107 protein-coding genes and 1 tRNA gene (2 of these 108 only partly in view) are annotated in these 112,730 nt (G+C 64.5%); 37 read left to right on the top strand and 71 right to left on the bottom strand.

The annotated features are described in order from the left end of the window. Positions 1-185 carry the final stretch of an ester cyclase gene (locus tag CIT37_RS23520; RefSeq protein WP_028145087.1) on the top strand. Its footprint begins 202 nt before the window's first position, so 185 of the gene's 387 nt are visible here — the last part of the coding sequence; its start codon lies beyond the left edge, outside the window; its stop codon occupies positions 183-185. A gap of 21 nt (positions 186-206) precedes the next feature. On the opposite strand, the gene CIT37_RS23525 is transcribed toward CIT37_RS23520, so the two are convergent. Next, complete coding sequence (locus CIT37_RS23525) at positions 207-1,427, bottom strand: MFS transporter (RefSeq protein ID WP_095425931.1); 1,221 nt, start codon at positions 1,425-1,427, stop codon at positions 207-209. 241 nt (positions 1,428-1,668) lie between these two features. Between CIT37_RS23525 and CIT37_RS23530 the strand changes: the two genes are divergently transcribed. Continuing rightward, positions 1,669-2,127: a cupin domain-containing protein gene (locus tag CIT37_RS23530; RefSeq protein WP_038972519.1), complete on the top strand. Its 459-nt coding sequence runs from the start codon at positions 1,669-1,671 to the stop codon at positions 2,125-2,127. Between the two features lie 4 nt (positions 2,128-2,131). On the opposite strand, the gene CIT37_RS23535 is transcribed toward CIT37_RS23530, so the two are convergent. After that, entirely contained in the window at positions 2,132-2,710 is a 579-nt protein-coding gene (locus CIT37_RS23535) for a hypothetical protein (protein ID WP_038972520.1), read from the bottom strand. 87 nt (positions 2,711-2,797) lie between these two features. Further along, positions 2,798-3,382 (bottom strand): TetR/AcrR family transcriptional regulator, encoded by a 585-nt coding sequence (locus CIT37_RS23540; RefSeq protein WP_095425930.1) that lies wholly within the window; start codon positions 3,380-3,382, stop codon positions 2,798-2,800. Between the two features lie 64 nt (positions 3,383-3,446). Here CIT37_RS23540 and CIT37_RS23545 point away from each other — a divergent pair, with 64 nt between their 5' ends. After that, positions 3,447-3,947: a peptide deformylase gene (locus CIT37_RS23545; protein WP_038972522.1), complete on the top strand. Its 501-nt coding sequence runs from the start codon at positions 3,447-3,449 to the stop codon at positions 3,945-3,947. A gap of 57 nt (positions 3,948-4,004) precedes the next feature. Here CIT37_RS23545 and CIT37_RS23550 read toward each other — a convergent pair whose 3' ends face one another. The 3 genes from CIT37_RS23550 to CIT37_RS23560 form a co-directional block, all read right to left on the bottom strand. Next, entirely contained in the window at positions 4,005-4,883 is an 879-nt protein-coding gene (locus CIT37_RS23550) for an AraC family transcriptional regulator (RefSeq protein ID WP_095425929.1), read from the bottom strand. A 180-nt stretch (positions 4,884-5,063) separates the two neighbouring features. Continuing rightward, entirely contained in the window at positions 5,064-6,320 is a 1,257-nt protein-coding gene (locus CIT37_RS23555) for a serine hydrolase domain-containing protein (protein WP_095425928.1), read from the bottom strand. Positions 6,321-6,438: 118 nt separating this feature from the next. Beyond that, on the bottom strand, positions 6,439-8,442 hold the full coding sequence (locus CIT37_RS23560; protein WP_161966466.1) for a TonB-dependent siderophore receptor: 2,004 nt from the start codon (positions 8,440-8,442) through the stop codon (positions 6,439-6,441). A gap of 522 nt (positions 8,443-8,964) precedes the next feature. On the opposite strand from CIT37_RS23560, the gene CIT37_RS23565 reads away from it, so the two are divergent. Next, positions 8,965-9,315, top strand: a complete 351-nt coding sequence (locus tag CIT37_RS23565; protein WP_095425926.1) for a EutQ-related cupin domain-containing protein — start codon at positions 8,965-8,967, stop codon at positions 9,313-9,315. Positions 9,316-9,339: 24 nt separating this feature from the next. Here the strand turns inward: CIT37_RS23565 and CIT37_RS23570 are convergent, their stop codons facing one another. Both CIT37_RS23570 and CIT37_RS23575 read right to left on the bottom strand, forming a co-directional pair. Beyond that, positions 9,340-9,702 (bottom strand): ArsR/SmtB family transcription factor, encoded by a 363-nt coding sequence (locus CIT37_RS23570; RefSeq protein WP_028145096.1) that lies wholly within the window; start codon positions 9,700-9,702, stop codon positions 9,340-9,342. Then, on the bottom strand, positions 9,702-10,364 hold the full coding sequence (locus tag CIT37_RS23575) for an SRPBCC family protein (RefSeq protein WP_018317656.1): 663 nt from the start codon (positions 10,362-10,364) through the stop codon (positions 9,702-9,704). Before CIT37_RS23575 ends, CIT37_RS23570 begins: the two co-directional genes overlap by 1 nt. Positions 10,365-10,661: 297 nt before the next feature. Between CIT37_RS23575 and CIT37_RS23580 the strand changes: the two genes are divergently transcribed. After that, complete coding sequence (locus CIT37_RS23580) at positions 10,662-11,009, top strand: hypothetical protein (protein WP_038972526.1); 348 nt, start codon at positions 10,662-10,664, stop codon at positions 11,007-11,009. 35 nt (positions 11,010-11,044) lie between these two features. On the opposite strand, the gene CIT37_RS23585 is transcribed toward CIT37_RS23580, so the two are convergent. Both CIT37_RS23585 and guaA read right to left on the bottom strand, forming a co-directional pair. Continuing rightward, on the bottom strand, positions 11,045-11,944 hold the full coding sequence (locus tag CIT37_RS23585; RefSeq protein ID WP_080670309.1) for an HNH endonuclease: 900 nt from the start codon (positions 11,942-11,944) through the stop codon (positions 11,045-11,047). Positions 11,945-11,995: 51 nt separating this feature from the next. Beyond that, positions 11,996-13,594 (bottom strand): glutamine-hydrolyzing GMP synthase, encoded by a 1,599-nt coding sequence (gene guaA, locus CIT37_RS23590; protein ID WP_028145099.1) that lies wholly within the window; start codon positions 13,592-13,594, stop codon positions 11,996-11,998. 149 nt (positions 13,595-13,743) lie between these two features. On the opposite strand from guaA, the gene CIT37_RS23595 reads away from it, so the two are divergent. From CIT37_RS23595 to CIT37_RS23605, 3 genes are all read left to right on the top strand, one after another. Next, positions 13,744-14,115 carry a nuclear transport factor 2 family protein gene (locus CIT37_RS23595; RefSeq protein WP_038946453.1) on the top strand — a complete coding sequence of 124 codons (372 nt, stop codon included), beginning with the start codon at positions 13,744-13,746 and terminating at the stop codon, positions 14,113-14,115. Positions 14,116-14,268: 153 nt separating this feature from the next. Then, positions 14,269-14,601: a DHCW motif cupin fold protein gene (locus CIT37_RS23600; protein WP_028145101.1), complete on the top strand. Its 333-nt coding sequence runs from the start codon at positions 14,269-14,271 to the stop codon at positions 14,599-14,601. Positions 14,602-14,867: 266 nt separating this feature from the next. Then, entirely contained in the window at positions 14,868-15,077 is a 210-nt protein-coding gene (locus CIT37_RS23605) for a cold-shock protein (RefSeq protein WP_008141931.1), read from the top strand. 213 nt (positions 15,078-15,290) lie between these two features. On the opposite strand, the gene CIT37_RS23610 is transcribed toward CIT37_RS23605, so the two are convergent. Beyond that, on the bottom strand, positions 15,291-16,592 hold the full coding sequence (locus CIT37_RS23610) for an RsmB/NOP family class I SAM-dependent RNA methyltransferase (RefSeq protein ID WP_038946452.1): 1,302 nt from the start codon (positions 16,590-16,592) through the stop codon (positions 15,291-15,293). 34 nt (positions 16,593-16,626) lie between these two features. Further along, the gene (locus CIT37_RS23615; RefSeq protein ID WP_038946451.1) at positions 16,627-17,049 is read right to left on the bottom strand and encodes an MAPEG family protein; all 423 of its coding nucleotides are present in this window, start codon (positions 17,047-17,049) and stop codon (positions 16,627-16,629) included. A gap of 171 nt (positions 17,050-17,220) precedes the next feature. Between CIT37_RS23615 and CIT37_RS23620 the strand changes: the two genes are divergently transcribed. Beyond that, the gene (locus tag CIT37_RS23620; RefSeq protein ID WP_038946450.1) at positions 17,221-17,835 is read left to right on the top strand and encodes a hypothetical protein; all 615 of its coding nucleotides are present in this window, start codon (positions 17,221-17,223) and stop codon (positions 17,833-17,835) included. Between the two features lie 69 nt (positions 17,836-17,904). Beyond that, positions 17,905-18,747 (top strand): metallophosphoesterase family protein, encoded by an 843-nt coding sequence (locus tag CIT37_RS23625; RefSeq protein ID WP_038946449.1) that lies wholly within the window; start codon positions 17,905-17,907, stop codon positions 18,745-18,747. A 15-nt stretch (positions 18,748-18,762) separates the two neighbouring features. On the opposite strand, the gene CIT37_RS23630 is transcribed toward CIT37_RS23625, so the two are convergent. The 3 genes from CIT37_RS23630 to guaB all read right to left on the bottom strand — a co-directional run bounded on the left by CIT37_RS23630 (position 18,763) and on the right by guaB (position 21,989). Beyond that, positions 18,763-19,062 carry a hypothetical protein gene (locus CIT37_RS23630; RefSeq protein ID WP_028145106.1) on the bottom strand — a complete coding sequence of 100 codons (300 nt, stop codon included), beginning with the start codon at positions 19,060-19,062 and terminating at the stop codon, positions 18,763-18,765. A 170-nt stretch (positions 19,063-19,232) separates the two neighbouring features. Beyond that, the gene (gene curA / locus CIT37_RS23635; RefSeq protein ID WP_095425925.1) at positions 19,233-20,255 is read right to left on the bottom strand and encodes an NADPH-dependent curcumin/dihydrocurcumin reductase; all 1,023 of its coding nucleotides are present in this window, start codon (positions 20,253-20,255) and stop codon (positions 19,233-19,235) included. A gap of 243 nt (positions 20,256-20,498) precedes the next feature. After that, entirely contained in the window at positions 20,499-21,989 is a 1,491-nt protein-coding gene (guaB, locus tag CIT37_RS23640) for an IMP dehydrogenase (RefSeq protein ID WP_028145108.1), read from the bottom strand. A gap of 473 nt (positions 21,990-22,462) precedes the next feature. Here guaB and CIT37_RS23645 point away from each other — a divergent pair, with 473 nt between their 5' ends. Next, positions 22,463-23,953, top strand: a complete 1,491-nt coding sequence (locus tag CIT37_RS23645) for a DHA2 family efflux MFS transporter permease subunit (RefSeq protein ID WP_028145109.1) — start codon at positions 22,463-22,465, stop codon at positions 23,951-23,953. A gap of 208 nt (positions 23,954-24,161) precedes the next feature. Here the strand turns inward: CIT37_RS23645 and CIT37_RS23650 are convergent, their stop codons facing one another. Both CIT37_RS23650 and CIT37_RS23655 read right to left on the bottom strand, forming a co-directional pair. Continuing rightward, positions 24,162-24,857 (bottom strand): RlmE family RNA methyltransferase, encoded by a 696-nt coding sequence (locus CIT37_RS23650; protein ID WP_095425924.1) that lies wholly within the window; start codon positions 24,855-24,857, stop codon positions 24,162-24,164. A 1-nt stretch (position 24,858) separates the two neighbouring features. Further along, positions 24,859-25,932, bottom strand: a complete 1,074-nt coding sequence (locus tag CIT37_RS23655) for a Ppx/GppA phosphatase family protein (protein WP_095425957.1) — start codon at positions 25,930-25,932, stop codon at positions 24,859-24,861. A 209-nt stretch (positions 25,933-26,141) separates the two neighbouring features. On the opposite strand from CIT37_RS23655, the gene CIT37_RS23660 reads away from it, so the two are divergent. Continuing rightward, on the top strand, positions 26,142-28,514 hold the full coding sequence (locus CIT37_RS23660; protein WP_095425923.1) for a xanthine dehydrogenase family protein molybdopterin-binding subunit: 2,373 nt from the start codon (positions 26,142-26,144) through the stop codon (positions 28,512-28,514). Between the two features lie 130 nt (positions 28,515-28,644). On the opposite strand, the gene CIT37_RS23665 is transcribed toward CIT37_RS23660, so the two are convergent. Continuing rightward, positions 28,645-29,442, bottom strand: coding sequence for a hotdog family protein (locus CIT37_RS23665; protein ID WP_161966467.1), 798 nt, complete (start codon positions 29,440-29,442; stop codon positions 28,645-28,647). A 104-nt stretch (positions 29,443-29,546) separates the two neighbouring features. Between CIT37_RS23665 and CIT37_RS23670 the strand changes: the two genes are divergently transcribed. The 3 genes from CIT37_RS23670 (at position 29,547) to CIT37_RS23680 (ending at position 33,007) form a co-directional block, all read left to right on the top strand. Next, positions 29,547-30,050, top strand: a complete 504-nt coding sequence (locus CIT37_RS23670) for a YaiI/YqxD family protein (RefSeq protein WP_038972538.1) — start codon at positions 29,547-29,549, stop codon at positions 30,048-30,050. A 1-nt stretch (position 30,051) separates the two neighbouring features. Next, positions 30,052-31,863 (top strand): ABC-F family ATP-binding cassette domain-containing protein, encoded by a 1,812-nt coding sequence (locus CIT37_RS23675; protein ID WP_095425922.1) that lies wholly within the window; start codon positions 30,052-30,054, stop codon positions 31,861-31,863. A 64-nt stretch (positions 31,864-31,927) separates the two neighbouring features. After that, positions 31,928-33,007 carry a D-TA family PLP-dependent enzyme gene (locus CIT37_RS23680; RefSeq protein WP_028145116.1) on the top strand — a complete coding sequence of 360 codons (1,080 nt, stop codon included), beginning with the start codon at positions 31,928-31,930 and terminating at the stop codon, positions 33,005-33,007. Positions 33,008-33,102: 95 nt separating this feature from the next. On the opposite strand, the gene CIT37_RS23685 is transcribed toward CIT37_RS23680, so the two are convergent. The 8 genes from CIT37_RS23685 to CIT37_RS23720 all read right to left on the bottom strand — a co-directional run bounded on the left by CIT37_RS23685 (position 33,103) and on the right by CIT37_RS23720 (position 42,574). After that, entirely contained in the window at positions 33,103-34,281 is a 1,179-nt protein-coding gene (locus CIT37_RS23685) for a BaiN/RdsA family NAD(P)/FAD-dependent oxidoreductase (RefSeq protein WP_244611266.1), read from the bottom strand. A gap of 38 nt (positions 34,282-34,319) precedes the next feature. Beyond that, entirely contained in the window at positions 34,320-35,237 is a 918-nt protein-coding gene (locus CIT37_RS23690) for an SDR family NAD(P)-dependent oxidoreductase (protein ID WP_095425921.1), read from the bottom strand. A gap of 106 nt (positions 35,238-35,343) precedes the next feature. Then, the gene (locus tag CIT37_RS23695) at positions 35,344-35,823 is read right to left on the bottom strand and encodes a MaoC family dehydratase (RefSeq protein ID WP_028145119.1); all 480 of its coding nucleotides are present in this window, start codon (positions 35,821-35,823) and stop codon (positions 35,344-35,346) included. A gap of 129 nt (positions 35,824-35,952) precedes the next feature. Beyond that, positions 35,953-37,668 (bottom strand): AMP-binding protein, encoded by a 1,716-nt coding sequence (locus tag CIT37_RS23700; protein WP_038972542.1) that lies wholly within the window; start codon positions 37,666-37,668, stop codon positions 35,953-35,955. Between the two features lie 128 nt (positions 37,669-37,796). Beyond that, positions 37,797-38,684 (bottom strand): 3-hydroxyisobutyrate dehydrogenase, encoded by an 888-nt coding sequence (gene mmsB, locus CIT37_RS23705; RefSeq protein WP_018319883.1) that lies wholly within the window; start codon positions 38,682-38,684, stop codon positions 37,797-37,799. 27 nt (positions 38,685-38,711) lie between these two features. Continuing rightward, positions 38,712-39,779, bottom strand: coding sequence for an enoyl-CoA hydratase/isomerase family protein (locus CIT37_RS23710; protein WP_095425920.1), 1,068 nt, complete (start codon positions 39,777-39,779; stop codon positions 38,712-38,714). After that, positions 39,776-40,921: an isobutyryl-CoA dehydrogenase gene (locus tag CIT37_RS23715; protein ID WP_095425919.1), complete on the bottom strand. Its 1,146-nt coding sequence runs from the start codon at positions 40,919-40,921 to the stop codon at positions 39,776-39,778. Before CIT37_RS23715 ends, CIT37_RS23710 begins: the two co-directional genes overlap by 4 nt. 156 nt (positions 40,922-41,077) lie before the next feature. Beyond that, the gene (locus CIT37_RS23720; protein ID WP_038946438.1) at positions 41,078-42,574 is read right to left on the bottom strand and encodes a CoA-acylating methylmalonate-semialdehyde dehydrogenase; all 1,497 of its coding nucleotides are present in this window, start codon (positions 42,572-42,574) and stop codon (positions 41,078-41,080) included. A 102-nt stretch (positions 42,575-42,676) separates the two neighbouring features. Between CIT37_RS23720 and CIT37_RS23725 the strand changes: the two genes are divergently transcribed. Next, positions 42,677-43,591 (top strand): LysR family transcriptional regulator, encoded by a 915-nt coding sequence (locus tag CIT37_RS23725; RefSeq protein ID WP_028145124.1) that lies wholly within the window; start codon positions 42,677-42,679, stop codon positions 43,589-43,591. 103 nt (positions 43,592-43,694) lie between these two features. On the opposite strand, the gene CIT37_RS23730 is transcribed toward CIT37_RS23725, so the two are convergent. Both CIT37_RS23730 and CIT37_RS23735 read right to left on the bottom strand, forming a co-directional pair. Beyond that, positions 43,695-44,312: a TetR/AcrR family transcriptional regulator gene (locus CIT37_RS23730; RefSeq protein WP_095425918.1), complete on the bottom strand. Its 618-nt coding sequence runs from the start codon at positions 44,310-44,312 to the stop codon at positions 43,695-43,697. Between the two features lie 64 nt (positions 44,313-44,376). Beyond that, positions 44,377-44,910, bottom strand: a complete 534-nt coding sequence (locus tag CIT37_RS23735) for a PaaI family thioesterase (protein WP_038946436.1) — start codon at positions 44,908-44,910, stop codon at positions 44,377-44,379. A 152-nt stretch (positions 44,911-45,062) separates the two neighbouring features. Between CIT37_RS23735 and CIT37_RS23740 the strand changes: the two genes are divergently transcribed. The 3 genes from CIT37_RS23740 (at position 45,063) to CIT37_RS23750 (ending at position 48,714) form a co-directional block, all read left to right on the top strand. Beyond that, positions 45,063-45,833, top strand: a complete 771-nt coding sequence (locus tag CIT37_RS23740) for an enoyl-CoA hydratase (protein WP_038946434.1) — start codon at positions 45,063-45,065, stop codon at positions 45,831-45,833. A gap of 277 nt (positions 45,834-46,110) precedes the next feature. Continuing rightward, positions 46,111-47,307, top strand: a complete 1,197-nt coding sequence (locus CIT37_RS23745) for an acetyl-CoA C-acyltransferase (RefSeq protein WP_095425917.1) — start codon at positions 46,111-46,113, stop codon at positions 47,305-47,307. A gap of 111 nt (positions 47,308-47,418) precedes the next feature. Beyond that, the gene (locus CIT37_RS23750) at positions 47,419-48,714 is read left to right on the top strand and encodes an MFS transporter (protein WP_095425916.1); all 1,296 of its coding nucleotides are present in this window, start codon (positions 47,419-47,421) and stop codon (positions 48,712-48,714) included. On the opposite strand, the gene CIT37_RS23755 is transcribed toward CIT37_RS23750, so the two are convergent. From CIT37_RS23755 to CIT37_RS23765, 3 genes are all read right to left on the bottom strand, one after another. Continuing rightward, the gene (locus CIT37_RS23755; protein ID WP_404517177.1) at positions 48,711-50,081 is read right to left on the bottom strand and encodes a carbohydrate porin; all 1,371 of its coding nucleotides are present in this window, start codon (positions 50,079-50,081) and stop codon (positions 48,711-48,713) included. The two genes, CIT37_RS23750 and CIT37_RS23755, sit on opposite strands and share 4 nt — an antisense overlap. Before the next feature lie 30 nt (positions 50,082-50,111). Further along, complete coding sequence (locus tag CIT37_RS23760) at positions 50,112-51,128, bottom strand: transporter (RefSeq protein ID WP_028145131.1); 1,017 nt, start codon at positions 51,126-51,128, stop codon at positions 50,112-50,114. Positions 51,129-51,239: 111 nt separating this feature from the next. Next, positions 51,240-52,019 carry an acetoacetate decarboxylase gene (locus CIT37_RS23765; protein ID WP_028145132.1) on the bottom strand — a complete coding sequence of 260 codons (780 nt, stop codon included), beginning with the start codon at positions 52,017-52,019 and terminating at the stop codon, positions 51,240-51,242. 198 nt (positions 52,020-52,217) lie between these two features. Here CIT37_RS23765 and CIT37_RS23770 point away from each other — a divergent pair, with 198 nt between their 5' ends. After that, positions 52,218-53,393, top strand: coding sequence for a patatin-like phospholipase family protein (locus tag CIT37_RS23770; protein WP_095425914.1), 1,176 nt, complete (start codon positions 52,218-52,220; stop codon positions 53,391-53,393). A gap of 555 nt (positions 53,394-53,948) precedes the next feature. Here the strand turns inward: CIT37_RS23770 and CIT37_RS23775 are convergent. Both CIT37_RS23775 and CIT37_RS23780 read right to left on the bottom strand, forming a co-directional pair. Continuing rightward, positions 53,949-54,398, bottom strand: coding sequence for a hypothetical protein (locus CIT37_RS23775; RefSeq protein WP_152036348.1), 450 nt, complete (start codon positions 54,396-54,398; stop codon positions 53,949-53,951). Positions 54,399-54,820: 422 nt separating this feature from the next. Then, on the bottom strand, positions 54,821-55,363 hold the full coding sequence (locus tag CIT37_RS23780) for a hypothetical protein (RefSeq protein WP_050995584.1): 543 nt from the start codon (positions 55,361-55,363) through the stop codon (positions 54,821-54,823). Positions 55,364-55,798: 435 nt separating this feature from the next. Here CIT37_RS23780 and CIT37_RS23785 point away from each other — a divergent pair, with 435 nt between their 5' ends. Continuing rightward, positions 55,799-56,224, top strand: coding sequence for a YybH family protein (locus CIT37_RS23785; protein WP_028145136.1), 426 nt, complete (start codon positions 55,799-55,801; stop codon positions 56,222-56,224). Positions 56,225-56,380: 156 nt separating this feature from the next. Further along, positions 56,381-56,656 carry a DUF3303 domain-containing protein gene (locus tag CIT37_RS23790; protein ID WP_018319867.1) on the top strand — a complete coding sequence of 92 codons (276 nt, stop codon included), beginning with the start codon at positions 56,381-56,383 and terminating at the stop codon, positions 56,654-56,656. Between the two features lie 193 nt (positions 56,657-56,849). Here CIT37_RS23790 and CIT37_RS23795 read toward each other — a convergent pair whose 3' ends face one another. The 5 genes from CIT37_RS23795 to acuR all read right to left on the bottom strand — a co-directional run bounded on the left by CIT37_RS23795 (position 56,850) and on the right by acuR (position 60,680). Then, positions 56,850-57,344 (bottom strand): hypothetical protein, encoded by a 495-nt coding sequence (locus tag CIT37_RS23795; protein WP_028145137.1) that lies wholly within the window; start codon positions 57,342-57,344, stop codon positions 56,850-56,852. Between the two features lie 402 nt (positions 57,345-57,746). Further along, positions 57,747-58,493 carry a CoA-transferase gene (locus tag CIT37_RS23800; protein WP_095425913.1) on the bottom strand — a complete coding sequence of 249 codons (747 nt, stop codon included), beginning with the start codon at positions 58,491-58,493 and terminating at the stop codon, positions 57,747-57,749. Further along, positions 58,490-59,296, bottom strand: coding sequence for a CoA transferase subunit A (locus tag CIT37_RS23805; protein ID WP_038946428.1), 807 nt, complete (start codon positions 59,294-59,296; stop codon positions 58,490-58,492). The genes CIT37_RS23800 and CIT37_RS23805 overlap by 4 nt, the downstream gene beginning before the upstream one ends. A 111-nt stretch (positions 59,297-59,407) precedes the next feature. Further along, complete coding sequence (locus CIT37_RS23810) at positions 59,408-59,983, bottom strand: peroxidase-related enzyme (protein ID WP_038946427.1); 576 nt, start codon at positions 59,981-59,983, stop codon at positions 59,408-59,410. A gap of 7 nt (positions 59,984-59,990) precedes the next feature. Continuing rightward, a complete protein-coding gene (gene acuR / locus CIT37_RS23815) occupies positions 59,991-60,680 on the bottom strand; it encodes an acrylate utilization transcriptional regulator AcuR (protein ID WP_085971601.1) in 690 nt (229 codons plus the stop codon). Between the two features lie 190 nt (positions 60,681-60,870). On the opposite strand from acuR, the gene CIT37_RS23820 reads away from it, so the two are divergent. Further along, positions 60,871-62,346 carry an FAD-binding oxidoreductase gene (locus CIT37_RS23820; RefSeq protein WP_095425912.1) on the top strand — a complete coding sequence of 492 codons (1,476 nt, stop codon included), beginning with the start codon at positions 60,871-60,873 and terminating at the stop codon, positions 62,344-62,346. Between the two features lie 99 nt (positions 62,347-62,445). On the opposite strand, the gene CIT37_RS23825 is transcribed toward CIT37_RS23820, so the two are convergent. From CIT37_RS23825 to CIT37_RS23840, 4 genes are all read right to left on the bottom strand, one after another. Further along, positions 62,446-63,039 (bottom strand): hypothetical protein, encoded by a 594-nt coding sequence (locus CIT37_RS23825; RefSeq protein ID WP_167456573.1) that lies wholly within the window; start codon positions 63,037-63,039, stop codon positions 62,446-62,448. Between the two features lie 287 nt (positions 63,040-63,326). Beyond that, positions 63,327-65,024, bottom strand: a complete 1,698-nt coding sequence (locus tag CIT37_RS23830) for a GMC family oxidoreductase (protein ID WP_038970912.1) — start codon at positions 65,022-65,024, stop codon at positions 63,327-63,329. 107 nt (positions 65,025-65,131) lie between these two features. Beyond that, positions 65,132-66,691, bottom strand: coding sequence for an acyl-CoA carboxylase subunit beta (locus tag CIT37_RS23835; RefSeq protein WP_028145143.1), 1,560 nt, complete (start codon positions 66,689-66,691; stop codon positions 65,132-65,134). Next, the gene (locus CIT37_RS23840) at positions 66,621-67,586 is read right to left on the bottom strand and encodes an IclR family transcriptional regulator (RefSeq protein ID WP_095425911.1); all 966 of its coding nucleotides are present in this window, start codon (positions 67,584-67,586) and stop codon (positions 66,621-66,623) included. The genes CIT37_RS23835 and CIT37_RS23840 overlap by 71 nt, the downstream gene beginning before the upstream one ends. 94 nt (positions 67,587-67,680) lie before the next feature. Here CIT37_RS23840 and CIT37_RS23845 point away from each other — a divergent pair, with 94 nt between their 5' ends. The 4 genes from CIT37_RS23845 (at position 67,681) to glsA (ending at position 73,481) form a co-directional block, all read left to right on the top strand. After that, the gene (locus CIT37_RS23845; RefSeq protein WP_028145145.1) at positions 67,681-67,902 is read left to right on the top strand and encodes an acyl-CoA carboxylase biotin carboxyl carrier protein subunit; all 222 of its coding nucleotides are present in this window, start codon (positions 67,681-67,683) and stop codon (positions 67,900-67,902) included. A gap of 317 nt (positions 67,903-68,219) precedes the next feature. Further along, entirely contained in the window at positions 68,220-69,386 is a 1,167-nt protein-coding gene (locus tag CIT37_RS23850) for a TAXI family TRAP transporter solute-binding subunit (RefSeq protein WP_038946423.1), read from the top strand. Positions 69,387-69,536: 150 nt separating this feature from the next. Next, entirely contained in the window at positions 69,537-71,612 is a 2,076-nt protein-coding gene (locus CIT37_RS23855) for a TRAP transporter permease (protein WP_095425910.1), read from the top strand. 21 nt (positions 71,613-71,633) lie between these two features. After that, complete coding sequence (glsA, locus tag CIT37_RS23860) at positions 71,634-73,481, top strand: glutaminase A (protein ID WP_095425909.1); 1,848 nt, start codon at positions 71,634-71,636, stop codon at positions 73,479-73,481. 135 nt (positions 73,482-73,616) lie between these two features. Here the strand turns inward: glsA and CIT37_RS23865 are convergent, their stop codons facing one another. The 14 genes from CIT37_RS23865 to CIT37_RS23930 all read right to left on the bottom strand — a co-directional run bounded on the left by CIT37_RS23865 (position 73,617) and on the right by CIT37_RS23930 (position 86,579). Then, positions 73,617-73,919: a nucleoside triphosphate pyrophosphohydrolase family protein gene (locus tag CIT37_RS23865; protein WP_028145149.1), complete on the bottom strand. Its 303-nt coding sequence runs from the start codon at positions 73,917-73,919 to the stop codon at positions 73,617-73,619. 26 nt (positions 73,920-73,945) lie between these two features. After that, entirely contained in the window at positions 73,946-74,473 is a 528-nt protein-coding gene (locus CIT37_RS23870) for a carboxymuconolactone decarboxylase family protein (protein ID WP_028145150.1), read from the bottom strand. A gap of 481 nt (positions 74,474-74,954) precedes the next feature. Beyond that, positions 74,955-75,314 (bottom strand): Zn-ribbon domain-containing OB-fold protein, encoded by a 360-nt coding sequence (locus tag CIT37_RS23875; protein WP_095425908.1) that lies wholly within the window; start codon positions 75,312-75,314, stop codon positions 74,955-74,957. Then, positions 75,311-76,447: a thiolase family protein gene (locus CIT37_RS23880; protein ID WP_038946419.1), complete on the bottom strand. Its 1,137-nt coding sequence runs from the start codon at positions 76,445-76,447 to the stop codon at positions 75,311-75,313. Before CIT37_RS23880 ends, CIT37_RS23875 begins: the two co-directional genes overlap by 4 nt. Before the next feature lie 145 nt (positions 76,448-76,592). Further along, positions 76,593-77,792, bottom strand: coding sequence for a CaiB/BaiF CoA transferase family protein (locus tag CIT37_RS23885; RefSeq protein ID WP_038946418.1), 1,200 nt, complete (start codon positions 77,790-77,792; stop codon positions 76,593-76,595). Positions 77,793-77,921: 129 nt separating this feature from the next. Next, on the bottom strand, positions 77,922-78,128 hold the full coding sequence (locus CIT37_RS23890; protein WP_028145154.1) for a hypothetical protein: 207 nt from the start codon (positions 78,126-78,128) through the stop codon (positions 77,922-77,924). Between the two features lie 122 nt (positions 78,129-78,250). Further along, positions 78,251-79,420 carry an acetyl-CoA acetyltransferase gene (locus tag CIT37_RS23895; protein ID WP_028145155.1) on the bottom strand — a complete coding sequence of 390 codons (1,170 nt, stop codon included), beginning with the start codon at positions 79,418-79,420 and terminating at the stop codon, positions 78,251-78,253. 61 nt (positions 79,421-79,481) lie between these two features. Then, entirely contained in the window at positions 79,482-80,132 is a 651-nt protein-coding gene (eda, locus tag CIT37_RS23900) for a bifunctional 4-hydroxy-2-oxoglutarate aldolase/2-dehydro-3-deoxy-phosphogluconate aldolase (protein WP_161966468.1), read from the bottom strand. A gap of 13 nt (positions 80,133-80,145) precedes the next feature. Further along, the gene (locus CIT37_RS23905; protein WP_038970919.1) at positions 80,146-81,120 is read right to left on the bottom strand and encodes a sugar kinase; all 975 of its coding nucleotides are present in this window, start codon (positions 81,118-81,120) and stop codon (positions 80,146-80,148) included. A 24-nt stretch (positions 81,121-81,144) separates the two neighbouring features. Further along, positions 81,145-82,131, bottom strand: coding sequence for a D-erythronate dehydrogenase (denD, locus tag CIT37_RS23910; protein ID WP_028145158.1), 987 nt, complete (start codon positions 82,129-82,131; stop codon positions 81,145-81,147). Positions 82,132-82,198: 67 nt separating this feature from the next. Next, on the bottom strand, positions 82,199-83,134 hold the full coding sequence (locus CIT37_RS23915; protein WP_028145159.1) for a carbohydrate ABC transporter permease: 936 nt from the start codon (positions 83,132-83,134) through the stop codon (positions 82,199-82,201). Continuing rightward, entirely contained in the window at positions 83,127-84,044 is a 918-nt protein-coding gene (locus CIT37_RS23920; RefSeq protein WP_080670311.1) for a carbohydrate ABC transporter permease, read from the bottom strand. Before CIT37_RS23920 ends, CIT37_RS23915 begins: the two co-directional genes overlap by 8 nt. A 100-nt stretch (positions 84,045-84,144) precedes the next feature. After that, a complete protein-coding gene (locus tag CIT37_RS23925; protein ID WP_095425906.1) occupies positions 84,145-85,464 on the bottom strand; it encodes an ABC transporter substrate-binding protein in 1,320 nt (439 codons plus the stop codon). A gap of 47 nt (positions 85,465-85,511) precedes the next feature. Beyond that, a complete protein-coding gene (locus CIT37_RS23930) occupies positions 85,512-86,579 on the bottom strand; it encodes an ABC transporter ATP-binding protein (protein WP_028145162.1) in 1,068 nt (355 codons plus the stop codon). Between the two features lie 202 nt (positions 86,580-86,781). Here CIT37_RS23930 and gntR point away from each other — a divergent pair, with 202 nt between their 5' ends. The 7 genes from gntR (at position 86,782) to CIT37_RS23965 (ending at position 93,213) form a co-directional block, all read left to right on the top strand. Then, the gene (gntR, locus tag CIT37_RS23935; protein ID WP_028145163.1) at positions 86,782-87,882 is read left to right on the top strand and encodes an HTH-type transcriptional regulator GntR; all 1,101 of its coding nucleotides are present in this window, start codon (positions 86,782-86,784) and stop codon (positions 87,880-87,882) included. A gap of 136 nt (positions 87,883-88,018) precedes the next feature. Beyond that, complete coding sequence (locus CIT37_RS23940; protein WP_095425905.1) at positions 88,019-89,848, top strand: IlvD/Edd family dehydratase; 1,830 nt, start codon at positions 88,019-88,021, stop codon at positions 89,846-89,848. A 153-nt stretch (positions 89,849-90,001) separates the two neighbouring features. Then, a complete protein-coding gene (locus CIT37_RS23945) occupies positions 90,002-90,733 on the top strand; it encodes an SDR family oxidoreductase (RefSeq protein WP_095425904.1) in 732 nt (243 codons plus the stop codon). A gap of 18 nt (positions 90,734-90,751) precedes the next feature. Then, positions 90,752-91,498 (top strand): SDR family NAD(P)-dependent oxidoreductase, encoded by a 747-nt coding sequence (locus tag CIT37_RS23950; protein ID WP_038946407.1) that lies wholly within the window; start codon positions 90,752-90,754, stop codon positions 91,496-91,498. Positions 91,499-91,505: 7 nt separating this feature from the next. Continuing rightward, complete coding sequence (locus CIT37_RS23955; protein WP_028145167.1) at positions 91,506-91,898, top strand: GFA family protein; 393 nt, start codon at positions 91,506-91,508, stop codon at positions 91,896-91,898. 149 nt (positions 91,899-92,047) lie between these two features. Further along, positions 92,048-92,728: a site-2 protease family protein gene (locus CIT37_RS23960; protein ID WP_038946406.1), complete on the top strand. Its 681-nt coding sequence runs from the start codon at positions 92,048-92,050 to the stop codon at positions 92,726-92,728. A 62-nt stretch (positions 92,729-92,790) separates the two neighbouring features. Then, on the top strand, positions 92,791-93,213 hold the full coding sequence (locus CIT37_RS23965) for a hypothetical protein (protein WP_028145169.1): 423 nt from the start codon (positions 92,791-92,793) through the stop codon (positions 93,211-93,213). Here the strand turns inward: CIT37_RS23965 and CIT37_RS23970 are convergent. The 6 genes from CIT37_RS23970 to CIT37_RS23995 all read right to left on the bottom strand — a co-directional run bounded on the left by CIT37_RS23970 (position 93,201) and on the right by CIT37_RS23995 (position 99,011). Continuing rightward, positions 93,201-94,013: an energy transducer TonB family protein gene (locus CIT37_RS23970; protein WP_028145170.1), complete on the bottom strand. Its 813-nt coding sequence runs from the start codon at positions 94,011-94,013 to the stop codon at positions 93,201-93,203. The genes CIT37_RS23965 and CIT37_RS23970 overlap by 13 nt on opposite strands. Positions 94,014-94,022: 9 nt before the next feature. After that, entirely contained in the window at positions 94,023-94,478 is a 456-nt protein-coding gene (gene exbD, locus CIT37_RS23975) for a TonB system transport protein ExbD (protein ID WP_028145171.1), read from the bottom strand. 3 nt (positions 94,479-94,481) lie between these two features. Further along, entirely contained in the window at positions 94,482-95,459 is a 978-nt protein-coding gene (gene exbB, locus CIT37_RS23980; RefSeq protein WP_038946403.1) for a tonB-system energizer ExbB, read from the bottom strand. Then, positions 95,456-96,145: a Fe2+-dependent dioxygenase gene (locus tag CIT37_RS23985; protein WP_095425903.1), complete on the bottom strand. Its 690-nt coding sequence runs from the start codon at positions 96,143-96,145 to the stop codon at positions 95,456-95,458. The genes exbB and CIT37_RS23985 overlap by 4 nt, the downstream gene beginning before the upstream one ends. Positions 96,146-96,147: 2 nt before the next feature. Then, positions 96,148-98,547 carry a TonB-dependent receptor gene (locus CIT37_RS23990; RefSeq protein WP_095425902.1) on the bottom strand — a complete coding sequence of 800 codons (2,400 nt, stop codon included), beginning with the start codon at positions 98,545-98,547 and terminating at the stop codon, positions 96,148-96,150. Between the two features lie 224 nt (positions 98,548-98,771). Continuing rightward, positions 98,772-99,011: a hypothetical protein gene (locus tag CIT37_RS23995; RefSeq protein WP_095425901.1), complete on the bottom strand. Its 240-nt coding sequence runs from the start codon at positions 99,009-99,011 to the stop codon at positions 98,772-98,774. A gap of 377 nt (positions 99,012-99,388) precedes the next feature. On the opposite strand from CIT37_RS23995, the gene CIT37_RS24000 reads away from it, so the two are divergent. The 3 genes from CIT37_RS24000 to CIT37_RS24010 all read left to right on the top strand — a co-directional run bounded on the left by CIT37_RS24000 (position 99,389) and on the right by CIT37_RS24010 (position 104,334). Next, complete coding sequence (locus tag CIT37_RS24000) at positions 99,389-100,561, top strand: efflux RND transporter periplasmic adaptor subunit (protein WP_152103103.1); 1,173 nt, start codon at positions 99,389-99,391, stop codon at positions 100,559-100,561. Next, a complete protein-coding gene (locus tag CIT37_RS24005) occupies positions 100,558-103,704 on the top strand; it encodes a multidrug efflux RND transporter permease subunit (RefSeq protein WP_028145176.1) in 3,147 nt (1,048 codons plus the stop codon). Before CIT37_RS24000 ends, CIT37_RS24005 begins: the two co-directional genes overlap by 4 nt. 66 nt (positions 103,705-103,770) lie before the next feature. Continuing rightward, positions 103,771-104,334 (top strand): invasion associated locus B family protein, encoded by a 564-nt coding sequence (locus CIT37_RS24010; RefSeq protein ID WP_161966469.1) that lies wholly within the window; start codon positions 103,771-103,773, stop codon positions 104,332-104,334. A 196-nt stretch (positions 104,335-104,530) separates the two neighbouring features. Here CIT37_RS24010 and CIT37_RS24015 read toward each other — a convergent pair whose 3' ends face one another. The 9 genes from CIT37_RS24015 to CIT37_RS24055 all read right to left on the bottom strand — a co-directional run. Further along, positions 104,531-104,893 carry a DUF1428 domain-containing protein gene (locus CIT37_RS24015; RefSeq protein ID WP_038946399.1) on the bottom strand — a complete coding sequence of 121 codons (363 nt, stop codon included), beginning with the start codon at positions 104,891-104,893 and terminating at the stop codon, positions 104,531-104,533. 168 nt (positions 104,894-105,061) lie between these two features. Next, positions 105,062-105,135 (bottom strand) — tRNA-Gln (locus tag CIT37_RS24020). Positions 105,136-105,312: 177 nt separating this feature from the next. Beyond that, positions 105,313-106,356, bottom strand: coding sequence for an acyltransferase family protein (locus tag CIT37_RS24025; protein ID WP_095425899.1), 1,044 nt, complete (start codon positions 106,354-106,356; stop codon positions 105,313-105,315). A 108-nt stretch (positions 106,357-106,464) separates the two neighbouring features. After that, positions 106,465-107,436 carry a Bug family tripartite tricarboxylate transporter substrate binding protein gene (locus tag CIT37_RS24030; RefSeq protein ID WP_038970931.1) on the bottom strand — a complete coding sequence of 324 codons (972 nt, stop codon included), beginning with the start codon at positions 107,434-107,436 and terminating at the stop codon, positions 106,465-106,467. Positions 107,437-107,496: 60 nt separating this feature from the next. Further along, positions 107,497-108,684 (bottom strand): iron-containing alcohol dehydrogenase, encoded by a 1,188-nt coding sequence (locus CIT37_RS24035; RefSeq protein WP_095425898.1) that lies wholly within the window; start codon positions 108,682-108,684, stop codon positions 107,497-107,499. Continuing rightward, entirely contained in the window at positions 108,641-109,678 is a 1,038-nt protein-coding gene (gene pdxA / locus CIT37_RS24040; protein ID WP_038946376.1) for a 4-hydroxythreonine-4-phosphate dehydrogenase PdxA, read from the bottom strand. Before pdxA ends, CIT37_RS24035 begins: the two co-directional genes overlap by 44 nt. Further along, entirely contained in the window at positions 109,675-110,781 is a 1,107-nt protein-coding gene (locus CIT37_RS24045) for a four-carbon acid sugar kinase family protein (RefSeq protein WP_095425954.1), read from the bottom strand. Before CIT37_RS24045 ends, pdxA begins: the two co-directional genes overlap by 4 nt. Before the next feature lie 2 nt (positions 110,782-110,783). Next, positions 110,784-112,223 (bottom strand): FAD-binding oxidoreductase, encoded by a 1,440-nt coding sequence (locus tag CIT37_RS24050; protein ID WP_095425897.1) that lies wholly within the window; start codon positions 112,221-112,223, stop codon positions 110,784-110,786. Positions 112,224-112,247: 24 nt separating this feature from the next. Further along, positions 112,248-112,730, bottom strand: partial view of a dihydrodipicolinate synthase family protein gene (locus CIT37_RS24055; protein WP_161966470.1) — the 3' portion only. The gene runs 438 nt beyond the window's last position; only the last 483 of its 921 coding nucleotides appear in the window; the start codon falls outside the window, past its right edge — the gene reads right to left on this strand; it ends in the stop codon at positions 112,248-112,250.

Raw genomic sequence — 112,730 nt, forward strand, 5'->3', positions numbered from 1 at the left:
TCGATCCACCGCGCGTCGCGGCACGACTGAAGTTCGATTGCACGCCGGTCGGGACGTTCCTTGGGCTTGCCGTCAACGGAAGGCGCGTGTCGTTTTGCGAGAACGTGTTCTACGAATTCGGCAACGACAAGATCCGGCAGGTCTGGTCGGTGATCGACAAGACCGCGATCGAGGCGCAGCTCTGACCTTGCGCCTCGATGTCGAACCTACGCCGCCGCCGGCGCCACCTCGCCTTGCGGCTTCGCAAACGGCCTGAAATTCATCGCCATCAGGAAGGCACCCAAGCCCATCGCCCAGGAAGCGATGTAGAGCCAGGCGTAGCTGGAGAAGGCGTCGTAGATCAGGCCGCCGGCGAGCGGGCCCGTCGCCATGCCGAGGCTGCCGGCCATCGCCGTGCCGCCGATCACCGTGCCCATCATCCGCAGCGGAAAGTTCTCGCGTATCAGCACGGCGTAGAGCGGCATGGTGCCGGCATAGATGAAGCCGAACACCGCGCCGACGGCGTAGAAGGTCGCGAGCTGATGGGCGAAGACGTAGGCGAGCGCGCCGAACGCCTGGAGCAGCAGCCCTGAGACCAGCACGCGCTTGGCCCCGAAACGGTCGCCCATCAGGCCGAAGGCGATGCGCCCGCCGAGACCGGCAAAACCCTCGATGCTGTAGATCGTCACCGCCGCGACCAGCGGGATGCCGCAGCTCACGGCATAGCTGACGGTGTGGATGATTGGACCGGAATGGGTGGCGCAGCAGAAGAAATTGGTCGCGAGCAGGATGAGGAATTGCGGCGAGCGCAGCGCCTCGCCCATCGACATCTCGCTCTGCGCGGCCCCCTCGCCCGTTGGTGCGACCGCCGCATTGGCGAGCGCTGGCGGGCGGCGCACCAGGAACGAGACTGGGATCATGATGGCGCCGACGACGAGCGCGATGATCTGCATCGAGGTGCGCCAGTCATGGTTCGAGACGAGCCAGGCCGCGAGCGGCGCCATCGTCATCGGCGCCACGCCCATGCCGGCCGACACCAGCGACACGGCAAGGCTGCGATGGGTATCGAACCAGCCGGTCACGGTCGCCATCATCGGCGCGAAGATCGCCGCACAGGAGGCGCCGACCAGAAGGCCGAACACGAACTGGAACACGATCAGGGAGGTCGCATGGCTCGCCGCGAACAGGCTGAGCGCCAGTACCGTCGATCCCGTCAGCACCACCGGCAGCGGCCCGAACCGGTCGGACAGCGTGCCCCAGACCATGCTGGTGCAGGCCATCGCCAGAAAGCCGATCGTCATCGCGCTGGAGATGCCGGTCACCGACCAGCCGGTGTCCTTGGCGATCGGCTGCAGGAACACCGGCAGCGAAAACATGCCGCCGATCGCGACGCAGCCGAGCAGGCCGCCGGCGGCGACGATCACCCAGCGATAGTTGGAAGAAGTCATTTCGGTCTCCCGTCAGGTCTGTCTCACGTGGAAGACGAATGGGAACCGGGCGGACCGACATGGCTCACGTCATTTTTGCCGCCCCGGTTCGTGACCTGCCAACAAAAAAGTCGAAAAACAACCCCATGCAAAGTAGCCGGGCGCTGTCGGATCAATGACTTACGAGGCAGATGATTTGCGACAACCGTGACGCGATTTGACTCATCGGGCAAAACACCAGCACCATACCAGGGACAAATCCATGCCAAAGATCGACATCGCTGCCGTGCCATCGCGCAAAGGCTCCGGTTATCCGGCGCCCTTCAATGCGCCTTGCGCTGATCGCATCCGCCAGCGGCTCGGCGATGCCGGAGGCCTGAGGGATTTCGGGGTGAACCTGATGCGCCTGCCGCCGGACGGCTGGTCGAGCCAGCGGCACTGGCATTCGCACGAGGACGAGTTCGTCTATGTGCTCGAAGGCGAAGTGACGCTGATCGAGGACGGCGGCGAAACCGTGCTGCGCGCTGGCGACTGCGCCGCCTTCCCGAAGGCAAGCGGCAACGGCCATCACATGGTCAACCGGTCGGATGCAACGGCCGTCTATCTCGAGATCGGCTCGCGCTCACCCGACGACCTCATCACCTGCTCCGACATCGACATGATGAGCCCGGCATCCGACGGCCGCTTCCTGCACAAGGACGGCACGCCCTATCCGGCGTGACGTCTCACAGCGCCGCGCCGCGGCGCCACGTGCTGACGGTGAGCCAGACCGCCGAGACCAGGAAGTACAGCGCGCCGACCGCAGCGTAGCCCGCGACGTTCGCGATCGACGGGATTGCAGGCATCGCGGCCTGAACGATGAAGAAGCCGCCTGCCAGCGCCGACTGGCCTCCGCTGAGCACCATGGCCCATTGCGCGCCGTAGCTCCTCCAGCGCCGGACCGCCGTGCCGAGCTGAAGCAATCCGGCAAGGATCGCCCACGCGCCGAAGATCCCGAGCACCCAGTTCATGCTCACCCGCAAGGCCAGGATGACCGCGATGGTGGTCGCCAGGCTGACCAGCACGTTCAGGGCCTGGGTGCGGTTTTGGTTCAATCCGCCGCTGCAGAACGCGTCGAGATAATTGGCCGCGGCGTCCCATGCCGGATAGGCGACGAGCAACGTTCCTGCGATCGCCGCAGACGACGGCGCGACGGCAAAGGCGGCAATGACCCAGGCAACGGAAAACGCGGCGCGAAGGAAATAGTATTGCTTCAGCCATTGCGCACGGTCGGATGTATCCGAAGCCAACTCAAGATCTTTCATTTTCTCTTCCTTACCTACTAGTTGGTAGTTTTCTTGCGAAACCAGATCGCCTCGCCATTCAGATCGATTGCAACAGTGCGGATTGCGTCAGTGCCTGGGGGAAAGCCGATCCAGCAACGGCCGGGCGATGACCCCAAACATCTTTGGATCGCCATAGGCCCGCGCCGACAACATCGCGCCGTGAACGGTCGCCATGAACCCTTCAGCCTCGACCCGGGCCGTGCCGGAGAGCTGAAGCCGCCCCTGCCGCTTGCCGCGCTCCATCACCGATGTCAGCCACGACGCCAGCGAGCGGAAGTGAGCCCGGACCTCGAGCGCGACCTCCTCAGGCAGGATCGGAAGCCCGCTGGCGAGCAGCGCGCAAACGCAGAACGGAGCCTTCGCGTCCTTGATGCACGCTTCCCAATACGCGACATAGCTCTTGAGCTGCTCGCCGGGGTCCGGCACGTTGCGCTCCATGGCCGCCAGCCCAGCCTGGGCCTCCTCGCGATATCGCGACACGAGGGTGCGGACCAGATCGACCTTGCTGGCGAAATGGTGGTGGATGCTCGGTTTGCGGATGCCGACGATCTCGGCCACATCGGCGTAACTGAAGCCGTTGTAGCCGCCTGCAATGATCAGCGTGCGGGCGCAGTCCAGAATGTCGTCGGCGGTCGAGGAAATCTTGGTCATGGCAGGTTAACTAGGCCGTCAAGAACGGCGTGCTTCAACCCTCCGTGAGTGGTAGGAGCCCTGCATGACCATCCGCCTCATCGTCCGTTACCCCGATCGCCGGCTCACGATGCCGGCACGTCCGGTCACCACATTCGACGACGGCTTGCGCGAGCTTGCAGCGGATCTGCTCGACACCATGCGGGCCGCCCCCGGCATCGGCATCACCGCGCCGCATATCGGCGTGCCGCTGCGCGTCGTCGTGCTTGAGCTCGATGCCAAGGACGGCCCCCTCACCTACGTCAATCCGGTCATTGAATGGACGTCACCCGAGATGATCCTGCACCGCGAAGGCAGCGTCTCGATGCCCGGCGTCAATGACGAGGTGCAGCGCCACGCCCGGGTGCGGATCAGCTATTGGGACCTCGACGGCAAATTGCAGAGCGAGGAGTCCGAAGCCTTGCGCGCCGTCTGCCATCAGCACGAGATCGACCAGCTCGACGGCATGTTCTGGATCCAGCGGCTGTCGCGGCTGAAGCGCGAGCGGCTGGTGAAGAAGTTCGAGAAGATGTCGCGGAATATGTAGGACGGGTTGGCCGCGACTGCGCTTCGCGCAGCCGCGGGCATAATCCACCTTAGGCAATCATTTCAGCGGCAGAAAAAGCTCCGCCACCGTCTCGTGCTCGGGCACTTCCGGGAAGAAGCTCAGTCGTTGGCAATAGATCGGGAAGTCGCGTGCCTCCTCGCCGCTGGCCGGAAGCCAGTCGCGATAGAGGTAGAGCGCGGCGGGCTCCAGATTGTCGGTGTAGCCGACGATTCGCAGCACGGCGCAGCGTCCGCCGGGGATCTCGCCGGCCTTGATCTCTTCGCCATTCGCCTCGATCGGCTGCTCGGCGCCGACACAAAGGTCCACGCTGTAATCGGCAGGCGATGAAGGACGCCGCTCGGAACGCCAGACATTGAAAGTCGGACTTGTCCGGGGATGCAGGCCGGCTGTCTTGCGCCAGGCGATGAAGCGCTGGATGGTGGCGCCAAGCGTCGCCGGGTCGCCCCGATGCTCCATGATCGCCACTTTCGTGGTGGGCACATCGCGGATCGTCACGTCGTCACTGCTAAACGTCTTCATGAGCTTGTTCCTCGCGTTATCGAGAGGCCCGAAGGCCGCAAGCCACGGCTCCCAGTCGGGAGACTTCCGGAACGACGACGGCGATTGCCCGAACCGTTGCCGAAAGGCGCGGGCGAAGGCGTCAGGCGTAGCGTAACCGGCATCCATCGCGACGTCGGTGACGCCAAGGGCGTTACCGTAGGCCAGCTGATGTGAAGCGCGCTTCATGCGGGCCAACTGGACATAGCGATGCACTGACAACCCGAAGGTCGCGGTGAATTGCCGGTGGAAATGAAACTTCGAGAACGCGGCAACAGCGCTTAACCCGTCGAGGGCCAGATCATCGTCGAGATGCCGATCGATATGATCCAGCACCCGTCGCATCCGGTCCTGATAGTTTTGCAGCGCCGCCTTCATCGTCCCTCCTCCGTGGCGGCTCCATCTAGCCGCAGAAGGCCGTGACACGCTCGACCGATCTTGCGGTTTGAGAGGATATCGCGGCATTCGCCGGCCCGTAGGGCGGATTAGCGAAGCGTAATCCGCCATCTTGAACGAGCAGCGGCGGATTACGCCTTGCGGCTAATCCGCCCTACGCACCTATCCCGCCATCAGCGCCTTCGCCAGCGCCATGTAGGCCGGCAGCGTCACGGGATCGTTGGCGGCGTTGCCCGCGACGGGATGCGAGGCGTAGCGCGCGATCACCATCTCGGCCTTCGGATCGACATAGATGCCCTGGCCGTAGACGCCGCGCGCCATGTAGGCGCCGTGGGCGTTGTGGCTGACCCACCATTGGTTGCGGTAGGAGGCGCCGGGCAAGGTGGTGTAGCCGGCGGGCTTGAACTTTTCGGGGTCGCCTCCGCGCGCGATGTCCGCGACCACGGATGAAGGCACGATCTGGCGACCGTTGAAGCGGCCATGGTTGCGCATGGTCTCGCCGAAGCGGGCAAGATCGCGCAGTGTCGTGGAAAGACCGCCACCGCCGCTCTCGGTGCCGATGCGGTCGACGTGATAATACGCGTCCTCCTCCGCACCCATGGGAATCCAGATGCGCTCCGACAGAAGATCGGACAGCGTCATGCCGCTGGCGCGCCTGATGATCCAGGCCAGCACGTCGGTGTTGACGGTCTTGTACGCAAAGACCTTGCCGTGCTCGCCCTGCTTCTTCTGCGCCATCAGGAAATCGAAAATGGTGGTCGGGCCGTCATAATCGGGCTCGATCGGCGCCATGCCGTTGGCGCGCCGCAATCCCCACACGGCCGAATTCTTGTCGGTGTAGACTTCGGTGTATGCGAGCCCCGTGGTCATATCCATGACCTCGTGCACACGCGCGTCGCCAAACCCGCTCGCCTTCAGCTCCGGCACATAGTCCGTGACGGGTGTCTGCGGGTCGATCCTGCCCTCGGCCACCAGAATGCCGGCCAGCACGCCGGTGAACGACTTCGTCACCGACATCCCGATATGCGGCTTGTGCGGCTTCAACGCGCCGAAATAGCGCTCATAGATCAGCTTGCCCCGATGCAGCACGGCGATGCCGTCCGCATAGGTCTCCTCCAGCATCTTTGCGAAGGTCATGGGCCGGCCGTCCATCGTGGTCGAGGCGACCGCGCCGATGTCATGGTCCTCGCACGGCAGCGGCGAGGCCGGCCCTGCCCCGCGCCAGACGTTCACCGTCGGCACCAGCTGCCGGACATTGCTCCACGCCCAGCGCAGCTCGGGAAAGCTGCGGAACGAGCCGTCCTGGAAGGTGATGGTGCGATCCGGCGCCGGCGGAAAGCCCTTCATCCACCCGAGGGTCTCGGGATCGGTCTCGGCGGCGGTTGCGGGCTGTTGGCTGGGGGCGATCGCGGTGGACATGCAGGCTGGCTCCGGAGAGGGCGATGCGGATGTCGTATCACGGCCGAACGTGACGGACATCCGACGTTTGCGCCGGGTCCCTGCGCGCCGATCGGATCGGCGGCAGCGCCAGCCCTGCTCACCACCGCGCTGTCGCGCTCCCCAGCACGGTCCGTCCCTGCGTGAACGCGCAGGTCCCACCATTGCAGATCGGAACGCGCTCATCCGACAGATTGCGCGCATTCAGAGCCAAGCGCATGCCGCGATAGTCGTAATGCACGCCCGCATCAAACGCCGTGACGGCCGGATTCCTGATCGTATTGACCTCGTCCGCCCAGGTCTGCCCGATCCATCGCGCACCGGCACCGACGCCAAAGCCTGCAAGCAGGCCATTCTGCCAGGTGTAATCGAGGAAGATCGCCGCCTGCTGCAACGGCACGCCGATCGGCACCTTGCCGAGATCAAGGCCATTGCTGCGCGTCACGATGGCATCGGTATAGCTGTAGGACGCGACACCTTTGAGACCCTCGGCCAGCGACAGCACGGCCTCGAGCTCGGCGCCGCGCGAACGAACCTGACCGGTCTGCACCGAAAAAGTCGGAAAGGCCGGATCGATGGTCAACACGTTGTCCTTGGTGAGGTTGAACCAGGTCGCGGTGAAGTAACTGTTCCAGCCAAGCGGCTGATACTTGATACCGGCTTCAAACGATTCACCCGTCGTTGGCGCGAATGGTGTACCGCCGCGCTGGGGTGCCGTCGTGCCGGTTAGCGGCAGAAACGATGTCGCATAGTTCACATAGGGGGCAAGCCCCGACTCGAACAGATACAACAATCCGGCGCGGCCGGTGAACTTGCTTGGCTCGCTGTTGCTCGTCACACCCGTCAGGTCGTTGCGGTTCGAGAGCTCGGCAAAATCCTGCCGGCCGCCGACGGTCAGCCGCCAGCCGCCCCACGCCATCTGGTCTTGTGCGTAAAGCCCGACCTGGCCGAGCGTTTGGCTGTTGGTGCTCATGAGCCCCAGAGGCATCGTCGGCGCCGAACTGCCGTAAACCGGATTGGTCAGATCGAGCGACGGCGCCAAGCCTGCATAATAGTCCAGCGTCGTGCTTTGCCGGAAATAATCAACACCCGCGAGGACCGTATGCTTGATCGGACCGGTGGCCAGCTTGGCCTCGATCTGGTTGTCGACGTTGAATGTGTTCAGCCGCTCACGGAAGGTCGCCGCGTAGCGGTTGAGGGTGCGGCCATCCGGCGACAAACCGAGCGCATCGACCATGTTGCCCTCGAACGACACATGTCCGAGCCGGACATGCTGCCGGAACGCCAATGCCTCGTTGAAGCGATGCTCGAGCCTGTAACCGACCGAGGCCTGCCACTGCGTGAGCACGTCGAATGCGGGATCGCCGAGACGAATATTGGTGACCACGCCGGTCACCGGGTTGCGAAGGTAATACGGCCACATCGACGTCTTGCTGCGCTCGTACTCGGCCAGCACGGTCAGCGTCGTATCCTCGTTCAGCTTGGCGGTCACGCTCGGAGCGAAAAACACGCGGTCGTCCCACGTCCCGGGAATCTGCGTGCCGCTGTCGCGCACCAGCCCGGTGAAGCGATAGAGCAGCTTGTCGTTATCCAGGCTCGGTCCGCTGAAGTCGAAACGTCCCTGATAGCGATCGAAATTGCCGATATCGAGGCCAACCTCGTTGAGCCGCTTGTCGAGCGGCATCTTGCTCACATAGTTCACCATGCCACCGGCTTCATTGGCACCGTACAGCACGGACGACGGACCGCGCATCACCTCGATGCGCTCGGCGCCATAGGGCTCGTTGCGGAAATAGGCGAACGAGCCGTTGCCCTGCCGCAAGCCGTCCCGATAATTGCCGTACTGGTTGGCCGCAAAGCCCCGGATCAGAAACTGATCATAACGCGGGTCGAAGCCGTATGGCTGCGTCTGCACGCCGGCGGTGTAGGCCAACGCCTCGCCGACGGTTCGTGCGCCGGTGTCGCGGATCTGGTCCTGCGTCACGACCGAGACGGACTGCGGCGTCTCGATCAGCGGCGTATTCGTCTTGGTGCCGGTGGCGCTGCGCGTTGCGACGAAGCCCTGGACCGGACCCATCGCACTCTGAAGAGTCGTGGCCGACACCGGAGCTGCTGCAGCAATCTGCGCCTCCCTGCGCGGATTCGGCCGCCGCACCGATCGTCGCATCTCGTTTGCGGCACCGGGCCGCGCGGACTGCGCGCGGCGGGCCTGCTGCGGCTTTGGAGCATCGACCGTCACTGGCGGTAGCTGAGATTGAGCGTAACTCTTGCCGTCAAGTCCTGCATCCAACACGAACAAACTGCAGGTCGCGAGAAAACCATGCCTCACGGCATTCAAACTCAGCATTCCAATCCCCGGTGAGCAAAAAATCAGACGCGGACTTATGGGCACACGGAAACGAGGAAGCGAAATTGAATGGGTCTAAGGAATGTCGTCTCGTCGCGACTGTGGCATTGTTGCGACTCCGATCCCGTATGCGCAGCGTGCGACAATCTGGACATCGCGCCCCTTGATGGATGGCGCTGCGAGCGCTGCGTCAAACCGCCCCGCGGCGATGTTGAACAAACACCGGCGTCAGGCGTCTACCGTTCCACCCTGTCAACTCAGGCGCAGAACGGAATTCCCATGAAGGTTCGCAAGTTTGCCGTGGCAGACGCGCCGTTCGAGCGCTCGCCCGGGCAGGACGGAGACATTTTCGCAGGCAATGTGATCGACCAGCGCCACGGCGGCCCGATCACCATTGGATACGGCCGCTATGCGCCGAACCAGAGCCTCGATGAAAAGCTCGCCGTGGACGATGTCATGCTCGTGCTGGAGGGCAAGCTATCGGTGTCGAGTGAAGCCGGCACCGTCACGGCAGGCCCCGGCGAGATCATCTACATGCCCAAGGGCGAGAAGGTCACTATCCGCTCGCACGAGCAAGGCGCCGTCACGGCCTACGTCACCTATCCACATTGGCAGGAGGCGCATGAGTGAGACGTTTCGGGTCCGGCACGGCTCTCAGGCCCTCTTGCCGCTCCGCTTGGTCAGCGGCGCATTGCGCCGCTCCCGCTTGCCGCGCACGATTTCCGTCGCCAGCGCGTCGAGCTTCGGCTCCCAGAAAGTCCTGAACCGACCGACCCAGGCATCCACTGCCTGAAGTCCGGCCACGTCGACCGAGTAGAGGCGTCGTTGCGCTTGCGCCCGAACGGTCGCAAAGCCGCTCTCGCGCAGCACCTTCAGGTGCTGCGACACGGCGGCTTGCGTGATGCCGAACTCGGCGCCGATCGCCTCGACGACTTCCCCGGAGGCCATCTCTCCCGGGGCGAGCAGTTCGAGGATGCGTCGGCGCACGGGATCGGCGAGGACTTCGAAGACGTGCATCAGCTTCCTGTGCCGGGGTGCGCGATGTCAGGCGGCATCTCGCCGCGATAGAAGGCAATGGTACGGTCCGAGCGCTGCTTCGCCGAGGCCGCATCCACCCCGCTCGCGACATGCGCTGCGCGCCAATACTCACCGCTCCCGGTCATGAATTCCTTGCCCTCGGGCGAGCCCATCCACGCCTCGGCCGTCTCGTGGTCGACCGATGCCCCCGTCGCAACGTATCGCTCGAGCCCGGCAATGGCGAGGTCCCAACCGATGCCGACCGCACCCGGACCGAACTGATTCCAATGATCCTCGATGATCGCGCTGTGCTCGAGCGTCAAGCGCGCCTGGCTCCGTTCTGCCGCCAGCGTGACGTCGATCCAGCTCACCGCGCCTGCAAATTCCCACGTCGCCGCAAAATGAGTTGGCGGCGCACAGGCCGTGATGGTGCCGCCCGCATTGCCCTTGAGCTGATATCTTCCGCCGAGCTGGAGATCTCCCTCGACCGGCAGAAACCAGCGCGGGATGCGTTCCCTGCTCGTCACCGCATCCCAGAGATCGTCGACGCTGGTGTCGTAGAGCCGCGTCAAGGTGACCGCACTGGCCGCCTTCCCGTCCTTCTCAAAATTGCGCACCGAACGCGTGACAAGCCCCAACACCCTGGCAACGTCGATCTCCATCCCGGACCTCCCTTTGATTTCGGGAAGGAATATCGGCATAGGCTTATATAAGTCAATACTTATATTACGGCATGCGACCGTCACCTCGCCATCGAGCACGATGGGTTCCGCCGCACACTTTGAGCGCGCCTGACGTCGCGCGCTTCATCCTCGACCTCAAGGACTTCAACCGGCACTGACGAGGCCAGGGCGCGCTTGCGCTGGCGTTACCTCAGTACCGATGCTACGAGGCTGCACGCACAGGATGAATCACGGACGCCCCCTCAAGAACGTCCCATTCTCAAACGGAATCCAGGAATGAATGTAACTGTCTCGATCGTCGTCGTGGCTGCCGAGCTTGTCGTCAGCGCGCTGAGTGCCTTCATCTCAATTGCCGCGCTTGGCTTTGCAGGAGAGGCCACCCGATCCAAGGACCTGACGGCCCTTGGCTGGATCCTCGGAGCTGTCTACATCATCGTCGCCCTGACGCCCCTCGTCGCAACCACATGGGTAGCCTACAGGCGGTTTGTTTCGGACAAGGCATTTCCCGTGCTCGAGGTCATCTCGTCCCCGTACCTGGTCCCGGTGGTGCTGCTGGTCGGCGCCGCGATCTTCTGCGTCGGGCTGCTGGCGTTCCAGAATGGCGCGGGGTTGGCGCCGCGGTAAGTGCCCATCCTACGCGTTGACCTCGCTCGCTTTCCCTATTGCTTGAAGCAATGTTCGCGATGCCATTTCAGGAAGTGCGGGTGTGGGCGATCTGATATTCGCCGCGGCGCAAGTGCGTACCCCGTCTTATTGATGATTGATCGCGCGCCGTCCGGATCGTTTGTCTGGCGCGAGATCAATATCTTCAAATCGTCCGCCAGGCTAATGAGGCCGCGATCGAACATCCAATGCGCGGTACCACAAAGTGCGATGCCATTGCTAATGATGTCAGGTCCACGCGCCTCGACCGGTCGTATGTGAGCGGCTGCGACCTCGGCACGCCCCATTCCATTGATAAGCTTTAGCCCGGTGATGGCACAACGCTCATCGTAGGCGCGAAGCACGACGCGACGGAAGACTCGATCGCGCAAAATCCTAGATACTGTCACGCTAATACGCTCGCGCTGCTGTTCGAATCTGAACGGCACCGCCTCCTCGTTAAGGTCGAGTGGACGGACATCGTCATCGCGTCGCGGCAACAGCGGCGCATTCTCCGCCAAACCAAGTTCACATATTCTGTTGAAGTCGCCGGGGGAGATTGGACGGACTGCAGACTGAGCGCGTCCTGAAATTCGTCCCTGCTCATTCAGGACGCCGCGCTCTACGGGACCAGTTGGCCCGTTGAAGGGGACCGGATTGGCGAAATCGAGGTAACTTCCGGGTTCGATCATAGCCAAATACATTCCCGAAGTACCTGGATCGGGAACAACCTGCTGAACCCGCGCAATCGCAAAGTAGCCCCGCGTCTCAGCGACCTTGCTCGGTTCGTAGTAGATTATCCAATCACCGACGCAGGCTTCAACGCGGCGAAGATACTGGCTGGGAAATTGATATTGTTCAGCGGGGCTGTCATCGTAGATCGAGTCCGATCGATGGATGAATACCCCAAATCCCATGATCTAAGCGACGCCGCCTCCCCGAAGCGCTTGAGCTTGAATAGGCACCCCCTACTCCCACTCAATCGTCCCAGGCGGCTTGCTGGTCACGTCGTAAACCACCCTATTCACGCCCTTCACCTCGTTGATGATGCGCGTGGCGGTCTCGCCCAGGAACTTCATGTCGAACTGGTAGAAGTCCGCGGTCATGCCGTCGGTTGAGGTGACGGCGCGCAGGCCCACGACGTAGTCGTAGGTGCGGCCGTCGCCCATGACGCCCACCGTCTTCACGGGGAGCAGCACGGCGAAGGCCTGCCAGATCTCGTCGTAGAGACCGTGCTTGCGGATCTGGTCGATGTAGACGGCGTCCGCCTTGCGCAGGATGTCGAGCTTGTCGCGGGTAATGTCGCCAGGGCAGCGGATGGCAAGGCCCGGGCCCGGGAACGGATGGCGGCCGACGAAGATCTCGGGCAGGCCGAGTTCGCGGCCGAGCTTGCGCACCTCGTCCTTGAACAGCTCGCGCAGCGGCTCGACGAGCTTCATGTTCATGCGCTCGGGCAGGCCGCCGACATTGTGGTGCGACTTGATCGTCACCGAGGGGCCGCCGGTGAAGGAGACGCTCTCGATCACGTCGGGGTAGAGCGTGCCTTGCGCCAGGAAGTCGGCGCCGCCGATCTTCTTGGCCTCCTGCTCGAACACCTCGATGAAGAGGCGGCCGATGGTCTTGCGCTTGGTTTCGGGATCGGTGACGCCTTCGAGCTCGCCGAGGAACTGCTTGGACGCATCCACGTGCACGAGCGGGATGTTGTAGTGGTGGCGGAACAGGTCGACCACGGTCTTGGCCTCGTCGAGGCGGAGCAGGCCGTGATCGACGAACACGCACGTCAGCTGCTCGCCGATGGCTTCGTGGATCAGCACGGCCGCCACGGCGGAATCGACGCCGCCGGAGAGGCCGCAGATCACCTTGCCCTTGCCGACCTGGGCGCGGATTTTTGCGATCTCCTCCTCGCGGAAGGCGCGCATGGTCCAGTCGCCGGTGAGCCCTGCGATCTTGCGCACGAAGTTGCGGATCAGTTTCGCGCCGTCGGGCGTGTGCACCACTTCGGGGTGGAACATCAGGCCGTAATATTTGCGCGTCTCGTCCTGGATGATCGCGAACGGCGCGTTCGGCGAGGTGCCGGCAACGGAGAAGCCCGGCGGCATCTTGGTGATGCGGTCGCCATGGCTCATCCAGACCTGGTTCTTGCCGCCCGACGACCAGACGTCCTCGAACAGCTTGCTCGGCGCCTTCACCTCGACGTCGGCGCGGCCGAATTCGCGGTGATGGCCACCCTCGACCTCGCCCCCGAGCTGGGCCGCCATGGTCATCTGGCCGTAGCAGATGCCCATCACGGGCACGCCGGAATCGAAGATCGCTTGCGGGGCGCGGGGCGAGCCGGCCTCGTGCACCGATTCAGGACCGCCCGAGAGGATCACCGCCTTTGGCTTCATCTCGTTGAAGGCGGCTTCGGCCTTGTTGAACGGGACGATCTCGCAATAGACGCCGTCCTCGCGCACGCGACGCGCGATCAGCTGCGTCACCTGGCTGCCGAAGTCGACGATGAGAATCTTGTCGTGCGCCGAGGCCACCGAGGGCGTCGACGCGGAGCGGTCGTTCTGAGCTGCTGTCATGGCCAGCAGATACGCGACGGGGGCTTTTCCCGCAACCGCGCGGGCCGCGCGCCCACATCCTTCTTTGGGCATGGACAAGGTGGATATAGGTAAGTATCATTGACCTAATATGCCCCGCTCTTCAGACAGGGCCGATCAGGGAGAACGCCATGCCGCAGGATCATCAGCCGTCAACGCTTGCCGAGTTCGGCCGGACCTGGGTCGAGGCCTGGAACGCGCGCGATCTCGAACGCGTGCTCGCGCTCTATGACGAGGCCGCCGTGATGACCTCGGACCGCATTCCGGCCCTGGGGTTCGATGCCAGCGGAACGTTGCGCGGCAAGGACGCCTTGCGGGCGTATTGGGGCAAGGCGCTTGGGCTGCTGCCGGAGCTGCATTTTTCGCTGATCGAGCTGTTCGTCAGCCCCGATAGCGTCGTGGTGTTCTACGCGAACGAGCGCGGCAAGAAGATCTGCGAATATTTGCGGGTGAATGATGCGGGGCTGATCGTGCAGGGCTCGGCGAACCATTTGGTGCACTAGTCTATCCCCGTAAATTGCGAGCGCAGCGAAGCAATCCAGAATCTTTCCGCGGATACATTCCTGGATTGCTTCGTCGCAAGGGCTCCTCGCAATGACGAAGTTTGTTGCTAATAGCGAGCCAAGCAGCATCGCCCCCAATTCAGGACCTCCCTCATGAAGCTTCCCACCTCCCCGTTCACCGTCACCGACTGGAGCAAGGTCAGCCCGACCACACACCCCGGCGAGCATGGCGAGGCCATTTGGCGCACGCTCAACATCGGCGACCTCCGGGTGCGGATGGTCGAGTATTCGCCGGGCTATTTGGCCGACCATTGGTGCGATCGCGGCCACGTGCTCTACGTGCTCAAGGGCGAGCTCGACAGCGAGCTGCGCGACGGGCGCAAATTCAAGCTCACGGCCGGGATGAGCTACCAGGTCTCGGACTACGGCGACGCCGCGCACCGGTCCTCGACCGCGACCGGAGCGACCCTTTTCATCGTGGACTGAGATCCGCCGGGCGGTTAATTTGCACCGCAAAATAGCAAAGTCGCGCGACGTGCCGAGCCACGGGTGGTGCCTTGAACTGGCCCCAAATTCTCGCTATATTGTGATCATCGATACTTGGCCGAACGACTGGGCCGCTTCGCTTCGTTGCTGACGGGCGCGCACGCTTCAGATGAATTCTCCAAACATCGACTCATCAGGGACTATGGGCGCAATGCTGCGTACCGGTCCGCGTGCGTACTCAATCTAACTAACTAAAGGAAATTCCCATGGCTATGGGCACCGTGAAGTGGTTCAACACCCAAAAGGGTTATGGTTTCATCCAGCCGGACGACGGCCAGAAGGACGTGTTCGTGCACATCAGCGCCGTCGAGCGCGCCGGCCTCTCCTCCCTCAACGAGGGTCAGAAGGTCTCGTTCGACATCGTCGCCGATCGTCGCAGCGGCAAGTCCTCGGCTGACAATCTCCGCGTCGGCTAACGCCTACGCAGCGTTCTGACCACGGACGTACCGGCAGAACGTCAAGTTAGAAAACCCCGCGACCGGGATCCGGTGCGCGGGGTTTTTGTTTTTGGCTCCCGTCATTCCGGGGCTCGCGAAGCGAGAGCCCGGAATCCATTGGACCGCGGAGACTGCCGCGCGATGGATTCCGGGCTCGCCCTGCGGGCGCCCCGGAATGACGGCGGAGTATTGTCAGCCCACCTTCTTCAACACCGACACGAAGAACCCGTCCGTCCCGGTCCGCCGCGGCGTCATCAGCCAGCCCTCGGGCGACTGCAGCGCGGCCTCCCCAAACGCCTCCGCCTTGTCCCACAGCACGCTCGCGGTCTGCTCGGGCGGCACGGCCGCGAACTCGGGATGGCGCGCGACGAATGCCCTCACCTGCTCGCCGTTCTCTTCCGAAAGCACCGAGCAGGTGATGTAGGCAATGCGGCCGCCAGCCTTCACCAGCGGCACCGCGCGCTCCAGCACCTCGGCCTGGTCGCGCAGGCGAATCTCCAGCGCGCCCGGGCGCATGCGCCATTTGGCATCGGGGTTGCGGCGCCAGGTTCCGGTTCCCGTGCAGGGCGCGTCGATCACGACGAGGTCGGCAGAGGCGCGGATGTCGGCCAACGGATCGGCCTCGCCCTTGGGCGTGCGGACATCGGCATTATGGACCCCGGCGCGCGAGAGGCGCTCGTGGATCGGCGCGAGCTGGCGCTTGTCGCTGTCGGTCGCGATCAGCCGGCCCTTGCCCTGCATCAGAGCGGCGAGCGCCAGGGTCTTGCCGCCGGCGCCGGCGCAGAGGTCGATCACCTGCTCGCCGGGCTTTGCCGCGGTGAATTGGGCGGCCAGCTGCGATCCCTCATCTTGCACTTCAATGGCGCCCTTGATGAAATCCTCCTCGGCCTGGATCCCGGGGTTGCGTGCATCGGCCGAAAGCGCGATGCGCAGGCCCGTTGCCGACCAAGGCGTCGGTTTCGCATGAAGATGAGCAAGCGACTGCAGCGCCTTGTCGCGGTTGGATTTTAGCGTGTTGACGCGCAGGTCGAGCGGTGCCCGGCTCGCCATCGCGGCCGCCTCCGCGGCACGGTCCTCGCCGAACACTTTTGCCAGGTGCGGATCCAGCCATTCGGGATAGTCGCCGGCGATCGCGGCCGGCGCGTCCTTCAGGGACCGCTGGCTGAGCGCCGCCTGCTCGGCCTCGGTCAGCGGCGCCGGCGCAAAGCGGCTGCCGTCGAACAAGGCGCCCATCGTGGCCGTGTCCATGTCGCGCTCGAGCCGGAGCATGCCGATCAACCTGGCACGCGCGGTACCGGACTCCATCAGGAACGCGCTCGAGGCGTAGCGGCGCAGCACGTCCCAGACCAGGCCGGCAATGGCGGCGCGGTCGCCCGAGCCGGCAAAGCGGTGCGCGGTGCCCCACTCCTTCAGCGCCTTGGCCGCGGGCACGCGGTCCTTCTCGATGGTGTCGATCAGTTCGATGGCTGCGGACAGCCGGGCAGCGGGAGTCATTTGAATCTTTCAGATGAAATCGGACTCGCAAGAGTCAGATCAACAAGAGCATTTTCAGTGCGAAGTAGATCCACATCGCCAGCAGCACGAGGACGCCGGCGAGCCAGACCGTGGAGCGCCGTCCGAGATCGTTCGAGGAGACGAACACGCCGGCATGGGCAAAGCGCGTCACCACGAACACCCAGGACATCAGCACGATGAAGAGATCGGCATGGCGCAAGGGCAGCGCCAGCGCGATCAGGACGTAGAGCAGGACCGGCAGCTCGAACTGGTTGCGGTAGCAATTGGCGATCTGTGTGGCGCCCTTCGGCCAGTTCGGCTCGCCGAGTGCAATGTCGCGGATGCTGGTCTCGCCGGAGACCAGCGTCTTGCGGCGCGCGAACACCATGCCGATCAGAAGCGCGAAGGTAAGGCCGACCTGCACGAAGACAGGGAGCAGGACCATTTGGACGGACATCGGAACTTTCCCGTAAGGCGGAACGCCGCGAACCGTCATTAGCCGCCGCTCCTCGTCCTGACAATCAACCAGTTGAACCGGCGTTCCCGGTCTTGCGACCAACCACCGATAGTTAAAGCGATTTCGGCTCCTTTTCGGGAGCCCAAGGCGAGATAGAGGCGAGATGGCGCCATGACCACCCTGTCCAGCCTCTGGACCGAATCCGCCGACGGCCAGCTCGGTATCCTGATGTCGGCCCTCTCAGGTATCGCGATGGCGCTTGCGGTCGCGCTGGCGATGACGGTCTACTTTCGCCTGAGCTACCGAACCCGGCGCGACGTCATCAGGCATGGCCTCGCCACTCTGGCCGCCACTGCCCTGTTCGCCTTTGCCGCCTACGACATGCGCCACGCCGCGCTCGCCTATCTCGGTCTCAATCCGTCCAAGCCCGCCGTCGAGTTCGAAATCCGCATGCCCCGGGCGATGCTGACGGCGGTGACCGACAGCCAGATCGAGCTGCATACCGACCGCAACCAGACACTGGCGCTGGTCGAGGGCGTGCGCGACCTCTCGGATGGCCGTGCGCTGCTGCGCGGCGCGGTCGCGCTCAACCACCGCACCGCGGACCGCGTGCTGGTCGTGAACCTGCCGGGCAAGGGCATTTTCGAGTTCCGCCTCCGTCTGCCCGCCGAGCCGCATCGCTCCCAAGAGTTCGGTCCCTGGCACCTCGCCGACCGCATCGCCTCGCCGCTCGCCGACACCGTCGCGCCGCAGGACGCCTACACGATCCGCTACCGCGTGCTTTAAACTTTGTTCGTTGCGATCCATGCCCGCGCCGTCATCGTTCCGACGCGCAAGCACGGGTACGGTGATCGCATGTCCGAATTTCGCCTGACGCAGATTTCCGACACCCATCTCGGCCGGCGCTTCCCCGGCCTGATCGCCAACTTCCAGGCGATCAGCGAACATATCGACGGCAACCGGCCCGATCTCGTCATCAACACCGGCGACGTCGCCTTCGACGGGCCGACCGGCCGCGACGATGTCGTCTTCGCAAAAGACCTGCACGAGGCCCTGCCCGTCGCCTGCCGTTACCTCCCCGGCAATCACGACATCGGCGACAATCCGACCGCGGTTGGCCCGGGGCCGAAGCCGCCGGTCACGGAAGCGCATCGCCGGCAATTCTGCGACCTCATCGGCGAAGACCATTGGTCATTCGAGGCCGCCGGCTGGCGCTTCATCGGCCTCAACTCGCTGGTGATGAATTCCGGGCTCGCCTTCGAGGTCGAGCAGTTCGACTGGCTGTCGCAACAGATCGCGCGCACGAACGGCAGGCCGGTCGCACTGTTCCTTCACAAGCCGGTGTTTCTCAACCTGCCCGACGATCCCGAGACGCCGGAGACCGCGATCCGCTACGTGCCGCAGCCGGCACGGGCACGGCTGATCGAGATGCTCGGGACGATCGACCTGCGCCTCATCGCCAGCGGCCACGTGCACCAGCGGCGCGACTTCACCTGGCGCCACACCCGCCATGTCTGGGCGCCGTCGGCCGGCTTCGTCATCAACGATCAGCGCCAGGACCGGATCGCGATCAAGGAAGTCGGGCTGGTCGAATACCGCTTCCGGCCCGACGGTTTCGAGGTCCGCCACGTCAGGGCCGCGGGCCAGGTCGATGTCGACATCGAGGAGTTGCTCGTCCAGATGGGCGGCGAGCATTAAGGCGCGCTGATCCGCTCAGGCGACGCTCTTGAGGTCCTGCTGGATCGCAGCGAGCAAGGATTGCAGCGCCTCGCTGTTCACCGGCTTGGCCGCGAGATCATTGGCAGGCGGCTGCCTGGCTGGCTGCACGGCCTTGACCGGGCGCTTTGGGAATGGCGGGGGCGGTGCCGGCATCGAGGGGCGCGTCAGATCGCCCTCCTCGTCGACATGGACGAACTTGCCATGGATGACGTCGTCGTGGCGGCCCATGACGAACATGGCCAGCCAATAGCCGGCAGCAAGCAGGATAACGCAGAAAACACTGATCTCTAACATCGCAGCACCTAAAATATGCCCGATGATTCAATGCCTTCGCGATCCCGTCAATGAACAGCCGGTCACACCTGCGGCTTTTGCGGGCAGGTGTGACCATTTGGTGACTCTTTCTTAACTATCCCGGGGCGGCATGTGGCTCCCGAGCCACGGGAGTCCCAGTCCCTGTCGCGCTAGGCCTTGTCCGGCCCGACCCGGACCAGCTGCTTGCCGAAATTAGCGCCCTTCAAGAGGCCCATGAAGGCGCCAGGCGCGCTTTCCAGGCCCTCGGTGACGAACTCCTTGTACTTGACCTTGCCGTCGCGGACCCAAGAGGACATGTCGCGCAGGAAGTCGCCATGGCGCGAGGCGAAGTCGGAGACAATGAAGCCGCGGAAGGTCAGCCGCTTCGTCAGCGTCGCTCGCATCACCGATGCGGCCCATTTCGGCGCCTTGGCTTCGGTGTCGTTGTAGTGCGCGATCAGGCCGCACACCGGCACACGCGCGAACGGATTGAGCAGGGGGAACACCGCCTCGAACACGGCGCCGCCGACATTCTCGAAATAGACGTCGATACCTTTCGGACAGGCCTCCTTCAGCTTGGCGGCCAATTCGGGATCGCGGTGATCGATGCAGGCATCGAAGCCGAGCTCCTTCACCACGTAGGCGCACTTGTCCTTGCCGCCGGCAATGCCGACCGCGCGTGCGCCCTTGATCTTCGCGATCTGCCCCACCGCCGAGCCGACCGCACCGGAGGCACCCGCGACCACGACGGTCTCGCCTGCTTGCGGCTTGCCGATGTCGAGCAGGCCCGTATACGCAGTCATGCCGGGCATGCCGAGCACGCCGATCGAGGTCGAGATCGGACCGAGCTTCGGATCGACCTTGATCAGGCCCTTGCCGTTCGAGATCGCATGCGTCTGCCAGCCGGTCCGTGCACGGACGATGTCGCCCTTGGCGAAATCCGGATTGTTGGAGGCCGCGACCTCGCTCACCGCCTCGCCTTCCATCACGCCGCCGACCGGCACCGGCGCAGCATAGGACGGACCATCACTCATGCGCCCGCGCATATAAGGATCGAGCGAGAGCCAGATCGTGCGCAGCAGGACTTCGCCTGCCGCAGGCGCCGGGACAGCGAATTCCTCGATACGGAAATCAGACGGCTTGGGCTCACCGACGGGACGCGCGGCGAGAACGATGCGCTTGGCTTGGGACATGATGGCTTCCTCCTGATTGTCTTTCGACGTGAACGGAAGCGGAGGGAGGTAGCTGCGTCAATACAAAAGCGGTGACGCGTGATGGCGTTTCACGCGCAGCTCTCGTGTCCCGGACGCGCAGCGTTGCTGCGCAGAGCCGGGACCCAGAAAGCGACACGGCAAAATGCCGAGACATGGGCCCCGGCTCTGCAGCGCATCACCGAAGAGGTGCTGCGCTGCGTCCGGGGCACGAGAGCGGAGTAACTAACCCCCGCCCGGATAGTTCGGGCTCTCGCGCGTGATGGTGACGTCGTGGACGTGGCTTTCGCGCAGGCCGGCGCCGGTGATGCGGACGAACTGAGCCTTGTCGTGCAGGTCCTTCATGTCCTTTGCGCCGACATAGCCCATCGCGGCGCGCAGGCCACCGGCAAGCTGGTGCATGACGTTGCCGACCGGGCCCTTGTAGGGCACCTGGCCCTCGATGCCTTCAGGCACGAGCTTGAGCGTGTCCTTGATGTCCTGCTGGAAGTAGCGATCGGCAGATCCGCGCGCCATCGCGCCGACCGAGCCCATGCCGCGATAGGCCTTGTAGGAACGGCCCTGCCACAAAAACACTTCACCGGGCGTCTCGTCGGTACCGGCCAATAGCGAGCCGACCATCGCGATGTCGGCCCCCGCGGCGAGCGCCTTGGCGAGGTCGCCGGAGAACTTGATGCCGCCGTCGGCGATGACGGGAATGTCGGCCTTCTTCGCCGCTTCCACCGCATCCATGATCGCGGTGAGCTGGGGAACGCCGACGCCGGCGACGATGCGCGTGGTGCAGATCGAGCCCGGGCCGATGCCGACCTTGATGCAGTCGGCGCCAGCATCGATCAGGGCCTGCGTGCCCTCGGTGGTAGCAACGTTGCCGGCAACGACCTGCACGGAGTTGGAGAGACGCTTGATGCGGTTCACGGCATGCAGCACATGACGGGAATGGCCGTGCGCGGTGTCGACGACGACGAGGTCGACGCCGGCATCGATCAGCCGCTCGGTGCGCTCGAAGCCGGTGTCGCCGACGGTGGTGGCGGCGGCAACGCGCAGGCGCCCCTGGGCATCCTTGCAGGCGAGCGGATGGGCGACCGCCTTCTCCATGTCCTTGACGGTGATGAGGCCGACGCAGCGATATTGCTCGTCGACGACGAGCAGCTTCTCGATGCGATGCTGGTGCAGCATCCGCCGCGCCTCGTCCTGGCTGACATTCTCGCGCACCGTGACGAGACCTTCATGCGTCATCAGCTCGGAGACTTTTTGCCGGCGGTCGGTGGCAAAGCGCACGTCGCGGTTGGTGAGGATGCCGACCAGCTTGCCCGGCGTGGACTTGCCGGCGCCGGTGACGACGGGAATGCCGGAGATGCCGTGATCGCTCATCAGCTTGAGCGCGTCCTCGAGCGAGGCCTCGGGGCTGATGGTGAGCGGGTTCACCACCATGCCGGACTCGTAGCGCTTGACCTGCCGCACCTGCGCGGCCTGCCCTTCGGGATCGAAATTGCGGTGGATGACGCCGAGGCCGCCGGCCTGCGCCATCGCGATCGCCATGCGGGCTTCGGTAACGGTGTCCATGGCGGAGGCCATGATCGGGATGTTGAGCGGTATGGCGCGGGTGACGCGGGAGCGGATGTCGACCTCGCCCGGCATGACGTCCGACAGGCCCGGCTTCAGCAGCACGTCGTCGAACGTAAAGGCTTCGCGAATGCCTTGTTGCACCGTGGCCATGTGCCAACTCCTTCCGCGGCCCTGCCGCAAATAGCTATGGATGAGCGCCGCCCTCGGCGTACCTTGCGGCATCGCCTTGAGAATCGGAGCCCATCGGTGGGGTTGACGCGGGTCGATAGCACGGTCGCGTGACGAATCAAAGCAATTCGGACCGCCGGCCAGCCATGCACAGGCTTTTTTGGCCAGTTCAGCGTGGATAGCCGGGGGCAGCCTCTCCTCGTCATTCCGGGGCGCGACGACGTCGCGAGCCCGGAATCCATCCCGCAACGGTCCCTGCGGCCCAATGGATTCCGGGCTCGCGCCAAGTGGCGCGCCCCGGAATGACGAAGGAGCGCGACACGCAACCCTGGAGAGAGGTCACACCGTTGTTACGCGGGATCTAGGTGCTATGCGTCGATCCGCAATGGTCGGGGGCCGGCGGCGGTGATAAGCCGCAATTCCACCTTCCTTCCGATTTTCATTACCAATCCGTCATGGTCGACAAGCAACGCGTCATTCCGCTGATCGTGGCCACCGCGCTTTTCATGGAGAACATGGATTCGACGGTGATTGCCACCTCGCTGCCGGCAATCGCGGCCGATATCGGCACCAGCCCGCTGACGCTGAAGCTCGCGATCACGTCCTATCTGCTGTCGCTGGCGGTGTTCATCCCGGCGAGCGGCTGGACCGCCGACCGCTTCGGCGCGCGCATGGTGTTCGCGATCGCCGTCGGCGTGTTCATGGTCGGCTCGGTCGGCTGCGCGCTCTCCTCCTCGGTCACCGATTTCGTGTTCGCGCGCGTTTTGCAAGGCATGGGCGGGGCGATGATGACGCCGGTCGGGCGCCTCGTGCTGCTGCGCTCGGTCGACAAGAGCGCGCTGGTCAACGCCATGGCCTGGGTGACGGTCCCTGCCCTGATCGGTCCCGTGATCGGGCCGCCGCTCGGCGGCTTCATCACGACCTACGCGTCCTGGCACTGGATCTTCCTGATCAACATCCCGATCGGGCTGCTCGGCATCTTCATGGCGCTGCGCTTCATCGACCCGATCAAGAGCGAGGAGCGCGAGCCGTTCGACCTCTACGGCATGGTGCTCGCAGGCATCGGCCTCGCCGGCATCGCCTTCGGCCTGTCGGTTGCCGGTCTCAACCTGCTGCCGTGGAGCACCGTCGCCGCGCTGATCGCGGGCGGCGCGATCTCGATGACACTCTACGTCATTCACGCCCGGCGCACCGGCTCCCCGGTGCTCGACTTCTCGCTTCTGAAGCTGCCGACGCTGCGCGCCGCCGTGTTCGGCGGCTTCCTGTTCCGGCTCGGCATCGGCGCGCTGCCGTTCCTGCTGCCGCTCTTGATGCAGATCGGCTTCGGCCTGTCGCCGTTCCATTCGGGTCTCGTCACCTTCGCCTCTTCGCTCGGCGCCATGGGCATGAAGACGCTGGCGGCGCGCATCATCCGCACCTTCGGCTTCCGCAATCTGATGACGGTGAACGCGATCGTCAGCGCGTTCTTCCTCGCCGTCTGCGCGCTGTTCACGGTGACGACGCCGCTGCTCATCATCATGGTCATCCTGGTGGTCGGCGGCTTCTTCCGCTCGCTCGAGTTCACCGCGATCAACACGGTCGCCTATGCCGACGTCGAGACTGCGCAGATGAGCCGCGCCACCACCCTCGTCAGCGTCAACCAGCAACTCGCGGTCTCCGCCGGCGTCGCCGTCGGCGCGGCCTGCGTGGAAACGACGATGTGGTTCAACCATGTCAGCGAAATCGACGCCACCGTGTTCGCCCCCGCCTTCCTCGTCGTCGCGCTGACCTCGGCGGCGTCGAGCTGGTTCTTCTGGCAGATGCCCGTCGATGCCGGCCACGAGATCTCCGGCCGCAAGGCCGTGGAGATCGCCAGTCGCAAGGGTGCCGGCAAGGGTGCGGAGAAGGCGGCAGTCAAGGCGGCGTCCGAGGATACGCAGGACGTGCGGGATCAAAGGTTGGGGTGAGTTGAGCGAGCGGGCGCCTCACACTCGGTGTCGTCCCTGCGAACGCAGGGACCCATAACCACAGGGAGGAGACGTTGCGCGAGTCTGCCACTCCGAGTCTTCGCCAAACTTCTCCCTGTGGCTATGGGTCCCGGATCGGCGCTTCGCTCCAGACAACGCTACGCGTTGTCGGGAGCTCCGCTTGTCCGGGACGACAGCGGAGATTGGCTCAGGCAGCCCCGCCCCGAAATCCCGTCGCCAGCACGTAGCGTTCCGAGGAATCCTGCCGGCTCGCTGCCGGCTTGACGTGACGCACCGTCGCAAAATCGCGCTTGAGCTGGGCGAGCAGATCGGCATCGGCGCCGCTCTGGAACGTCTTGGCCAGGAACGCGCCGCCGGGCTTGAGCACGTCGCACGCAAACGCCGCGGCGGTCTCGACCAGGCCGACGATACGGAGCTGGTCGGTCTTGCGGTGGCCGGTGGTGTTGGCGGCCATATCGGACATCACGAAATCGGCGCCGCCGCCCAGCATCGCGGTCAGCTTCTCGGGCGCTTCGTTGGCCATGAAGTCGAGCTGCGCGAAATCCACGCCGGGGATCTCCGGCATTTCCAACAGATCGATGGCAACGACCTTGCCCTTGCCTTCCACCGAGCCGACGCGCTTGGCCGCGATCTGGCTCCAGCCGCCGGGCGCCGCGCCGAGGTCGACGACGGCCATGCCGGGTTTCAAGACCCGGAATTTGTCGTCGATCTCCAGAAGCTTGAACGCGGCGCGCGAGCGGTAGCCCGCCGCCTTGGCCTTCACGACATAGGGATCGTTGAGCTGCCGCTCCAGCCACAGCTTCGACGACAATTTGCGCTTGCCGCCGGTCTTGACCTTGGTCTTGACTTGGACGTGCAAGCGGCCGGTGGTGTCCTTGGCCATCTCACCAGCTCCTGAGCGCGCCATCCTCGCGCATCATCTCGACCAGCATGCCCTCGCGCAGGCCACGGTCGGCGACGCGCAGGCGCGGCAGCGGAAAGGCGCGGCGGATCGCATCGAGGATGGCGCAGCCGGCGAGCACGAGATCGGCGCGCTCGACGCTGATGCAACTGTTGCCGGCGCGCTCCTCGTAGCTCATGCCGAGCAGCTTGTTGATGGTCGCGGTGATGTCGGAATCGTTCATCCAGATGCTGTCGATGCGGCGGCGGTCATAGCGCGCGAGGTTGAGATGGATGCCGGCGAGCGTCGTCACCGTGCCTGAGGTGCCGAGCAGGTGCATGTCGGCAAGATCGCCGCCGTGGACTTCGGCGAACGGCGCGACGTGGTTCGCCACCTCCTGCTCCATCGCGGCGTAGATCTCCGGCGTCACGTCGCGGCCGCCGAATTGCTCCGCGAGCGTGACCACACCGTAGGGGATCGACATCCAGGCCTTGATCCGCGGCTCCGGATTTTGCGGATCGCGCTCGATCCGCACCAGCTCGGTCGAGCCGCCGCCGATGTCGAACAGGATCGCGCCGCGGCCCCTGGGGTCGACCAGCGGCGAGCAGCCGAGCACGGCGAGCGCGGCCTCGGTCTCGCGGTCGATCACTTCGAGCTCGATGCCGGTCTCGGCCGCGACGCGGCTGCGGAACCCCTCCGCATTCGAGGCGGCGCGGCAGGCTTCGGTCGCGATCAGCCGCAACCGGCGCGCTTTGCGCAAATTGATCTTGTCACGGCAGATGCTGAGCGCAGCAATGGCACGCTCGATCGCGGCCTCGCTGATGCAGCCGGTCGACGAGACCCCCTCCCCGAGCCGGATGATGCGCGAGAAGGAATCGACGACGCGAAAGCCGTCCTGGGTCGGACAGGCGATCAGCAGCCTGCAATTGTTGGTGCCGAGGTCCAGCGCCGCATAGACGCCGGTTCCCGACGCCTGCGCGCCGACAGCCGGTTCGGTGGCCAACGCCACCGCCGCCATCGACCCCTCCAGCTCACCGTGCGGCGCATGGCCGTCGCGGAGCCGCGTGTGGTCATTCATACAAACTGTCTTTCCGCGGCCGGTCGGGCCGGTCTGGAATTGATTTTTCGCCTGAAACATTAGCAGCGCAGCCGGCCTGCGCAACAACGCATCACATGGGACCATGCCCATTCGTGCGTTGTCGTGAACGGGGTGGTGGGTTATCTCAATGGAGTCCGGTGCCCCGCTGCCGCGAAAATGCGCAAATACCGGCTTTTCAGGTCAATTCCATGCAAGAACACACCAAATCGTCCACGCTCGAAAACGCTATTGCACTGCAAAAATATGGCGTCGGGCAACCCGTCCGACGCAAGGAGGACGACACGCTGGTGCGCGGCAAGGGCCGCTATACCGACGATTTCAACCTGCCCGGCCAGGCCTATGCCGTGGTCGTCCGTTCCACCCGCGCCCATGGAATCATCCGCGGCATCGGCATCGACGCCGCCAAGGCGATGCCGGGCGTGCTCGGCGTATGGACAGGCAGGGATCTCGATGCCGCCGGCTATGGCCCCTTCACCTGCGGCCTGCCGCTGAAGAGCCGCGACGGCTCGCCTTTGCTCCAGACCAACCGCCAGCCGCTGGCGACCGACAAGGTCCGCTTCGTCGGCGATCCCGTCGCCTTCGTGGTTGCCGAGACACTGGCGCAGGCGCGCGATGCGGCTGAGGCGGTCGCGCTCGATATCGAGCCGCTGCCAGCCGTGACGGATCCCGAGGAAGCGGCCAAGCCCGGCGCGCCGCAGCTCTATGAGCACATTCCTGGTAACGTGGCGCTCGACTACCACTATGGCGACATGGAGAAGGTCAACGCGGCCTTCGCCAACGCCGCCCATGTCACCAGGATGGACATCGAAAACACCCGTGTCGCCGTGGTCTCGATGGAGCCGCGCGTCGGCCTTGCCTCCTACGACAAAAAGACCGAGCGCTACACGCTTCAGGTGCCGACGCAGGGCGTCGCCGGCAACCGCGCCAACCTCGCCAAGAACCTGAAGGTGCCGAACGAGAAAGTGCGCATCCTCACCGCCAATGTCGGCGGCTCCTTCGGCATGAAGAACATCAACTATCCCGAGTACATGTGCATCCTGTATGCGGCGAAGGAATTGGGAAAGCCGGTGAAGTGGCTCGACGAGCGCTCGACCGCCTTCCTCTCCGACAGCCACGGCCGCGCCCAGAAGATCCATGCCGAGCTGGCGCTCGACGCCGAAGGGCATTTCCTCGCGGCCAAGCTGTCCGGCTACGGCAATCTCGGCGCCTACATCACCGGCGTCGCGCCGGGGCCGCTCTCGCTCAATACCGGCAAGAATTTTTCCAGCGTCTACCGCACGCCGTTGATGGCAGTCGACATCAAGGTGGTGCTGACCAACACCACGCTGATGGGCGCCTATCGCGGCGCCGGCCGGCCCGAGGCGAACTACTACATGGAGCGACTGATCGATCGCGCTGCCGACGAGATGGGCATCAACCGGCTGACCTTGCGCAAGCGCAATTTCATCAAGCAGAACCAGATGCCGTTCGCGGCGTCCTCCGGCGTCACCTATGACAGCGGCGACTTCCAGGCCGTGTTCAACAAGGCGCTCGAAATCTCCGACCACGAGAATTTCGCCAAGCGCAAGAAGGAGAGCAGGAAGGCCGGCAAGCTGCGCGGCATCGCGGTCGGCTCCTATCTCGAGGTCACGGCGCCGCCGAGCCCCGAGCTGGGAAAGATCGTGTTCGACGCTGACGGCACCGTGCAGCTCATCACCGGCACGCTCGATTACGGCCAGGGCCATGCCACGCCATTCGCGCAGGTGCTGAGCGAGCAGCTCGGTGTTCCCTTCGAGAGCGTCAAGCTGGTGCAGGGCGACAGCGACATCGTCCATACCGGCAACGGCACCGGCGGGTCGCGCTCGATCACGGCAACCGGCCAGGCCATCGTGGGGGCTGCAAAGCTCGTCATCGAAAAAGGCAAGCGCGCAGCGGCGCATATGCTCGAAGCGTCCGAAGCCGACATCGAATTCGAAGGCGGCAGCTTCACCATCGCCGGCACCGATCGCAGTATCGACATCATGGAGCTTGCCAAGCGCTTGCATGACGGCAAGACGCCGGAGGGCGTGCCCGATAGCCTCGACGTCGATCACACCAGCGAACCAGTCGCCTCGGCGTTCCCGAACGGCTGTCATGTCGCCGAGGTCGAGATCGACCCCGAAACCGGCGTGGTGCAGATCGTGCGCTACAGCGCGGTCAACGATTTCGGCACGGTGATCAACCCGCTGCTGGTCGCAGGCCAGCTCCATGGCGGCGTGGTCCAGGGCATCGGGCAAGCGCTGATGGAGCACATCCGCTACGACGAGAGCGGCCAGCCGATCACGGGCTCGCTGATGGACTACGCGCTGCCGCGCGCTGAGGACGTTCCCAACATGACGGTCGGCGATCACCCGGTGCCCGCGACGACCAATCCGCTCGGCAGCAAGGGCTGCGGCGAAGCCGGCTGCGCCGGCAGCCTGTCGACGGTGGTGAACGCGGTGCTCGACGCGCTCTCGGACCACGGCATCAAGCAGATCGACATGCCGCTGACCCCGGAGCGCGTGTGGCGGGCCATTCAGGACGCGAAGGGCAAGGCGGCGTAAGGCTGCCCTTTCTCAGTCGTCATGGCCGGGCTTGTCCCGGCCATCCACGGCTTGCCACGAGGCACGGAGAACGTGGATGCCCGGGACAAGCCCGGGCATGACGACGTGGTGACGATGTGCTTATTTCCGCCTACGCCGCCTGCTCGCGCGGCTGGGTGATCGCAATGTGCTGGCAATGCGCGAGCGGCGTCGTGCCGTTGGCGACGACGAGCGCGTCGAGCTCGACGAAGCGGTGGCCCTTCTTCTCGTAGTTCGCGGTGACTTTCGCCCGCGCGGTGATCTCGTCGCCGGCGCGCAGCGCCGACAGCAGCTGCATGCGGCTGCCGACGTGGATCCACGGGCCGAGAATGGTGTTGTCGACCAGCACGCGGTTCATGACCCGCTGGATCAGGCCGGGATGGCCGAGCCCTTCGCGCGCAAAGATCGGATCGGTTTCCCTGACATCGGCGAGATAGTCGGTCGCGTCCTGCCCGGCCCACCGGCGCGGCTCGGTGCCCAGCCATTTGCCCGTCTCGAACGTCGCCGGACTGACCGGCTTGCGCTCGGCGACCACGGGGACCGCGACATAGTCGCTCAGCGACACCGCCGGCGCTGCCGCCGGCAGCGAGGCCGTGCCTGTCGCGCAGAGCTCGGTGCGGCTGAACACCTCGATCGTCAGCAAGCCGTTGTGCTCGGTCGCATCGACATCGGCGGGCTCGCCATCATAAACCGGCTTGATGAAGCGCGCCTCGACCAGCCCGCGGGACAGGAAATCGCGGCCCCAGCGAGCAATCGGCACGTGCATCATGTAGGCGAAGACATCGACGCCCGGGACCAGCCCGCCGGAAAAGCCGAAGCGGCGCGCCACGGTGTCGTCATGCATCTTGTTTTCGGATTGCTTGGCGGTGTTGTAGGCCTCGACGCGCCAGGTTTCGAGCCGGCCCGGCATGGGGACATCTTCCCTGTTCTTGTTGTTTCGGGCTGATCGTAGGCCCCAGGGAACACCGGTCAATCCCCTCGCCTTTGCGGCCCGAATGGGGTACCACGCGGCGAATGACTGACACCCCCACCCGCATCTATGTCGACGCCGACGCCTGCCCGGTGAAGGACGAGATCTATCGCGTCGCGCTCCGGCACGGCGTGCCCGTGAGCGTGGTCGCCGGCAATTTCATCCGTGTGCCGCACGATCCGCTGATCGAGCGTATCGCCGCAGGCGCCGGCATGGACGCCGCCGACGACTGGATCGTCGAACGCGTCAAGTCCGGCGACGTCGTCGTCACCTCGGACATTCCGCTTGCGAGCCGCTGCGTCAAGGCCGGCGCTGACGTGATCGCCCCGAACGGCAAGCCGTTCACGGAAGAGTCGATCGGGATGACGCTGGCGGTGCGCAATCTGATGACGGATCTGCGCTCGGCCGGCGAGGTCACCGGCGGCCCGCGATCATTCGCACCGCGCGACCGTTCCGCCTTCCTCTCGGCGCTCGACCAGACGCTGCGCCGGATCCAGCGCCGCCGCGCCGATCAGGCCGCTACGAGCCAGAATTTGAGTCAGGGCTGACATGGCGCCGCCGCTGATCCAACTCAAGGACATCAGGCTGACCTTTGGCGGCACGCCGCTGCTGTCAGGCGTCGAGCTCAACGTCGCGCCATCCGAGCGCGTCTGTTTGATCGGCCGCAACGGCTCGGGCAAGTCGACGCTGCTGAAGATCGCGGCCGGCCTCGTCGAGCCCGACGGCGGCACGCGCTTCGTGCAGCCGGGCGCCACCGTGCGTTACCTGCCGCAGGAGCCCGACTTCGGCGAGCACAAGACCACGCTTGCCTATGTCGAGTCCGGTCTCGCGCCCGGCGACGATCAGCACCAGGCGCGCTACCTGCTGGAGCAGCTTGGCCTGGCCGGTGACGAGAACCCGCACAATCTCTCCGGCGGCGAGGCCCGCCGCGCGGCGCTGGCGTATGTGCTGGCGCCCTCGCCCGACATTTTGCTGCTGGACGAGCCGACCAACCATCTCGATCTCGCCACCATCGAATGGCTGGAGCAGGAGCTCGACTCCAGGCGCAGCGCGCTGGTGATCATCAGCCATGACCGCCGCTTCCTCACCAATCTCTCGCGCGCCACCGCATGGCTCGACCGCGGCAGGATCAAGCAGATCGACCGCGGCTTTGCCTCGTTCGAGAGCTGGCGCGACGAGGTGCTGGCGGAAGAGGAGCGCGACCAGCACAAGCTCGACCGCAAGATCGTCGACGAAGAGCACTGGCTACGCCACGGCGTCTCCGGCCGGCGCAAGCGCAACGTCAAGCGCCTCGCCAATCTGCACACGCTGCGCGACCAGCGCCGCAACTATCGCGGCACGGCCGGCACCGCCAGTCTCGCAGCTAGCGAAGCGGAGCAATCCGGCAAGCTGGTGATCGAGGCCAAGGGCGTCTCCAAGGCCTATGGCGAGCGCAAGATCGTCGACAATTTCTCGACCCGCATCCAGCGCGGCGACCGGCTCGGCATCATCGGACCGAACGGCGCCGGCAAGACCACGCTGGTCAATCTGCTCACCGGCGGCGGGGAACCGGACTCCGGCACCCTACGTCTCGGCGCCAATCTAGAGGTAGCGACGCTGGATCAGCACCGCGAAAGCCTCGATCCGAAATCGACGCTGGCTGAAGCCTTGACCGGCGGGCGCGGCGACCAAATCATGGTCGGCGGCAAGCCGAAGCACGTCGTCGGCTACATGAAGGACTTTTTGTTCGCGCAGGAGCAGCGCGGCACGCCGGTGGAAGTCCTCTCGGGCGGTGAGCGCGGCCGGCTGATGCTGGCGCGCGCACTGGCAAAACCCTCGAACCTGCTGGTGCTGGACGAGCCGACCAACGACCTCGATCTCGAAACGCTCGACGTCCTCGAAGACATGCTCGGCGACTACGAGGGCACCGTCATCCTGATCAGCCATGACCGCGACTTCCTCGACCGCGTCGTCACCTCCGTGATCGCGCCCGAGGGCAACGGCAAGTGGACCGAATATGCCGGCGGCTACAGCGACATGCTGACCCAGCGCGGCGCGGATTTGAAGCGCGAAACGGCGAAGGCCCAGCCGGTTGCGGAGAAGAGAGAGGAGCGCGCCGCTGCTCCCGCCTCCACACCGAAACGCAAGCTGAGCTTCAACGAAAAGCACGCGCTGGAAACGCTGCCGAAGAAAATGGAAACGCTGCAGGCCGATATTGCAAAACTGCAGCGCGTGCTCGACGATCCCAATCTCTATGTGAAAGATCGCAAGACATTCGACGACACCTCCGCCGCTATCGCGAAGGCGCATGATGAACTGTCTGCCGCTGAAGAGCGCTGGCTCGAACTTGAAATGCTTCGTGAAGAAATAGAGCAGGCCTAGCGCGCATTCCGCAAAAGTGGGCACCGGTTTTGCGATCAGAATGCGCGCCAACTGAGAGACTCCCATGACAACTCCCCTCGCCGCAAAAATCGCCCGCGAATACGGCACGCCCTGCGCCGTCATCGACATGGACAAGGTCGAGCGCAACATCGCGCGGATCCAGAAGGCCTGCGACGAGGCCGGAATCGCCAACCGTCCCCACATCAAGACCCACAAGAACCCGACCATCGCCAAGATGCAGGTCGCGGCCGGCGCGAAGGGCATCACCTGCCAGAAGCTGGGCGAAGCCGAGATCATGGCCAATGCCGGCATCGACGACATCCTGATCAGCTACAATCTCCTCGGCGAAGAGAAGATGGCGCGGCTCGGTGCGCTGCAGGCCAAGGCCAACATGACGGTGGCCGCCGACAATTCGACCGTCGTTGCCGGCCTGCCCAAGGCCGCGGCGGCGTCGGGCCGTCCGCTCTCGGTCGTGGTCGAATGCGACACCGGGCGCAAGCGCGCCGGCGTCGAGACGCCGGCGGAGGCGATCGCGCTAGCACGCGAGATCGCGAGCTCGAAGGGGCTCGAATTCGCCGGCTTCATGCTGTATCCAACCGAGACCGGCTGGGCGGACGCGCAAAAATTCTACGACGAAGCGCTGGCCGGCGTGCGCGCGCACGGGCTGGACGCAAAAATCGTCTCGACCGGCGGTACGCCGAACCTGAAGAACATCGGCAAGCTCAAGGGCGGCACCGAGCATCGCTTCGGCACCTACATCTACAACGACCGCATGCAGGTCGCGGCGGGCTCGGCGACCTGGGACGACTGCGCGCTGCACATCTATTCGACCGTGGTGAGCCGCGCCGCACCCGAGCGCGGCATCCTCGATGCAGGCTCGAAGACGCTGACCACGGATACCGGCGGTCTCGACGGCCACGGCCTGATCCTGGAGCACCCCGAAGCCAAGATCGCGCGCTTCGCCGAGGAGCACGGCTTCCTCGATCTCTCCCGCAGCAACACTCGGCCCAATGTCGGCGACGTCGTCCGCATCGTGCCCAACCACGTCTGTGTCGTCGTCAACATGATGGACGAGGTGGTGATGGTCCGCGGCGAGGAGATCATCGGCACGCTGCCGGTGGCGGCACGCGGGAAGTTGCGGTAGGCATTGCTCTGGTAGGGTGGGTTAGCCGAAGGCGTAACCCACCACTCCTCTCGATGCAGATACAGACGTGGTGGGTTACGCTTCGCTAACCCACCCTACGACCTGGCGAGCCACGCCAGCACGCCCCTGCCCGCGGCGGCTCCCGTCGCGAACGAGGCCTGCAGCAGATAGCCGCCGGTCGGCGCCTCCCAGTCCAGCATCTCGCCGGCGGCGAACACGCCGGGCAATTTTCGCAGCATGAAGCTGCCGTCGAGCTCATCGAAGGTGATCCCGCCCGCAGTCGAGATCGCGCGATCGATCGGGGCAACGCCGGTGAGCTGAACCGGAATGGCGTTGATCAGATGCGCAAGCTCGGCGGGCGAGAACGCGGCCAGTGGCCGGCCGGACACGATGGCGGCCTCCTGCATCAGACCGATTCCGACCGGCGACAATTGCGCCGCCTTGCGCAGGAAGTTCCCGAGCGATTGCTTGCCGCGCGTGCCTGATAGCCGCGTGGTCAGGGCGGCGGCGTCGAGGTCCGGCCGCAATGCGATCGAAAGCGTCGCCTGCCCGAGACTGAGCACCGCCTCCCGCAACTCCCCCGACAGCGCGTAGATCGCGCCGCCTTCGATGCCGCTACGCGTGATCATGGCTTCGCCCCGCACCGTATGCGCGCCGATCGTCAGCGCCACGCCCTTGAGCGGCTGGCCCTCGAAACGATCGCGGAACACATCGGACCAGGCGACCGTGAAGCCGGAATTGGCTGGCCGGAGCTTTGAGATGGCAACGCCCTTCGCGGCGAGGATGTCGGCCCAGCTGCCATCCGACCCCAGCCGCGGCCAGCTCGCGCCGCCGAGCGCGAGCACGGTGGCGTTGGCAGTGACGACCGCCACGCCATCGGGCGCTCGAAACACCAGCCGCCCCTCGTCATCCCAGCCGGTCCAGCGATGACGAAAGGCAAACCGCACGCCGCTCGCATCGAGCCGCCGGAGCCACGCGCGCAGCAAGGGCGAGGCCTTGAACGCTTTTGGAAACACCCGCCCGCTGGTGCCGACGAAGGTCGGCTCACCCAGGGCTTCGCTCCACGCGCGCAACGCCTCAGGCGAAAACGCCTCGATCGCCGCCTGCAGCTTCGGGGCCGCCTCGCGATAGCGCGCCATGAATTCCGACAGCGGTTCGCTGTGGGTGAGATTGAGCCCGCCGCGGCCGGCCATCAGGAATTTTCGGCCCGCGGACGGCATCGCGTCGTACACGGTGACGCGCGCGCCGCCCTGCGCCTGCACCTCCGCCGCCATCAGCCCGGCGGGACCGGCCCCGATGACGGCGACGTCGGTCAGAGCTTGATCCCCGCCCGCGCCGCGGCCTGCGCCACGTATTTCTGCGTCTGCTCGAACGCCCCGGTCAGCGCCTTGGCTTTCGACATGTCGCTGATCTCCGCGAAATGCGCGGCCACCGCGTCCGGCGTCCATTCGGTCTCCGGCAGGTTGATGCCCTCGCTCTCCACGATCTTGATCACCGCGAAGGAGCCAGCACCGGCGCCCATGATGGTACGGGTCGGAGCGTCTTCGCTGAGCATGTACTCGACCGCGGGCGTGATCGCGTTCGGCTTCATCAATTGCAGCGCCTGCGGCGGCAGCAGCTCTTCCGTCATGCGCGTCGCCGCCGTCGGCGAGATGATGTTGACGCGGATGTCGGACTTGCGGCCTTCCTCGGCGAGCACGTTCATCAGGCCGACCATGCCGGACTTGGCCGCGCCGTAATTGGCCTGGCCGAAATTGCCGTAGAGGCCGGAGGACGACGTCGTCAGCACGATGCGGCCGTAATTGCGGTCGCGCATGCCGGCCCAGGCCGCCTTGCAGCAATAGAAGGTGCCGACCAGATGCACGTCGAGCACTTTCTGGAAGTCGGCCGCTTCCATCTTGCCGAACGACTTGTCGCGCAAAATGCCGGCATTGGCGCACAAGAGATCGACGCTGCCCCATTCCTTGGTGGCGCGCTCGACCATGGCGGTGACCTGTTCGAAATTCGAGACGTCGGCGCCATCCGCCATCGCGGTGCCACCGGCTTTGCGGATTTCCTCGACCACGGTCTCGGCCGGCGACAGCGAGCCACCGGTGCCGTCACGCGCGCCGCCGAGATCGTTGACGACGACCTTGGCGCCGCGGCTGGCCAGTCCCAGCGCATGCGCACGCCCCAGACCATTGCCCGCGCCGGTGACGATGGCGACGCGTCCGTCGAACCTGATTGCCATGAGTGCTTTCCTACATGCTAGTCGTCATGGGCGGGCTCGACCCGGCCATCCATCAAATTGACAGGCTTTTGAGCAGCGATGGCTGGCCGGGTCAAGCCCGGCCGCCCTACGCGAAATAGATCAGACCCAGCCACTCCGCGACCAGCGCCGGCTTGTCCTCGCCTTCGATCTCCACGGTCACGTTGGTGCGGGACTGCAGCTCGTTGGGCTTGCGGAGCTTGGCTTCGGCCAGCACGAAACGGCCGCGGACGCGCTTGCCGGAACGCACCGGCGAGATGAAGCGCAGCTTGTCGAAACCGTAATTGACGCCCATCGTGGTCCCCGCGATCACGGGCATCACCTCATAGGACATGATCGACAGCAGCGACATCGTCAGGAAGCCGTGCGCGATGGTGGTGCCGAAGGCGGTCTCCTTCTTGGCCCGTTCAGGGTCGACATGGATAAACTGGTGATCCTCGATCACGTCGGCATAGGTGTCGATGCGCGGTTGATCGATCAGGTGCCACGACGATACGCCGATCTCCTTGCCGACCATGGCCTGATAGGCTTCCAAGGAAATCGGCGGCTTCTTCCAGACTTCGTTCATTTAGCAACTCCAAATGCCGTCATTCCGGGGCGCGCGAAGCGCGAGCCCGGAATCCATCGCGCCACGGCGTCTGTTGCAAGATGGATTCCGGGTTCGATGCTACGCATCGCCTCGGAATGACAAGCCTACTTAGGTCTCACTCCGTGTTTTCGGCAGTTCCGGAAAATCCTCCTCACGGAATTCCCGGCCGCGCAGCGGATCGTTGCGATCATCGTCGCGCTCCAGCCTGCGTAGCTGCACCCGGCGGATTTTTCCAGAGATCGTCTTCGGCAGCTCGGTGACGATTTCGAGGCGACGGATGCGCTTGAACGGGGCGAGCCGCGTGTGCAGGTGCTGGAAGATCGACAGCGCGGTCTCAGGCGTCCGCTCCGCGCCCGAGGTCAGCAGCACGAACGCCTTGGGGATCGCGAGCCGGATCGGATCCGGGCTCGGCACCACCGCGGCTTCTGCGACCAGCTCATGCTCGAGCAACACGCTCTCCAACTCGAACGGACTGATCCGGTAATCCGACGACTTGAACACGTCGTCGGAGCGGCCGACAAAAGTAAGATAGCCCTCGTCGTCTTCGAACACGACATCGCCGCTGCGATAGAGCTCGCCTTCGGCGCCGGAGAGCTTGCCGTCGTCGCTCTGATAGCCCTGCATCAGCCCGGCGGGGCGCTCGGCGCCGAGCACCAGTGTAACTTCGCCTTCCCTGGCGGGATGGCCGTCAGCATCGCTGATCTGCACGCGATAGCCCGGCAGCGGCCGGCCCATCGAGCCGATCTTGATCTTCTGGCCCGGCGAGTTGCCGGCGAGCGCGGTGGTTTCGGTCTGGCCGTAGCCGTCGCGGATGGTGAGCCCCCAGGCGGCCTGCACCTGGTCGATCACTTCCGGGTTGAGCGGCTCGCCGGCGCCGCAGACCTCGCGCAAGCTCACCTTGAAGGAGGCAAGGTTCTCCTGGATGAACAGCCTCCACACCGTCGGCGGCGCGCACAGCGTGGTGACGCCGCAGCGGCCGATGGTGGCGAGCAGGCCCTTAGCATCGAAGCGCGGCTGGTTGACCACGAACACGGTGGCGCCCGCATTCCACGGCGCGAAGAAGCAGCTCCAGGCATGCTTGGCCCAGCCGGGCGAGGAAATGTTGAGATGGACGTCACCGGGCTTCAGCCCGATCCAGTACATGGTCGACAGATGGCCGACCGGATAGCTGCGCTGGCTGTGCCGGACGAGTTTTGGTTTTGCCGTGGTCCCCGAGGTAAAGTAGAGCAGCATCGGATCGTCGGCATTAGTCGGGCCGTCGGCGCTAAAACTCTCCGGGGCCTTTGCGGCCTCATCATAGGAGAGCCATCCGTCGTGAGCCGTGCCGACCACGATGCGAACGATGTTCTCGGCACCAAGGTTTGCGAACTTCGCGACCTGATCCTCGGCGGCGATCACCGCCTTGGCCTTGCCGCGATCGAGGCGATCGCGCAGCTCGTCCGCGGTGAGCAGCGTGGTCGCGGGGATCACGACGACGCCGAGCTTCATCGCCGCCAGCATCGTCTCCCACAGCGGAACCACATTGCCGAGCAGCAGCAGAAGATGATCGCCGCGGTTCAGGCCCTGCGCGCGGAGGAAGTTCGCCACCTGGTTCGAGCGCTTCGAGAGCGCCGCGAAGGACAGTTTTGTCTGCCGGTCCTGCGCGGCGTCGACGATCCAGAGCGCGGGCCGGTCCTTGGCTTCGGCGTCCTTCGCCAGCTCGTCGAACCAGTCGAGCGCCCAGTTGAAGGGCACCGGATCCGGCCAGCGGAAGCCTTTAACCGCTGTCTCGTAGTCCGTGCGGTGCTTGAGCAGAAACGCGCGCGCGTCCTGAAATGTCGTCATGTTCCGGGCCCGTCGAAATGATCTTCGAACGTAACCCGGATGGAGCGAAGCGCAATCCGGGGCCGGCTACGCCATTGGAAGCAGCTGACCCGGATTTCGCTTCGCTCCATCCGGGCAACGAAGCCTCGCTATTTTCCAGCGAGGCTGCGAACGTGCTTGATAATTCCGGAAAAATCCACCCCACCTTGCCCGGCTGCGTCGAAAGACTGATAGATCTCCTGCGCATGCTTGCCGAGCGGGGTGGCCGCGCCCGCAGCCTTCGCGGCGTCCTGCGCCAGCGTCAGATCCTTCACCATCAGCGCCGAGGCAAAGCCCGGCTTGTAGTCGTTGTTCGCGGGCGAAGTCGGCACCGGACCCGGCACCGGGCAATAGGTCGTCAGCGACCAGCACTGGCCGGACGAGGTCGAGGCAACGTCGAACAGCGCCTGATGCGAGAGCCCGAGCTTCTCGCCGAGTGCGAAAGCTTCGCTCACCGCGATCATGGAAATGCCGAGGATCATGTTGTTGCAGATCTTGGCCGCCTGCCCTGCGCCGGCGCCGCCGCAATGCACGATCTTCTTGCCCATGTTCTCCAGCACGGGCTTTGCCGCCGCGAATGCACTCTCCTCGCCGCCGCACATGAAGGTGAGCGTCGCGCCCTTGGCGCCGCCGGTGCCGCCGGAGACCGGCGCATCCACCGAGAGCACGCCGTGCTTGCCGGCGAGCGCATGCGCCTGCCTCGCACTCTCGACGTCGATGGTGGAGCTATCGATGACCAGCGCACCCTTGGTCATCGCGGGAAGGATTTCGTTCCAGACGCCGAGCACATGCTTGCCGGCCGGGAGCATGGTGACGACGACATCGGCGCCCTTCACCGCGCCCGCGGCGCTGTCAGCGATGCCGGCGCCGTCGGCCTTGGCCTGATTGCGCGAGGCTTCGACGAGGTCGAACGCGACCACCTTGTGGCCAGCCTTGACGAGGTTGGCCGCCATCGGGCCGCCCATGTTGCCCAGACCAATGAATGCGATCGTGGCCATTGTCGTTTCCTCCGCTTCAATCGTTGATTAGTTGAACTTCAGCTCGTCGGCGCCGATCTCGGCGAGATACGGCGCAAGCATCTCTGGCGTCACATCCTCGATCCGCGGCGGCGACCAGATCGGATTGCGGTCCTTGTCGATCACGGCCGCGCGCACGCCCTCGCGAAAATCATCGCTGCGGAACACCTCGAGCGCGGCACGGTATTCGCGCACCAGGCATTCCTCCAGGCTCGACGCGGTGCGCGCCAGTCGCAACAATTTCAGCGTCACCACCATGCCGCGCGGCGATTTTTCGTTGAGCGTCTTCAGCGTCGCCAGCGCGAACTCCGAGCCGTCACGTTTCAGAGCGGCAAAGATATCTTCCATCCGGTCGAAGCCGAACAATGCGTCGATAGCAGGCTCTTTTGCCGCGACCGGTCCCGCGGTCTCGGCCGTCGCAAAGCCGTTGATGAGCTTGCCAATATCGGCCGCAGTTACGCCTGGACGAACCTTGGTCAGCGCCTCGCGCAGCTCCGGCCATTTGGCCGTCGGCACCACGGCGTCGGCGAATTTGGCGTGGATCGCGTCGGGCCCGTTCATGGTCTGGCCGGTCAGGCCGAAGTAAGTGCCGATCTCGCCCGGCGAGCGCGACAACAGAAAGGTGCCGCCGACGTCAGGGAAGAAGCCGAGCCCGACCTCGGGCATCGCGAGCTTGGTGCGATCGGTGACGATGCGATGGCTGGCATGGGCGGAAAGCCCGACGCCGCCGCCCATCACGATGCCGTCCATGAAGGCAATATATGGCTTTGGGAATTTCTTGATCCGAGCGTTTAGGATATATTCCTCGCGCCAGAGGATCTTGCCGAGGTCGCCGTTGACCTTCGAACTCTCCCAGAGCGTGCGGATGTCGCCGCCGGCACAGAGGCCGCGCTCCCCGGCACCTTCCAGCACGATCACGGCGACGGCGGAATCGGCCTCGAAGCGATCGAGCGCCTTGTCGATGTCGCGAAACATCTCCAGCGTGACGGCGTTGATGGCCTTGGGACGATTGAGCCTGATCACCCCGGCCGCGCCCTCGACGCGCGCGACCAGATCGCCCTCTTCCACCGAACTCATCGCGCGCCCTCGATCAGTTTGCGCGCCACGATGAGCCGCATGATTTCATTGGTGCCTTCGAGGATCTGGTGCACGCGCAGATCGCGCACGATCTTCTCGATCCCATATTCGCTCAAGTACCCGTAGCCGCCGTGAAGCTGCAGCGCACGGTTGGCGACCTCGAAGCCGACATCGGTGCCGAAGCGTTTTGCCATCGCGCATAGCATGGTGGCATCGGGGTCCTTCCGGTCCAACGCCGCGGCGGCGCGCCACAGGAAGGTGCGCGCGGCCTCGAGCTCGATCGCCATGTCGGCGAGACGGAATTGCAGCGCCTGGAATTCGTCGAGACGCTTTCCGAAGGCCTTGCGCTCCTTCATGTAGGCGCGCGCCTTGTCGAGCGCGGTTTGCGCGCCGCCCAGCGAGCACGCGGTGATGTTGAGGCGGCCCCCATCGAGACCGGCCATCGCGATCTTGAAGCCGATGCCCTCCTCGCCGAGGCGGTTGGTAACAGGCACGCGGGCGTTCTCGAACATCACGGCGCGGGTCGGCTGCGCGTTCCAGCCCATCTTGCGCTCATTGGCGCCGAAGGAGACGCCCGGCGTCTTGCCGTCGATGACGAGGGTCGAGATGCCGCCGGGGCCATCGCCGCCGGTGCGCACCATCGCGACCAGCAGATCAGTACCGCCGGCACCGGAGATGAACTGCTTCTGGCCGTTGAGAACGTAGTGATCGCCATCGCGCACCGCGCGGGTGCGGAGCGCCGCGGCATCCGAGCCGGCGCCCGGCTCGGTCAGGCAGTAGCTGGCGATCAGCTCCATCGAGCAGAGCTTTGGCAGCCATGTATGGCGCTGGGTGTCGCTGCCGAAGGCATCGATCATCCAGCTCGCCATGTTGTGGATCGAGATGAAGGCGGAGGTGGTCGGGCAGCCCGTCGCCAACGCCTCGAAGATCAGCGCCGCGTCGAACCGCGTCATCGCGGATCCCCCGACATCCTCACGGATGTAGATGCCGCCCATGCCGAGCGTGGCGGCCTCGCGCATCACGTCGACGGGGAAGTGCTTCTCCTCGTCCCAGCGCAGCGCGTGCGGCGCGATCTTCTCCGCCGCAAACGCCAACGCCATGTCGCGAACCGCGATCTGATCCTCGTTCAGAGCGAACTGCATGCTGCCGTTACCCTCTTGCCCCATCGTCATTGCGAGCGCAGCGACGTGTCCGCCGAAGCCTTTGGCGAAGGCGGAAGCAATCCAGGCTGCCTCCGCGGAAAGACTCTGGATTACTTCGTCGCTACGCTCCTCGCAATGACGGGCTGGGCAACAGCCCTACTTCATCAGCGGGATCGAGAACTCCGCACCTTCCTTGACGCCGGACGGCCAGCGCGAGGTCACCGTCTTGGTCTTGGTGTAGAAGCGGACCGAGTCCGGACCGTGCTGGTTGAGATCGCCAAAACCCGACTTCTTCCAGCCGCCGAAGGTGTAATAGGCAATCGGCACCGGGATCGGCACGTTGATGCCGACCATGCCGACATTGACCTTGGCTGCGAAGTCGCGGGCGGCGTCGCCGTCGCGGGTGAAGATGGCAACGCCGTTGCCGTAGTCATGCTCGGACGGCAGCGCCAGCGCTTCCTTGTAATCGTGCGCGCGCACGACCGAGAGCACCGGGCCGAAGATCTCTTCCTTGTAGATCCGCATATCCTTGGTGACGTTGTCGAACAGCGAGCCGCCGAGATAGAAGCCGTTCTCGTAGCCCTGCATCTTGAAGCCGCGGCCATCGACGGCGAGCGTCGCGCCTTCCTTGATGCCGATGTCGATGTAGCCCTTGACCTTCTCGACCGCCTCGCGCGTCACCAGCGGGCCGTAATCGGCGGACGGATCGATCGAGGTGCCGATCTTGAGCGACTCGACGCGCGGGATCAGCTTTTCCATGAGACGGTCGGCAGTGGACTTGCCGACGGGGACCGCGACGGAGACAGCCATGCAGCGCTCGCCGGCCGAGCCGTAGCCGGCGCCGATCAGCGCGTCGACCGCCTGGTCCATGTCGGCGTCCGGCATGATGATGGCGTGGTTCTTGGCGCCGCCGAAACACTGGCAGCGCTTGCCCGTTTGAGCTGCGCGCTCATAGATGTACTGCGCGATCGGGGTGGAGCCGACGAAGCCTACAGCCTTGATATCGGGGTCGTCGAGGATGGCGTCTACCGCCTCCTTGTCGCCGTTGACGACGTTGAGGATGCCGGCCGGCAGGCCGGCCTCGATCATGAGTTCGGCGAGCAGCATCGGCACGCCGGGATCGCGCTCGGAGGGCTTGAGGATGAAGGCGTTGCCGCAGGCGATCGCGGGCGCGAACTTCCACATCGGGATCATCGCCGGGAAATTGAACGGCGTGATGCCGGCGACGACACCGAGTGCCTGGCGCATCGAATAGATGTCGATGCCGGGGCCGGCGCCTTCGGTGTATTCGCCCTTCATCAGATGCGGGATGCCGCAGGCGAACTCGGCGACCTCGAGGCCGCGCTGGATGTCGCCCTTGGCGTCCGGCACAGTCTTGCCGTGCTCGCGGGCGAGCAGCTCGGCCAGCTTGTCGTAGTCGCGCTGAACCAGCTCGACGAATTTCATCATGACGCGGGCGCGGCGCTGCGGGTTGGTCGCGGCCCATTCGGGCTGTGCTGCGCGGGCGTTCTCGACGGCGGCCCGGACCTCGGCCTTGGACGCCAGCGCCACCTTGGCCTGGACGTCACCGGTCATCGGCTCGAAAACGTCGGCGGTGCGGCCCGAAGTGCCCTTTACTTCCTTGCCACCGATGAAATGTCCGACTGAACGCATGGAATGATCTCCTTGAGGCCGAGCTTGAACGCTTTGACAAATCCTATCGACCTGCATTTTATAGGATTCAAGTCTGAGATAATGCACCATAGATGTGCGAAAATGCTGGATCAAGGCGCTATCGATTGGGACGACTTTCGCTTCGTGCTGGCCATCGTGCGGGGCGGCTCGGTTTCGGCTGCGGCAAAACAGCTCGGGGTCGACCATGCCACGGTGATCCGCCGCGTCGACCGGCTGGAGAAGCACCTCTCGGCCAAGCTGTTCGACCGGCGCAAGACCGGCTACCTCCTCACCGAGGCCGGCCAGCGCGTCGCCGATAGCGCGGAAGCGATGGAATCGACCATCGTTGCCAACCAGGAGCAGGTCGGCGGCTCCGTGGCGCGGCTGACGGGGACGGTGCGGATCGGCGCGCCCGACGGGTTCGGCACGGCCTTCCTGGCGCCGCGGCTGGCCCCCTTCGCCGACCGGTATCCCGATCTCGATCTGCAACTTGTGGCCACCGCGCGGCTGTTCAGTCTCTCCAAGCGCGAGGCCGATATCGCCATCAGCCTGACCATGCCGAAGGAAGGCCGCATTGTCGGCCGCAAGCTGCTCGACTACCGCCTCGGCCTCTATGCCGCACCTGGCTATCTCGATCGCTTCCCCGCGATCACCTCGCGGCAGGATCTGCCGCAACACCGCTTCGTCGGCTACATCGAAGAGCTCTTGTTCACGCCGGAACTCGATTATCTGCCGCAGGTGTCGCCGCGGATTTCGGCGCGCTTCCGCAGCGCCAATCTGATCGCACAGCTCAATGCCACGCTGTCGGGCTTCGGCATCGCGGTGCTGCCGCACTTCATGGCGAGCGATTATCCGCAACTCGTTCCGGTGTTGCCCGAGGAGATCTCGATCACGCGGACATTCTGGATGCTGATGCACGCCGACAGCAAGGATCTGGCGCGGATCAGGGCGGTGGCCGATTACATCGGGGAGATCGTGGAGCGCGAGCGAGCGCTGTTTGCCGGACGCACTTCGTAGGGTGGGTTAGCCGAAGGCGTAACCCACCACGCCTGCCTCCGCGGAAATCGAAGAGGTGGACTACGCTTCGCTAATCCACCCTACGCATTCAACGGCACCTCGGCTAGCTCTTCGCCTTCTTTGGCGCAGCAGCCTTCGGCTCGCGCTTCACGCCCTCCAGCGCACTGTCCCTGCCCACCTTCAACACCTCGTCGGAGAGCTCGCTCGACCCTGCAATGCGCGCCAGCAGCATGGTGCCGGCCATCGTCGCCAGCGTCGCAACCGCCTGCTTGCGTGCGGCCTTGCGCGGCATGTTCGGAATGTTGTCCGCCAGCACGTCGATCATCTCGTCGAGCTTGCCGGCAAAGGCCTTTCGCGCCTTCGGGCTCTCGCGGGCAATCTCGGCACCGAGCGCCGGGATCGAGCAGCCATGGCCGGGATTGTCGCGATGCAACGCCGACAGGTAGGCCTCCGCGATCATCGCCAGCCGCTTGTCCGGCGAAACCTCGTCGGTGATCTTGCGCCAGTGTTCCATCGAGCGGTCCATCGCGTAACCGAACGCCTCGATCACCAGCGCCTCGCGGGAATCGAAATGCGCGTAGAAGCCGCCATGGGTCAGGCCCGCCTCCTTCATGAGGTCGGCCACGCCGATGCCATGGGCGCCCTTTTCGCGCAGCCGCACAGAGGCCCTCTTCACGATACGGTCGTGGGTTTCCTGCTTGTGTTCCCGGGAGTAGCGCATGCGGTTCTCATTGAATGTCGATGGTCATCTCATAACACGCAAATGACGAAAAGGGTGCATTAATTCATGTTAAGTTGCTTCCGATCATGGAAAACGTCGCGGTTGCGTGCACCGCAAGGGCGCCCTTGCCGTCCCGGACGAAGCCTTCGGCGTAGCTGGTCTGCCGCCCCAGCTTGATCACCTTGCCTTCGGCCGAGATCAGGCCTGAGCGAACCGAGAGCGGACGCAGGAAGGTCATTTTCAGGTCGAGCGTCACGGAGCTCTGCCCGGCTTCCAACCGGGTCGAGATCGCGCATCCCATCGCGGTATCGAGCAGCGCAGCTGCTGTCGCGCCGTGGATGAGGCCAATGGTATTTTCGAGATCCTCGCGCGGCTCCAGTTCCATGACGATCCGGCCCGGCTCGACCACCCCCACCGTGAAGCCGATCAGTTTTGCAAAAGGCGGCGGCGGCAGCCGGCCATCGCGAATGCCCAGCATGGCGTCCATGCCCGACAGGCCCATCGCTACTTTCGCGACCGGCGCCGGCACCTGCCAGTCCACCACGCGCTCGCGACGCTGTGCGGGCGAAAACAGATCGAGTTGGTCGGGTTCAGTCATGGGATCCCTTTTGTATGTTACTCGTCATACTATGCCACGGACTTCGCCCTTGCAACTCGCCCCACCCCGCTTGACAACAAGGACGTTTCGGCCCGGAAGTGGCACCGACCCGCGCGCCTCGCGCCTGTCCACGAAACCTTCGAGATGCCACGATGGAAATGCTCACCCCCCACTGCGGCGTGACGCGCGATACGCGCGGCGTCGTTCATGTCGCGATCTGCAACGCCGGCCCGCTCAATATTCTCGGCTCGCCGGTGATCGACGACGTGCGCGAAGGCCTGCAGCAGCTCAGCTCGGACCGCAGCATCCGCGTCGTGGTGCTGCGCGGCCATAGCGAGAGGAGCATGATCGGGGGCGCCGACATCAAGGAGATGGCCAAGCTCGACCAACGATCGGCCGAAGCCTTCATCAGCCGCCTGCGCGACCTCTGCGAGGCCGTGCGCGCCTTCCCCGCCCCGGTGATCGCGCGCATGCCCGGCTGGTGCCTCGGCGGCGGCCTCGAAGTCGCCGCCGCCTGCGATTTCCGGATTGCCGCGCATGATGCGCATTTCGGCATGCCGGAGGTTCGCGTCGGCATCCCCTCGGTGATCCACGCAGCGCTGTTGCCCCGTCTGATCGGCTGGGCCCGCGCGCGCTGGCTGGTGATGACGGCGGAGAATATCGACGCGCCGACGGCGTTCGCCTGGGGCCTGGTCGACAAGGTGGCGCCCGAAGACGGCCTGGATGCGGAGATCGAGCACTTGGTGAAAGCATTGCTCGAATGCGGCCCCGAAGCGCTGCGCTCGCAGAAGGCGCTGCTGCGGCAGTGGGAGGAACTGCCGCTGACGGAGTCGGTGAACCTCAGCGTCAAGGTGTTCGGCGAGTCGTTCCTGACGGACGAGCCGACGCGGCTGATGCAGGCGTTTGTGAACAGGAAACGGTAGGATGCAGGCTTCGGTGCCCCGGACGCAGCGCAGCGCCGCTTTGGCGGTGCGCTGCTGAGCCGGGGCCCACGCACCAACGAGGCCGGCGCGACTCTGGGTCCCGGCTCTGCGACGCGACGTTGCTCGCCGCGCCGCGTCCGGGACACGGATGAGGAAACAGCGCCGCAACAAATCTCATCCGACCCACGACATTTTCTCATCCCTGCCACGGTTGCATTTTTTGCGCCGCATCATATGATGATCATAATCCTACACATCACCTCCAGGGAGCCCCATCATGGCCGAAGCCGCCGATCCCGTCGTCATCCTCTCCGCCGCCCGCACCCCGCTCGGCCGCTTCATGGGCGAGCTCTCGCCGCTCCCCGCCCACAAGCTCGGATCGCATGTGATCGGCGCGGCGCTGGAGCGCGCAAAACTTGAACCCGAGAAAGTCGACGAGGTCTTCATGGGCTGTGTGCTGCCGGCCGGACAGGGCCAGGCACCCGCCCGCCAGGCGGCGCGCGCGGCCGGGCTGCCCGATGCCACCGGCGCGACCACGGTCAACAAGGTCTGCGGCTCCGGCATGAAGGCGACCATGCTCGCGCACGACATCATTCGCGCCGGCTCGGCCGAGATCGTCGTCTCCGGCGGCATGGAAAGCATGAGCAATGCGCCCTATCTGCTCGCCAAGGCGCGCGGCGGCTATCGCGTCGGCCATGACCGCATCATCGACCACATGATGATGGACGGGCTGGAGGATGCCTACGAGACCGGTCGTTCGATGGGCGATTTCGGCGAGGCCACCGCGGAGACGTACCAGTTCACCCGCAAGGACCAGGACGCCTATGCCATGGAGACGCTCAGCCGCGCCCGCAAGGCTGTCGAGGGCGGCGCGTTCAAGGTCGAGATTGCGCCGATCACGCTCGCGGAAAAGGCCGGTCCCCGCATCGTCGCCAATGATGAGCATCCATTGAAGGTCGATCCGGCGAAGATCCCGGGCCTGAAGCCGGCATTCCGCGCCAACGGCACCATCACGCCGGCCGCGTCCTCCGCCAATGCCGACGGCGCCGCCGCGCTGGTGCTGACGAAGCGGTCGCTCGCCGATCGGGGCGGCCTGCCCGTTCTCGCGGAGATCAAGGGCCACGCCACCCACAGCCAGGAGCCGCAATGGTTCACCACGGCGCCGATCCCGGCGATCCGCAAGCTGCTCGACAAGGTCGGCTGGGCTGCCTCCGATGTCGACCTGTTCGAGATCAACGAGGCCTTTGCCGTGGTGGCGATGGCGGCGCAGCGTGACCTCGGCATTCCCCGCGACAAGCTGAACGTCAATGGCGGCGCCTGCGCGCTCGGCCATCCCATCGGGGCCACCGGGGCGCGACTGATCGTGACGCTGCTGCATGCGCTCGAGGCCCAGAATCTCAAACGCGGTATCGCGGCCCTCTGCATCGGCGGCGGCGAAGCCACGGCGATCGCGGTGGAGCGGCTGGCGCGCTGAGCGCGGGTGTCCGAAATTAAGGGAAGTCTGTCATTTCAGACTTCTCCTTCCTGTGCCAGACTGCAACGATGACGCGGGTCCCTCGGGGCTCGCCACCCACATTGAGGCCCAATGATCTCGAACTGGCTCGCGGCAGCATTGTCCCGCCGCAACATCCATTACGGCTGGGTGATGGTCGGCGTGACCTTCCTTGCCGCGCTGATCAGCGCCGGCACGGTCGGCGCGCCCGGCGTGTTCATCGTTCCGCTTCAGAAGGAGTTCGGCTGGAGCACGGCGGAGATCTCTTCCGCGCTGTCGATCCGTTTCATCCTGTTCGGACTGATGGCGCCATTCGCGGCCGCCCTGCTCAACCGCTACGGGCTGCGCAACGTCACGCTGGCGGCACAGCTGATCGTGGTCTCGGCGCTGGTCGCATCGCTCGGCATGACTCAGGTCTGGCAGCTCGTCGCCCTCTGGGGCGTGGTGATCGGCATCGGCACCGGCATGACCGCGCTGGTGCTCGGCGCAACCATTGCCACGCGCTGGTTCGCGGCACGGCGCGGCCTCGTCGTCGGCATCATGACCGCGAGCGTCGCCACCGGCCAGCTCGTGTTCCTGCCGCTGCTCGCAAGCCTCACCGAACGCTACGGCTGGCGGCTGGCGCTCGGCTTCGTCTGCATCATGCTCGGCGTCTCTGCGCTGGCCGTCCTGCTTGCGATGCGCGACCGGCCGAGCGATCTCGGCCTGCGCCCGTACGGCGACGAAGGCACCGAGCCCCTGCCCGCCCCGCCCGTGAGCCACGGCTCGATCACGGGCGTGGCGCTCGGCACGCTGCGCGATGCCTCGAAGTCGACTGCATTCTGGATCCTGTTTGCGACCTTCTTCGTCTGCGGCGCTTCCACCAACGGCCTCGTCCAGGTTCACCTGATCCCGATGTGCCTCGATTTCGGCATCCCGCAGGTGCAGGCCGCGAGCCTGCTCGCAGCCATGGGCATCTTCGACTTCTTCGGCACCATCATGTCGGGCTGGCTGTCGGACCGCTACGACAATCGCTATCTCTTGTTCTGGTACTACGGCCTGCGCGGGCTCTCGCTGATCTTCCTGCCGTTCAGCGACTTCTCGTTCTATGGCCTTTCGATCTTCGCGATGTTCTACGGCCTCGACTGGATCGCGACGGTGCCGCCGACGGTGCGTCTCACCGCGCAGAAATTCGGGCCCGAGCGCGCCAATCTGGTGTTCGGCTGGATCTTTGCCGGCCATCAGCTCGGCGCCGGCACCGCGGCGTTCGGCGCTGGTCTCTCGCGGACGGTCTATGAGAGCTACCTGCCCGCGTTCTTCATCGCCGGCGCGCTCTGCGTGTTCGCCTCGCTGATCGTGCTGGCGCTGTCGCGGCAACCGAAACTACAGCCGGCGGCGGCCTCAGCCTAGTACCGGATCGTGGTGGTGACGCCGAACACCGCGGCGTCACCGATCCTGGAAATACCGCTCGGATCGTTCGGATTCGCGATGCCGCCGGAGGGACGGAACACATATTGAAAGTAAGGCGCGATCAGCCAGCCCGGCTTGATGTGCGCCTCGTAGATCATCTCGATCAGCGTCTCGTTGCTGCGCACCGGGCTTCGGATGCCGGTGAAGGCCTGCGTGTCGACGTCGAGATTGCGCGCGCTGTTCGAGATCCGCATGTAAGCCATGGCCACGCCGAAGCGGTCGAGCGGGCGGCCCGGCGTGAAGCCGACGAAGCCGATGCCGCCGTCCATATAGAGGTCGATCAGATTGCGATCCGGCGGGCTGTAGGCGATGCGGCCGAACGCGGTGATGCCGGGGAGCGAGGCCGACGTGCTGGTCTCGGTGACCTCAGGCGGACGATACAGCACCTGCTCGATCACGGCGAAGATGCCGTAATTGCCGTTGAGCCTTGCGGGAATGCCGCTGCCGCCGGGATCGGCGATCGACATCCCCTCCGCCGTCAAGCGCTGGCTGTCGAACGAGCCGTAATGCTTCCACGCGCCCGGCGTGAAATTGCCGGCGAGCCGACGGCCGCCGATATCGATGTCGTAGTTGAAGCGGACCTGCCCGATCACCCACGGCGGATCGTTGACGCGGAATGCCAGGCCATGATGATCGCGCAGCTGAGGATCGACATCGCCGGAGCCGGACGGATCGCCGTTGAACACCGCACCATACGCGGTGATCTTGTCGGTCAGTGCGGCCTTGATGCGAATGCCGGGCACCGCGATCGGCGGCGCCGGGCCGCCGGCCGGAAGGTTGGACGCCTTGATCGCGGGCCAGCCGAAGGTGCCGTTGACGAAGAGGTCGTCGGTCTGGCTGTCGAAGAACTCGACATCGGCGGCCTGCTGGCCGGCCCTGATGTTCAGGCGGTCATTGAAAAAGCTCTGCTCGAAATAGGCGTTGTAGAGCCGCTGGTCCGGCAGCGCCTCGATCTCGCTGATGGTGGCGAGGTTCATCACGTAGTTGCGGCTGAGCCCCTGGCCGTAGATGACGAGAGCATTGGCGTAAAAGCGGCCGCCGGTCCAGCCGACCAGTCTGTCGAGATCGGCATCGACCGACAGATCGAGCCGGCCGAAATGGATGGCGCCACGCTTCACGCCGCCGGCGGCGTTGGCGATATTGTCTGCGATATAGGTGGCGCCGAAATTCAGGCCCTTGCTGGCAAGGCCGTCGTGCCATTCGTTGAACCATTTGGGAAACAGCCATGCGGCCGCGCTTTCGTCCTTGGCACCGGCGAGCGCGCTCGTCGCCGTGCAGGCCAGGGCGATCGCGGCCGCCACGGATATTTGGGTCCCCCAACTCACGATCGACACACGCTACTTGAAGATACCGGTGCGCCGCATGAAGAGATAGGCCGCAGTAACCGAGCAGGCCATCAGCACTGCCGCCCACAAAAATCCGCTTTCGACCTCGGTCAGCGGCAGGCCCTTGGTGTTCATGCCGAAGATGCCGGTGACCAGCGTCGGCGGCAGCAACAGCGAGGTCACGATCGAGAGGGTGTGGAGATGGCGGTTGCTCTCCTCCTCGTTCTTGAAGCGCAGCTCTTCCTCGAGCAGGCGGCTGCGCTCGCGCAGCTCGACGATGTCGTGATCGAGGCCATCGAGCCGCTGCGCAAGCTTGCCGGCCTGGATCCGCAACGCCGGCGACAAATGATCGGTGTTCTTCTGATCGAGACGGTGAAACAGCGTGCGCAATCCGGTGAGCTGCCGATGCAGCCGCACGCAGGTGCGGCGGAGCCGGCCGAGATTGCGGCGCATCTCGGGCCTCGCGTCATCGGCGAGGATGCGCTCCTCGATATCGTCGATCTCCTGGCCGAGCTTGTCGGCCATCCGGTCCAGCGTGTCCGCGACCTCGTCGACGATCTTTTCGAGCAGATGAGCGACGTTGTCGACGCGGTAGCCGCCTTCGAGCACCCGCCGCGTGGCGTCCGCCGAGCACAGCGCCTGATGGCGGCCAGAGACCAGCAGCCGCTCGGTCATGGCGAAGCGCAGGAACGCGGTCTCCTCCGTCGCGCTGTCGATCTCGCGCACGAGATCGGAGAACACACCATAGACGCAATGGTCGATGACGTGAAGCTGCTGGAAGGTGTCGCTCGACAGCAGCAGTTCGCGTGCAAGCGCCGGCAGCTGCGACGCCGCGATCCAGGGCCGCGCCCGCGCGTCGGTCAGGTTGAAATGCAGCCAGAGCCGGCCGTCATGGCTGAACTCGATCGGCTGGTCGACCGGCAGCGCCTCGGCACTGCCGTCGCTGTGCAGGCGGAAGGCCCAGACCAGGCCGGGAATGGCGGGTTCGGCGTTCGATAATGCGCTGGCAAGCTTTGCCGGCTCAGCCATGGATAGCCCCAACCGTCAACAACTGCCCCGTTTCGGAAGATGGCTGACGGCATCTTCCGGACCCCACGCGGGTACTCAATTACGCCAGTGTTACAGTTTGATGATGCCGCCCTATTCCGCCGCCAGCCCGGTCGCGGCCGCCTCGGCTTGCCTGATGTAGTCATGGACGACGCGGCCGAACGGCAGCGTCAGATCGGCAATGTAATGATGCGCGCCGAGGCAGCGGCGGACCGGGAAATCGGCGACCGGCGCGTTGACATGAGGCACCAGGTGCAGCCGGCCCGGCCCCATCCAGGAGCCCTTCGGCACGATGTCGACGAGGTTGATCGCGACCAGCTGGCAGACCTCGAGACGACCGTCGACGCCCGGGATCATCTTCAGATTGATCTGCGTCTTCGACAGCGTGGCGCGGGTGAGGTCGCCGTTGCCGGCCATGCTCTCGTGCTTGTAGCCCATGGTGCCCATGGCGACGAGCTGGCCGGCATATTCCAGCGTGCCCGTCAGCGTGTCCTTGACGATTTCGAGCTTGGGATGGGCGTATTTCTTGGGAAAGCCCCAGATCTCGCGGCCGGCGGCGATCGGCGGATCGTCGTCGAGATACATCTGCGAGACGAAGTTGACGTCCTCGCCGTTGAGGCGCGCGGGAATGACGAGGCCGGATTCGGTATAGCTGCCGAAGCCGGAGGAGTCAGGCATCTTGATCCACTCGTAATGCGCGATCGGCTGGTCGATCGGCTGCAACGGCTCAGGCAGGCCGGCACGGATCAGCTCCGGGTCGGTCTCGTAGGTGATGACGAGGAATTCGCGGTTGACGAACCGATACGGACCGGCCGGATAGCTCGGCCCCGCCGCGGGCATGGACGGAAGTCTCAGCACGTCTTCGCTTCGCATCGCTGGTCTCCTGTGTTCCTGATCGGCGGCAATTGCTAGCGATCCTCATTGACTGCGATGTGAAGCTTTTCCGTCGGGCGCACGACCCCTGCCGTTGCAGCGTGGTCGGTCTGCGTTGCCGGCGATGCATCGGCGCCGCCTTGTCATCACGCCGTCACCACGTGACGCAATCGTCTGGCGCAAGCAGGAGGCATCGCCATGGACGCCCGCACGTCGCAACCGACATATCAGAGCCATCAGGCGCCCTCGCGGGGCTGGCGGCCCGAGCGCTGCGATCGCGTCGCGCTGGTGCTGCAGGGCGGCGGCGCGCTCGGCGCCTACCAGGCCGGTGTCTACCAGGCGCTGCACGAGGCCGGCATCGAGCCGGACTGGGTCTGCGGTGTCTCGATCGGCGCGATCAACTCCGCCATCATCGCCGGCAACAAGCCGGAAAAGCGGCTCGAGGCGCTGCGCATCTTCTGGGAGCGCATCACCAACCGCAAGATCTGGCACTACACCCCCGACGGCGACGTCTTCCGCCAGTGGCGCAATCTCACCAGCGCCTGGATGACCTCGGCGATGGGCCAGCCCGGATTCTTCACCCCGCACCAAATGAATCCCTGGTTCAGCCCGGTCGGCGCGCGCACCGCGACCAGCTATTACGACACGATGCCGCTGAAGGAGAGCCTGCTCGAGCTGGTCGACTTCGATCTCATCAACGAGAAGAGGGTCCGCTTCGCGGTCGGCGCGGTCAACGTGCTCTCGGGCAATTTCATCTATTTCGACAATTCCCATGACGAGATCGAGCCGGAGCACATCATGGCCTCCGGCGCCCTGCCCCCGGCGCTGCCGATGGTGCGGATCGGCACCGATCATTTCTGGGACGGCGGCATCGTCTCCAACACGCCGCTGCAACACCTGCTCGACCAGGAGGATGCGCTCAATTCGCTGGTGTTTCAGGTCGACCTGTTCAGCGCGCGCGGCGTGCTGCCGCGCTCGATCCAGGACGTGATGGCTCGCCACAAGGACATCATGTATTCCTCGCGCACGCGCCACAACACCGACGTCTATCGCCGCACCCACAATCTCAAGGTCCTGCTCCACAAGGCGCTGGCGAAGCTGCCGGACGAGCAACTGTCCGACGAGGAGCGCAAGCTGAAGACGAGCCTGTGCCACATGCCGGAGATCGCGATCCTGCATCTGATCTACCAGCAGAAGGCCTATGAGGGCGACGCCAAGGACCACGAGTTCTCGGGCACCTCGATGCGCGAGCACTGGACCAGCGGCTATGAAGACACCAAGCGCACGCTGAAGCGCCGCGACTGGATCAAGATGCCGGAGGAAGGCATGGGCCTCGTCGTGCACGACGTGCACCGGGAGACGGAGAGCGCGTAAGGGACGCTTGTGTCCCGGACGCGCAGCAACGCCTTGAGCGTTGCTGCGCCAAGCCGGGACCCAGAAGCTACACGGTTCGTCGCGATCATGGGCTCCGGCTCTGCAGCGCAACGTCGAAGGGACGCTGCGCTGCGTCCGGGGCACGAGACTGCCCATAAACATGATCCATTCGGAAGACACACTATCGCATTCTCGCGGCTCATTTCGCCCGAGCTTTGCTCTCGTCGTTGCCCTTCTTGTTCAGAAAGGGCGCAGGGAAGGCCGGGCGCCGGCTGGCACCCGCGGTCCCGTGTGCGAACAAGACGCGCACGGGTTGGACAACAGGTGTAGCCGGGCGACCGGCCTTCCCTGCGCGGATGGCTTTACGGCTTATGTCGCGCTCTCCCCGGGGAGCGATGCACTATTGCCCCCGTCGCGTTGCGGATGACTGATGTGCTGACCCGGTTGAGCCGCAACATCACCGCAACACTTGACGCACAGACCCCGGGCGTCAGGACCACACGATTTTGCCGTCCGCGCACATCCCCGTTCCTGTCCCCGATGGCTTGCGTGCGCTCACCATCGTGGCCGAACCAAGGACGCCGTCAGCGCCGTGTCGTATCGCGCGTGCAGCTGCTCACGGGGATTCCCGCCCTGCAGCCTGCCCAGCGCGCCGACGCCGTCGCGGCCACCGCCTCCCGGCCCGCGTCTCGTGACGATCGCGAAACGCCCCTTATGGCGGGCGGGATGAGCCATTGATACGACATATCCGAAATTCGGTAAATAGGAATGTTTTTGCGTCGAGGGATTGACAGGGTGTTTTGCCCGACGGGCGGGGTGCCACCGCAACTGAATATTCGATGCAATGGTGTAATGGGCCTTCGGGTCCCTCTCGCAACCACCGGGGTGGAACAACAGCAGATCGTTTCGAGCAAGTCGCTTCCTGATGGAGGCGCCGGGCTCCTGGATGGCGGAGGTCGCGATCGAATTGAACAAGGAAGCGAAGTGACGCCGATCTTCGCGCATGCGCAACAATTCTCCATACGCAGCAATCGTTCTCCGCTTGGTGGAGCGGCATCGCAGCCGCTATCGTTGCCTTCAGGCCCTAGGACTCCCCAAGTTCTCGCGCCTGAGGACCGCCGCCTCGGCCCCTGGACGTTGACAGTCCCCGAGCAGCTGGCGGCGGTCCTTTCTCCTGTCTCGGCCGCGCCCCGATTTGCAACAGTCGGTTGCTGAGACGGGCCGAGCCGAGGCAGACGATTTGCGGACCCGCTAAGTCATTGATCCCTTTTGTGACCCGAACTGGAAGGACAAGCCTTTTTCCGAGTCCCAATCTCTCGGCTTGGGATAGAGGTCAGCCACCTCCGGACCCAAATCGGCCGTGCAAGGCCCCAAAACAAACCGCAGGAGGCGCCGCGGTAGGACGTCGATTGAAGGAATGTCGTTAGCTACCGCATCAGGTGGAAATCAGGGCGGGCTGGCGCTAACGGCGGCCACAGAAGCGCCCGAACGATGAGCGGAATACCAACGGCCAAAGGTATCAACCAGTACATGAAATGAGGCAGGTCCTTCCAAAGTGGAAGCTGCTTTCCGTTGTCCACGTAGAAGGCAACCAGCATCAGGATATACGACAGGCCCATCCCCGCGATATGGACCCTGACCCAATACCGCCAGCGGTGCCGGAGCGCAGTGCGACCGATCCAGGCGCAGGCGAACGACAACGTACCGAGGACGAACAAGTGATAGTTTTCGGCCCAGCGCATAAGCGACAGTAACGTCGCGGACGCGAAGAGCGCCAGCAGACACCAGAAATAGATCGTTCCAAGCCTAGAATGACGCCCGCGACGCTTCTGACTCGACATTGCGATTGCGCCGATCGCAACGCTCGCAAGGCCCAGGGGGATATGCACCCCGAAGATCAACGCCAGAAAGAAGTGGTCGGTTGATGGAATTTCGATGCCCGCCACGATGGTCGTTTCTTCGCCTGTCATGGCGTTACTCCCATCTTGCAATTCAACATCGACTAAGCGGCGAAGAGGGTCGTTTGACGGCGAACGCTACGGCGCCGCAGACAATGCAAAGCATGCAGCAGCCGATCAGGACGACTGCATAGCTTCCCGTCCAATCGGCGCTTGCTGCGAAAGGCAGCGGGCCGAACGCTGCGCCGGCAATGCCAACCCCTTCGGGCCGCGCCCGCCAGGGACGAAGAGCGCGCCTGGTCAAGCGTTCGAGCCGCGACATGGAATACTCGTCAGGTCAATTGCCCGTCAATTTTCCCCTGCGCAGCTTCGTCAATGGTGCTGACGGTAATTCTCCGGAATTGCCGTTGCGTCTGTCCCGGTCTGGGATGGGCCATTCAATGCATCCACTTCGAGACGAGACGACTGCCCCTTTGTCCGCATCGTACATTGAGTCTGGAGATGATCATGCGCAACATTGCATCGGCGATTGCAATCGTGATCGCGTTGAGCGCGCCGGCTTTGGCTCAGAAGGCCGAGATCGAAGCGAACAATGCGAAATGGATAGAGATGTTCAACAAGGGAGATTTTTCCGGGATTGCATCCCTCTACAGCGCTGATGCGACCGCGCTCCCGCCGGGCTCCGCGATGGTGCAGGGTCGACCAGCCATCGAGGTCATGTGGAAAAGCATGGCTGAACAAGTGACCGATCCGAAGCTCACAACGGTGGATGTCAAGCCACTCGGTTCTTCCGCGGCCCGTGAGATCGGCACGTTCGTCCTGAAGACCAAGGGATCGACACCGCAGGAAGTGACCGGAAAGTATGTCGTCGTCTGGGAGAAGGTCGGAGACGACTGGAAGCTCGCCACCGACATCTGGAACGACGGCAAGTAGCCGTCTTACGTCCAAACCAGCGCTTGCGCAAAAAGCAGGAGGGATCAAACCGACGCGCGTGTTCATTCGCCGTTGTCATTCGATACGCAGGCGCTATCGTGCGCATGCGGCGCAGCCGCGACGTTCATCCGATAATTCTGGTCATGGGAGAATCGCATGAAATTCATAACCACCTGGAGCGTACCTCAAGGCACCTTCAATGCAGCCGTCGCCCGCTTTCTCGAGACCGGTGGCGCACCACCCGAGGGCGTCAAGATGCTGGGCCGCTGGCATGGCATGAATGGACAGGGATTCGCGATCTCTGAATCGAGTGATCCAAAAGCCATGTATCGTTGGCTCGCGCAATGGTCTGACCTGCTCCCGTTGACCGTCACGCCCTGCCTTGAGGACGGAGACGCGGGCGAGGTGATGGCGTCGCTTCCCAAGCGTTGATCATCAAGCGTTGATCATCAAGCGGGCGAAGGGTTTTCTGAACCAGCTCATCCACTGAAGCGCGATGAGATTGGGATGAATCGTCATCGCGCTTTAGTTTATTGCTTGAGCATGAACTTTTCGGAAAACCTCTGCGCACTTTTCCGGATCATGCTCTAGGGTCCAGCCGTCTCCTGGACTCTCCGGAGAGCGGCTACTTCGCGTCCTTGTTCAATTCGATCGCGACCTCCGCCATCCAGGAGCCCGGCGCCTCCATCAGGAAGGATTGACGGTTACTCCTGGTCTGGATCGTCACCAGCGCGGCCACTGTGTTTCCCTCTATTCGCGCCTCGATCAGGCCGTCCTTGTTGGTGCCGTAGACCTTGCCGCCCTGCCGGTACTCGCTCTCGAACCAGTTGCCGGAAAGCTCCGTCCCGCTCTGCTCGATGTTCGCGGACAGGACCATCTTGTACGCATCGCTTGCGCAGCGCAGGTCGAGTGTCAACGACCGTCCCGGCCTGGTGACGTTGTACGCCACCTTGCAGCGAACCTTCTCGCGCGGACCGTCCGACGGCTTCATGGTGCCGATGCCCGACCATGCGCCGGCCAGACTGTCGAACACCGGCTCTGCGCGCAGCGGGCCGGTGCCGACGAGCACGAGCCAGGCCGCGCCAATGCTCATGCGCGCCGCCAAAACCTTCAATCGCATTCTGCCAATCCTGATCTGTAAAGTCCGAGCGCGTTCTACGCCCTGATGGCCGCGGGAAGTTGTCGAAGATGTTTAGAAATGTTGCAGAGATTGCCTGAACGTTGCCGGGATCGACACATCAGCCGGTAATGAAGCCGATATCGCCGCGGCAAGTTCCCGTCGGTCCCGCTCGGCCGCAAATGCCCCGCGGGAGCGCAGGGCAATCGCATACGGCATTTTCCGCCAGCCGAGCGCGCGCCTCGTCCTTCGAGACGACCGCTTTGCGGTCTCCCAGGATGAGGCTAAGCGGCATCGGTGCCCGTTGAGAGTGCTGCCGCACACTCCGTCCTCATCCTGAGGCCCGCCAACGGCTTGCGCCTCGAAGGATGGCCACAGAGAACGTCGCCGGAGCGAAATCCCGCCTCAGTTCGGACCGGGCATATTGCCCGCGAACTGCGGATAGCACTCGCGCAGTTCCTCGCGGATTCGCCCCCGGATCAAAGTAAGCGTCGCCTCGTCCGGCAGCGGCGTCGTGACCTCGCATCTCTCGTTGTCGTACGAGAATCCCGTCGTGCCTCGAATGTCGCGCCAACCATATCCCGGATGCGTGCTCTCGAGGCGGAAACGTCCCGCTTCCCGGTCGAAGGAAAACAACGCCGCATTGGTCAGCAGGGCATGAGGGCCGCCTCGCCGATAGACCGTCTCGTCGGTAACTCCAGGCGCGGAGACGAAGTCCACGCGCTCCACCAGGGATCGCAGGCTGTGCTCTTCGCGGAACAGAATGACCCGCGGCACCAGGAAGTACAGATAGGCGGAGCCGAACGAGCCGGGCCACCTGACCGGATTGTTCGGATAGTCGCCGGTGCCAACGAGATTGACGTTGCCCTGACCGTCGATCTGGCCGCCGCCGAGAAAGAAGGCGTCAAGGCGCCCCTGCGCAGCGCAATCGAACAGCTCCTCGGCACCGCCAGTGAAGGAATTGTGCTTGACCGACCCGAGGATCGAGACCTGCACGTGCTCCAACCCGTCACGCTGGTTGAGCGCGCGCAAGAGCATCGCTCCCGCCGCCGGCATCGGCGAGGATTGGCCGACTGCAACATGCCGCACGCCCTTCAGCAGCCGCGAGATCGTGTAGATCATCAACTCGCGGCTGGTGCACGCCTCGCTCATGCCGCGCTCCTCGCGCCCCGCATGTAGGCCTGGAACCCTTCCGGCGAGCGCGCCGCGCGCGCGTATTTCTCGACTTCCTGTCCATCCCTGGGATATTCGGCGTAAAGCCCGGTGGGCCATCCACCGTTCTTCAGCTGTGCCACCGCGCTCACATAGATCGCGGGCAGGACGCCCGCGGCCATCTTCTCGTCCTCGAGCAGCGACGTCTCGGAGATGCGCTCCACGGTCACGAAAGCCCGCTTCGACGCATGGGCCAGCAGCATCGTTTCGCGCCGGCGGCCCAGCCGCACATTGCCGAACCTGTCTGCTTCAGGCGCATGAAACAAAGCGACATCGGGCTGGATCGCCGAGACCACGACGATCTTCTCGCCGTCGTCGAACGGATTGGACGTCACCTTCCAGTCGTCGCGCTTCTCCAGGACGTCGCTGCCGATGATGCCGCGGATCGGCATGAACGGAACGCCCTTCTCCGCGGCCGTCAACCCTGCGAACACCGCGGGACAAGTGGCATCACGGAGGCGAATAGATCCGTCGCGGACAGCCCGGCTGAAGCAGGGCGCGCCGCCGGCTTCGCCGAGACTGACGGCGCTCGTCTCCAGCGTTGCCACGGCGCCGGCGCCGATGAGCATGTCGACCTGCATGCCGCCGATCGGTGCGCAGACCACATGGAGATCGCGAATGCCGCGATCGATCAGCATCCGAACCAGTCCTGGTGCCGCGGCGTAATCGTCCGGCGCCAGGCCGAGCTTGCATCCCGAGGGTATCATCTCCGCCATCTCTCGCGGCGTTACGAAGTCTGTCATCTCTTCACCTCTCCCTCGATTTCCAGTCAGGCCCATCGAACAAGATCGACGTCCGGACACGTCCGCATCATTTGAGCCGTGGCGCCGCCGGTTGTGAACATGCGAATCCGGTCAACCACGTCCCATGTTGTAGAACTCCGGGTTCGGACGCATGCTGGTGACGTTGGCAAGCCGGTTGGAGAGACCGAAGAAGGCCGAGATCGCGGCAATGTCCCAGATGTCGTCTTCCGTGAACCCGTGCGATTTCAGCGTGGCGAAATCGGATTCGGAAACCTTGTAGGCCTCGGTCGAAACGCGCACGGCGAAATCGAGCATCGCCTTCTGCCGGTCGGTGATATCCGCCTTGCGGTAATTGACCGCGACCTGGTCGGCGATCAGCGGATCCTTGGCGCGGATCCGCAGGATCGCGCCATGGGCGACGACGCAATACTGGCATTGATTGAGGTTGCTGGTCGCAACCACGATCATTTCCCGCTCGGCCTTGGTGGTGTTGCCGGGCTTGTCCATGAGCGCGTCGTGATAGGCAAAAAATGCGCGAAACTCGTCCGGCCGGTGCGCCAGCACGAGAAAGACGTTCGGGATGAAGCCGGACTTCTCCTGGACGGCGACGATGCGGGCGCGGATGTCCTCTGGCATGTCGGCCAGATCAGGGACAGGGAAGCGGCTGATGGCAAGTGCCTGGGTCATGGCCTGGTTATCCTCGGTACTCGTCGATGGAAATCGGTACGATCACGCGTTCCTTCGCCTGGATCATGGCGAGAAATCCTCGCGCGAAGACGTCGAGCGCGTCGGGGCGCCTTTCCAGCTTCGCCCGCAGCACCGCGCCCTCCCAGCCGATCCAGAAGAACTGCGCGAGGCTGTCGCAATCGACGCCTTCGGGGACGTCGCCCGCCTGCTGCGCCGCGCGGAGGCAGCGTGAGGTCCGCGCCTCCCAATCCCTGAAGACGGCGGCGAGGCGCTTTCGGAACGGCTCCGGCAGCGCCCCCATCTCTTGCCCGAGATTGCCGACGAGACAGCCACGTCGATAGCCGTAGCGAGCCATGCCCGACCGCGCGTCTGCGATGAAATCGCGCAGGCGATCCAGCGGAGCCCGCTCTATGTCGTCGAACCATCGATCCAGCTTGCGGGCGAAATAGGCGGCATAGGCATCGATCAGCTCGAGGCCAAAAGCCTCCTTGCTGCCGAAGTAATGATAGAACGACCCTTTCGGCACGTCCGCGGAATCCAGGATCTCCTCGACGCCGACGGCGCTGAATCCCTTCTCGGTCAGTATAGCAACGCCCGTCCGCAACAGACGCGCGCGCGGCGCATTCGGCTGCGACTGGTCCTTGGGAGGACGCCCCCGTCGGCGCGGCTCTGGAACCGAGGCTGCTCTATTCATCATGATTTATTAGACCGACTGTCTTGCAAAATCAACCGCTCGTCGTCCCAAGGCTCAACTCTCCCGCGGACCGCATTCGTCACCGGCTGCAGTTCGAGACATCTTGCCGTTAGACTCCCCGCGCCAAACGTGGACAATAACCCGGGCACGTTACGTGCGCAGTGCACACCAAGATGCGCCAGGGGAAACGAAAATGCCGGCTGCCTTTCCGTCGTCCGAACCCACCATTCCGACCGCTCCCTTGACGGCCGAGATGCGCGATGCGTTGCGCGTGATCGTGGGTGAGAAGGGCCTCATCGAGGACGCGCACGGCAAGCAGCCATTCGTGACGGATTGGCGGGGACTGCTGGTTGGCGGTGCCGGCGCCGTCGTCCGTCCTGGCAGCACCGAGGAGGTCTCGAAAGTGGTCCGGCTTTGCCATGAGCACGGCGTCGCCATCGTGCCACAGGGTGGCAACACCGGCCTGATGGGTGGGGCAACGCCCTGGCCTGCACACACCGGCATCGTGTTGTCGCTCGGCCGCATGAACCGCGTGCTGGACGTCGATCCCGTCGGCTATGCGATGACGGTCGAGGCCGGCTGCGTGCTGCAGACACTTCAAGAGACGGCAAGCCGGCACGACAGGTTCCTGCCGCTCAGCCTCGGCGCCCAGGGCTCGTGCATGATCGGCGGCAATCTATCGACCAACGCCGGCGGCGTGCAGGTGCTGCGCTATGGCAATGCCCGCAATCTCGTGCTGGGTCTCGAGGTCGTGCTGGCGAGCGGCGAGATCTGGGACGGATTGCGCGCGCTCAAGAAGGACAACACCGGCTATGACCTCAAGCACCTCTTCATGGGCGCCGAGGGCACGCTGGGCATCATCACCAAAGCCGTGCTCAAGCTGTGGCCGGCGCCGAAGGACGTCTCTACGTCGTGGCTGGCGATCCGCGATCCGCGCGCGGCCCTCGAGATCCTGTCGGAAGCGCACAGCGCGTCCGAGGACAATGTCGGCTCCTGCGAGCTGATGAGCCGGGCCGCCATCGACATGGTGCTGCGCCATATTCCCGGCACCCAGGATCCTCTCAAGGCCGACACGCCATGGTACCTGCTGCTGGAATGGTCGTCCTCGCGGGCGCGCCAGGACGGCGCGGAGGGCATGTCCGAGAAGATGGAGCAGTTTCTTGGCCATCAACTCGAGGCCTGCCGCGTGCTCGATGCGGTGATCGCCCACACGGTCGGTCAAGCGCGCAACATGTGGCGCATCCGCGAAAGTGTCGCCGAGGCGTCCCGGGCCGAAGGTCCGGGGCTCAGCTTCGATGTGTCGGTGGCCATCTCCAAGATTCCGGAGTTCATCGCCAAGGGCACCACGGCGGTGCTCGACATTCTCCCGACCATCAGGCCCTATCCTTTGGGGCACATCGGCGATGGCAATCTGCATTTTTCGTTCATGGGGCCATCAGGCATGGATCAGCAGACGCTGACCCAATACAAGGGGGCCATCACGCGGGCCGTGAACGATCTCGTCACCTCGATGGGCGGCTCGATCTCGGCGGAACACGGCATCGGCATCGACAAGCTCGACGAGCTCAGCCATTACCGCTCGAAGACCGAGCTCGACATCATGCGAACCATCAAGCGCGCGCTCGATCCGCAGAACATCATGAATCCCGGCAAGGTGCTGCGGCTGTGACCGACGCTGCGCCCCGCGCCGACGATCGGTCGAGCGTGGGCAGGTCGCAACGATGTTGCGACCCGTCCGCGATCTTGTCGAGAGTGGTGTCCGCGGCCCTCAAGCCGCCGAGCCGCCGCGCGGATTGACGATCGCATACCCTCGCAATGAACGTGCGTGGATTCGCGTGGCGTGTCCGCCCGAGTTGGCGTCATAGGCCATCCAGACATCGCCTCCGAGGTGCTGCTCCAGAACGAAAACGTGTCCTCGTCGCGCAGCAACCATTCCCGGTGCGGGTGATGTCCGCGGAAAGCGCAGCCAATTGGCCGCAAGATTCAATTCCGGCACGATACGACCGAACACGCGCAGAGCCGCGCCGCAGCCGCAGAAGGACGAAGGGCAACCTGCCGGACGACCACCGACGACGCGAGCCCCGGAGACACTGGAGACGGTCGCCGGCGTGGCGGCGCCCCCAGCATCGGTCACTGTCAGTTGCGTCGAGCGGTACGCTTGCAGTGACGGCCTGGAATTCAGTGAGTATCTGGAAGTAATTGAAGACTTGAAAGTCCGCTCGCGCTGCATCTGCGAATACGAGAAGTCGCAAGGCATGGTGACGTTGCATTCGGAAGCATGATGAATGCGATAAGGTCGCGCTTCCGAAGTAACAGAGCTCAAGACAACGAAGAGATACGCAGAAATTACTAGCCTGTACATTGCAGGACTCCAAAATAGAGTGGTCCTGCCCCAGGCAACGAGAAATCAATAACAGTTTGGCTGAAATGGGCCTAAAGAGCGGCTGAAAATGGCTGCGTCCGCGCGACGCTGTCTGCAATCATCATAGCCTACAAATAGCGACCGAAATGATTAACTCGCAGAGAACGAATGAGCGCTCCGCGCGTCCAACGCAGCGCATGCAATCAAGTCCGGTTCGCATGGGTCGTGGATTCCGCAGCAAGCTCTCCTCGTCACTGCGCTGCCCGTGATCGGCACGACGCCGCCATTCACTGCATCATCGCTGCTGCGATCTTCTCCGCCGACATCAACACGGGAAAGTTGGTGTTGGCGCATGGCACCACCGGAAAGATCGAGGCGTCGACGACGCGCAGGCCCTGGATGCCCTTGACGCGGCCCTGATTGTCGACCACCGCCATCGGATCGTCGGCCCGGCCCATGCGGCATGAGCAGGAGGCGTGCCAGACGCCGATGGTGGCCTTGCGCACGAAGGCTTCCAGCGCCTCGTCATCGTTCATCACCTGATCGAAGGTAAAACCCTCGACCACGAAATTGTCGATCATGTAGTGACGCAGCGCCGCCGGTCCGTCCATCAAGGTCGCGGCGATTTTGGTCAAGATCCTGTTCCTGGTGTTGACCACGCCGATCTTGCGGACCTTGTCCGTATAGGCGGCCGGGAACGGCTTGTCCGTCACCGCCTTGACCACGTCGCTCATCTGCACCGCCGCCATCTTGCGGAAGCCGCTCATCAGGCGATCGAGATCGCGCCGGTCGGACAACAGGTTGAACTCGACGATCGGCTCTGCCGACGGATCGCGCGAGGCCAGCTTGACCTGTCCGGTCTCGGAATAGGTCTTGTTGACGAAGGTCAAGAGCGAGCCGATCTGCTCGCCGACCGCATGCCAGGCCGACTTGGAGAGCAGGACGACGAACATGTCGCCCTTCGGCACACCTTCGAGACCCGACGAGTAGCGCAGGCCAAGCTGCATGTGGCGCCTGGTGTGCTCGTTCATGCGCGCGCCGCGGCGGACAAAGGACGACAGCGAGATCGAGGGATGATCCATCAGGCGCTGGCCGACGCCCGGCAGTCCCATCAGCACGGGAATCCCCATATCCTTGAGATGGCCGACCGGCCCGATGCCGGCGCGGAGCAGATGCGCCGGCGAATGGATGGCGCCGCTGGAGAGGATGATCTCGCGTCCACGGAATTCCTGCTCGCGTCCGTCCACGACGGCCTTCACGCCGACGCATCGCGTCCCCTCGAACAGCAGCTCGCGCACTTGCGTGTTGGTGGAGATCGTGAGATTGGCGCGCTGGCGGGTGTCGCGGTCGAGATAGCCCATCGCGGCCGAGACGCGCTGCTCGGCCTGATTGGAATGCGTCACCGGGAAATAGCCGTCGACGAACTCGCCGTTCTGGTCCGGCAGGAATCGGTGGCCGGCCTGCTGGAAAGCATCGGCGAAGGCCTGCGAATGCCGCGTCCAGTGCTCGCGCGGGATGCGGCGGACCGGGATCCGGCCATCCTTGCCATGGTACGGTCCGTCGAAATCGAGATCGCGCTCGACCTTCTTGAAGAAGGGCAGCACGTCGTTCCAGGTCCACCCTTCGGCGCCGCGCGCGTCCCATTCGTCGTAATCGGTGGGAGCACCGCGGTTGGCCATCTGGCCGTTGATCGATGAGCCGCCGCCGAGCACGCGCGCCTGCTCGTATTTGCGCAAGGGGGGCCGGCCCACGTGCGGGTTGTTGTGGCTGACGACCTGCGTCGTGACCTTGAGCTCGGTCCAGTGGAAGCGTGGATCGAAATAGGCCGTACCCGGATAGCTGTCCCTGATCTCGGCCGGCTCGTTGCCGGGCGGCGTGTCCTGCCCGGCTTCGCACAGCAGGACCTTGTTGGCACTTCTCGCGGAGAGCCGGTGGGCCAGCACGGACCCCGCCGAGCCGCCGCCCACGATAATGAAGTCATACACGATTGGCGCGTCCTCTTGTTCTTGTTCGGGGAACGTAGCGCGTAATTGTTTTGAGGTCACGCCATCGCGGCCGCGACAAGATTGTCGCGCGGCAGCGATGGCCAATATCAAGGCCTGATCGAAAAGTTCTCCGGCGGCCCGGCTTTTCGCAGCGGCTCGGCGAGGCGCGCGAACTCGCACAGCAGCGAGCGCGTCTTGCGGGGATCGATGATCTCCTCGACCCAGAATTTCTCGGCCGAGCGGAACGGCGAGCGCAGCTTGTTGAGGCGCTCCTCGATCTCCTTGAGCTTCTCCGCCTTGTCCTCGGCAGCATCAATGTCGGCGCGGTAGGCAGCCTCGATGCCGCCTTCGAGCGGCAGCGAGCCCCAATAGGCCGACGGCCAGGCGTAGCGGATCGAGAAGCGGTCGGCCGGCTGATGCACCACGCCCGCAACACCAAACGCGTTGCGCAGGATCACGGTGCACCAGGGCACGGTGGTCTGGTTCACCGCAGCCATGGCGCGAACGCCGTGGCGGATGGTGGCGGCCTTCTCGGCATCGAGGCCGATCATGAAGCCCGGGCAGTCCATGAGATAGACGACCGGCAGATGAAAAGTTTCGGCGAAGTCGACCCAGCGCACCACCTTCTGGCAGGCATCCGCCGTCCAGGAGCCGCCATAATGAAAGCTGTCGCTGGCGAGGACCAGCACCGCCCTGCCCTCGAGTCGCGCGAGACCGACGATGATGGGCTTGCCGAAATTCTTGCCGACCTCGAAGAACGAGCCCTTGTCCACGACGGACTCGATAATGGGCCGCATCTTGTAGACCTGCTTGCGGTTGCGCGGCACAGCGTTCATCAGCGCCTCTTCGGAGCGCTCGGGATTGTCGGTGCAGGGCAAGGTCGGCGGCAGCTCATAGACCGATGACGGCAGATAGGACAGGAAGCGCCGCGCGCAGGCGAACGCCTCTTCTTCCGTATCGACGGCATGATCGACCGCGCCGGCGCGGGTCTGGATGTCGGCGCCGCCGAGCTCCTCCTTCGAGAGGTCCTGCCCGAGCGCCTTCACCACCGGCGGCCCCGCGACGAACATCGCGGACTTCCTCGTCATGATCGAATAGTGGCTGGCGGCAAGCCGCGCGGCACCGAGCCCTGCGACCGAGCCAAGGCCGAGGGCGACCACGGGAACGCGCGACAAATTCTCCGTCGTGAAGCGATACCAGCGCGTGCCGCCGATGCCTCCAGGCAGATTCGCCGCGCCCTTGGTCTCGATGGTCTTGACCGAACCGCCGCCGCCGGAGCCCTCGATGATGCGGACGATCGGCAGGCGGAAATCATGCGCCATCTCCTCCGCCATCAGCGGCTTTGCGGAAATGGACGCATCCGCCGAGCCGCCCCGTACCGTAAAGTCGTCGCCGACCACAACCACGGTGCGGCCGTCGACGCGCGCACGGCCGAACACGCAGTTCGCCGGCGTCAATTTCTGCAGCTCGCCGCTGCTATCGTACTCACCGATGCCGGAGACGGCACCGATCTCGTGGAAGCTGCCGCGATCGATCAGCTTGTCGATACGCTCCCGAACAGTCAGCCGGCCCTGGTCATGCTGTCGCTTGACCTTGTCAACGCCGCCCATCTCCCGCGCGAAGGCTTCGCGCCGGGCGAGCTCGTCGAGTTCCGGCTTCCAGTTCATTCACTCCCTCCGAATTGATCGGCTTGTGCACGGCCATTGCGACCGGTTTACGCGGGATGCGGTTGTTGAAGGCGTCGCCTTCCGCGCCCTCCATCAGGCTGCCGAGCGAACGGCCGAGCTCGAGCATCAGGGGTGCGACTTCGGCATGCAGCCGCTGCTCGTCATACATCGTGGACAGAAGGCCGATCGTGATGACGACGTAGGTCTGGTACTGCGGCGACCAGATCGGCACCGCGAGCCCGTTGATGTGCCGGCTCCAGAGGCCACAGGCCACGACATATCCGCGCTCACGCAACATCTGCCGATTGGCTTCAATGCGGGGTTTCAGGATCTTCGCAGCCTCGGGCGCTTCCCGTTCCACGTCCGCGATGAAGGCATCGCCGATCTCCGGCGCCAGCGCCGCGGTGTAGGCCGCGCCCGCGGCGGTCGAGGCCATCGAGATGCGGCTGCCGGTGCCCTCGTGCAGGCCGAGGGCGGTCGGCGAGCGCGCGAACTGCAGATAGACCAGATGGAAGCGATCGGGCACGACGAGGCCGACTGTGCCCGGCAGCTGCTCGGCGACTTCCTGAAGCCGTTGCCGGATCATGCTGCGCAGCTGCGCGCCCTTCATCATCGAGGCACTCATCGCCACCGCGCTCGGGCCGATGCGATATTTCTGATCGCGCGGCAGGTAGACCAACTGGCCCATCCGCGTCAGCGTGTGCGTGAGCCGCGACACCGTCGAGCGCGGCAGGCCGCAGCGATTTGAAATCTCGAGATTGCCGAGCCTTGCCTCGTGGCCCTCGAAGCATCGCAACACGTCGAACGCGCGCGAGACCACCTGGATGACATCACCCTCACCGGCATCGCCAGCGAGCACACCTTGCCTACTCAACCGCTCGGATCGTCGTCCCATGTTCCCTACCGTTTGTTCCGCTGTGCGGAATTAAATTCCACTTGCAGACGACGCTACCTCAGGCATTTTGCGACGACAACAAAAAGGCGATGGCATGCCAGAAATTAAGATCGTCACGGAGGTCGCCGGGCGCGTCTGCGCAACGCCCGTGCAAGTTGGAGGAACCGTTGCGGATGGCGATGACGTTGTAATCGTCGAAGCCATGAAGATGGAGATACCGGTGTCCTCGCCCGCGAACGGCACCATCACATCGCTTCTGGTGAAACTCGACGACGTCGTTGCCGAGGGACAGGCGGTCGCGATTGTCGCGAGCTGAAGTGCGTTCTCTTCGTGGCCATCCTTCGAGACGCCCGCTACGGCGGGCTCCTCGGGATGAGGTCTGTTTTCGCCGCAGATTCGTAGACCTCATGGTGAGGAGCGCCGCTTACGGCGCGTCTCGAACCATGGGCCGAGCACTCCGTATTCGCCGCGAGGCCGCATCCTCCGCGACAATGTGTCAGTCCGATGCGTCGCATTCCCGGTACGGCGTTGCCATCGCCTGATGCGGGTGACATGATCCGTCGCAAACAAAACTCTGTTTCAAACAAAGAACGAAATTCTTCGCGGCAAACGCGACGATCATTGGAGGGAAACATGCTTCGTGGGCTGCTCATGCTCGCGCCTGCCTTGGTGGCGGGCATCTCTTTTGCGTCTACACGCTATTCGTTCGCCGAAGACATCAAGCTGCCGGCGACGTTGACGTTCACCGCCTATGACACCGGAACGGCCGGCTTCAACATCGCCGTCGGCGTCGGCAAGATGATGAAGGACAAATACGGCACCGATGTGCGCGTGCTGCCCGCAGGGAACGACGTCGCCCGCCTCGCGCCGCTGCGCGCCAAGCGCGCCGTATCCTCGGCGATGGGATCCGGCACCTACTTCGCGCAGGAAGGCATGTTCGAGTTCGGCGCGAAGGAATGGGGTCCGCAGCCGCTTCAGATCCTGCTCTCGACCGTCGACTGCAATTGCGGATCGCTGGGCGTCGCCGCCGACACCGGTGTGAAGGAGCTGAAGGACCTCAAGGGCAAGCGTGTCGGCTTCGTGGTCGGCTCACCCGCGCTGAACCAGAACTCGCTCGCAGTGCTCGCCTTCGCCGGGCTGACGCAGAAGGACGTCAAGGCCGTCGAATTCGCAAGCTACGGCGCGATGTGGAAAGGCCTAATCAACAACGACGTCGATGCCGCTTTCGGCACCACCATCACCGGCCCCGCCAAGGAAGCCGAGACCTCGCCGCGCGGCCTGATCTGGCCGCCGCTGCCCGCCAAGGACAAGGAAGGCTGGGCTCGGATGCAGAAGGTCGGCTCGTTCTTCTTCCCGCAAGTCGCGACCTGCGGGGCCGGAATCTCGCCGGACAAGCCGGTCGAGCTCGGCAACTACCCCTACCCGATCTTCGTCGCCTATGCCTCGCAGCCGGCCGACCAGGTCTATGCGATCACCAAGGCGATGATCACAAATTACGATGCCTACAAGGACTCCGCGCCCGGCGCCGGCGGCCTCGCCGCCGACCGCCAGACCAAGAACTGGGTGGTGCCGGTGCATCCCGGCTCGGTGAAGGCGCTGAAGGAAGCCGGGCAATGGAGCGATGCGCAGGAGGCGCACAACAACAAGCTGATCAAGCGGCAGGAGGTGCTGGCAGCCGCGTGGGCCGATTACGGCAAGTCCAACCCGCCGTCGGACGACAAGGCGTTTCTCGACGGCTGGATGAAGGCGCGCGCGACGGCGCTTGCGAAAGCCGACATGCCGAACGGGTTCGAGGATTAGAGTGTGCCGACATTGAGCTTGACCGTTGCTTCGCGTCAGGTGCGCCGCCTCTCCCGCTTGCGGGAGAGGTTGAGCGAGCTCGCGGCCGCATTCGAGTCAACCAACGGCTATTCGCCTAATTAGTTACCAGCCCACGCGCGGGGTCGATTGATGTCTTCCGTTTCCACCTCCACTGCCCCGCAAGACGAGACCAAGCGGGTCGTATTCGGCGATCCACATGGTGCGGCCGGCAACATGCAGGAGGCCGAAGTCACGCGCGTGCGCACCTTGCGCGGCGCCTGGCGCTGGACGCTGGTCGCGGCGACCGCGGCCACGATCCTGCTCTGCATCAACCAGCAATTCTCGTTGCGCTTCTTCATCGGCTACACCCAGCTCAACACGGAGTATTTCTATCTCCTGATCGCGTTGATGCTGCCCTTCACCTTCCTGATCTTTCCGGGCTCCGAGCGCGCCCCGCTCGACCGGATTCCCTGGTACGACCTCGTCTTGTTCGCCGCGACTTTCGCCGCAGCGCTGCTGCTGATGTCGAACGTGCGCAAGGCGGCGGAGGCCGGTTGGGAATTCGGCGGCGCGCCGAACAACGTGATCGCCGCGGGGCTCGTGATGTGGGTGATGCTGATGGAGGCGCTGCGCCGCACCGGCGGCTGGAGCCTGCTGTTGAGCGTGCTCCCCTTCACCGTCTATCCGCTGTTCGCCGAATCCAGCTGGCTCGGCCCTTTCCGCGGCACGCAATCGACGTTGGAGCAGGCGACCGCCTATCACGTGCTGTCGGGCGAGAGCCTGCTCGGCATTCCGATCCAGGCCTTCGCCGATACCGTGATCGGCTTCCTCGTATTCGGCACTGCGCTGATGATGACGGGCGCCGGCAAATTCTTCATCAACCTCTCTTTCGCGATGTGCGGGACGTTCCGCGGCGGCGCGGCCAAGGTCTGCATCTTCGCGAGCGGCCTGCTCGGCATGATGTCGGGCTCGATCATCTCCAACGTGCTGACCGCCGGCACCATGACCATCCCCGTGATGAAGAAGAGCGGCTTTCGCGCCTCCTATGCCGGCGCGATCGAGGCCTGCGCCTCGACCGGCGCGGTGCTGGCGCCGCCGGTGATGGGCGCGACCGCCTTCGTGATCGCGCAGTTCCTCAATATCAGCTACGCCGAGGTCGCGGTCGCCGCGATCATCCCGGCCGCGCTCTATTATGTCGGCCTGTTCATGCAGGTCGATACCTACGCCGCGCGCCACGGGCTGAAGGGGATTCCGCGCGCCGAGCTGCCGCGGATCATGGATACGATCAAGGACGGCTGGTACTACGTCTTCGTCATCGCCCTGCTGATCGTGATGCTGCTCTACTTCAAGCGCGAAAGCCATGCGCCGTTCTACGCGACCGCGCTGCTGCTGGTGCTCAACCAATTCTTCTCCAAGGACACCCGCTGGACCCTTGCGACGATCGGAAAATTCCTCGAGGTCAACGGCCGCACCTTCGTCGAGCTCGTCGGCATCCTCGCCGGCTGCGGTCTCCTGATCGGCGCGTTCTCGATGACCGGAGTGGTGTCGAGCCTTGCTAACGATCTCTTGCATATTGCCGGCGACAATCCCTTCCTGCTGCTCGGCATGTGCGCGGTCACCAGCCTGATCCTCGGCCTCGGGCTGACGACGACGGCCTGCTACATCTTCCTTGCCATCCTGGTCGCGCCCGCACTGGAGAAGCTCGGGCTGAACAAGATGGCCGTGCACATGTTCATCTTCTATTGGGGCATGCTGTCCTCGATCACCCCGCCGGTCGCGATCGCCTCCTTCGCGGCCGCAGGCATTGCCGGCTCGCCGGCGATGAAGACGGGCTGGGAATCGATGTGGGTCGGCAGCATCATCTATTTCATCCCGTTCTTCTTCGTGCTCAATCCGGCGCTGGTGCTGCAAGGGCCGAGCCCGTATCTCGCCGGTCTCGGCCTGATGGGACTTGCTGCGTTCGGCACGCTGTTCATCTGCGGCGGCATCCAGGGCTATCAGCCCTTCGTCGGGGACTTACGCAGCGCCGGCGGGCTGGAATGGCCGATCCGCGTTCTGCTGGTGATCGGCGGCTTCGTGGTGGCGACACCGGGCGGCGGGATCATGCCGCTGTCGCAGCTGCAGGTGACGCTGCTGGGCCTTGCCATCCTTGCACCCACGGTTCTGCTCGCCCTGCTGTTGGTCCGGCGGCAGGCCGTGGTACCGAACGGGTTGCGCGTACCCTGATTGCGTTGCACAAGAGAGGCGATGACCCCGCTCTCGCCTCTCGCCGCCGCCTGGACCCGCTCGAAGCCGCCCTTGCTGCGGTTTCTGGATAATTGCCTCAACGAATTCTCGGCCGAGACCTCAGGCGCGGTCGCCGACTACATTCCCGAGCTGAGCAAGGCTGATCCTGCCTATTTTGGCATCAGCCTCGCCACGCTCGACGGCCATGTCTATGAGGTCGGCGACTCCAGGGTGCCCTTCACCATCCAATCGATGTCAAAACCGTTCGTGTTCGCGCTGGCGCTCGACCTGCTCGGCGCCGGCAGGGTCGAGAGCGCGATCGGCGTCGAACCGTCGGGCGATCCTTTCAACTCGATCCGGCTCAATTCCGAGAACCACCCGTTCAACCCGATGGTCAATGCCGGCGCGATCGCCTGCACCGGGCTGATTTACGACAGCAAGGGCGCAGATGCCTTCGAGCAGATACGCCTGGCGCTGAGCCGCTTCGCGGGTCGCGATCTCGCCGTGGACGAAGCCGTCTACGGCTCGGAGAGCCAGACCGGCGACCGCAACCGCGCGATCGGTTATCTCTTGAAGACCAACGCGGTGATCTCGGACAATGTCGCAGGCGTGCTCGACGTCTATTTCCGGCAATGCGCGGTGCTGGTCACCGCGCGCGACATCGCGGTGATGGCGGCGACCCTCGCCAATCGCGGCGTCAATCCGGTCACGGGTGAGCAGGTGCTGACGCCTTACGCGATCTCCCGCACGCTGTCGGTGATGACGTCCTCGGGCATGTACGACTATGCCGGCGAATGGATCTACCGGATCGGCATTCCCGCCAAGAGCGGCGTCGGCGGCGGCATCCTTGCCGCCCTCCCCGCCCGGCTCGGGCTCGGCAGCTATTCGCCAAGGCTCGACAAGCACGGCAACAGCGTGCGCGGCATCAAGGTCTGCGAGGCGCTGTCCTCACATTACGATCTGCACATGCTCAACCGCAGCGACGATGCGCGCAACGCCGTCATCGCCGACTACGATATCGGCAAGAGCCCGTCGCGCCGCGTGCGCCGGCCGCAGGAGCGCGAGATTCTCGCCGCCCATGAGCAGGAGGTGCGGATCATCGAGCTGGTCGGCACGCTGTCACTGTCCGCGGTCGACTACGTCTCCCGGCGGCTTGCGGGGCGGCCCCGTCCGCAATTCGTGATCTTCGATCTGCACCGCGTCACCTCCACCACGCGCGCCGGGGCGCGGCTCGTCGCCGAAGCGTTCGAGGAGCTCGCGGCGCTGAATGTCACGGTGGTGCTGTCGGGCGTCAGGCGCGCATCCAAGGAATGGGACACGTTGCGGGAATGGACGGCCGAGCTGAAGAACGTCCGCGACTTCTACCTGCTCGACACCGCGATCGAATGGGCCGAAGACCAGATCGTCTACCGCTACGGCGGCTCGATCGACTTCCACGAGACCACCGAGCTTGCCGAGCAACCGCTGCTCGAGGGCCTCGGCGAGGACGAGCTGACTGACCTCACCTCGATCTGCACCATCCGCACCTATCAGTCCGGCGCGAAGATTCTCACCACGGGCGATCCCGCCGATTCCCTGTTTTTCCTGCGCAGCGGCGCCGTGCACGTCACGCTGCCTGACGGCGTGCGGCTCGCGACGCTGACCGCGGGCATGGCGTTCGGCGAGATGGCGCTGCTGGAATCCACGCGCTCGGCCGACGTCTTCGCCGACATGGCAGCGACCGCCTATGAGGCTCCGCTGCAGGAATTCGAACGCTTCCGCCAGCGGCACCCGCACGCCAGCGAGCGCATCATGCGCAACCTCGCCCAGCTCCTCGCCGACCGCCTGATTGTCGCCAACGCCAAGGTGGATATTCTGACATCGATGTAGAGCAGCTCATTCACGACAGGTCGTCATGCCCGGGCCTGTCCCGGGCATCCACGTCCATCGTGCTGCATGGCATGGCCGGGACGAGCCCGGCATGACGCTGTGGAGGCTGTCGGTGTCCAGCCTACATCTCTTGCCCTACCGGCTCGCCGCCTCGCTCAGCCGCCGCTTGATCTTTGCCGCGCTCCTTTCGAGCAGCTCGGACGGCTTCTGGCCGGTCGTCGCGCAGAGGCAGGCCCAGTAATAGATGACGTCGCCGAGCTCATCGACGAGGCCAGCCTTGTCGAGCCAGTCATCGCGCAACAGCTTCTTGATGTGCTCGGCCACCTCGCCGGCCTCGCCCGCGAGGCCGAGACCGAGATAGGACAGCCGCTCGTTGGACGGATGTTCATCGACTTTCGCAACGCTCGCGGCCCAGGCCGCATATTCATCGATCGTCATTGGCATCCCTCGCCGCGGTGCTTCGATCAGCCCACCACTTCGGTAACGGGCTGGAGATCGATCTCAAACGTCTCCAGGAATTTTGACGTCATGATGTAGAAGCCGACCGAGAGCTGCAGCTCGACCAGCGCAGCCGGCGTCAGCTTCGCTGCGATCGCCTTGAAGGTCGCATCCGTCGGCTTCTTGAGTTTCACGATCTCGTCGGTGAAGGCGAGCGCGGCGCGCTGCACCTCGTTGAAGCACGTCGCCGCCTGCCAGTTTTCGAGCGCCTCGTTCTGCGCGTCGGTGACGCCGACATTCTTGCCGATCCGCTTGTGCGCGACGATCTCGTACGGCGCCTCGCACAAGATGCCGGTGCGGGTGATCGCAAGCTCGCGCACGACCGGATCGAGCTCGCCCTTGTGACGGATGGCGCCCCCCAGGCGGCAGTACTGCTCGAAATAGCTTGGCGAGTGCGCCATCATGCGGAAGATGTTGGCGTTGCGGTTCTTGTCGAGAATTTCGCGGGTGCGGTCGGATGCCTTGGACGGGTCGCTGTAGTTGATGCGGGCCATGATTTTCCTGAAGTTTTCCCTGATTTTTTGATGCTTTTTGTCGTCGTCCGCGCAAGTTCCCAAAGACTCTATTCGCGCGAGGACGCAGGAGCAACATTATCGAGTCAAATTGCCGCCGCATTGCTGATCGACCCTGACACAGTCGATATTCGCCGCGTGGGGACAAATCACGGTGAATACTCGCAAATGGGGTGTTCCGAGTAAAACAATTGGCCGTCGGGTGCGCTAGCCGCACAACGATGAGTCACGCCCAAGTCTAGGGAGAAAAAGGCATGAAGGAAGCCACCAAGGGGGCGGCCTCGGGAGCGCTCGCGCATATGCTGGCGGTGACGGCGATGCTCGTCATCGCCAGCATCTTGTTCTACGGGCGTTAGTTGGAGTTCTAGAGTTTTCGTCATTCCGGGGTGGCCCTCGCACAGGCCAGGCCCAGAATACCCGTTCCAGGCTCGGTCCCATGACCGCCCCCGAATGACGAATCCCGTTACGTTTCCTTCGTGAAGAACGGCACGAGTTTCCCGGCAAACGGCTTGAAGCTCGCGATGACCGAATCGCCGATGACGAGTCCGTTGTCGCCATGCGCCATCATGCGAAAACCCTCGGCGCAATCGACCAGCAAAATGTTGTAAGGCACGTGTGCGCGCGTCTCGGGTGTGGCGGCGCGGCAGACCAGCGAGCTCGCATAGACCCTGCCCTTGCCGCTGGCGCGCTGCTCGCGCGGATCCGATTCGCCACAAGCCGCGCAGAAGGCGCGGTGGAAATACTGCACATGCCCGCATGAGTTGCAGGTCTGGTAGGTGATGGCCGCCTCGCCCTTGGTCCAGTCTGCCAGACGCCCGCTCATCGCACCCGCTCCAGGAACATGCTCACATGCGACGACAGCACGCCGCCGTCGCCATGCAGCAACGCGATCGAGGCGTCGCGCACCTGGCGGCAAGCCGCCCGCCCCGTCATCTGCAAATGCGCCTCGACCAGATGCGCCATAGCGCCGCCGACGCCGCAATGGCCATAGCTGAGCAGGCCGCCATGGGTGTTCAGCGGCATCGCGCCGTCGCGGCTGAAATGGCCCGATCGGACGCGGGCTGCGGCCTCGCCGCGGCCGGCAAGACCGAGGTCTTCGAGCAGCATCGCGAGCGTAATGGTAAAACTGTCGTAGATCGCGGCGTAGCGCACATCGGAGATCGCAAGGCCCGTGGCCTTCTTGGCGCGGGCGATGGAGATCTCGGCGCCGAGTTCGCTGAGCGCGGGCGCGGCCGTGACATGCTGATGGGTATGCGCCTGGGCGCAGCCGCGGATGCGCACGCCCGCCTCCCCCGTCCGCTCGCGGCTGATGATGAAGGCGGCGCCGCCGTCGGACACGGGGCAGCAGTCGAGCAGCTTGAGCGGCATCGCCACCGGCTTCGAGGCCATGACGTCGGCAACGGTGATCGGGTCGTGGAATTGCGCGCCGGGATGGGTGCAGGCGTGGCTGCGCATCAGCACGGCGAATTCGGCAAGGTCCTCTTCGGTCACGCAATATTTGTGCATGTACCTGTTAGCGACGAGGCCGTAATAGGCTGGGATCGTTGGTCCCAGCGGCACCTCGTAATCGGGATGGCCGACCTGCGCCAGCGCCTGGATCGAGGCATCGCGGCTCTGCCCGGTGAGCCGGTTCTCGCCGGCAACGACCAGCACATTGCGCGCGACGCCCGAGGTGACGAGGTGATGCGCCAGCATCGTCATCGCGAGTCCCGTGGCGCCGCCGACCTGCACGGCGTGAGCGTAACTCGGGCGGATTCCAAAGTGCTCGGCGAACACGGTCGCCAGCATGATGTGCGGCGAGACGGTGGAATAGCCGCAAAGGATGCCGTCGATGTCCGCACGCTTCAGCCCGGCATCGTCGAGCGCGGCTTGTGCCGCCTGGCTCATCAGGTCGAGCGAGGACGAGCCTTCATGCTTGCCGAAAGACGTGAGGCCGACGCCGGTGATGAAGCTCATCGTCTCTCCTCCTCGTCATTCCGGGGCGCGCCCCTTGGCGCGAGCCCGGAATCCATACTCCCGATCGTGGTTATGGATTCCGGGCTCGCGACTTCGTCGCGCCCCGGAATGACGGATGAGAGAGTTGTCGCCATCACTTCCTCCCCTACTCCGGCGGCGAGCGCGTGACGCCGTCGCGCACCATGGCGGCGATCTCGTCGGCGGAGTATCCGATCTCGCGAAGAATCTCCGCGCCGTGCTCGTTGAGCCGCGGCGCCAGCCGCACCGGCTCGGCCTCCGTCTCCGACCAGGTCGCGGTCACTTTCATGCTGCGGATCGGACCTTCGGTCGGATGGTCCACGACCGGAAAGAAATTCGTCGCCTCCAGATGCTCGTCGTGCAGGATCGAGGCGAGGTCGTGCATCGGCATGACCGGCACGTCGGCCTTGGTCAGCAGGTCGATCCATTCGGCGGTGGAGCGCGTCTCGAAGATGCGCGCGAGCTCGGCATAGACGACGTCGATATTGGCGGCGCGCCCCGCGAAAGTCGCGAATTTTGGATCGACACGCAGATCATCGCGCGCCGTCGCCTTGAAGAAATTCTCCCACTGCTTGTCGTTGTAGACGATGACGCTGAGATAGCCGTCCGAGGTCTTGTACGGCCTGCGGTCGCGCGAGAGGTGGCGGGCATAGCCGCCCTTGTCGAGCGGCGGCTCGTAGGTGAGCCCGCCCATGTGATCGCCCATGACGAAGCCGGCCATGGTCTCGAACATCGGGATATCGACGCGCTGGCCGCGTCCGGTGCGGTCGCGATGCACGAGACTGGCGCAGATCGCGCCGACGGCGGTGAGGCCGACGATGCGGTCGACCAGCGCGTTCGGCACATAGCGCGGCACGCCGTCGCCGGTCTGCGCCATCAGCGCCGGCAGCGCGGTGGCGCCCTGGATCAGATCGTCATAGGCGGGCTTTGCGGCATACGGGCCATCCTGGCCGAAGCCGAACACGCCGGCATAGACGAGGCGCGGATTGAGGGCGGAGACGACGTCGTAGCCGAGCTGCAGCCGCGCCATCGCCTGGGGGCGGACGTTGTAAACCAATACGTCGGCGTCCTTCAGCAGCCGCAACACGGCCTCGCGGCCCGCGGGCTTCTTCAGATCGAGGCAGATCGAGCGTTTGCTGCGGTTGGTGTTGAGGAATACCGGGCCCATGCCGGCATGGCGCATCGGGCCGATCAGGCGGGTGACGTCGCCGTCGAGCGATTCCACCTTGATGACGTCAGCGCCGTAATCGCCGAGCATCTGGGTCGCATACGGCCCCATCAGCACGGTGGTCATGTCGATGACCTTGATGCCCTTCAGCGGCCCCATCATTCGCTCCCGATTGCGCGGGGGGCTCAAGGCGCGGCCCCGCGATTTCGGTCCAGCTAAGGGCAGCGGTGCCGCGCGCGCAAGGGCGGCCGGCGTATGGCCGCATGCGCCGCGCGGTGATATCGGCCGCTATTTCTTCTGGCGGGATTCGCGGATCTTGAGGAGCCGGTCGAGCTCTTCGTTCTGCTGGCTGATCCGGTCGGCGATGCGCGACTCGTTCTGCTCGCCTGAGGCGGCCGCGGCCTGCTCGATGAGCTGCCTTATATTGTCCTCGAGGATCGCAATCCGACCGTTGAGTGCGTCCATCGACAGCGAGTCTTCGTAGTCAGTGCTCATGATGCATTTCCGCCAATCAATCAGGAGCCATAGGGTGGGCCAAGCGAAGCGGGCCCACCATGATCTAACGCAAGGAAGAGGGTGGGCACGGCGCCTTCGCGCCTTTGCCCACCCTACAAGACCTACTTCAGCGGCTCCAGCACCGAGACGTAGTTGGCGACCGCGGCGCCGCCCATGTTGAAGATGCCGCCGAGCTTGGCGTTCTTGAGCTGCATGCCCTCGGGCGCCTGGCCTGCGAGCTGCATCGCGGTCATCACATGCATGGAAACGCCGGTGGCGCCGATCGGATGGCCCTTGGCCTTCAGGCCGCCGGACGGATTGACCGGCAGCTTGCCGTCCTTGAGCGTCCAGCCTTCCTTGATGGCGCGGGCGCCCTGCCCCCTCGGCGTCAGCCCCATCGCTTCGTATTCGATCAGCTCGGCCACGGTGAAGCAGTCATGGGTCTCGACGAAGGAGAGATCGGACAGCGTCACCCCGGCCTTCTCCAGCGCGCGCTGCCAGGCAACGGTGCAGCCCTCGAACTGGAGGATGTCGCGTTTGGACATCGGCAGGAAGTCCTGGGCGTGCGCGGTGGCGCGGAAGCCGATCGACTTGGTCATGCCCTTGGCGGTCTCGGCGTCAGCCAGCACCAGCGCGGCGGCGCCGTCGGAGACCAGCGAGCAATCGGTGCGCTTCAGGGGGCCGGCGACGTAGGGGTTCTTCTCGCTCTCGGCGCGGCAGAAGTCGAAACCGAAATCCTTGCGCATCTGGGCGAAGGGATTGGCGACGCCGTTCTTGTGGTTCTTGGCCGCGATCAGCGCCAGGGCGTCGGACTGGTCGCCGTATTTCTGGAAATAGGAGCTGGCGATCTTGCCGAACACGCCGGCGAAGCCGCCGACGGTGTCGCCGTCCTCGGGCAGGTAGGACGCCTTCAGCAGGTTCTTGCCGATCTCGGCGCCCGGGGTGCGGGTCATCTGCTCGACACCGACGACCAGGACGATCTTGGCCGCGCCTGCGGCGATCGCGCGCAGGCCCTGGTGCACGGCGGCAGAACCGGTGGCGCAGGCGTTCTCGACCCGGGTGGCCGGCTTGAAGCGCAGCTTCGGGTCGGCCTGGAGCACCAGCGAGGCGGTAAAATCCTGCGCCGAGAAGCCGGCGTTGAAATGGCCGAGCACGATCTCGTCGACATCGCCGGCCGAAATGCCGGCATCGGCCATCGCCTCATTGGCGACGCGGGTGACGAGGCTTTCGACGGTCTCTGTGTCGAACTTGCCGAACGGCGTATGCGCCCATCCGACGATGCTGGCGGTCATGGTCATGTCTCCCTGGGGTCTCTCTTCCTGAGCTAAGTCTTAGCGCAGGGATGGCAAGACTTCACGCGGGTTTCAGGGCCTTGAGGGTGCGCTGGCAGATGGCAGTTATGCCGGCCCAGTTCCCGGCCTTGATCTCGGCCGTCGGGCACAGCCAGGAACCGCCGACCGCGACTACATTGGGCTCGGCGAGCCAGCTCGCCGCATTGGCCTCACCGATGCCACCGGTCGGGCAGAACCGCACGTTCGGGAACGGGCCGCCGAGCGAACGCAGGCCCTTGATGCCGCCGGCCTGCTCCGCCGGGAAGAATTTTGCGACGTCGAGGCCGTGCGACAGCGCCAGCATCAGCTCGGACGCCGTGGCGATGCCCGGCGCGAACGGCAGGGAGCTGTGGGCGGCGGCCTTGAGGAGATCGGGGGTCAGGCCCGGGCTGATGCCGAAGGCGACGCCGAGCTTCTCGACACGGGTGAAGTCGGCCGGATTCAGGATCGTGCCGATGCCGACGACCGCCTCCGGGACTTCGGCCATCATCGCCCTCGCCGCCTCGATCGCAACCGAGGTGCGCATGGTCACCTCCAGTGTGCGGACGCCGCCGGCAACCAGCGCGCGCGCCAGCGGCACGGCATCCTGGATCCGCTCGATGGTGAGGACGGGAATGACGGTCGCCGCCTTGAACAGCGCGGCGAGGTGGTTCTGTTGGGCAGTCGTGGTCATAGGGTCTCGATCTTTACTTGGTCGCCTGGCGGGAGGTCGCCGGCCGGTGCCGTTTCTTCGGCGGCATGGCATAGGCCGGAATAATGGCGCCGGAATAGCAGATCACGAGGCTGGCGAGGCGATGCCCGGCCTGGGCGGCCTCGACCGGATCGGAACCGGCGAGCCGGGCCGCGATATAGGCCGCGGCAAAGCTGTCTCCGGCCGCCGTGGTGTCGACGACGGGCTTGGTCATCGGTTCGGCCCGGACCTCATGGGTAGCCCCGGGGAAACGCAGCAGGCTGACGGGCTCGGCGAGCCGGAACACCAGCTCGGGCGTCGGGATGCGTGCCATCAGCTGATCGTTGCTCTCGCCAGGATAGAGCGCGAGCAGGTCCTCGGTCGAGGTCAGCACGATATCGGCGGCGGCGAAAGCAGCCGCAAACACCTCGCGCGCGACGTCGCGGTCCGGCCAACCCCGCGCGCGAAAATTGGTGTCGAACACAAAGCGGGTGCCGAGCAGGCGCGCGCGCTTGATCGCCGCGAACAGCCGCTCGCGCCCGGGCGCATCGTAGATCGAGAGCGTGATCGCGGAGAGATAGACGATGTCGTAGCTCATCAGCGAGTTGAGCAGCTCATCGGTCTCCGGCATGTTCATCAGCTGGCGCGCCGCCGCGCTGTCGCGCCAGTGGAAGAACTGGCGCTCGCCCTTCGCATCCAGCTGGATCATGTAGAGGCCGGGTAGCTTGCCGGCCAGCCGCACGACACGCCTTGTGCCGACGCCCTCCGCATTCCAGGCCGCGATCATCTCTTCGCTGAGGCCGTCATCGCCGAGCGCGGTGAGATAATCGACCTTGACCTCGAGCCGCGCCAGATAGACCGCGGTGTTGAGGGTGTCACCGCCGAAGCCGCGCGAATACAGCCCGCCGCCCTGCCCTTGCCCGGCAGACGCGCCTCCTTGCGCCTGCCTGAGCTCGACCATGCATTCGCCGATGCAAGCAACGCTCGCCATCACCAGGGCTCGCTCAGTCAGAGATCATGCGACGAAGTTGCCGCCGAGCTCGTCTTCGATGTGAATGCGGATGATGTCGTCGAAGGTCTTCTCGGCGGTGGTGAAGCCGAGCTCGAGCGACCGCTTTGCATTGAAATTGCGCGGCCAGCCGCCGACGATGCCGACGATGAAGGGATCAGGTTCGTGCTTGATGCGCGCCGCGACTTTTTCGCCGGCAACCCGCTTCAAGGCGGCGATCTGCTCGCCGACCGTTGCCGAAAGGCCTGGCATGGTCAGATTGCGGCGCGGGCCGACGGTGGCGAGATCCATGGTGCCGGCATGGAGCAGGAAGCCGACCGCGGAGCGCGGCGTCGCGTGCCAGTGGCGAACGTCCTCGGACACCGGCAGCACCGCTTCCTTGCCGGCCAGCGGCTCGCGCAGGATGTTGGAGAAGAAGCCCGATGCCGCCTTGTTGGGCAGGCCCGGCCGGATGCAGATGGTCGGCAGACGGATACCGATGCCGTCGAGGAAACCACGCCGCGAATAGTCGGCCAGCAACAGCTCGCCGATCGCCTTCTGGGTGCCGTAGCTGAGCAGCGGGGTGTGGAAGAACTCGTCGCCGATCGCATCGGGGAACGGCGCGCCGAACACCGCGATCGAGGACGTGAACACCACGCGAGGCTTGTAGCCGCCGCCGACCAGCCTGACAGCATCGAGCAGCATCCGCGTGCCGTCGAGATTGATGCGGTAACCCTTGTCGAAGTCGAGCTCGGCTTCGCCGGAGACGATCGCGGCGAGATGGAAGATCACGTCCGGGCGGCCGGCGATGAGCTTCTCGGCCGCGCCTGGGACTGCGAAATCGCCCGACACGGTCTCGACCGGGAAACCGGCCTTTTCCGGCCTCTTCGGTTCGACCACGTCATGCATGGTCAGCTTGGTGATGTCGCTCTTGCCGAGCCGGCCGTCACGCAACAGCCGTTCGCACAATTTGCGGCCGACCATGCCGGCGGCGCCGAGAACCAGAATGTGCAAGAGCTTAACTCCTTCTTATTGGCCGGAGCGCGCAGCCTCCGGCGCGCTCCCGTGGCAGACCCCGCGATTATTCCTTCACGGCGCCGGTCATCGCGGACACATAATGCTCCACGAAGAAGGCGTAAAGGATGACGAGCGGCAGCGAGCCGGCCAGGGCTCCGGCCATCAGCGAACCCCAGCGGTAGATGTCACCGTCCACGAACTCGTTGACGATCGCGACCGGCACCGTCTTGTTGCTGGTCGACTGCAGGAAGGTCAACGCGTAGATGAACTCGTTCCAGCACAGCGTGAAGCAGAAGATGAAGGCCGAGATCAGCCCGGGGATTGCGAGCGGCAGAACGATCTTGATCAGGATCTGCCAGCGGCTCGCCCCGTCGATCAGCGCGCATTCCTCGAGCTCGAACGGGATGGTCTTGAAATAGCCCATCAAGAGCCAGGTCGAGAACGGGATCAGGATGGTCGGATAGGTCAAGATCAACGCCAGCGGCGAGTCGAACAGCCCGTACTGGAACACGACGGTGGCGAGCGGGATGAACAGGATCGATGGCGGCACCAGATAAGCGAGGAAGATCAGCCCGCCGACGAGATTGGCGCCCTTGTAGCGCAAGCGCACGATGGCGTAGGCAGCTAACACCGACGCGATGATCGAAAGCACCGTCGCGCAGACGGCCACGTACATCGTGTTCCAGAGCCAGTACGGGTAGTAGCTCTCGAACAGCAGCTTGTGGAAATGCTTGAAGGTCGGATTCCAGGTCCAGAACGGGTTGTACCTGTCGAGATCGAGCAATTGCTCGTCCGGCTTCACCGAGGTCAGCGCCATCCAGTAGAACGGGAACAGCAGAACGATGACGATGATCGCGAGCGGCAGGTACAGCGTCACCATCCGGCGCGGCACCGACTGCAGATAGCTCATGCCCTCGCTGTGATCGTCCTTCGCCACCGTCGGAGAGGATCCCGATAGCACGGCCTTGAGATCAACGGACCTGGTGGGCAGATCAGTCATTGTTCTCTCCCTGCTGCCATTTCCTGCGCTGGAGGCCGAACCACGACACCATGATTGCGGCGAGCAGGAACGGGATCATGGCGCTCGAGATCGCGGCACCCTCGCCCAGTTGCCCGGCGATGATCGCGCGCTGGTAGGACAGCGTCGCCATCAAATGGGTGGCGTTGACGGGGCCGCCGCGGGTCATCGCCCAGATCAGCTGGAAGTCGGTGAAGGTGAACAGCACCGAGAAGGTCATCACGACGGCGATGATCGGCGTCAGCAGCGGATAGGTGATGAAGCGGAAATTCTGCCAGCGCGTGGCGCCGTCGAGCGTTGCGGCTTCATAGAGCGAGGGCGACACCGTCTGCAGGCCCGCCAGCAGCGTGATGGCCACGAACGGCACGCCGCGCCAGATATTGGCGAAGATCACGCAAATGCGCGCCCAGGTCGTGTCGCCGAGGAAGTTGATGTTTTGGTCGATCAGGCCGAGATGCCTCAGCGACCAGGAGATGATGGAGAATTGCGAATCGAAGATCCACCAGAACGCCAGTGCCGAGAGCACCGTCGGCACGATGAAGGGGATCAGGACCATCGCGCGCAACATCGCCTTGAACGGCATGTTCTCGTTCAGCAGCAGCGCGAGATAAAGCCCGATCGCGAATTTGAGGGCGCTGGCGACGAAGGTGTAGAGCAGCGTGTTGAACACCGACAGCCAGAAGATGGAGTCGTCCCACAACCACTCATAGTTCTCGGTAGCGACAAAGTGCCCGACCCTGCCGATGCGGGTGTCGGTGAAGGACAGCCAGATGCCGAGCCCCAGCGGATAGGCCAGGAAGAAGATCAGGAAGGCCATGGCCGGCACCATGAACCAGAAGCCAAGCCAGTTGCGATTGTGTTTGAGCTGGGTCCAGGCGCCGTCCTCTCTCATCTGAGGCTTGGCCCGGGGAATTGCGACATCAGCCATGCCCGATATCCCTGATCGAAATGTTGACGAGCGGGCGGCCGAATGGCCGCCCGCCCCGTGACCCTCAGCGATAGATGCGCTTCAGCTGGCGCTCGGCTTCCGCCATCGCGCCCTTCGCATCCTTGGTGCCGGTGCAGTAGTTGGCGAACATGTCGACGACGATGAAGTCGGCGATTGCGGTTGCCGCCTTTTCGCCGACGGTGCCGATACCGGCCGCCGGGAGAGTGCGCTTGGACGCCTGCGAGAACACGGCATTCTTGGGATCCGCCGTCCAGATCGGCGCCGATTCATAGCCGTTCAAGGTCTGCGTCAGATAGCCCTGCGCGCCGTCCAGCCACTTCTCGTAGTTCTCCTTCTCCAGCATGAAGGCGACGAAAGCCTTCGCCGCGTTCGGATATTTGGTGAAGTTGAAGGCGAGGATCGGCAGCGCAAGCTGCAGCTCGGTCGGCTTGCCGACCGGTCCGACCGGCCAGAGCGCGTGATAGGTGTCCTCGGCGAGCTCCTTCTTGCTCGCATCGGTCTTGGCGGCGACGTAGATCGAGATGCCGTTCGCCGTGCAATAGAGCTCGCCGGCGAGGAACGCCTTGTTGTTGGACGAATCGTTCCAGGACGCGGTGCCCGGGATGAAGGCATCGTACAGCGACTTGCAATATTCAAGCGCCTTCGCGGTCTCCGGCGAATTGATGATGATCTTGTCGCTCTGGTCGACCGTGTAGGCGCCGTGGCCCCACAGCACCCAGTGCAGCCACGAATTGCCGTCGCCCGAGGCGTGCCCGAGCGCGAAGCCGGCCGGCGTGTTGTTCGCCTTCAGCGCCTTGCACATCTCGAGGAAGCCGGGGAAGTCCTTCGGGAATTCCTTGAACCCCGCCTTGTCGAGCGCCGACTTGCGGTACGTCATGTAACCGCCGTTGGTCGCGACGGGAATACCGAGCCAGTCGTTGCCTTGCTTGCAGGTCTTGGCGGCCGCATCGGTCCAGCCGCCGTACTTCTTGCCGAGATAATCGGCGACGTCGTTCATCTTCAGCACTTTGGTGGGGAACAGCTGCGGCAACGTGTGCAGGCCCCAGGCGAGATCGAGCCCGGAGCCGGTATTGGCCGCAACAGAGGCCTTCGGCTGCACGTCCTCGAAGGATTCGCTGAACACGTTCATCTCGGTGCCGGTGGCAGCCTTGAACGCCGCGACCATTGCGTTGAACGCGTCGTCCTCAGCCGGCACGAAGCGCTTCCATCGCATCACGGTCAGCTTGGCACCGGGCTCCGCCTTCCAGGGCGCGCTCTGCGCCCAGGCCTTGGCGAAATCGAACAGTGCCGGCCCGGTGAGCATGCCGGTCGCAGCCAGTGCCGTTCCGCCTTGAAGCAGAGTCCGGCGGGTAAAGTCTTGCATGTCGTCCTCCCTGTGATGCTTTTTTATTGTCTTAACTTGAACTTACGCTACGCGTTCAGGCGCTTTCCCGTCGCCTCGTCGAACAGATGCACCAGCGACGGATCGGGCTTCAGCCGGATCTTGTCGCCCGGGTTGAACTGATGGCGTTCGCGGAAGACCGCGACGACCTGCTCGCCGCCGATCTTGGCGAACACCTGCGTCTCCGAGCCGGTCGGCTCGACCACGATGATCTCGGCTTCGGCGCCGTCGTCGGCAATGGTGAAATGCTCGGGCCGCACGCCATAGACCGCGGGACGGCCGTCGGACGCCGCGGGAGCGGTCTTGAGCGGCAGCTTGACGCCGTTCGGTCCCTCGAAGGTCGCAACGCCGTTGACGCGCACATGCCCCTTCAGGAAGTTCATCGCGGGCGAGCCGATGAAGCCGGCGACGAACTGGTTATCGGGCTTGTCATAGAGCTCGAGCGGCGTGCCCATCTGCTCGACGATGCCGTCATGCATGACGACGATCTTGTCGGCCATGGTCATGGCTTCGATCTGGTCGTGGGTGACGTAGACGGTCGTCGTCTTCAGCCGCTGATGCAGCTCCTTGATCTCGGTGCGCATGGCGACGCGCAGCTTGGCGTCGAGGTTGGACAAGGGTTCGTCGAACAGGAAGACCTGCGGGTCGCGCACGATGGCGCGGCCCATCGCGACGCGTTGGCGCTGGCCGCCGGAGAGCTGGCGCGGATAGCGATCGAGCAGCGGCGACAGCGCGAGGATCTCGGCGGCGCGCTTGACGCGCTTGTTGATCTCGTCGGCGCCCGCATTCCGCAGCTTCAGCGAGAAGCCCATGTTGTCGGCGACCGTCATGTGCGGATAGAGCGCGTAGTTCTGGAATACCATCGCAATGTCCCGCTCCTTGGGCTGGACATTGTTGACGACGCGGTCGCCGATCGAGATCGTGCCGGAGGTGATGTTCTCGAGACCGGCGAGCATGCGCAGAAGCGTCGACTTGCCGCAGCCGGAAGGGCCGACCAGAACGACGAACTGGCCGTCCTCGATCGGTACAGTCACGCCGTGCAGGACTTCAAAATTGCCGAACGATTTCCGCACGTCGCGGATTTGCACAGACGACATCTAGCTCCCTCCTCGAAAGTCCACGGCGCCTCTAGCGCCGCGACCGTCTTGTTTTTTCAGACTTCACCGAACTCGGCCCGATCTTAGCGGGCAACATTGTCGGCAGTTTGTGCGGTTTTGGCAATTTGTCTTTGGTTAGTCGTTGCTGGTAGCGCTGTCAACGTTCCTTTGTTTGCGGGACTGACTGTGTTAAGAGCAGCAAATGGGTCGAAAACGCACCAAGTCAGGCAAGATCCGGCTGGCGGAAGTCGCCGAGCTTGCCGGCGTCAGCCCGATTACGGCGTCCCGCTTCTTCCGCAATCCGGAGGCCCTGTCGATCGGCAAGCGGACGCGGGTCGAGAGCGCCGCCAAGGAGCTCGGCTATGTGCCGAACCTTGCGGCCCGCGCGCTGGCCTCGCAACGCACCGAGGTCATCGGTGTCTTGATCCCGTCCCTCACCAACAACGTGTTCTCGGACGTGCTGCGCGGCATCTACGACGCGTCCGAAGGTAGCCGTTACTCGATCCAGTTGTCCAACACGCGCTACAGCATTCTCCAGGAAGAAAAGCTGCTGCGACTGTTTCTCGCGCAGAAGCCGGCCGGGCTGATCGTCACCGGCATCGACCAGACCACGGAATCGCGTGCCATGCTGGAGGCCGCGGATTGCCCGATCGTGCAGATCATGGAGATCGGCCCCGATCCGGTCGACATGATGATCGGCTTTTCGCACTATGATGCAGCCCGCGCAGCGGTTGGGCACCTGTTCGAGCAGGGCCGCCGCAAGATCGGCTTCGTCGGTGCGCGCATGGACCCGCGGGTGCAGCGGCGGCTGGACGGATATGTCTCGGCGATGAAGGATGCCGCACTGTTCGAGCAGCGCCTCGTCGTCACCACGGCGACACCGACCTCGGTGACGCTGGGCGGCGCCCTGTTCACCGATCTCCTGGCGCGCGAGCCCAATCTCGATGCGGTGTTCTGCGCCAATGACGACCTTGCGCTCGGCGTGCTGTTCGAATGCCGGCGCCGGGAGATCGCTGTCCCCGAGCAGATCGCGATCGTCGGCTTCAACGACCTCGAATTCATGGCCTCCGCCGTCCCCACCCTCACCAGCGTGCGCACCAACCGCTACGAGATGGGCAAAACGGCCGCCACCATGCTGATCGAGGCGATCGACGGACGGCGCCCGGAGCAGTCGGTGCTCGATCTCGGCTTCAGGGTAATCGAGCGGCAAAGCTCATCGCCGCGCCATTCGGACGGCAGGCCGACCGTTTCAGGCGCAGGCGCGGCGAACAAAATGGTAGCGTTACCAAGTAGCCATGACTAGTATCGCATTTGTGAGGAAACGACCCGCCAGCGGGCCAGCGATCCGTCATTGGCGTCATTGGGCATCGCACAAGCCGACACCCCAAGACTGATGTAAATGGACGGACGCCAGTGCGTTTGCATTGCAGGAGAAACCAATGACAAAAAAGCCAACCAATGGGCATGCGCCCGCCGGCAACGGCTCCCGCCGCCACCTTCGCTCGCAGGAATGGTTCAACAACCCGCATAATCCGGGCATGACGGCGCTCTACATGGAGCGCTACCTCAATTACGGCCTCACCCGTGCCGAGCTGCAGTCCGGCAAGCCGATCATCGGCATCGCCCAGACCGGCAACGACCTCTCTCCCTGCAACCGCCACCATATCGAGCTTGCCCATCGCGTCCGCGAGGGCATCCGTGAGGCCGGCGGCATTGCGATGGAATTCCCGACCCATCCGATCCAGGAGACCGGCAAGCGCCCGACCGCCGCGCTCGACCGCAACCTCGCCTATCTCGGCCTGGTCGAGATCCTCTACGGCTATCCGCTCGACGGCGTCGTGCTCACCACCGGCTGCGACAAGACCACGCCGGCCTGCATGATGGCGGCGGCGACTGTCAATCTGCCCGCGATCGTGCTGTCGGGCGGCCCGATGCTGAACGGCTGGCATGCCGGCGAGCGCACCGGCTCCGGCACCATCGTCTGGAAGTCGCGCGAGCGGCTCGCCGCGGGCGAGATCGACTATGAAGAGTTCATGGAGATCGTGGCTTCGTCGGCGCCCTCGGTCGGCCATTGCAACACCATGGGCACCGCCTCGACCATGAACGGTCTTGCCGAAGCGCTCGGCTTCTCGCTGCCGGGCTGCGCGGCGATCCCCGCGCCCTATCGCGAGCGCGGCCAGATCGCCTACGAGACCGGCAAGCGCGCCGTCGAGATGGTCTGGGAAGATCTCAAGCCCTCGGACATCCTGACCCGCAAGGCGTTCGAGAACTGCATCGTGATCAATTCGGCGATCGGCGGCTCGACCAACGCGCCGATCCACATCAACGCGCTGGCCCGCCACATCGGCGTCGAGCTCACCATCGAGGACTGGCAGAAGGTCGGGCACGACGTGCCGCTGCTGGTCAACATGCAGCCGGCCGGCTTCTATCTCGGCGAGGAATTCCACCGCGCCGGCGGCGTGCCTGCGGTGGTGCGCGAGTTGATGAAGCACAAGCGCATCCATGAGGATGCCGTCACCGTCAACGGCCGCGGCATCGGCGAGAACTGCAAGGACGCGCCTGTCCCCGACAACGACGTGATCTGGGCTTACGACAAGCCGCTGGTGAAGGACGCCGGCTTCCTGGTGCTGAAGGGCAATCTGTTCGATTCCGCGATCATGAAGACCTCGGTGATCTCCAAGGAATTCCGCGACCGCTATCTCAGCAATCCGAAAGATCCCAACGCATTCGAGGGCCGCGCCATCGTGTTCGAGGGTCCGGAGGACTATCACGAGCGGATCGACGATGCCTCGCTCGACATCGATGAGCGCTGCGTGCTGTTCATCCGCGGCACCGGACCGATCGGCTACCCTGGTGGAGCCGAGGTCGTGAACATGCAGCCGCCGGCAGCGCTGATCAAACGCGGCATCCTGTCCCTGCCCTGCATCGGCGACGGCCGCCAGTCCGGCACCTCGGGCTCGCCCTCGATCCTGAACGCTTCGCCGGAAGCTGCCGCCAATGGCGGGCTTGCGATCCTCAAGACTGGCGACAAGGTCCGGGTCGACCTCAACAAGGGCAGCGCCAACATCCTGATCTCGGACGAGGAGCTGAAGAAGCGTCACGCCGAGCTCAAGGCCAATGGCGGCTTCAAGCATCCCGAAAACCAGACGCCGTGGCAGGAGATCTATCGCAACACCGTCGGCCAGCAATCGACCGGCGCCTGCATGGAGCTCGCCACGCGCTATCAGAACGTCGCCGGCACGTTTGGCGTGGCGCGGGATAATCACTAAGCAAGATTGTCATTCCGGGATGCGCCGCAAGGCGCAGGCCGGAATCCATACTCCCGATCGTGGTTATGGATTCTCAGATGCGCAATTGCGTATCGTAGCTCGCGCCTTCGCCGCGCCCCGGAATGACGGCACCAATTCAAAGGAGAAAACAACATGGCAGACCGCCTCAAGGGCAAACGCGCCGTCGTCACGGCTGCGGCAGCAGGCATCGGACGCGCTTGCGCCATCGCATTTGCGCGTGAAGGCGCAACCGTCATCGCCACCGACATCAACGAGGCCGGTATCGCTGATCTGACCAAGGAAGGCATTGCCGAGGTCGCAAAGCTCGACGTGCGCAACACCGCCGACGTCAACGCCCTTGCCAAGCGCATCGGCAAGATCGACATCCTGCTCAACGCGGCCGGCTTCGTGCACCACGGCACCATCCTGGAGTGCTCGGAAGAGGATTTTGATTTCTCGTTCGACCTCAACGTCAAGTCGATGCACCGGACCATCAGGGCGTTCCTGCCCGACATGATCGCGGGCGGCGGGGGCAGCATCGTCAACATCTCCTCCTGCGCAGCGCTGCGGCCGCCGGCGAACCGCTACGTCTACAGCTCGTCGAAGGCGGCAGTGTCGCTGCTGTCGCGCGCGGTCGCGCTCGACTTCATCACCAAGGGCATCCGCTGCAACTCGATCTGCCCTGGCACCGTCGAGACTCCCTCGATGCTCGACCGCGCCGCCGCACAGGGACCGCAAGGCAAGGAGATGTTCATCTCCCGCCAGAAGATGGGCCGGCTCGGCACCGCCGAGGAGATTGCCAACATGGCGGTCTATCTCGGCAGCGACGAGAGCGCCTTCACCACCGGCGTCGACCTCGTCGTCGACGGCGGCTACATGCTCTGACGCTTAGGGGCCGCCAGCATGAACAAGATCGATCTCGACGGCCGCGTCGCCATCGTCACCGGTGGCGCGCAGGGCTTTGGCCGCGCCATCACCGAGCGCCTTGCCGCCTCCGGCGCCAAGGTCGCGATCTGGGATTTCGACGCCGCGCTCGCTGAGAAGACGGCGAAGGAGATCGGCGACAACGTCCGCGTCTTCAAAGTCGACGTCACCGACACCGCGGCCGTCGAGCAGGCGCGCGATGCGACGCTCAAAGCATTCGGCAAGATCGACATCCTCGTCAACAATGCCGGCATCGCCGGCGTGAACAAGCCGGTCTGGGAGACCGACCTCGAGGAATGGCGGAAGGTCCTGCGCATCAACCTCGATGGTCCCTTCATCGTCTGCAAGGCCATCGTGCCCGCGATGCTCAAGCAGAAATACGGGCGGATCGTGAACATCGCCTCGATCGCCGGCAAGGAAGGCAACCCGAACGCCTCGCATTATTCGGCGTCCAAGGCCGGCCTGATCGCGCTGACGAAATCGCTCGGCAAGGAGCTTGCCGCGCATGACATCCTCGTCAATGCGGTGACACCGGCCGCGGCCAAGACCGCGATCTTCGACCAGATGACGCAGCAGCACATCGACTTCATGCTGTCGAAGATCCCGAAGGGGCGCTTCGTGCTGGTCGAAGAGCTCGCCGCGATGGTGGCCTGGCTCGCATCCGAGGACTGCGCGTTCTCGACCGGCGCGGTGTTCGACATCTCGGGCGGACGCGCAACCTATTGAGGACAGCATGATCCGGGAAGGTGGATGCCTGTGCGGCGCGGTGCGGTTCAAGGCGGAAGGCGAGCCGCTCAACGTTCGCGTCTGCCATTGCCGCCTCTGTCAGAAGGCGATGGGCTCGCCCTTCTTCGCCCGCGCGCAGTTCGACCAGCGCGCGCTGAGCGTCGAAGGCGAGACGGAGCGCTATGCGTCGTCCGAGGCGATCGACCGCGTGTTCTGCAAGCGCTGCGGCACGCGCTTGTTCGCCTGGCGCCGTAACGGCACGCTCGCGGGCGTGTCCCTCTCCGTTTTCGACGATCGCAATGCCTTCGCGCCGACCGAGCACATCTGGGTCTCGGAAAAGCCCGCCTGGCTGAAGCTCGACGACGGCCTGGTGCAATATCCGGGGACGATTCCGGCCTAATTGCACGATGGCACGGCGGCGTGCTGCCGGCGCCCCCTTTGCAGCGTGGCATTTCGGGACCGCCCCTCCTATGTTGAGCCGAAGCGTTGCTGTACCGCCGGTTGGCCGGGACGGCCGCAAGGCCGCAGGCAAACCGGGACGGACGAGCCGTGAACACTTCCCTTTATGATCTGTCGGTATGGGTGCTTCCCCTCGTGCTCGCCATCACCTTCCACGAGGCTGCGCACGCTTTCGTCGCGGACCGGCTCGGGGACGACACGGCCTCGCAGCTCGGCCGCGTCAGCTTCAACCCGCTGCGCCACATTGACCCGTTCGGCACCGTGATCCTGCCGGCGATGCTGCTGTTCGCGCACTCGCCGTTCCTGTTCGGCTACGCCAAGCCGGTACCGGTCAACTTCCGCAAGCTGAACAACCCCAAACTGGACATGGTCTGGGTGGCATTGGCCGGGCCTGTCACCAACATCCTGCTGGCGCTTGCAGTGGCCCTCGCCTTCCACGCCCTGCCCCTTGTCCCCGCAAGCTCGGCGAAATGGGTCGCCGACAACCTCAAGAATGCGCTCATCATCAACGCCATCCTCGCGGTCTTCAACATGATGCCGATCCCGCCGCTCGATGGCGGGCGCGTCGCGGTCGGGCTGTTGCCCCGCCCGCTCGCCATGCCGCTGGCCCGGCTCGAGCCGTTCGGGATGCTGATCCTGATCGGCCTGTTGATCCTGCTGCCCCTTGCAGGTTCCCAGTTCGGTCTAAATCTTGATGTTATTTCAGCAATACTGCGAACGTTGACCGGTTATGTGATTCAGGCTGTTCTCCTCCTGACCGGCAATGCGTAGTTGAACAGCCACCCGAACGTTAAGCCGAAGGGCCAGAGGCCGACTTGGTCAAAGCTGCCGATATGCTGATCGCGCGACGCGCGGACACCCGCGCCCGCGCCGATTTTGCCACCTGGAAGATGATGGCCAAGCTCAATGGGGCGTCCGCGCTCCCGCCGGAGGCCCAGGAGTTTCTGGCGAGCTACCAGAACCTGCTGGCGCAGATGAGCGAGGGCGAGGCCACCGAGGCGACCATCGGTGCGATCTACAAGGCCTATTATGCCGAGATGGGCGGCGCGGGAGCCGCACCCGACGTCCGCCCTCGCCCGCCTGAAGCAGCGGCGGACAATGTTACCGCTTTCCGCCGTCCGGCGCCGAAGCCAAAGACGACCAGCTTTTTCGGGGCTGGGGCGACAGCTGGAACCCAGAAACGGCCACTCCCGGTGGCGCTGATCTTCGCCTGCCTGGTCGTCGTCTATGTCGGCATCCGGCTCTACTGGCGCTGAGCGGTCTTCTTCTTTTTCGCGTCGGCCGGCGTGAAGATGATATCGACGGTCCGCTCGAACCGGTCCTCGGTCAGCCCGGCAGGCGGCTGCGGGATCGGATCCGACTTGCGGACGATCGAGACCGCGGCCGCGTCGTAGGCTGAATCCCCGGATGACTCCACCACATCCACCGACAGCACGTTGCCCTTCCGGTTGATCGCGAAGCTCACCTTGACCTTCTGGTTATTGGGCTGCTTGCCTTCCGGATTGATCTTGTGCAGCGACAAATGCGCGCTGATCTTGCGGTTCCAGTCGGCGGTCAGCTTCAGGATGTCCTTGCCGATGCCGATGACGGGCGCCAGCGCCTTCTCGGCCTCGCGCGCGTCCTCCTCGAGCGTCTGCCGTGCCGTCGCAACCGATTTCGGCGAGGCTTCGGCGGCCGGCGTTTCGACCGCCTGAATTTTCGGATCGTCTTCGGTCGGCTTCTTCGCGTTGTTCTCGGTCACGACGCGGTCGGGATCCTCGACCTGCTGCGACTGGTCCTTTGGAAGCTCCGTCTCCTTGGTCTCGGCCTTTTGCTCGGGAAGCGCCTGCTGCTCCTGCATCGCTTCGCTGTCGGGCCCGGGCGGCAGATCGGTTTCGGGCGCCTTGGGCGATGCCATCTCCACGGCGAATTCCGCACCGTTCGCACCCAGGCCGTCGCCGTCGTCGTCAGCGCGCAAATGAGCCAGCGCGAGCGCAGCACCACCGAGATGGAGCACGAGCGCGGCCACCGCCGCCAGGATCCAGAGCTTCCGGGATGGTCTGTGTTCGTCCGACATAGCGGGCCTCTAAGGCTGAGCGGCGCCTGCCGCAGGCGCTCCCGGCGCGCCTTCCAGCGCCACCAGTTTCACCCGCGTATAGCCGCCTGAGCGCAGGAGCTCCATGACGCCCATCAACTCCCCGTACGGCACCGAACGATCGGCGCGCAGGAAGACGTACTTGTCCTTGCTCATGTCGGACAGTCCGTCGAGCGTCCCGATCAGCTCGGCCCGGTGAACCGGATTCTCCCCGAGGGCGAGCGTCAGATCGGGCTTGATGCTGAGATAGGTCGGCTTGTCCGGTTTCTTCTGCGGCGTCGCGCTCGACGTCGGCAGATCGATCGGCAGGTCGACCGTGGAGAGCGGAGCTGCGACCATGAAGATGATCAGCAGCACCAGGATGACGTCGATGAACGGCGTGACGTTGATGTCATGCGTTTCCGAGAAATCGTCGTCGTCATCGTTGTCTGCGAGCGAAACGCCCATGGCTCACTCCGCTGCGCGCGAATGCACGCTGCCGTGGCTGCGGTCGAGATCACGCGAGAGCAGCCGCCCCGCGGCACCCGAGGCGCGGCTGACGAGCTCGAGATAGCCCTTCGTCACGCGTGAGAAGTGGTTGTAGATGATGACCGCCGGGATCGCGGCGACGAGGCCGATCGCGGTGGCGAGCAGCGCCTCGGCGATGCCGGGCGCGACGACCGCGAGGTTCGTGGTCTGCGACTTCGAGATGCCGATGAAGCTGTTCATGATGCCCCAGACCGTGCCAAACAGGCCGACGAAGGGCGAGGTCGAGCCGATGGTCGCGAGCACGCCCATGCCGATGCGGATCCGCCGCGCCTCGGCGCGCACGATCTCGGAAAAGCTGGAGGCTGCGCGCTCCTTGATGCCGGCGTCGCTGGACAGGCCGGCCGACATCCGCGCCTCGCGCAGCGCCGCCGCCAGGAACGACGGCAGGATGCCCTCCTTGGCTCCGAGCGCCATCTGCGCTTCGGCGAGGGAGCGCGTCTCCGCAACCTTCTTCAGCGCCGAACGAAGCTTGGAGGATGCGACCGACAGCTCGATCGACTTGGCGATGAAGACGGTCCAGGTCATCAGCGATGCGAAGGCGAGCCCGATCATCACCGCCTTCACGATGACGTCCGCCGACATGAACATCACCCAGGGTGACAATTCCTTCATCGCCGGCGCGATGCCAGCCGCCGCATCAGGCTTGGCGGTGGTCGAAACGGCGGCCGCGGAGGGCACCGTCGGAGCAACCGGGGTGGCTGCCGTCGAAGCCGAAGGCGCCGGGACCGCAGGCGTGGTGGCCGCGGGCGCCGCCGGAGCCGGACCGGCCGGGGCCGGCTGAGCCGTCGACTGCGCCGGTGCCGAGGGGGGTTGTGTCTGGGCCGAAACGGGGGATGCGAGCCAGGCGGCCGCCAGCATCAAGGCTGCGGCAAGGCTTGCTCTAGAGGTCATGGTCTTCATACTTCGGCCCAGTAGCGAATGAGGTTGTGATAGATACCCGTCAATTTGACCGTTTCGGGATCGTCACGCCCGAGCCGGTCCACCAGCGCCTGAATCGCGGTATCGAGGTCGAAGATCATGCTCCGGGCTTGATCGTCCCGTATCATGCTCTGAAGCCAGAAGAAAGACGCAACCCGTGTTCCCCTGGTCACCGGCGTGACGAGGTGGAGGCTGGTCGAGGGATAGAGCACGCAGTCGCCGGCTGGCAACTTGACTTCGTGCGAGCCGTAAGTGTCCTCGATCACAAGTTCGCCACCGTCGTACTCTTCCGGCTCGGCGAGAAACAGCGTCACCGACAGGTCCGTGCGGATGCGAAGGCCGGTCAGACGGTCGCCGCGGATCGCATTGTCGACATGCAGGCCGAAATGGTGGCCGCTATCCGCCGCATAGCGGTTGAACAGCGGCGGGAAGATCTGGAGCGGAATTGCCGCCGCGATGAAGCGCGGGTTCGACGTCAGCGCCGAGATGATGTGGTTGCCGAGTTTTCGCGCGACCTCGCTATCGGGCGGCAATTGCTCGTTGCGCTTGACCATCGCCGACTGCGCGCCGGCGGTGGACCGGCCGTCCTCCCATGCGCTGGCGTCCATGATGCGGCGGAAATCCGCCACATCATCCTTGCTGAGAACGCCAGGCAGACACGTCAACATGATCAGAACTTCGCCGTCGTGACGATGTAGAAGGCCCGGCCCGGCGCGACCGCCACGAACGGCACGGCGCTGCGATAGAACGAGTCGTAATACAGCTTGTTGGTCAGGTTCTGGGCGTAGAACTTCATGGTCCAGTTCTTGTCGATCTTCTTCTCGACGAACGCGTCGAAGCGCCAATAGCTCGGCAGTTCGTTGGTGTTGGCCGCGAACGTGCCGCCATAGACCTTCGAGCGATACACCGCCTGTCCGCCAAGCTCCCAGCCGTCGTCGAACTTGTATTTGGTCAGCATGCTGAACGACTGATGGGCGATATTGGCAAGCTGCAGGCCGATGTTCGAGGCAACGCCGCTCTGCGTGACCTTGGACTGCATCAACACCAGGCCGCCGAAGATGCTCCAGCGATCGGTGATCTTACCCTCGGCTTCGATGTCGATGCCCTGGATCCTGTAGGCCGCGCCCGAGGTGAGCAGGCCGTTGACGGTCTCGCGCGCGTTGTCCTTGGTGGTCTGGAACAGCGCGCCGGTCACCAGCAGATGGCGATCGGCAAGCTCCCATTTGGTACCGACCTCGATCGCCTTGTTGCGCTCGGGTCCGAGCAGGATGGTCGAGTTGGCGGGAACGCCGCCGTAGTCGGTGCCGGTCGCGTCAAGCTCCGAGCCGAACGGATTGGCCGAGGTCGCGTAGGCTGCGTAGACGCTGCCGATCGACATCGGCTTGTAGACCGCGCCAACGTTGTAATTGACGAGATCGTTGTTCTGCTTGAGGTAGGCCGAGTTCGTCGACGCGCTCTGGCTGTAGCCGTCGTAGCGGATACCGCCGTTGACGATGATCGTGTCCTGCCAGTTCGCGGTGTCCATGACGTACACGCTGCTGGTGTTGACGCCATAGCGCGTCGGATTTCCGACGAGCCCCGGAATGCCGAAGGGAATGTTGGTGTATTGCGGGGAGTAGAGATTGACCCCCGTGACCGCACCGGTGCTCGTGAAGGGGCTTCCCGCCAGTTCCGAGGCGAGGCCGGCGTAGCGGTCGATCGAGATGTTCTCGTTCGAATATTCGACGCCGAACACCGCGGTGTGCTTGACCCCGCCGGTGTCGAGCTTGAACGTCGCCTCGTTCTGATTGGTCCACACGTCCACGTTCTGATAGCGGCTCTGCGCGCTCGCCGTCGTGGTCCAGAGCATCGGATTGGGGCTGGTCGTAATCGGGTTCTGCGGCAGCGTGCCGATATAGTTGAGCACCGAATGCTCGCCGCGCACCTTGCTGGTCAGCGTGATGGCCTCGTTGACCTTGTACTCGATCGTGCCGGTGCCGAAATCCTGCCGCGCCGTCTGGAAGTCGCGATTGAGGAAGCCGTACCAGTTGCCGCGCGGAATGCCGGCCGAGGTCACCGGCACATTGCCCTGCCTGTAATATGGCACGCCGAAATCCGGCAGACCGCTGAGGTCGGTGTGGACGTAGTTCGTGGTGATCTTGATGTCGCTCGTCGGGGTGTACTTGGTCGAGATGAAGGAGCCCCAGCGATTGTCGGTCACATAATTGCGGCCGGCGACGTTGGCGTCCTGGAACAGGCCGCCCGTGCGCACCGAGAAGGTGGGATCGATGACCTGGTTGACGTCGAGCGTGACGCGCTTTGTGTAGTCGGTCCCGAACTCGGTATCCATGCGCTGGAAATTGCGATCGCCCGCCTGCTTGGTGACGATGTTGATGGCGCCGCCGGCGGTGCCGCGGCCGGCATAGGAGGACGCGGGACCGCGCAGAATCTCGATCTGCTCGGTGAAGAAGTTCTCGCGGATGGACACGGCGGGATCGCGGATGCCGTCGATGAACACGTCGTTGCGCGCATCGAAGCCGCGGATGAAGAAACGGTCGCCGAACGCGTTGCCGCCCTCGCCCGAGCCCAGCGTCACGCCCGCGGTCGAGCGCCCGATCTCCTTCAGCGTCGTCGCGTTCTTGTCCTCGAGCACTTCCTTGCTGAGCACCGTGATCGACTTGGGCGTGTTCAGCATCTTCTCGGGAAACTTGCCGCTGGCCTGGACGTGGTCGACCTTGTAGGGCGCGGCCGGATCCGCATAGGGATTGCCGTCGGGAGCGCCTGACGGTGTGGTCGGCGCCGTCTGCTGAGCCGCCTGCTCGCGCTGCGCGGCGCGGCGAATCGCATTGCGGGCGCGGACCTGCTCCGGCGAGGGCTTCGACGACGTTGGACGCGGACGTTCGACGGGAGCATCGACCGTCACCGGCGGCAGGTTCGACTGCTGCGCCTGCGCGCCGCTCGACACCGACGCCACCGCGATCAAGCTCGCAACTGCGGAGACCTTCTTGCCGGAAACGCCTGCGAACTTTTCATCCACCAGACCGAATGCTGCGACCGAACGCAACGACTTCGGTGCGACCACCTGCCCCATTACCAAACGCCCCATCTTCCTGTTCGCTCATTCACTTCGACGAACGATGAGTGTTGGTATCGACCACAAAATAGCGGGTCAATGCGAGCGCCTCGCAAGAACCCTTGAATCAATCCAGATCAAAACGATTCTAAACTAGAGTTTGAAATCGTTCTAAACTGAGATTGGACTCGTTCTAAGAAACAGCGCCGCATGCTGTGCAATCGGCGGTTTCGCTCACAGCATCAATCGCTGCTCGGTGGCTTCATCAGCGAAAACAATTCGTCGACGGTTTTCAGCGCGACGGCGCGCACGCGATCGGTGCTCTCCATGCCGACGATGTTGACTCCGTTCACGACGGCTTTGATCTCGTCCCGGAAGTCGGTGAGGAAGCGCAAGGGATCGCGCTGCTCATTGGCGACACGCGCGATCAATCCCGTGATCAGAATCTGACACGCGATCAGCTTGCCGTTCAGCTCGTCCATCCTGCGCTCCCTTTGTGGCGGCGCCGATATGGACGATGCCGAAATTCCTGACAACCAAAACGGCTTCCGCCCGACTTAGAACCATTCTTGTTACCGATACCGACTGGCGGCTCGGCCCGCACCATTCGGCCCGAGCACACCGTCTGGGAGTGCTGCTTGAGGTTTGCCCGCCGATCGCGTCTGCCGGGAAAATGCAGCACTGCACACCGCCGTGCCAGACCACTGCCCAGACGGTGCAAAGCTTTCCAATTGTTTAGGATTCTCAACTGATAGTGCTGTTTACACTGGAACTTGGCGTGTATTATACAAACGCTTATGGAACCCTACGATTGCCCCATAATTCGTAGCTGAGGGCACAAGAGCCGACACGAGACGATATGAAAAAGTCCCGGCCGATCCTCTGGATTCTGATCATCGCGGCCGTGGCCTCCGCGGGTTACTATGGTTGGCAGAAATTCGGTGCCTCCCAGGCTGGAAAAGCCCAGACCGCCCAGAAGGGTCCGCCCCGCCCGCCCGCCGTCCCCGTCAGCGTTGCCCCGGTCCAGAAGGTCGATTTCCCAGTCTATCTGACCGGTCTGGGCACGGTTCAGGGGTTCAACACGGTGCAAGTCCGCACCCGCGTGGATGGCCAGATCGACAAGCTCGCCTTCCGCGAAGGCCAGATCGTCCAGCAGGGCGAGCTTCTGGTCTCGATCGATCCCCGTCCCTATCAAGCCACGCTCGACCAGGCCAAGGCCAAGAAGGCGCAGGACGAGGCTAGTCTGGCCAACGCCAATCTCGAGCTTCAGCGCGCCATGAAGCTCGGCGAATTCGCCACCGCCCAGCGGGTCGACACCCAGCGCTCGACCGTCGCCCAGCTCACCGCCCAGATCGCCGCCGACGAAGCCGCGATCGCCAACGCCCAGACCCAGCTCGACTACACCCAGGTCAAGGCGCCGATCACCGGCGTCGCCGGCCTGCGCCAGGTCGACATCGGCAACATCGTCAACGCCTCGACGCAGACGGGCATCGTCACGATCTCGCAGGTCGAGCCGATCTCCGTGATCTTCACCGCACCGGAAGACCAGCTGCCCTATATCACCGAAGGGCAGAAGAGCGGCGCGCTCAAGGTGATCGCCTTCACCACCGACGGCAAGAAGACGCTGGCCGAGGGCAAGCTTGCGGTCATCAACAACCAGGTCGACACCAGCAGCGGAACGATCCGGCTCAAGGCGGTGTTCGACAACAAGGACCACACGCTGTGGCCGGGTCAGTCGGTCTCGACGCGGCTTCTGGTGCGGACGCTGAAGGATGCGACCGTGGTTCCGGATGACGCGGTCCAGCATTCGACCAACGGCCTCTACGCCTATACCGTCAATCAGGACAACAAGGCCGAGGTGCACAAGGTCAAGGTCAGCTACGCCATCGACGGACATTCGGTCATCGAAGAAGGGCTGAGCGCCGGTCAGCAGGTGATCACCGGCGGCCAGTTCAAGGTGCAGCCCGGAAGCCTCGTCTCGACGACGGTGGCGAGTTCGAACCCGGCCCAGAACAAGGTACGACAGGAATGACCGAGGGCGGGATTTCGGCACCTTTCATCCGTTATCCCATCGGCACCTCGCTGCTGATGGCCGGCATCCTCTTCGTCGGTCTCGTCGCCTATCCCCTGCTCCCGGTCGCACCGCTGCCGCAGGTCGACTTCCCGACCATCCAGATCACCGCCAATTTGCCGGGCGGCAGTCCCGAGACGATGGCTTCGTCGGTGGCGCAGCCGCTGGAGCGCCAGTTCGCCCAGATTCCCGGCATCGCGCAGATGACCTCGACGAGCTATCTGGGCACCGCGTCGATCACCATCCAGTTCGATCTCAACCGCAGCATCGATGGCGCTGCCAATGACGTGCAGGGCGCCATCAACGCCGCCAGCGGCCAGCTGCCGAAGAACCTGCCGTCGCCGCCGACGTACCGCAAGGTCAACCCGGCTGATGCGCCGATCCTGCTGCTCTCTGCGACATCGGAGACGTTGCCTCTGACCAGCGTCAGCGACGCGGTCGACGCCCAGCTCGCCCAGCAGATCAGCCAGCTCTCCGGCGTCGCCCAGGTCTTCATCGGCGGCCAGCAAAAACCCTCCATCCGCGTCCAGGTCGATCCCGCGAAGCTGGTCGCCAAGGGCCTGTCGATGGAGGACGTACGCAGCCAGATCGCGATCACCACGGTCGACAGTCCGAAGGGCAATATCGACGGCGAGAAGCGCGCCTACACGATCTACGCCAACGACCAGCTCACGCACGCGAAGGACTGGAACGACGTCATCATCGCCTATCGCAACGGCGCTCCGTTGCGAATCCGCGACATCGGCCAGGCGGTCAGCGCCGCTGAAGACGCCAAGCAGGCGGCCTGGGCCAACGGCAAGCGTGGCGTGTTCCTGGTGATATTCAAGCAGCCGGGCGCCAACGTCATCGAGACCGTCGATCGGATCAAGGCCACCCTGCCTCGCCTCGTGGCCGCGATCCCACCCGCCATCAAGATCGAGCTCATCAGCGACCGCACAACGACCATCCGCGCCGCCGTCGAGGACGTCCAGTTCACGCTGCTGCTGACCATCGCCCTCGTGGTCATGGTCATCTTCATCTTCCTGCGCAGCTTCTGGGCCACCGTCATTCCGGCCATCACGGTTCCGCTGGCGCTGCTCGGCGCCTGCGCGCTGATGTGGGTCGTCGGCTATTCCCTCGACAATCTATCGCTGATGGCACTCACCATCGCGGTCGGATTCGTCGTCGACGATGCCATCGTGATGCTCGAGAACATCACGCGCTACATCGAGGAAGGCGAATCGCCGATGGCGGCGGCCTTCCGCGGCTCGAAGGAAATCGGTTTCACCATCGTGTCGATCAGCATCTCGCTGGTCGCAGTGCTGATTCCGCTGCTCTTGATGGGCGGCATCATCGGGCGCCTGTTCCGCGAATTCGCCGTCGTGCTGGCGATGACCATCTTCGTCTCGATGTTCGTGTCGCTGACCCTGACGCCGATGATGGCCTCGCGCTTCCTGCGCGCCCATGGCGAGGTGCGCCACGGCCGGTTCTATCAATGGAGCGAGCGCGCCTTCGACGCGATGCTGCGCGGCTACGAATACGTTCTCGACCATGCCCTCGCCTGGCGGCGCACCACGCTGGCGATCTTCTTCGCCACGCTCGGACTGTCGATCTATTTGTTCGTCCTGATCCCGAAGGGTTTCTTCCCGCAGCAGGATGTCGGCCTGATCACGGCGACTTCGGAAGCCTCGCAGGACATTTCGTTCAAGGAGATGACCCGGCGTCAGGAACAGCTCGGCAAGATCATCCTCGCCGATCCCGATGTCGCCAGCGTCGCCATGTCGATCGGCGGCAGCGGCCGCGCCGGCAACAACGGCAACATATTCATCACGCTGAAGGCTCGCGACAAGCGCGATGCCTCGGCTCAGCAGATCATCGCGCGACTGCGTCCCCAGTTCGACAAGGTCGAGGGCGCCCGCGTCTACATGCAGGCAGCCCAGGACGTGCGCCTCGGCGGACGGCCGACGCGTACGCAGTTCGAATTCACGCTGCAGGACGCCAATCTGGACGAGCTCAACGAATGGGCGCCCAAAATCCTCGCCAAGATGCAGACGCTGCCGGAGCTGCGCGACGTCGCGACCGACCAGCAGACCCAGGGCACCACGGTCCAGCTCAAGATCAACCGCGACACCGCCGCGCGCTACGGCATCCAGCCGCAGCTGATCGACGACACGCTGTATGACGCCTTCGGACAACGGCAGATCACGCAGTATTTCACCCAGCTCAACACCTACAAGGTGATCCTGGAGATCCTGCCGGAGATGCAGGGCAATCTCGACAGCCTGAACAAGCTCTATCTGAAGTCGCCGCTGACGGGCGACCAGGTGCCGCTATCGACGTTCGCGACCTGGACCACCGATCCGGTCCGCCCGCTCTCGATCAGCCACCAGGGCCAGTTCCCGGCGATCACCATCAGCTTCAACCTCGGCCAGGGCGTCGCGCTCGGTCAGGCGACGGAAGCCGTGCAGAAGGCGATGGCAGATCTCGGCGCGCCGCCGACGCTGAACTCGAGCTTCCAGGGCACCGCGCAGGCGTTCCAGCAATCGCTCGGCACCGTGCCGCTGCTGATCCTTGCCGCGCTCGTCGTGGTCTACCTGATCCTCGGCATCCTCTACGAGAGCTACATCCATCCGATCACGATTCTGTCGACCCTGCCCTCGGCAGGCGTCGGCGCGCTTCTGATCCTGATGGCGGCCGGATTCGACTTCAGCCTCATTGCCTTGATCGGAATCATTCTCCTGATCGGCATCGTGAAGAAGAACGGCATCATGATGGTCGACTTCGCCATCGCCGCCGAACGCGACGAGCACAAGACGCCGGCGGAATCGATCCGCCAGGCCGCCCTGCTCCGCTTCCGCCCGATCATGATGACGACGATGGCCGCGCTGCTCGGCGGCGTGCCGCTGATGCTCGGCCACGGCACCGGCGCCGAGATCCGCCAGCCGCTCGGCTACGCCATGGTCGGCGGCCTGATCGTCAGCCAGGCGCTGACGCTGTTCACCACGCCGGTGGTCTATCTCTATCTCGACGAGCTCAACAACTGGTTCTCGGGCTGGGGCCGTTCGGGTGACGGCGAAGGCGGCGAGACGGTCGAGCACGGCACCGTTAAGGAAGCCGCCGAGTAGCGGCTTGCACGGCGCTTCCGGCGACGCTACAGCGAGGCCCCCGGTTCACGCCAACGCGGTCTCGCCATGCTCATGCAATCCAGACTTGTCGCCCTCGCCGCAGCTGTCCTGTTGCCCTTGGGCGCCGCGTATGCCCAACAGGCCAAGAAGAACGCCCCCGCTCCGGCGGCACAGCCCGCGCCGGCTCCGACGCAGCCACAGGCTGACGGCGCGCCGGCACAACAGCCCGGCTGGATCGTGCGTTGCACCAGCGTCAGCCGCGACGCGCCGCTCGAATGCGCGATGGAGCAGAACGCGGTGCTGACCAAGACCGGCCAGACCATCGTTTTGATCAACATCCGCATCGCGCCCGACACCCGCACGCCGGTGGCGCTGCTGCAATTGCCGCTCGGCCTCAACCTTCCCATCGGCGCCAAGCTCCAGGTCGACGAGGGCAAGACGGTCGATTTGCAGATCCAGACCTGCGAGAACCGCGGCTGCTACGCCTCGGCGCCGATCGCGCCGGACCTGGTTGCCGCCTTGCGGTCGGGCAAGCAGCTCAAGGTCTCCTTCCAGAACATGGCCAAGGAGACGATCGCGATCCCGATGCCGCTGGGCGATTTCGCGGCCGCCTACGACAAGATCAAGTAACGCAAGTCCCCGTTACTGCCGCGCCATCTGCGCGTCGCCGTCGAGCCGCTGGTCATTGTGCATGGTGACGGTGACGTGCAGCAGCCGTGTCGATCAGCAGCGTGTATTCGGTGATGGAGGCGCGGCTCGCCGGCTGCCCGCTGTTGCAGGCCGAAGTCGACCGCGCACCTCCGAGATAGGCTTTCTCCCCCGCCTCTCAGCTGACGACGTCGCTCGCCCTGAGCAATGTCGTGAAGCCGCCATAGATCATGCGCTTGCCGTCGAACGGCATGCCCTCCATCTTCAGCCGCGGGTCCGCCATCACCTTCTTGTTGACGGCATCGCGGGTCTCCCGGTCGCGGTAGACGATCCAGGCGAACACCACGACCTCGTCCTCCTTCGCCATCACCGCGCGCGGAAACGAGGTGAGCTCGCCATAGGGGACATCGTCAGCGACGCATTCGACATAATCGAGCGCGCCGTGCTCCATCCAGAGCGCGCAGGCGGTCGTCGACAGCGTCTTGTAGGCCTCGATCTTGTCCTTCGGCACAGCCAGAACGAAACCATCGACATAGGGCATCAGGGATCTCCTTGAGTTGTGTGACCCAAGGACGATGCAGAGAACGGCGATCCGACCGGGGAAGTGCGATTTCAGATGAGGCAAACGGTCGCGACCGGCGGCGCGGCCCGTGGACGGTCACCGTCACCGAGGGGCCTCGAGATCTTGACCTTTGGGCGTGCCTGGAACTGGCTGGGGAACCTGGATTCGAACCAAGACAAACAGAGTCAGAGTCTGTTGTGCTACCGTTACACCATTCCCCACCGAAGCGCTTGAAATCGCTAAGCTTTCTTCGGAAGTTCTGCGAGGGCGGGCTGACAGTTTCGCAAATCAGCGGCTCGCATGCCGCTCATATAGCCGCGCTGACCTTCGCGGTCCAGCCCCTCTGTGAACATCGTCGGCTTGTTCTCGCTGCGTTCGCACCGACAAGACCGACTGTCTCAACTCTTCCCGAAGGAATCCTGCGGCCCTCTGCGGTTGTAGAACAGCGACCGGCGCACCCGATCGATCCATCGCTGCAGCGTGAACTCGAAGGCGAGCGCAACGACCGTCGATGCGAGCAGGATGCCCAGGGTTTGAAACAGAATTCGCCAATGGCTCACAATGTGTGGATTGGTCAGCGTGATCGGATCAAAGAACTGCAGATTGATCGCGATCTGGATGAAGAGAAAATGCGAGAGATAGACGCCATAGGAGGCGTCGCCCAACGCGGTCGACAGCGGTCCGTTGATTCTCGAGAAAAGCGTCGGAATCACGATGCAGGTTGCGATAACCAGCGGTACGCCCTGAACGATGCCCCCGTGATAGTCGACGTCGGCATAGACGTCGCCGAGGAGATAGAGGCAGTACAGGGCCGCGAGCCAGTAGCCCGCTCGCGTCGACCATGTCAGGCGATCTCGCAACGAGAAGAGTACAACGCCGGTGCCGAAATAGCCGATCTGGCTGTAGAACGGGAAGTAAGCCCATTTCCATTCGTAGACGTGCAGAATGGTCATCTTGATCGTGAAGGCAGCGACCACCAATCCGGCGAGCCATTTTCTATTCAGGAGAAGCAAGGCAGGCAGCAGCGCGTAGAAGACGATCTCCGCACTGATCGACCAGGCCTGCGGAACCAGGAGATACGTGGTGCTGTGCATGGCCGAATAGAGATCGAGACCCAGCAGCGACAGGTTGATCACATAGGGCCGCTCATCCGTTCTGAGGGAATTGAAGATGCCGCTCTCGTTCGCCGGATTCCACAGATGTAGCGCGAACGTAGCTGCAAGGACAGCGAGGTAGAACGGATAAAGCCTCGCGAAGCGGCTGGCGAAGAATGCAGCAGGCCGTCCGGGATAGTGCCGCTCATAGGCGGCGGCCATGTAAAAGCCGCTGATGATGTAGAAGACTTCTACAGCGGCCAAACCTCCGATTGTCTGGTGAATGACGCCAAATTGGCAATGAAATCCAACGACGATCGCCGCCAGCAGAAAACGAACAGTCCCCATCAGCCCCGCACCCGTTGGCTGATGCGAACTTAGACCGGCGACCGGCGTTGAACAAGCGGCCGCCGTTCTCGGGCATGCGGTGGCCGGCTTCTCTCATCGCGTGCCGCCCTACTCCAGCTTGATGTTGGCGGCCTCGATCACCTTCTTCCAGCGCGCCGTCTCAGCGTTGATGTAGGCCGCGAACGGTTCGGAATCCACGGCGACAGCGGTGGCACCGAGCTCGGCCATCTTCTGCACCGTCTCCGGTTGCTGCATGAAGGCGCGGATCTCGGCCGAGAGCTTTTCGACGATCGGCTTGGGCGTGCCCGCGGGCACAATGAAACCGTGCCAGGCCACCGCCTCGAAGCCGGGCAGGAATTCGGCAACGGCCGGAGCTTCGGGATCGAAGGCGGCGCGCTTCGGCGTTGCCGTCGCGAGCAGCGCGAGCTGGCCGGTCTTCACCTGCGGCAGCAGCAGCGGAACGTTGTCGAAGGCGAGATCGATCTGGCCGCTGAGCAGGTCCGTCAGCATCTGGCTGGAGCCTTTGTAGGGCACGTGCACCATCTTGGTGCCGGTCATCTGCTGGAACAGCTCGCTGGCAAGATGCTGCGAGGTGCCGACACCGGCCGAGCCGAACGAGACCTTGTCCGGATTCGCCTTCAGATAGGCGATCAGCTCCGGCACGGTACGCGCCTTGATCTTGTTGGGATTGACGACGAGAACGTTGGGCACGACGCTGATCTGGGCGACCGGCACCAGGTCCTTGTCCGGCTGGTAGCTGAGCTTCGGCCCGTAGAGCGACGGGTTGATCGCAAGCGCGGACGTGCTGGCAAGGCCGAGCGTGATGCCGTCAGGCGCCGATTTCGCCACCCGCGTCACGCCGAGGATCGAGCCGGCACCGCCGACATTCTCGACCACGAAAGGCTTGCCGAACTTCGCCTGCAAATGGTTGGAGACCATCCGCGCGAAGATATCCGCGGTGCCGCCGGCGGCGAAGGGAACGACCACCGTCACCTGCTTGGACGGATAGCCGTCCTGCGCCTTTGCGGGTGAGGCCGCCAGCACCAAGGCTGAGGCAAGGACGAGCCAGATCGATCTCATAGACGTTTCCTCTGTTTTCCGTGTTGTTGATTGGCTGCCGCGCGCGAGCGGCGAAGACTGTTAGAACGCGACCTCGTACATGTTCAGGATCGCATCCCGGCCGAGGTCGCGCGGATTGTTGTCGAGCAGGCGGCGAATGGCGTGCGCCTCGTCGGCCATCACGCCGAGATCGTCCCGGGGCACGCCGAGCGCGGATAGCCGCATCTCGATGCCGAGATTCTTGCAGAACCCGTAGGTGGCGTCGAATGCGAGCTTTGGATCGCCCTTCTCCGGCAGTCCGAGCGCCTGGAGCACCGCGATCGTCTTCGCTTCCACCGCCGGCATGTTGAAGGCCAGCGTATGCGGGAAGATCGCCGCGCAGGCGAGGCCATGCGCCACGTGGTGACGGGTGCCGAGCGGATACGCCACGGCGTGGCCGGCGGTCGTGTTCACCGGTCCCAGGCAATAGCCGCCGTAGAGCGAGGCCAGGGAAAGGCCGGCGCGCGCCTCGCGATCGCCGCCATCTGCCACCGCGCGCTTGAGATAGCGGCCGACCAGCCGCGCGCCTTCGAGCGCGTAGAGGTCGATCGTCGGATGCGCCTTGCGGCTGGTATAGGCCTCGACGCAATGCGCCAGCGCGTCGACCCCGGTCGCCGCGGTGACCTCCTTCGGCACGGTCATCGTCAGATCCGGATCGACGATGGCGATGTCGGCCAGCATGAAGCGGCTCTGCACCGCCTGCTTGTTCTGGCTGACGGGATCGGTCACGAGCGCGCGGGTGCCGGCCTCGCTGCCGGTGCCCGACGTCGTCGGAATCTGCATCAGCGCGACGCTGCGGCCGGCCACCTTCTCCGGCCCGACGATGTCGGCAAAGGGCACGTCGCTAGTGCACATCACCGCGACCAGCTTGGCGAGATCCATCGCGCTGCCGCCGCCGAAGCCGACCACGAGATCGGGGTTGACGTCCTTCGCCATCGCCACCGCCTTCTCGAGATTGGGCAGGTCGGGCTCGGGCTTGACGTCACCGAACACCTTCACCGCACCCGGCAGCGCCAGCATGTCGACGCGGCGTGCGTTGAACGGATCGGAGATCACCAGCGGCCGCCTGGCACCGATCCGCTCGGCGAAGCGCGCTGCCGCGCCGATCGTGCCGTTGCCGAACTCGAGGATGGTGGGACGCTGGATTTCAATGGGCGTGAAGGCGTTGGTCATCGTGCGTTCGAACTCATGATTTGGATGCAGAAACGCCAGCGGCGAGCCGCTCGGCATAGTCGATGGCTTCGATCAGGCTGTGTTCGTTGGCGATGCCCTTGCCGGCGATGTCGAAGGCGGTGCCGTGGTCGACGGAGGTGCGGATGATCGGCAGGCCCAGCGTGATGTTGACGCCGGACAGTTCCTGCCAGCGGCCGGTCGCGGGATCGACCTGGAAGCCGAGCAGCTTGACGGGGATGTGCCCCTGGTCGTGATACATCGCGACCGCCGCATCGTACTGGCCGGCGCGCAGCTTGACGAAGATGGTATCGCCGGGCACGGGGCCGACGACGTCGAGACCGTCGGCGACGGCTTTTGCAATCGTCGGCGCGGACACGTCGATGTCCTGCCGGCCGAACAAGCCGCCCTCGCCGGCGTGTGGATTGAGCGCGGCAACCGCGATCTTCGGCTTGGCAATGCCGAGCCGCAGCAGGGCATCGTTGGTGAGGTCGATGACCATGCGCAGCCGCTCCGGCGTCAGACGCTTCGGCACGTCCTCGAGCGCCACATGGGTCGAGACATGGCTGACGCGCATGTTGCCATGGGCGAGCAGCATCACCGAGCCGCGCACGCCGGTGAGATGCGCCAGCATCTCGGTATGACCCGGGAAGTGATAGCCGGCCCTGTTGAGCGCTTCCTTGTTGAGCGGCGCCGTGACGATCGCCGCGGTCCGGCCCGCCTGCGTCAGCCGCACGCCCTGCTCGATCGCCTTGTAGGCAAAGCGGCCGCCATCAGCGCTGAGCACGCCCGGCTTGATCGGATCGCCCTCGATGTCGGCCTGGAGGAAGCAGAGGTTTGGCCAGTCGCGATCCTCGGCGCGCACTTCGGGAATCGCAATGCCGGCACCAAGTGCGGCTTTCGCGCCATCGAGCGCCGCGCCGCTGCCGATGATCAGCATCCGCAGATCGCCTTTCGCGATCCGGTCCTTCAGCCCGACGCAGGCCTTGACGATGATCTCCGGCCCGATCCCGGCGGGATCGCCCATGGTGATGGCTAGATGACGAGAGGTCATGTCGGACTCCCCTTGCTTAGCAAATGATTATCCCGAAGCAGGTCGCGCCACAGCTCGCTGGGGCCGAATGCACCGGACTTCGAGATGACATCGACGCCGGCCCAGCGGCCGCCTTGCAAGATCGAGCGCGGCAACCCCGGCACGATACGTCCTGTCACCTCGAGCGCATGCGCGCCAAGGGCAACGCATGCGGCCTTCAGGGTTTCCCCACCGGCAACAACCAGCGTGCCCGGCGGTTCGAGTGCCGCGATCAGCCCCGTCATCTCGTGCGCGATCCGCCGCGCCGCCTCGGCCCGCATCAAGCCGTCGGCGAGGGCGAATTTCACCAGCGCCACGCCCTCGTCGGCCAGCTTGCGCCGAACGCCCGCGTTGCCCTCCCCCTCGGCCAGCGCGATGGTGGCGTGACCACATGCAGCCAGCTGGGATGCGGTGGCAGCCTGGTCGGAGCCAAACAGCCCCAGCACCGGCCGCTTCAGTTGCGAGGACGCAGCGGCGCCTTGACCGCGGGCAAGCGCACCGGCCAAGCCGCCGCTCCCACACCACAACACGGGCCCCGGCATGCGCCGCGCCATCTCGACGACGCGATCGAGGTCGAGGTCGCTCTCGGCATCGAACACCTGAACGCCGCCTTGCGCGAGCGTGTCGGGCGTCCCCTGGCGTGCCTCGATGCCGTCCTGCCGCAATTGATCCAGCAAATTGTCGCCGACCCTGTGCCAATCGCCATGCACGGTGCGGGCGAATTGCTGGCCACCGACGGTGCGGCGTCCCTGATAATCGAACGCCGGCGCGACCACGCAGGAGGTCCAATGGCCGCTGCGCAGACAGGCGCCAAGCTCAGCCGCCCACGCGCCCCGAAGGAGGCTATCGACCTTCTTGTAGGCGATCGTCCCGCCCTGAAGGTGGGGCGCCAGTCGCCCAACGATTTCTACGCTCTCGGTTTTCGAGCGCTCACGGGTGCCGCTATCGATCGCCAGGCTTCCGGACTCCAGCAGCGTAAACGGATCCGACCAGAGGACGTCGAACGGTCCGCACAGGCCGACGAACTCTGCCGCGGTGTCGAGCGCACCGGTGAGATCGTCGGCAAGCAGGCGGACGCTCGTCATGGTCATGCCGCTCCCGCACCAAAGATCTTGCCGGGATTCATCAGGCCCTTCGGATCGAGCAATCTCTTGATATCGCGCATCAGCTCGATGTCGAGGGGATCGGCGATACGGGCGAGCCGGCCGCGATTGGTGACGCCGATGCCGTGCTCGGCACTGATCGCACCGCCCTGCGCTGCGGTCTCGTCGTCGACGATCTCGTTGATTTCAGCCACCAGCGCAGCCGTCGCCGCCTGGTCCTGGCAACGCGCGCGGTCGATCAGGGCGATCACGTGGATGTTGCCGTCGCCGATATGGCCGTGCATCACGATCCGCGCGTGCGGTACCGCGGCGTTGATCCGGGCCTCGACATTGGTGACGAAAGCGGCCTGACGCTCCAGCGGAACGACACTGTCGTGCGAGACGACATAGCCGCTACGCTTGTTGCCTTCGGACACGCTGTGCCGGACAGCCCAGATCGCCTTCGCCTGCGCGAGGTTGACGGCCAGGATCACGTCCTCGGCAAGGCCGGCGTCCATCGCCTCCGCCAGCACCGTGGCGAGCGGCTCGTCGAGGTCGACGCCGGCGAGCGTGTCGGTCAGTTCGACGATCAGATACCACGGCGTCGTCAGCTCGAAGGGGATCGTGACATGTGGCACGGACTCTGCGATCGCCTCGATCTGCGCGCGCGACATGATCTCGAGGCTGCCGAGCCGGTCGCCGACCGCGCCGCGCAGGTGCTGCATGATCTCGAGCGCCTGCTCGACGCCCTGCAGTTTCAGCAGCGCCAGCGCCGAGCTGCGCGGCGGCGCGAACAGCTTCAACACCGCCGCGGTGATGATGCCGAGCGTGCCCTCTGCCCCGATGAACAGCTGCTTGAGCGCGTAGCCGGTATTGTCCTTGCGCAGTGCGCGCAGGCCGTTGAAGATGCGCCCGTCGGGCAGCACGACCTCCAGCCCGAGCACGAGATCGCGCGTCGGACCGTAACGCAGCACCGCCGTGCCGCCGGCATTCGTCGAGATATTGCCGCCGATCTGGCAGGAGCCTTCGGCACCCAGGCTCAAGGGAAAGTAGCGATCGACGCCGCGCGCCGCGTTTTGCACCTCAGCGAGGATGCAGCCGGCTTCCACTGTGATCGTGTTCGCGAGGGGGCTGACGTCGCGGACGGCGCGCATCCGGTCGAGCCGGATCACCACATTGCCGGCCCGATCGTCCGGCGTCGCCGCCCCGCACATGCCGGTGTTGCCTCCCTGCGGCACGATCGCGAGCTGCCTTGCCGCACAGAATTTGACGACGGCGGCGACCTCGGCGGTGGAGCCGGGCTTCACCACCGCGACCGCGCGGCCGTGATAACGCCCGCGCCAGTCTACGACGTAGGCTTCCTGGTCAGCTCCGGACGCAATGACGTGCTTGTCGCCGACGATCGCGGCAAGCCCGGAGAGCGCGTCCTGGAAGGAATCTGACATCGGATCGCCTCGTCGTCGCGCCGCCTACAAAGCGACTGCGAATGCCGCAGCATTCGCGAGCAGCTCTTTCACCTGCTCCGGCGGCAAGCACTCCAGCGGCGGTCGCAGGCTCTGCCATCCGGCATGACCGGTGCGCTCGGCCACCAGTGTCTTCAGCGAGGCCATCTGCGGGAAGCGCGAGACCAGCTCGCGCGCTTTCACGATGCGCGCCTGCGCCGTCTTGAGCGCCGCGTCGTCGTCGCTATCGCGAAAATGCTTGTAGACATAAGCAAGGTCCCGCGCGACCAGATTGGAGGTCGCCGTGATGCAGCCGGCGCCGCCCTTGCGCTGCAGCGGCAGCAGCAGTGGATCGGCTCCGACCAGGACCGAAAAGCCGGGGAAGCGCTCGACCATCGCGGTCATGTTCGCGAAGTCGCCGGAGGAATCCTTGATACCCACGAACGTTGCCGGATAAGCCGTTCGCAGCCGCTCGATCAGCGCATGCGAGATCGGCTGCGCCGACATCTG

The organism is Bradyrhizobium ottawaense (genome assembly GCF_002278135.3).
Lineage (GTDB): Bacteria > Pseudomonadota > Alphaproteobacteria > Rhizobiales > Xanthobacteraceae > Bradyrhizobium > Bradyrhizobium ottawaense.

Bases quoted from the DNA above. Each gene is read 5' to 3' on its own strand.
- CIT37_RS23525 (WP_095425931.1), bottom strand. From the start codon at position 1,427: ATGACTTCTTCCAACTATCGCTGGGTGATCGTCGCCGCCGGCGGCCTG.
- CIT37_RS23530 (WP_038972519.1), top strand. From the start codon at position 1,669: ATGCCAAAGATCGACATCGCTGCCGTGCCATCGCGCAAAGGCTCCGGT.
- CIT37_RS23535 (WP_038972520.1), bottom strand. From the start codon at position 2,710: ATGAAAGATCTTGAGTTGGCTTCGGATACATCCGACCGTGCGCAATGG.
- CIT37_RS23540 (WP_095425930.1), bottom strand. From the start codon at position 3,382: ATGACCAAGATTTCCTCGACCGCCGACGACATTCTGGACTGCGCCCGC.
- CIT37_RS23545 (WP_038972522.1), top strand. From the start codon at position 3,447: ATGACCATCCGCCTCATCGTCCGTTACCCCGATCGCCGGCTCACGATG.
- CIT37_RS23550 (WP_095425929.1), bottom strand. From the start codon at position 4,883: ATGAAGGCGGCGCTGCAAAACTATCAGGACCGGATGCGACGGGTGCTG.
- CIT37_RS23555 (WP_095425928.1), bottom strand. From the start codon at position 6,320: ATGTCCACCGCGATCGCCCCCAGCCAACAGCCCGCAACCGCCGCCGAG.
- CIT37_RS23565 (WP_095425926.1), top strand. From the start codon at position 8,965: ATGAAGGTTCGCAAGTTTGCCGTGGCAGACGCGCCGTTCGAGCGCTCG.
- CIT37_RS23570 (WP_028145096.1), bottom strand. From the start codon at position 9,702: ATGCACGTCTTCGAAGTCCTCGCCGATCCCGTGCGCCGACGCATCCTC.
- CIT37_RS23575 (WP_018317656.1), bottom strand. From the start codon at position 10,364: ATGGAGATCGACGTTGCCAGGGTGTTGGGGCTTGTCACGCGTTCGGTG.
- CIT37_RS23580 (WP_038972526.1), top strand. From the start codon at position 10,662: ATGAATGTAACTGTCTCGATCGTCGTCGTGGCTGCCGAGCTTGTCGTC.
- CIT37_RS23585 (WP_080670309.1), bottom strand. From the start codon at position 11,944: ATGGGATTTGGGGTATTCATCCATCGATCGGACTCGATCTACGATGAC.
- guaA (WP_028145099.1), bottom strand. From the start codon at position 13,594: ATGACAGCAGCTCAGAACGACCGCTCCGCGTCGACGCCCTCGGTGGCC.
- CIT37_RS23595 (WP_038946453.1), top strand. From the start codon at position 13,744: ATGCCGCAGGATCATCAGCCGTCAACGCTTGCCGAGTTCGGCCGGACC.
- CIT37_RS23600 (WP_028145101.1), top strand. From the start codon at position 14,269: ATGAAGCTTCCCACCTCCCCGTTCACCGTCACCGACTGGAGCAAGGTC.
- CIT37_RS23605 (WP_008141931.1), top strand. From the start codon at position 14,868: ATGGCTATGGGCACCGTGAAGTGGTTCAACACCCAAAAGGGTTATGGT.
- CIT37_RS23610 (WP_038946452.1), bottom strand. From the start codon at position 16,592: ATGACTCCCGCTGCCCGGCTGTCCGCAGCCATCGAACTGATCGACACC.
- CIT37_RS23615 (WP_038946451.1), bottom strand. From the start codon at position 17,049: ATGTCCGTCCAAATGGTCCTGCTCCCTGTCTTCGTGCAGGTCGGCCTT.
- CIT37_RS23620 (WP_038946450.1), top strand. From the start codon at position 17,221: ATGACCACCCTGTCCAGCCTCTGGACCGAATCCGCCGACGGCCAGCTC.
- CIT37_RS23625 (WP_038946449.1), top strand. From the start codon at position 17,905: ATGTCCGAATTTCGCCTGACGCAGATTTCCGACACCCATCTCGGCCGG.
- CIT37_RS23630 (WP_028145106.1), bottom strand. From the start codon at position 19,062: ATGTTAGAGATCAGTGTTTTCTGCGTTATCCTGCTTGCTGCCGGCTAT.
- curA (WP_095425925.1), bottom strand. From the start codon at position 20,255: ATGTCCCAAGCCAAGCGCATCGTTCTCGCCGCGCGTCCCGTCGGTGAG.
- guaB (WP_028145108.1), bottom strand. From the start codon at position 21,989: ATGGCCACGGTGCAACAAGGCATTCGCGAAGCCTTTACGTTCGACGAC.
- CIT37_RS23645 (WP_028145109.1), top strand. From the start codon at position 22,463: ATGGTCGACAAGCAACGCGTCATTCCGCTGATCGTGGCCACCGCGCTT.
- CIT37_RS23650 (WP_095425924.1), bottom strand. From the start codon at position 24,857: ATGGCCAAGGACACCACCGGCCGCTTGCACGTCCAAGTCAAGACCAAG.
- CIT37_RS23655 (WP_095425957.1), bottom strand. From the start codon at position 25,932: ATGAATGACCACACGCGGCTCCGCGACGGCCATGCGCCGCACGGTGAG.
- CIT37_RS23660 (WP_095425923.1), top strand. From the start codon at position 26,142: ATGCAAGAACACACCAAATCGTCCACGCTCGAAAACGCTATTGCACTG.
- CIT37_RS23665 (WP_161966467.1), bottom strand. From the start codon at position 29,442: ATGCCGGGCCGGCTCGAAACCTGGCGCGTCGAGGCCTACAACACCGCC.
- CIT37_RS23670 (WP_038972538.1), top strand. From the start codon at position 29,547: ATGACTGACACCCCCACCCGCATCTATGTCGACGCCGACGCCTGCCCG.
- CIT37_RS23675 (WP_095425922.1), top strand. From the start codon at position 30,052: ATGGCGCCGCCGCTGATCCAACTCAAGGACATCAGGCTGACCTTTGGC.
- CIT37_RS23680 (WP_028145116.1), top strand. From the start codon at position 31,928: ATGACAACTCCCCTCGCCGCAAAAATCGCCCGCGAATACGGCACGCCC.
- CIT37_RS23685 (WP_244611266.1), bottom strand. From the start codon at position 34,281: ATGGCGGCGGAGGTGCAGGCGCAGGGCGGCGCGCGCGTCACCGTGTAC.
- CIT37_RS23690 (WP_095425921.1), bottom strand. From the start codon at position 35,237: ATGGCAATCAGGTTCGACGGACGCGTCGCCATCGTCACCGGCGCGGGC.
- CIT37_RS23695 (WP_028145119.1), bottom strand. From the start codon at position 35,823: ATGAACGAAGTCTGGAAGAAGCCGCCGATTTCCTTGGAAGCCTATCAG.
- CIT37_RS23700 (WP_038972542.1), bottom strand. From the start codon at position 37,668: ATGACGACATTTCAGGACGCGCGCGCGTTTCTGCTCAAGCACCGCACG.
- mmsB (WP_018319883.1), bottom strand. From the start codon at position 38,684: ATGGCCACGATCGCATTCATTGGTCTGGGCAACATGGGCGGCCCGATG.
- CIT37_RS23710 (WP_095425920.1), bottom strand. From the start codon at position 39,779: ATGAGTTCGGTGGAAGAGGGCGATCTGGTCGCGCGCGTCGAGGGCGCG.
- CIT37_RS23715 (WP_095425919.1), bottom strand. From the start codon at position 40,921: ATGCAGTTCGCTCTGAACGAGGATCAGATCGCGGTTCGCGACATGGCG.
- CIT37_RS23720 (WP_038946438.1), bottom strand. From the start codon at position 42,574: ATGCGTTCAGTCGGACATTTCATCGGTGGCAAGGAAGTAAAGGGCACT.
- CIT37_RS23725 (WP_028145124.1), top strand. From the start codon at position 42,677: ATGCTGGATCAAGGCGCTATCGATTGGGACGACTTTCGCTTCGTGCTG.
- CIT37_RS23730 (WP_095425918.1), bottom strand. From the start codon at position 44,312: ATGCGCTACTCCCGGGAACACAAGCAGGAAACCCACGACCGTATCGTG.
- CIT37_RS23735 (WP_038946436.1), bottom strand. From the start codon at position 44,910: ATGACTGAACCCGACCAACTCGATCTGTTTTCGCCCGCACAGCGTCGC.
- CIT37_RS23740 (WP_038946434.1), top strand. From the start codon at position 45,063: ATGGAAATGCTCACCCCCCACTGCGGCGTGACGCGCGATACGCGCGGC.
- CIT37_RS23745 (WP_095425917.1), top strand. From the start codon at position 46,111: ATGGCCGAAGCCGCCGATCCCGTCGTCATCCTCTCCGCCGCCCGCACC.
- CIT37_RS23750 (WP_095425916.1), top strand. From the start codon at position 47,419: ATGATCTCGAACTGGCTCGCGGCAGCATTGTCCCGCCGCAACATCCAT.
- CIT37_RS23760 (WP_028145131.1), bottom strand. From the start codon at position 51,128: ATGGCTGAGCCGGCAAAGCTTGCCAGCGCATTATCGAACGCCGAACCC.
- CIT37_RS23765 (WP_028145132.1), bottom strand. From the start codon at position 52,019: ATGCGAAGCGAAGACGTGCTGAGACTTCCGTCCATGCCCGCGGCGGGG.
- CIT37_RS23770 (WP_095425914.1), top strand. From the start codon at position 52,218: ATGGACGCCCGCACGTCGCAACCGACATATCAGAGCCATCAGGCGCCC.
- CIT37_RS23775 (WP_152036348.1), bottom strand. From the start codon at position 54,398: ATGCGCGAAGATCGGCGTCACTTCGCTTCCTTGTTCAATTCGATCGCG.
- CIT37_RS23780 (WP_050995584.1), bottom strand. From the start codon at position 55,363: ATGACAGGCGAAGAAACGACCATCGTGGCGGGCATCGAAATTCCATCA.
- CIT37_RS23785 (WP_028145136.1), top strand. From the start codon at position 55,799: ATGCGCAACATTGCATCGGCGATTGCAATCGTGATCGCGTTGAGCGCG.
- CIT37_RS23790 (WP_018319867.1), top strand. From the start codon at position 56,381: ATGAAATTCATAACCACCTGGAGCGTACCTCAAGGCACCTTCAATGCA.
- CIT37_RS23795 (WP_028145137.1), bottom strand. From the start codon at position 57,344: ATGCGATTGAAGGTTTTGGCGGCGCGCATGAGCATTGGCGCGGCCTGG.
- CIT37_RS23800 (WP_095425913.1), bottom strand. From the start codon at position 58,493: ATGAGCGAGGCGTGCACCAGCCGCGAGTTGATGATCTACACGATCTCG.
- CIT37_RS23805 (WP_038946428.1), bottom strand. From the start codon at position 59,296: ATGACAGACTTCGTAACGCCGCGAGAGATGGCGGAGATGATACCCTCG.
- CIT37_RS23810 (WP_038946427.1), bottom strand. From the start codon at position 59,983: ATGACCCAGGCACTTGCCATCAGCCGCTTCCCTGTCCCTGATCTGGCC.
- acuR (WP_085971601.1), bottom strand. From the start codon at position 60,680: ATGATGAATAGAGCAGCCTCGGTTCCAGAGCCGCGCCGACGGGGGCGT.
- CIT37_RS23820 (WP_095425912.1), top strand. From the start codon at position 60,871: ATGCCGGCTGCCTTTCCGTCGTCCGAACCCACCATTCCGACCGCTCCC.
- CIT37_RS23825 (WP_167456573.1), bottom strand. From the start codon at position 63,039: ATGTACAGGCTAGTAATTTCTGCGTATCTCTTCGTTGTCTTGAGCTCT.
- CIT37_RS23835 (WP_028145143.1), bottom strand. From the start codon at position 66,691: ATGAACTGGAAGCCGGAACTCGACGAGCTCGCCCGGCGCGAAGCCTTC.
- CIT37_RS23840 (WP_095425911.1), bottom strand. From the start codon at position 67,586: ATGGGACGACGATCCGAGCGGTTGAGTAGGCAAGGTGTGCTCGCTGGC.
- CIT37_RS23845 (WP_028145145.1), top strand. From the start codon at position 67,681: ATGCCAGAAATTAAGATCGTCACGGAGGTCGCCGGGCGCGTCTGCGCA.
- CIT37_RS23850 (WP_038946423.1), top strand. From the start codon at position 68,220: ATGCTTCGTGGGCTGCTCATGCTCGCGCCTGCCTTGGTGGCGGGCATC.
- CIT37_RS23855 (WP_095425910.1), top strand. From the start codon at position 69,537: ATGTCTTCCGTTTCCACCTCCACTGCCCCGCAAGACGAGACCAAGCGG.
- glsA (WP_095425909.1), top strand. From the start codon at position 71,634: ATGACCCCGCTCTCGCCTCTCGCCGCCGCCTGGACCCGCTCGAAGCCG.
- CIT37_RS23865 (WP_028145149.1), bottom strand. From the start codon at position 73,919: ATGACGATCGATGAATATGCGGCCTGGGCCGCGAGCGTTGCGAAAGTC.
- CIT37_RS23870 (WP_028145150.1), bottom strand. From the start codon at position 74,473: ATGGCCCGCATCAACTACAGCGACCCGTCCAAGGCATCCGACCGCACC.
- CIT37_RS23875 (WP_095425908.1), bottom strand. From the start codon at position 75,314: ATGAGCGGGCGTCTGGCAGACTGGACCAAGGGCGAGGCGGCCATCACC.
- CIT37_RS23880 (WP_038946419.1), bottom strand. From the start codon at position 76,447: ATGAGCTTCATCACCGGCGTCGGCCTCACGTCTTTCGGCAAGCATGAA.
- CIT37_RS23885 (WP_038946418.1), bottom strand. From the start codon at position 77,792: ATGGGGCCGCTGAAGGGCATCAAGGTCATCGACATGACCACCGTGCTG.
- CIT37_RS23890 (WP_028145154.1), bottom strand. From the start codon at position 78,128: ATGAGCACTGACTACGAAGACTCGCTGTCGATGGACGCACTCAACGGT.
- CIT37_RS23895 (WP_028145155.1), bottom strand. From the start codon at position 79,420: ATGACCGCCAGCATCGTCGGATGGGCGCATACGCCGTTCGGCAAGTTC.
- eda (WP_161966468.1), bottom strand. From the start codon at position 80,132: ATGACCACGACTGCCCAACAGAACCACCTCGCCGCGCTGTTCAAGGCG.
- CIT37_RS23905 (WP_038970919.1), bottom strand. From the start codon at position 81,120: ATGGCGAGCGTTGCTTGCATCGGCGAATGCATGGTCGAGCTCAGGCAG.
- CIT37_RS23915 (WP_028145159.1), bottom strand. From the start codon at position 83,134: ATGACTGATCTGCCCACCAGGTCCGTTGATCTCAAGGCCGTGCTATCG.
- CIT37_RS23920 (WP_080670311.1), bottom strand. From the start codon at position 84,044: ATGAGAGAGGACGGCGCCTGGACCCAGCTCAAACACAATCGCAACTGG.
- CIT37_RS23925 (WP_095425906.1), bottom strand. From the start codon at position 85,464: ATGCAAGACTTTACCCGCCGGACTCTGCTTCAAGGCGGAACGGCACTG.
- CIT37_RS23930 (WP_028145162.1), bottom strand. From the start codon at position 86,579: ATGTCGTCTGTGCAAATCCGCGACGTGCGGAAATCGTTCGGCAATTTT.
- gntR (WP_028145163.1), top strand. From the start codon at position 86,782: ATGGGTCGAAAACGCACCAAGTCAGGCAAGATCCGGCTGGCGGAAGTC.
- CIT37_RS23940 (WP_095425905.1), top strand. From the start codon at position 88,019: ATGACAAAAAAGCCAACCAATGGGCATGCGCCCGCCGGCAACGGCTCC.
- CIT37_RS23945 (WP_095425904.1), top strand. From the start codon at position 90,002: ATGGCAGACCGCCTCAAGGGCAAACGCGCCGTCGTCACGGCTGCGGCA.
- CIT37_RS23950 (WP_038946407.1), top strand. From the start codon at position 90,752: ATGAACAAGATCGATCTCGACGGCCGCGTCGCCATCGTCACCGGTGGC.
- CIT37_RS23955 (WP_028145167.1), top strand. From the start codon at position 91,506: ATGATCCGGGAAGGTGGATGCCTGTGCGGCGCGGTGCGGTTCAAGGCG.
- CIT37_RS23965 (WP_028145169.1), top strand. From the start codon at position 92,791: ATGCTGATCGCGCGACGCGCGGACACCCGCGCCCGCGCCGATTTTGCC.
- CIT37_RS23970 (WP_028145170.1), bottom strand. From the start codon at position 94,013: ATGTCGGACGAACACAGACCATCCCGGAAGCTCTGGATCCTGGCGGCG.
- exbD (WP_028145171.1), bottom strand. From the start codon at position 94,478: ATGGGCGTTTCGCTCGCAGACAACGATGACGACGACGATTTCTCGGAA.
- exbB (WP_038946403.1), bottom strand. From the start codon at position 95,459: ATGAAGACCATGACCTCTAGAGCAAGCCTTGCCGCAGCCTTGATGCTG.
- CIT37_RS23985 (WP_095425903.1), bottom strand. From the start codon at position 96,145: ATGTTGACGTGTCTGCCTGGCGTTCTCAGCAAGGATGATGTGGCGGAT.
- CIT37_RS23990 (WP_095425902.1), bottom strand. From the start codon at position 98,547: ATGGGGCAGGTGGTCGCACCGAAGTCGTTGCGTTCGGTCGCAGCATTC.
- CIT37_RS23995 (WP_095425901.1), bottom strand. From the start codon at position 99,011: ATGGACGAGCTGAACGGCAAGCTGATCGCGTGTCAGATTCTGATCACG.
- CIT37_RS24000 (WP_152103103.1), top strand. From the start codon at position 99,389: ATGAAAAAGTCCCGGCCGATCCTCTGGATTCTGATCATCGCGGCCGTG.
- CIT37_RS24005 (WP_028145176.1), top strand. From the start codon at position 100,558: ATGACCGAGGGCGGGATTTCGGCACCTTTCATCCGTTATCCCATCGGC.
- CIT37_RS24010 (WP_161966469.1), top strand. From the start codon at position 103,771: ATGCTCATGCAATCCAGACTTGTCGCCCTCGCCGCAGCTGTCCTGTTG.
- CIT37_RS24015 (WP_038946399.1), bottom strand. From the start codon at position 104,893: ATGCCCTATGTCGATGGTTTCGTTCTGGCTGTGCCGAAGGACAAGATC.
- CIT37_RS24025 (WP_095425899.1), bottom strand. From the start codon at position 106,356: ATGGGGACTGTTCGTTTTCTGCTGGCGGCGATCGTCGTTGGATTTCAT.
- CIT37_RS24030 (WP_038970931.1), bottom strand. From the start codon at position 107,436: ATGAGATCGATCTGGCTCGTCCTTGCCTCAGCCTTGGTGCTGGCGGCC.
- CIT37_RS24035 (WP_095425898.1), bottom strand. From the start codon at position 108,684: ATGCCGAGCGGCTCGCCGCTGGCGTTTCTGCATCCAAATCATGAGTTC.
- pdxA (WP_038946376.1), bottom strand. From the start codon at position 109,678: ATGACCTCTCGTCATCTAGCCATCACCATGGGCGATCCCGCCGGGATC.
- CIT37_RS24045 (WP_095425954.1), bottom strand. From the start codon at position 110,781: ATGACGAGCGTCCGCCTGCTTGCCGACGATCTCACCGGTGCGCTCGAC.
- CIT37_RS24050 (WP_095425897.1), bottom strand. From the start codon at position 112,223: ATGTCAGATTCCTTCCAGGACGCGCTCTCCGGGCTTGCCGCGATCGTC.